Source organism: Rugamonas brunnea (genome assembly GCF_014042345.1).
In the GTDB taxonomy this organism is placed as follows: domain Bacteria; phylum Pseudomonadota; class Gammaproteobacteria; order Burkholderiales; family Burkholderiaceae_D; genus Rugamonas; species Rugamonas brunnea.
In genome coordinates, this window is sequence record NZ_JACEZT010000010.1 from 115344 (window position 1) to 229059 (window position 113716).

Sequence of the window (113716 nt, forward strand, 5' to 3'; positions counted from 1 at the left end):
CAGCATCACGTTGTCGGTGACGGGCAGCCGGGTGTAGGCGAAGGCGATGCACAGCGAGCCCAGTGCGAACAGGATGAAGTTCTTTTTGCGGCCCAGCAGGTCGGTGAGGAAGGCGCTGACGATGTAGCCCACGTAGGAGCCGACAATCACCATCGCCAGGTAGCCGCCCGTGCCCAGCACGGTGAGGTGGCGCTCCGTTTTCAGGAAGGTGGGCAGCCAGGTCGTGATGGCGTAGTAGCCGCCCTGGGCGCCGGTGGTCAGCAGCACGGCGCGCAGGGTGATGCTCAACATCTTGGGCGAGAAGATCTCGGCGAACGAGGCGCGCTGGGCGCTGCGTTCCTGCTGCTTTTGCTGGGCCACGAACAGTTCCGGCTCATCGACGAAGCGGCGGATGAAGATCACGAACATGGCCGGCAATATTCCCAGCAGGAACAGCGAGCGCCACGCCCATTCCGGCGGCAGCAGCGAGAACATCAGCGCGTACAGCAGCGCCGATACGCCCCAGCCGATGGCCCACCCGGCCTGCACCATGCCGACCGCCTTGCCACGGTCCTTGGCGCGGATCACCTCCCCGATCAGGATGGCGCCAGCCGTCCATTCGCCGCCCATGCCAAAGCCCATCAGGCCGCGCGCCAGCAGCAGCTGGTTGAAGTTCTGCGCCAGGCCGCACAGCACGGTGAAGAAGGCGAACCACAGGATGGTCAGTTGCAGCGTCTTGACGCGGCCAATGCGGTCCGACAGGATGCCGGCCAGCCAGCCGCCCATGGCCGAGGTGAGCAAGGTGACGGTGCCGATCAGGCCCGCGTCGCCCTTGGACAGGCCCCAGCTGGTGATCAGCGTGGGAATTACGAAACTGAGGAACTGGGTGTCCATCGCGTCGAGCGCGTAGCCGATCTTGCAGCTCCAGAAGGTGCGGCGCTCCTTGCCCGTGAGCGCGTGGAACCACGCGAAATAACCTTCCTGTTCGATGCTGGGTATGACTCTGGTGTTCATGCTATGTCTCCGTCGTTGTTTTAACTGCTGTTGCTATGAATTCAGAACGCGGCCAGGCTGGCGTTGGGAATATCCGTCACCAGCATGTAGCCCGGCTGGTGGGTGATGACGAGTGGCAGGCGCGCCTCGCGTATGGCTTCCTGCGGCGTGACGCCGCAGGCCCAGAACACGGGCAGCTCGTCGGCGGCGATGGCCACCGCGTCGCCGTAATCGGGCCGGCCGATGTCGGCGATGCCGATCAGGGCCGGGTCGCCCAGGTGCACCGGCGCGCCGTGGATGGCCGGATAGCGGCTGGTGATCTGGATCGCGCGGATCGCGTCGCGCGCCTTCATCGGCCGCATCGACACCACCAGCTTGCCGCCGAACGGCCCCGCCTTCTGGTTGTCGATGTTGGTGCGGTACATCGCCACGTTCCTGCCCTGCTCCACGTGGCGCAGCGGGATGCCGGCGTCCATCAGCATCTGCTCGAACGAGAACGAGCAGCCGATGGCGAAGGCCACCAGGTCGTCGCGCCACACGTCATGCAGGGTGTGGGGCTGCGACGCGAGCTGGCCGTCGCGGTAGATGTTGTAGCCGGGGACGTCGGCGCGCAGATCCATGTCGGCGCCCAGCGCGGCCACGTTCCACTCGCCCGGCGCGCCCACGGCCAGCAAGGGGCAGGCCTTGGGATTGCGCTGGCAGAACAGCAGGAACGCGTCGGCCTGGGCCTGCGGCAGGATCACCAGGTTGGCCTGGGCGTAGGCGCCGCACTGGCCCGCCGTGGGAAGGCGGAATTGGCCGTTGCGTACCGCGTGTCGGAATTCGAGTGGTGTCATGTTCAGTCTCGCTGCTGGTCGTGATGATGAAAATTGATGAAGTAAGAATAAGCTTGAACCTTGCGATGAGCTATCTAGTAATTTTTGCTGTTGTTGTATAGTTTTTCTTACCGCCTGACGCTATGCGCGCGACTATGGTTAAGGTATTCTTGTCCCAACCCTCCCCGCTGGCCATGAACACACGCTTCCTCGAAACCTTCGTCACGCTCGCCCAGTTGCGCAGCTTCCGCGCCACCGCGCACGCGCTGCACGCCACGCCGGCCGCCATTTCGCTGCGCATCAAGGCGCTGGAGGAGGAATTACAGACGGAACTGGTGGACCGCGACGCCAAGGATTTCCGACTCACGGCGCAGGCCGAATACCTGCTGAGCCACGCCAAGGCCGTGGTGGACGCGACCCGCCGCCTGCAAGCGGCCGCCCGCAAGGACAGCGCCGTGCGGGGCCGGCTCAGGCTGGGGGTGATCGAATCGGTGGTGCACAGCTGGCTGGCGCAATACATCCGCGAGTTGAACGCCAACTATCCGGAACTGGAGATCGACCTGGCGGTCGATATCAGCAATGTGCTGGAGCGGCGCCTGCGGGCGCGCGAGCTGGATCTGGTGGTGCAGGTGGAGGGGGTGGACAGCAGCGATATCGTGTCCGAAGCGCTGGCCGTCTATCCGGTGCACTGGATCGCCCGCAAGGGGCTGGTCGATGGGCGCAAGGAAGGTTTGCATCAGCGCCTGCTGGCACTGCCCATCCTCACTTTCGGACGGGGCACGGCGCCGCAGCGGGCGCTGGAGGAAATCGTCAGCAAGATGGCCAACCTGGCCGCCATCCCGCTGGAACAGGCGCGCATCACGTGCTCGCCGTCGGTGGCCGCCATCGTCCAGCTGGTCAAGGATGGGTATGGAGTGGCCGCCATCCCCAGCCTGTTCGTCAGCAGCTACCTGGAGAGCGGCGAATTCGTGCAACTGCCGGTGCAGCCGGAGCCGCCGTCCATCATCGTCTCCATGTGCCTGCACACCAACGCGGAAATGGGGGTGCACGCGGCGGCCAATGCGGCCCGCCTGGCCTGCGCCAGTTACTGCGCGCAGGTGGACAGCCGCTACATCAAATCGCTGGGCTGAAGCGGACGGCGCTCAGAGCAAGTTCAGGCTAAATGGAGGCCGCACTCAGGCCGCAATGCGCCGCACGCCGGCGTTGGCGGCATTGCCTGCACTGGTGCCACGATGGGCGCCAAGCTTGAACTGCGTGACGGCGGCCGTCAGCTGGCCGGCCTGCTCGCGCAAGGCGCCAGCCGCGGCGGCGGCCTGCTCCACCAGCGCCGCGTTCTGCTGGGTCACGCCATCCATTTCCACCATGGCGCTGCTGACCTGCTCCAGCCCCTGCGACTGCTCGCGGCTGGCCGCGCTGATCTCGGCCATGATGCCCGTCACCTGGCCGATGCTGTCCACCAGGTCACGCATGGTGGCCCCGGCATGGTCGGCCAGCTCGGTGCCCGCGCGCACCTGGCGTACCGAATTGTCGATCAGGTCCTTGATCTCGTGGGCGGCCGCCGCCGAACGCTGCGCCAGGTTGCGCACTTCGGTCGCCACCACGGCGAAGCCGCGTCCCGTCTCGCCCGCGCGCGCCGCTTCCACGGCCGCGTTCAACGCAAGGATGTTGGTCTGGAACGCGATGCCATCGATCACGCTGGTGATCTCGGCGATGCCGCGCGCCGCCTGGTCGATCGCGCCCATGGTGGTCACCACCTGGGCCACGGCGTCGCCGCCGCGCGCGGCCACGTCCGAGGCGGCCAGCGCCAGCTGGTTGGCGCGCAGCGCGTGGTCGGCCGTCTGGCGCACGGTGCCCGTCAACTGCACCATCGAAGCCGCCGTCTGCTGCAAGGCGCTCGCTTGCGACTCGGTGCGCGCCGACAGATCGCGGTTGCCCTGGGCGATCTCGCCGGCGGCCAGCTCGATGCCGACGCTGCCGGCCCGCACCTGCGCCACCACGCGGGCCAGGCTGCCGTTCATGGTCTGCAGCGCCAGCATCAGCTGCGCCGATTCGTCGGCGCCGGCGGCCGCGATCTGGCTGGTCAGGTCGCCGTTGGCCACCGTTTCGGCCACGCCGATGGCGCGCTGCAGCGGCAGCACGATGCCACGCACCAGCCACGCCGTCATGACCGTGCCCACCACGATCGCCAGCGCCACCATGGCCAGCAACTCCCGGCTGCCGGTCGCGTCGCGCGCCGCGAACTCGGCGCGGGCGGCCGCCATCGAGCCGTGCGCCTGCTCCATCACATAGGTGACGATCTGATCGATCTGCTGATTGACGGGCCGGTCCATGCCCTTGACCAGGCCATCGACCACGTGGGCGCTCTCCGGCTGCGCCCCGTTGTATTGCTTGAGCGCCTGCTGGTACTGCGCGAACAGGGTCTGGTGCGCTTGCATGGCCTGGTCAGCGCGCTGCGTCTCCAGTCCCAGCAGGCCCAGTTCCGTTTTCAGCGTGGCCAGCCGGGCCTGGGTCAGCGCGTGCTGCTGGACGAAGGCCTTGCTGTACTTGTCGAACGCGGCCGGATCCGCGCCGCGCAGCAAGGTGTCCTTCCATTCCTGCACCTGCTTCTTGAATTCGACCTGCGCGCCGCGCGCCGCGTCCACCGCCATCACCAACCGCTCTTCGCGCTCCACTTCCTGCGCGCCGCGCGCGCCCATGGCGCTGAAGGTCTGCCAGCCAGCCGCGCCCACGGCAAGCATGGCCACGATCAGGAATACGGCCAGCATGCCGAGGCGGTGGCCGATCTTTAAATTGTCTAGTTTCATAGTCTGAATCCGGCTGAAAAAACAAAGAGCAAGCCGTAGCTTGCTCCGCAGGTACGCACCGCGCGGCTGACACCATGTGCGCGACGGGCCGCATTATACTTTTCATAAACACAAGTTGCCAAGCGGATAAATGTGCCGCCAGGTCAATATTGCAGCAAAATACAACACTTGCTGGTAGCCACAGAAATGTTAAGATGAAAGATTAACAATTTATTATTAACCCCCTTCGTCTCTCATGAACTTCCGCCCTACCCCAGTCTCCCTGCCCCTCACCGCCATAGCCGCCAGCATCCTGCTCGCCGCTTGTGGCGGTGGCGGCGGTGGCAATACCGGCGCCACCGCGCCGCTATTGCCAACGGTCCAGCCGCCCTACACCATCAACCCGGGCACGCTGACCGCGAAATATGTCGCCGGCTATCCGGCCACGATCAATGCCACGGCCTCGCAGACGACCACCTTCGTCGGCGTCGTCTATGTCAAGCCGCAGGCCGACAGCGACATCATCACCTCCGCCCAGGTCACCCCGAACAGCGACGGCAGCATTGCCCTCGCCGTCGCGACGTCGGCCTCGGCCGCGCCTGGCCATTACGCGGGCAATATCACGGTCAATGTGTGCAAGGATACGAATTGCGCCGCCCAGCTCGAAGGCGCGCCCTTCAAAGTGCCCTATGCGATCGATGTGGTGTCGCCCAATGGCGGCGTGACGACGTCCAACCTGGCGCCGCTGGCCACGCTAGGCGGCGCCGGCGACTGGAGCGGATACCAGGCCAACGCAGCCCATACGGGCATGGTGCCGGTGACGCTGAACCCGTCGGCATTCTCGCTGCGCTGGAAGTATGAAGCGCCGGCCGTCAGCGGGCGGCAAATGGTGATTTCCGATATCGCCAGTGGCAACGGCCACCTGTATTTCTCCACCGGCTCCTACTACGACGCGAGCGCGCAGGGCCACCTGCTGTTCGTGCTCAACGAGCGCGATGGTTCGCAGGCCTGGACCCATGATTTCGGCGACCTCAAATACGCGACCACCAACCCGCCCGCCTACGCCAACGGCAAGGTGTACCTGTCGGCCGGTTCGCAGGAGTCGACGACGATGTTCGCGTTCGACGCCAACAGCGGCGCGCCGGTATTCAGCACGCCCATCAACTCGCAATGGTCGCACTACCGGGCGCCGGTCGCGTTCGGCGACAGCATCTACATGGGCGGCGGTTACTATGGCGGCATGTACGCGTTCGACGCGGCCAGCGGCGCACAGCAATGGTTTGTGGACGCCGACATCATCTTCGACTGGGCTCCCGCCGTCGACGCCGGCCACGCCTACCTGTACGTGGGCGGCCGGCCGCGCATCTTCGACCGGCTGTCCGGCGCCCTGACCAACCCGAGTTCGGCCCCGGACGTCGGTGGCCTGGCGTCGTCCACGCCGCTGCTGGGCGCGCCAAACAACCTCATCGTCAGCCGCACCAGTGGCCTGACCGACTACGACACGGCCGCACTGGCCGTGCGCTGGACCGTGGCCGCCAACTTCCATGACGGCGCCGCCTACGACCGGGGCGTGATCTATGCGCTGCGCCTCAACCCGGTCATACTTGAGGCCCGCAATGAAGGGGACGGCAGCCTGGCCTGGAGCTGGACGGCGCCGGCTGCCGCGCAGGACCCCGGCAGCAACGTGGTGTTGACGAATAACCTGGTGTTTGTCAGCGCCAACGGCGCCACCTATGCGGTCGACCGCAGCACGCATGCGGCGGTATGGACGTATCCGTTCAGCGGCCAGCTGTCGCTGTCGTCGAACGGCATCCTGTACATCAACGGCGGCACCAGCATCGCGGCGATCAACCTGCATTAAGCTGCGACTTCGGCTGCGGCTGCGGGCCGCGCGGACACAGCCGCGCGCCGCAGCCTGCCGCCCCTCAGGCTGCCCGGCGCGCGCCGGCGCGGCGCCGCACAGCGGCCAGCAGCCCCAGGCCGCCAATCAGCGACAGATAGGTCGCCGGTTCCGGCACGGCCGAAACGCTCCAGCTGCCCGGACGGTCGAACACGCTCGCCCACGGGCCGGAAATGACGTTCACGCCAGCCAGGTCCGCCGGCTGCCCGTACAGCGACGAGATGGACAGGAAGCCGCTCATGTGCGACGCGTCCGCCGCGCTAAACTGCCAGTCAACAATGTTCTTGTTGCTGTCGAAGTTGAAGTGGAAATATTGCAGGAACATGGGCATCGCATCGCTGAATTGCAGGCCGGCGGCCTCCACATCCCAGTGCTTGATGGCGTAGCTATGGCCAGCCCCTTGTACCGCATGGTCGAAATCGAACACGAAGTGGGCCACCAGACGCGATGGCGTGCTGGTGATGTCGTTCTGCTCGAACAGATTGCCCGTGTAGGTGTAGGTCGTGTCGGCGGCCGAACAGATGCCAGCGATACCCAGCAGTGCCCCACAGGCGATGGCGCGGATGGTCATAGTTTCCCTTAATAAAAGTTAAAGTTTTATTATGAATTAACATAGGGAAATATGCAATTTCCTGACGCTGCCCCGACAAGAAAAAACCCCGGACAGTTGTCGCCAACTGTCCGGGGTTCTGCTCAGCTTACCGCGCTGGCGTTACGTTCGCTCAGGCACCGACTTCGACTTTGTCGGCCACCGAACGGAACTCTTCGATCTGGTCGAAGTTCATGTAGCGGTAGATCTGGTCGGCGCTCTTGTCGAGCACGCCGATCTGCGACATGTACTCTTCCTTGGTCGGGATGCGGCCCAGCGCCGAGCACACGGCTGCCAGTTCGGCCGAACCCAGGTACACATTGGTGTCCAGGCCCAGACGGTTCGGGAAGTTACGGGTCGAGGTCGACATCACGGTGGCGCCCTTGCGGATCTGCGCCTGGTTACCCATGCACAGCGAGCAGCCCGGCATTTCCATACGGGCGCCGGTGCGGCCCAGCGTGCCGTAGTGGCCTTCGGCCGTCAGCACTTGCGCGTCCATCTTGGTCGGCGGAGCGATCCACAGGCGGACCGGGATGTCCGACTTGCCTTCCAGAACCTTCGAAGCGGCGCGGAAGTGGCCGATGTTGGTCATGCAGGAACCCACGAACACGTCGTCGATCTTGGCGCCGGCCACGTCCGACAGGGTCTTCACGTCGTCCGGGTCGTTCGGGCAAGCAACGATAGGCTCGTGGATGTCGGCCAGGTCGATCTCGATCACGGCAGCGTATTCGGCGTCCGCGTCCGGGGCCAGCAGCTCAGGCTTGGCCAGCCAGGCTTCCATGGCCTTGATGCGGCGTTCCAGCGTGCGCTTGTCCTGGTAGCCGGTGGCGATCATCCACTTCATCAGCGTGATGTTCGAGTTCATGTACTCGATGATCGGTGCCTTGTCCAGGTGCACGGTGCAACCGGCGGCCGAGCGCTCAGCCGAGGCGTCGGACAGTTCGAATGCCTGTTCCACCTTCAGGTCAGGCAGGCCTTCGATTTCCAGGATGCGGCCCGAGAAGATGTTCTTCTTGCCCTTCTTGTCCACGGTCAGCAGACCCTGGCGGATGGCGTACAGCGGAATCGCGTTGACCAGGTCACGCAGGGTCACGCCAGGCTGCATCTTGCCCTTGAAGCGCACCAGCACGGATTCTGGCATGTCCAGCGGCATCACGCCGGTGGCGGCGGCGAAGGCCACCAGGCCCGAACCGGCCGGGAACGAGATACCGATAGGGAAACGGGTGTGCGAGTCGCCGCCGGTGCCGACGGTGTCAGGCAGCAGCAGACGGTTCAGCCACGAGTGGATCACGCCGTCGCCCGGACGCAGGGCCACGCCGCCACGGTTCTCGATGAACGCTGGCAGTTCTTTGTGGGTCTTGACGTCGACGATCTTCGGATAGGCTGCGGTGTGGCAGAACGACTGCATCACCATGTCGGCCGAGAAGCCCAGGCAAGCCAGGTCTTTCAGCTCGTCGCGGGTCATCGGGCCGGTGGTGTCTTGCGAGCCCACAGTGGTCATCTTCGGTTCGCAGTAGGTGCCTGGGCGGATGCCGTGGCCTTCTGGCATGCCGCAAGCGCGGCCGACCATCTTCTGGGCCAGCGAGTAGCCACGGCCGGTGTCGGCAGGGTTCTGCGGCAGGCGGAACAGGGTCGATGGGGCCAGGCCCAGCGCTTCACGCGCCTTGGCGGTCAGGCCGCGGCCGATGATCAGCGGAATACGGCCGCCGGCGCGCACTTCGTCGAACAGCACGTCGGACTTGACTTTGAACTCGGCGATCACGGCGCCGTTCTTCAGGGCCTTGCCTTCGTATGGACGCAGCTCGACCACGTCGCCCATTTCCATCTGCGACACGTCCAGCTCGATCGGCAGCGCGCCGGCGTCTTCCATGGTGTTGTAGAAGATCGGGGCGATCTTGGCGCCCAGGCACACGCCGCCGAAACGCTTGTTGGGGATGAATGGAATGTCTTCGCCGGTGAACCACAGCACCGAGTTGGTGGCCGATTTACGCGACGAGCCGGTGCCCACCACGTCGCCCACGTAGGCGACCAGGTTGCCCTTGGCTTTCAGCGCTTCCAGTTGCTTGATCGGACCGACCGAGCCGGGCACGTCCGGGTTGATGCCGGGACGTGGGTTCTTCAGCATGGCCAGCGCGTGCAGCGGGATGTCGGGACGGGTGGTGGCGTCCGGTGCCGGCGACAGGTCGTCGGTGTTGGTTTCGCCGGAGACCTTGAACACGGTCAGGGTCAGGCTTTGCGGCACTTCAGGACGCGAGGTGAACCACTCGGCATCGGCCCACGATTGCAGCACTTCCTTGGCGCGGGCGCTGCCCTTGTCGGCCAGGTCCTTGACGTCGTGGAAGTAGTCGAACATCAGCAGGGTCTTTTTCAGACCTTCGGCGGCCACGGGGCCGACCACGGCGTCGTCCAGCACGTCGATCATAGGCTTGATGTTGAAGCCGCCCAGCATGGTGCCCAGCAGGCGGGTTGCCAGTTCGCGCGAGATCAGCGGCGAGCTTTCCGTGCCCTTGGACACGGCGGCCAGGAAGGCGCACTTGACCTTGGCGGCGTCGTCCACGCCGGCCGGCACGCGATTGGTGATCAGCTCGACCAGGAATTGTTCTTCACCTGCTGGCGGATTCTTCAGGAGTTCGACCAGGTCCGTGGTCTGGGCCGCGGTCAGCGGCAGCGGTGGGATGCCAAGGGATGCGCGCTCGGCGACTTGGTTGCGGTAGGCAGCTAGCATGAAAATCTCTCAGTCAGGATAGATTGCAGGAAAAGCGGACAAGTGACCGCCAGTACTGAGCGCTATTGTACCTCAGGAAGTCTTATATAAGACATATAACACGAGACACACCGATCTTTTTTGCCACAATTTAAGCATGCAGGGCCACGCCCACAGCGAAAACACGGCGAAACCGGGGCCGGACGGCCGCCGAACCTTGCCAGTTTTACATGAGACGAGCCGATCCGCCGGCCTTGCGGACGGGGCCGCCGTGGCCCGCCGCCCCAGGATTTCCGCTTCGTATCGTGAGCGCGCCGGCGCGGGGGCGCTGCTACGATGGGCCGTCAACTCCTGACAATCATGCAAGGACAGCAATGGACGAGTTCGACTATCCACGGCCGCAACTGGTACGCGAACAGTGGCAATCGCTGAACGGCGAATGGGAATTCGAGTTCGACGACGGGCGCGCCTACGCCCTGCCGTCCGATCCCATCCCCTGGTCGCGGCGCATCGTGGTGCCGTTCGCGCCCGAATCGGCCGCCAGCGGCATCGGCGACACCGGCTTTCATCCCGCCTGCTGGTACCGCTGCCGCTTCCACCCGGGGCCGCGCGGCGCGCGCACGCTGCTGCATTTTGGCGCCGTCGACTACCAGGCGCGGGTATGGATCAACAACCACATGGTGGCCGAGCACGAAGGCGGCCACACGGCGTTCACGGCCGACATCACCAACGAACTGGTGGACGGCGAACAGACGTTGGTGGTGCTGGTGGAGGACGACCCGGCCGACCTCGGCAAGCCGCGCGGCAAGCAGGACTGGCAACCCGATCCCCATGCGATCTGGTATCCGCGCACCACCGGGATCTGGCAGACCGTCTGGCTCGAAGCCGTGGGCCGCACGTATATCCGCCGGCTGCGCTGGACCCCGGTGTTCGATGGCTATGAACTGGGCTGCGAAGTGCTGGCCGGCGGCGACGCCTGCCCGGGCCTGACGGTCGAAGTGCGGATCTGGCACGGCGACCGGCTGCTGGCGGCCGACAGCTACCTGCTGGTGGGCCAGGAGGCGAACCGCAAGATCGCCCTGTCCGATCCCGGCATCGACGATTCGCGCAACGAACTGCTGTGGAGCCCGGAGCGCCCGACCCTGCTGCGCGCCGAGCTCACGCTGCACAGCGACGGCCAGGTGCTCGACTTCGTGCGCTCGTACACGGCGATGCGCTCGGTGTCGATCAACCGCGACCGCTTCATGCTCAATGGCCGCCCCTATCCGCTGCGGCTGGTGCTCGACCAGGGCTATTGGGAACAAAGCCTGATGACGGCGCCATCCGACGCGGCCCTGCGGCGCGACGTCGAACTGGCCAAGGAGATGGGCTTCAACGGCGTGCGCAAGCACCAGAAGATCGAAGACCCGCGCTACCTGTACTGGGCCGACCGGCTCGGCCTGCTGGTGTGGGAGGAAATGCCGTCCGCCTACGCGTTCACGGCGCGCGCCATGACGCGGCTGGTGCGCGAGTGGACCGAAGCGATCGAGCGCGACTACAGCCACCCCAGCCTGATCGTCTGGGTGCCGTTCAATGAATCGTGGGGCGTGCCCAACCTGACGGCCGTGCAGGCCCACCGCAACGCCGTCGAGGCGCTGTACCACCTGACGCGCATGCTCGACCCGACCCGCCCCGTGATCGGCAACGATGGCTGGGAAGCGTCGGCCACCGACATCCTCGGCATCCACGACTACGATCCCGACCCGGAACGGCTGCGCCAGCGCTACGAGGTGGCCGATCCGGTGCGCACCCTGTTCGACCAGCGCCGTCCCGGCGGCCGCATCCTCACGCTGGACGGCTTCCCCCACCGTGGCCAGCCCATCGTGCTGACCGAGTTCGGCGGCATCGCCTTCGATCCGACGGCGCCGCCCCACCCCACCTGGGGCTATGCGCGCCAGAACACGGCCGAAAGCTTCCTCGAGCACTACCGGGCCCTGCTCAAGGTGGTCAACGAGACGCCGATGTTCAGCGGCTTTTGCTACACCCAGTTCGCCGACACCTTCCAGGAGGCCAACGGCTTGCTCAAGGCCGACCGCACGCCCAAGATCCCGCTGAAGCAGATCAGCGCCGCCACCCGCAACGTACAGTAGGTGCGCCGTGCCGCTGCCACCATACCATCCGTTCGCGACCTTCTGGCAAGCCGGCTACGAGGGCGCCGACCACGTCAACCATGCCGGCCAGCCGCTGGACATGAACCTGACCACCGGCCACCTGGCGCGCGCGCAGGAGGACTACGCGCTGCTGGCCCCGTTCCGCATCGGCACGGTGCGCGAATCGATAGGTTGGCGGCTGACCGAGCATGACGGCCGCTTCGATTTCTCGCCCCTGCTGCCGCGCCTGGAGGCGGCGCGCGCGCTGGGCGTGCAAAGCGGCTGGACCTTCTGCCACTACGGCTGGCCCGACGACGTCGACCTGTTCAGCGACGATTTCGTGCCGCGCTTCGTGCGCTTTTGCCGCGCGGCGGCGCGCTTCCTGGCCCCGTGGCTGGGCGAGCAGCCGCTCTACTCGCCCGTCAACGAACTGTCGTTCATGGCCTGGGGCCTGTCCGTGCACATGTTCAAATGCCGCAATATGGACCACCCGCAAGCCGGGGAACTGGGCAAGCGGCAGCTGGTGCACGCCTCCATCGCCGCCATCGACGCCATCCGCGAGATCAGCCCCGGCGCCCGCTTCCTCCAGTGCGATCCGCTGATCCACGTGATCGCCCCGCGCGACCGGCCGGACTGGGCGGCGCAGGCGGCCGGCTGGAGCGCGTCGCAGTTCGAGGCGCTGGACATGCTGTGCGGCCGGGTCGCGCCGGAACTGGGCGGGGATCCGCGCTACCTGGACCTGATCGGCGCCAACTACTACCACAGCAACCAATGGGAAAGCGGCACCAACCTGCGCCTGTGGTGGCACCTGGACGACCCGCGCCGGCGGCCGTTGTGGGAGCTGCTGCTGGACCTGCACCGGCGCTACGGCAAGCCGGTGGTGCTGGCCGAAACCAGCCATGTGGGCAGCGGGCGCGGCACCTGGATACGGGAAATGGCTGAGCAAGTGCTGATGGCGCGCGAACGCGGCGCCGACGTGCGCGGCCTGTGCCTGTATCCGGCCATCGACCGTCCCGACTGGGACGACGCCGCGCACTGGCACCGCAGCGGCTTGTGGGAGCCCGACCACGGCGGCGCCGATCCGCTGGCCCGCGTGCTGGTGCCGCCCTACGCCACCGCCTTGCAGCAAGCGATCGGGCTGACCGACAGCCTGTGCCACACCGAGGAGAACACCATGCGAACGTTGATCGTCTTTTGCCACCTGCGCTGGGATTTCGTGTACCAGCGTCCGCAACAACTGCTCACCCGGCTGGCCCGGCATTACAAGATCGTGTTCGTGGAGGAGCCCGTGTACGAGGAAGGCGAGGCGCACATGGTCAGCTCCCGCCCGGCGCCCAACCTGACCGTGTGCCAACCGCACACGCCCGTGCGCGCCATTGGTTTCCACGACCAGCAGATCCCCGTGCTGCAACCGCTGGTGGCGGCGCTGGCGCCACCCGGCGAGCCGGTGCTGGCCTGGTTCTACACGCCGATGGCGCTGCCGCTGCTGCAAGGCTTGCAGACATCGCTGGTGGTGTACGACTGCATGGACGAACTGAGCGCGTTCAGCAACGCGCCCCGGCAATTGCTGCAACGCGAGACGGCGCTGCTCAGCATGGCCGATCTGGTCTTCACGGGCGGCCCCAGCCTGTATGAAGCCAAGCGCACGCGCCATGCCAACGCCCACTGCTTCCCCAGCAGCGTGGATGCCGTGCATTTCGAACAGGCGCGCGACCGCGGCAACCACCATCCGCTGCACGACGACATCCCGCGGCCCCGGCTCGGCTTTTTCGGCGTCATCGACGAGCGCTTCGACGCCGCCCTGATCGCCGCCATCGCCGACGCCCATCCCGAGTGGCAACTGGTGCTGGTGGGCCCCGTGCTCAAGATTGACCCGGCCACCCTGCCCCAGCGCCAGAATGTCCACTACCTGGGCCAGCAATCGTACAAGGCCCTGCCCCAGTTGCTGGCCGGCTGGGACGTGTGCCTGCTGCCGTTCGCGCTGAACGAGGCTACGCGCTTCATCAGCCCGACCAAGGTGCTCGAATACATGGCGGCCGAGCTGCCCGTGGTCAGCACCGCCATCCGCGACGTCGAGCAACCGTATGGCCACCTGGTCGCCATCGGCCATGACCATGGCGAATTCATCGCCCATTGCGAAGCGGCGCTGGCGCGCACGACCGCCGAGGCCGAGGCGTCGGCGGCGGCCATGCGGGCCGTGGTCGCCAGCACCTCATGGGATGCGACGGCCGAAAGCATGGCCGCCTTGATGGCGCAAACGCCACCGGGCGGCAAGGCGGCCCGGCTGGATGGTGCGGACGGCCCCGCCGCCGACGGCAACGCGGCCGATGGCCCCGGCCCGGCAACGCTCAACCCCACGCGCGCCAGCCGCCGCGCCTACGACAGCATCGTGATCGGCGGTGGGCCAACGGGCCTGTCGGCGGCCTACCATGCGGGACCCGGCAACCTGCTGCTGGAACGCAACGCGAGCGTGGGCGGCTGCTGCCGTTCGCTGCACGACGGCGGCTTCACGTTCGACCATGCCGGCCACATCATGTTCTCCAACGATCCCTACGTGCAGGCGCTGTACGACAAGCTGCTGGGCGACAACCAGCACTGGCAGATGCGCGAAGCGTGGATCTACAGCAAGGGCGTGCACACGCGTTATCCGTTCCAGGGTGCGCTGCACGGCTTGCCGCCGGACGTGATCAAGGAATGCATCCTGGGTGCGATCGAGGCCCGCTACGGCGGCCCGCAGGCGCCGGCCTGCGCCAGCGGCGCCGTCGACGATTGCTGCGCCGACGGCAGCGCGGGCGTGGCCAGCGCCGGCCCACAGGCGCGGGCGCGCGCCACGGACAGCTTCGAACAGTTCATTTACCAGGTCTGGGGCGCCGGCATTGCCCGCCACTTCGCGATTCCGTACAACCGCAAGCTGTGGACGGTGCCGCTGGACCAGATGGAAACATCATGGCTGGGCGGGCGGGTGCCGTTGCCGGACCTGGCCGAGATCATCGAAGGCGCGCTGCGGCCCGTGCCACGGCCGATGGGTCCCAACGCGCGCTTTGGCTACCCGCGCCAGGGCGGCTTCCAGGCGCTGATGAACGGCTTCCTGCCGCTGATCCGGGGCAATATCGAATTGAACGCGGATGTGGCGCAGGTGCTGCCGGAAAAACACCTGGTGACGCTGGCCGATGGCCGCCGCTACCGCTACGGCCACCTGGTGAGCACCATGCCGCTGCCGGAACTGGTCAAGTTATTGGGACGGACGGCCACGCCCGAGGTCCGGGCCGCCGCGCGCGGCCTGCGCCACGTGTCCATCCGCTGCGTCAACATCGGCATCGCCCGCGCCGCCGTGACAGACAAGCACTGGATCTACTACCCCGAGGACAGCATCTTCCACCGCATCTTCGTGCAGGGCAACGCCAGCCCGGCCTGCAATCCGCCCGGCGGGTTCGGCTTCACCTGCGAGATTTCCTACTCGCCCTGGAAGCCTTTGCCGCTGGACGGCCCGGCCCTCGTCCAGCGCTGCATAGCCGACGCCATCAAGGTCGGCTTCATGCGCAGCGATGACCGGGTGCTGGTGGCCAATCAGGTCGACATTCCCGTCGCCTACGTGGTGTACGACCACCAGCGCGCGCACAACGTGAACGTCGTGCGCGACTGGCTGGCGCGCCACGACATCCTGCTGGCCGGACGCTACAGCGAATGGGAGTATTACAACTCCGACCATGCTTTCCTGGCCGGCAAGCGCGCAGCCGAACAGATCGACCAGTTGCGCAGCCAGCGCGCACCGCGCGCATCATGAGTCCACGTCATGCGTACGCATCATGCGCACACGCTGTGCACGCCGGGCGCATGACGGTCGCGTAACGAGCACAACATGATCACACCATGAGCAAGTCCGTGAAATGGCGCAAGCGGCCGCGCAACAAGGATTACCCGGCCGCCGAGGCTTACCTGGCCCTCATCGTGGGTCCGGCGCGGGCGCGCGCCCTGGGGCGGCGGCTGCGTGCGGCAAAACTGCGTCAGTTGCCGGCCCGCGACATCCTGCGCGCTTCGCGCACGCCGATGTCGGAAGTGCGCGCCTTCGATTGGGTACGGCAGAACAAGGACATCAGGAAAGGACGGCGATTCGCGCCCTTGCTGCTGGTGTGCGACAGCCAGAGCGGGAAACTGATCGTGGCCGACGGCTTTCACCGCCTGTGCGCCGCCTTCGCACAGGACCAGAACGCGACAGTGCCGTTCAAGCTCGCCTGAACCGCCGCTGACCAAACCGGTATGCCATCAGACGCTAGTCGGATCGCCCATCTAACGCGTGGCCCGTTGGCCATCTGCCACGCGCTGGGGGTTGGCCATCACACGCGCGGCGGATCAGTCTCGCGCTGATAGGCGCGATGGCCGGCCAAGGCGACCAGGAAGGCGTTCAACGTGGCGTCATCATTGGCATGCGCGGCGACCAGCAAGGCAGGGTCGGAACGTGCGCTGCCAGAGTCCACGGGCAGGCTGGCCGCCGCCAGCAACGCTGCCCCGCCACCCCACGCGTACATCGGCTTGCAATGGCGAAACTGCTGGCGCAGGAATTCCAACGCCTGTCCCGCGCCAGCCAAGGTGCCACGCTGGGCGCCATCGGGCACGATCACGGCGTCAAACAGCACCGACGGCGCCGATTCAAGCGTGAGGTCGGGCTCGATGCTGTCGGCGCCGGCCACGGCGCAGGGCCCCAGCCGGGCAGCCACCAGCAGCGGCACCGCCCGCGCTCGCAACAAGGCCGCACAGACGGCGCGCACCCCGGCACCATCGACGCCCTCGCCCACCAGGATCGCCACGCGCCGCGTGGCGGCCCCGGTCGTGCCGGGCCGCGCCAGCAGCGACAGCGCCGGTGACGGCGCGTAGGGCGGCGGCGGCGCAAGATCGCCCAGTGGCGCGGCGGCCGGCACTTCCATGCCCAGCCCTTCGGCCACCGTGGCGGCCAGGTCGGGCGCCACACGTACGAGGTGGGCGACCACGCGCGCGCGCACGGCCAGCGTTTTCACCTTGCTCAACTCAAAGCGGAACGCCTGCGCGATGTGCGCCTGCTCGGGCGGCGTCTGGCTCTCATAGAACAGCCGCGCCTGGGCATAGTGTTCGGCGAAGCTGGCCGGCTTGCCGCGCACCTTGTCCTCGTTGACATGCTCGGGGTAAGACTGGAAACCACGCGCCCCGGCCTGGAACGGACAGCCGCCGCCCAGCGAATTAGGCTCGTAGCTGACGCGGCCGCGATCGACGGCCTGCCGGTGCATGCCGTCGCGCTGGTTGTTGTGCACCGGGCTCTGCGGCGCGTTGATGGGCAGTTCGTGGAAATTGGGGCCGCCCAGGCGCGACAGCTGCGTGTCGAGGTAGGAATGGACACGCCCTTGCAGCAGCGGATCGTTGCTGAAATCAATGCCCGGCACCACATTGGCGGGACAGAATGCCACCTGCTCGGTCTCGGCAAAGAAATTGTCGGGATTGCGGTTCAGGGTCATGCGGCCCACGACGCGCACCGGCAACCACTCCTCCGGTATCAGCTTGGTGGGATCGAGCACGTCGAATGGAAACTGGCTGGCCTGTTCTTCGGTGAACACTTGCACGCCCAGTTCCCACTGCGGGTAGGCGCCGGCCTCGATCGCTTCCCACAGGTCGCGCCGGTGAAAATCGGGGTCGGCGCTCATGAGTTTGGACGCCTCGTCCCACACCAGTGCGTGGGTGCCGGCCAGCGGGTTCCAGTGGAACTTGCAAAACACCGACGCGCCCGCCGCATTCACCAGCCGGAATGTATGCACGCCGAAGCCTTGCATCATGCGGTAGCTGCGCGGGATGGCGCGGTCCGACATCTGCCACAGCAGCATATGGGTCGATTCCGGCGTCAGCGAGACGAAATCCCAGAAGGTGTCGTGTGCGCTGGACGCCTGCGGCATCGCGTGATGCGGTTCCGGCTTGACGGCATGCACGAGGTCCGGGAATTTCATCGCATCCTGGATGAAGAACACGGGCATGTTATTGCCCACCAAATCCCAGTTGCCCTCGTCCGTATAGAACTTGACGGCGAAGCCGCGCACGTCGCGCGCCGTGTCGGCCGAGCCGCGCTCGCCGGCCACGTTGGAAAACCGCGCGAACACGGGCGTGACTTTGCCGGCGCCCTGGAACGGCGCGGCGCGGGTCAGGTCGGCCAGATCGGCGTAGCACTCAAACCAGCCATGGGCGCCCGCACCGCGCGCGTGGACCACCCGTTCCGGTATGCGCTCATGGTCGAAATGAGTGATCTTCTCGCGCAGGATGAAGTCTTCCAGCACGGTCGGACCGCGCAGGCCGATCTTCAGCGAGTTCTGGTTATCGGCGAGCGGCACGCCCTGGTTGGTCGTCAATGGCTGATCCGTACTATCGACGGCGCCTTTCCTGCTCTGGTCGCTCATCGTGCCCTCCGGCGTCAGTGTTTGCGCTTCTGCTTGGCGCCCCCGCCACGCTTGCCACCACCCTTGCCTTGGCTGGCGGCCTCCTTGCCCGATTTTGTCTGAGCGGGCTGGGCCGACTGCGTTGAGCGATCGCCGCCGGCTTCCTGTTTGTTACCACTGTCTGTCTTTTGCTTGGCCATGATGTTCTCCTCGCCAGCGCAGGAAACGCGGCACGCACCAGTGGCACACGCCGCGTTCCCCGCGTCCGTCATTTCGAGCGCGAACCGGACTGCGAGCCGCCCTGGGTGCCGCCGTGACCGCCCTGGCTGCCATGGCCGCCCTGACTGCCCTGACTGCCGCTCTTGCTGCGCGAACTGCTGTCCTCGTCCTCGCTCTGGCGATTCGGGTCGTTTTTATGGCTCATGGAGCCTGCTTCCCGCGCCTCTTCCGAGGTGAATTCGTGCGCGTGGCCCGAGGCGTGGGCGGCGCGGCCGCCTTCGGCCGCAATCTCACGCTGCCGGTCGGGGTCCATCGAGGCAAAGCCACGGCCACCGCCGCTACCTTGCGTGTTCTCGTCGCGTCCCGACTGCTTGTTATCGCTGCTGCTGTGCGACTGGCGGCTGCCGGAACCGCCGTGGCCGCCCTGGGTATCGCGGCTGCTGCCGCTCTGTTGCGAGCCGCCCGACTGTGATTTGCTGCGCTCGTTATCCTGGTTCCCGCCTTGGTTCGATGAAGCCATCTCGTTCTCCTTGATGATATAAAAAGCACGTCGCCGTCTGCGGTTGCAGCGCGATGACGAGCATTCATCTTAGGTTTGGCGGGATTGTTCCGTCATGAGCGACCTTCTGACGGCGACGTAGGATTTTGGCCAGTCTGTTTGCAACTTCACGTTGCCGCAGACTGGCCCATCGCGTCCGGCGCTACCGGTCAGGCGACCGCGACGCAGCGCTCCCTGACCACGCCGCGGTACACGAGGAAGGTGGCGGCCAGGCTGATCGCGCCGGCGCCGGCCAGCCAGTAGCCGGGGGCCGCCTTGTCGCCACTGACTTCGATCAGCCAGGTCGACAGCAGCGGCGTCAGGCCGCCGAACAGCGCCGTCGCCAGGCTGTAGGCCAGCGAGAAGCCAGCCGTGCGCACCTGCTGGGGAATGATCTCGGTCAGCGCGACGATGGTGGCGCCGTTGTAGCTGCCATACAGGAACGACAGCCACAGTTCCACCAGAACCATATGGCCAAAGCTGGGGTGCGCGATCAGCCACGACAGGGCCGGATAGGCGGTCAGCGCCGTCAGCGCCGCGCAGGTCGCCATCACGGGCCAGCGCCCGATGCGGTCCGACAGCGCGCCCATGACGGGCAGCCAGATGAAATTCGAGATCCCGACGCACAAGGTCACCAGCAGACTCTCCTCGGTGCTCAGCTTGAGCACGCTCTTGCCGAACGTGGGCGTGTACACAGTGATCATGTAGAACGCGACCGTGGTCAGCACGATCAGCATGGCGCCGGCCGTGACCAGCTGCCAGTTGACGCCGATGGTGCGCAGCATCTGGCGGAACGTGGGGTGCGTCTTGCGCGTCAGGTAAGCCTCGGTCTCCTGCAGCGAGCGCCGGATGTAGAACACGACCGGAATGATGGAGCAGCCGATGAAGAACGGGATGCGCCAGCCCCAGTCGGCGATCAATTCCTTGGGCATGGCGTGGTTGAGCCCGTAACCGAGCGCGGCGGAGAAGATCACGGCCACCTGCTGGCTGGCCGACTGCCAGCTGACGTAATAGCCCTTGTTGCCCGGGGTAGCCATCTCGGACAGGTAGACCGACACCCCACCCAGTTCCACGCCGGCCGAGAAGCCCTGCAGCAGGCGGCCGATCAGCACCAGCAGCGGCGCCATCAGACCGATGCTGGCGTAGCCGGGCACGAAGGCGATCAGCGCCGTGCCGGACGCCATGATGCCCAGCGTCAGCACCAGCCCCTTGCGCCGGCCGATGCGGTCGATGTAGCTGCCCAGCACGATGGCGCCCAGCGGACGCATGAAGAAGCCGGCGCCGAACGTGGCGAACGTCATCATCAGCGCCGCGTATTCGCTCGACGCCGGAAAGAACGCGTTGGCGATCTGCTGCGCGTAAAAGCCGAACAGGAAGAAATCATACATTTCGATGAAGTTTCCGCTCGTAACGCGGATGACGGCGCCCAGCTTGGACGGGGCGCGTGCGGGGGCGGCGGCGGCCGGGGCCGGAGCCGGGGCTGCGATGGACGCCGTGGCGGTGGAGGTAGAGGTCATGATGCGCTTTCGGAAAAATCCGCCGGCGCGGTGCACCGGCGTGGGGAGGTGGTTCAGTGCCGGGCGGCGGCTGGTTCCAGCCCGGTCTGCTCGATCGCGCTGGCGTTGGCGGGCGCGGCCAGGAAGTCCAGCAACTGGCGCGCCGCCTGCGGCTGGCTCGAGCCGCGCACCACGGCGCCGGAGAACTGGGTCTGGAGCTGCACTTCCTGCGGCAACACACCGACGATGTCGATGCCCGCCACCGGCTTCAGTTCACTGCGCTGCTGGCAACCGAAATCGGCCTGGCCATGGGCGATGATCTCCCCCACCGGCGTGGCGGGAATCTGGGCCGCCCTGCCCTCCATCTGCTGGCGGATGCCCAGCTTGTCGAGCAATTCGCGCTTGATGTACTCGCCGCTGGCGCTATCGGAATACGCCACGTGCGAGGCATGCAGGAAGGCTTGCCGCAGGCCGTCCACGGTGCTGATGTCCGGCTGCGGCGCGCCGTGCCGCACGGCGCAGGCGATCGGCGAATCGGCCAGCACGACCTTGCTGCCCGGTTCCAGCTTCCCTTCGGCCATCAGCTTGTCGAGCGCATCGCCCACCATGATGACGACGTCGATGGGCTCACCGCGCGCCAGGCGGGCCGGGATCGCATTCTTCGTCGCCCCCATCGACGGCCCCCATTCCGACAACAAATGGTGGCCGCTGCTGCGTTCATAGGCGGGCGACAAGTCCTTGTACGCTTGCGCGAAACCGCCCGAACTGACGACGCGCAGATCGGCCGCATGGGCTGCGGCGGCCATCGCGAGCGCGGCGCACGCGGCCAGGGCCTTGGCAGGCAGGTGAGGTGATCGCATGGTGTTCTCCTTGTGTGTGGGCGGTTAGAATTTATGCATCAGGCCGAGCGTCAAGCCGGCCCCGTGGCGGTCGTTGGGCACCGACTTGGTCAGCCCGGCGGCATCGCCGCGCCAGACGGTGTAATCGGCTTCGGCATAGGCCGTGGTGCGCGGTGACAGGGTCTGCTCGACGAACAAGAAGCCCCGGTCGAAACCATCATCGGCAAAGCCGGACGCTTCGCGCCGCACGCTGTACCAGGCCGTGGTGATCAGCAGCGACTGTCCCACCGGACGGCTCACGCCCGCCGAACGCACGCGCTGGCGCACGCGCTGGCCCGCGCCCGTGTCCGCCTCATTGCGGGCCAGGTTGGCCTTGAACTGCCAGGCGTCCAGGTGGAACGCCGTGCCCACGGTCCACGCGTCGAGCGGCAAGCCTTCGCGGCTGCGGAATTGCGTGGTCGCGCCCGACACCGCCCAGTCCGTGCGCTGGTAGGCCAGCGCCACGCCATGGCTGGACGACGCGGACGCGTCGCCCGCCACTTCGCCGGCCGACCAGGCGGCGCGCGCCTGCCAGGGGCCCTCGGTGACGCTGTATTTGACGGTGTTGTCGAGCCGGTAAGCATTGTCCGCGTAGCCGCTGGGACCGTACTGGCGACCGAGCGCATGCGTACCGAACGCGGTGTTGCTCAGGCCGGCGATGTTGATGTTGGGATTGAACGACGCGTCGCGCTTGCCCAGCGGATCGACCGATATCAGCGCATCGGCCAGCAAATTGGTCTGGCGCCCGAGCGCCACGGTGCCATACGGCGTGGCCAGGCCGACCCAGGCCAGGCGGTCGAACAGGCGGTCGCTCTTGGCGGAGGCGCCGGTGTCGGCATTGATGCCGCCTTCCAGGCGCAGCAGCGCCGCCCACTGGCCACCCAGCGATTCGCGCCCCTTGATGCCCCAGCGGCTGGTCTCGTCGACACCGCTGCTGACGGCACGGGTATCGCCGGACGGGGTCGGTGCATTGTTGGCGCCCAGGCCGCTGGTGGTGCGCAGGCCGACATCGACGATGCCGTACAGGTCGATGGCGGACTGCGCCAGGCAGGTGCTGCTGGTCACCAGCAAAACGGTAAAGGCGCAGGAATGGCGCATGGGATCTCCTCGTTCCAGGTTCGCCTTCTTGTTGAGGCTTATTGTTCAGTGCACGAATGATCCGCCAAATGGCATAATTTGATAATTGCATTTTTTACGATCATTAATGCACCATGCGCATCAATTACGACCTGCACGATTTACAAGCCTTCGTCGCCGTTGCGGAACACGGCAGTTTCCGGCAGGCTGCCACCGCCCTGTTCCTGTCGCAGCCGGCGCTCAGCCGCCGCATCGAAAAACTGGAGGAAGGACTAGGCGTCAAACTGTTCGAGCGCACCACGCGCCGGGTGCAACTGACCAATGTGGGGCAAGCCTTCCTGGTCAACGTGCGCACCGCGCTCGACGGCCTGGAGGATGCCGTGCTGGGCGTGGCCGACCTGGCCGCGCACCGCACCGGCACGGTGACGCTGGCCTGCGTTCCGTCCGCCGTGCGGCACTTCTTGCCGGCCGTGCTGCGGCAGTTCAGCGAACGCTTCCCGCGCATCCGCGTGCGCGTGCATGACGAGAGTGCGCAGGACGTGCTGAATCTGGTGCGCGACGGCCAGGCCGACTTCGGCATCAATTTCACGGGCGCGGAAGACCCGGAAATCGAATTTGAACCGATCTACGTGGAAACCTACGTGCTGGCGATGCGGCGCGACCACCGGTTTGCGCGCCGCAAATCACTGAGCTGGAAGGAGACGGTGGATGAGCGCTACATCTCGGTGGCCAAGTCGAGCGGCAACCGCAGCGTGATCGATGCCGCCCTGTCCGGAGTCGAGAAACATCCGCTGATCTTTTACGAGGTCAACCACGTGTCCGGCGTACTCGCGCTCGTGGAAGCGGGCATGGGCGTGGCCGCCGTACCCGGCCTGTCCGTTCCACCCGGCGGCAAGGACGCCGTCATCGGCGTGCCGCTCATCAACCCCGAGATCCACCGGACGCTGGGGCTGATCAGCAAGCGCAACCACTACATGGCGCCGGCCGCCCGCATGTTGTTCGAGATGCTCACCGAGTCGCTGCGAAAAGATGGCGACGGCGCCGCTTAAGGCGCAACGCACGCTCCGGCGGGATGGCGCATATAATCGCGCCTCCACCATCGATCTCCCATGACCATGCCAGCCATTACCGAATTCCGCCACCAGTCGCCCACACCTGAATACGACTATCCACACGAAGACCGCAGGCTGGAGGGCAAGCCGAAGCGCACCACCTGGAACCACTTTACCAACGCCAGCGGCGAAGTCAGCGCCGGCATCTGGGCGTGCGAGCGTGGCAGCTGGCGCATCGCCTTCGCGCCCAACAAGGATGAGTATTTCTACGTGCTGGAGGGCCGCTGCCGCGTGATCGATGAACAAGGCCACGCGGCCGAAGCCGGCCCCGGCGACGCGCTGGTGATCCCGGCCGGCTTCAAAGGCGTGTTCGAGGTGGTGGAACCGGTCAAAAAGCACTATGTGATCGTCGAGCGCGCCGACTGACGACAAGGTCGCACCCGACTGCATATAATGGCGCCATGCCAGACATTCAATTACTGTGGGACCGCCCGCATCCCTTCATCCTGCCGGTTTCTCCGCAAGCAGCCGACATCGACGGCCTGGATCACACCAACAACGCGGTCTATGTTCGCTGGTGCGAAGCAGCCGGCTGGGCCCATTCCAACGCGCTCGGCCTGACCCTGGCCGATTACAAGCGGCTGGATCGTGGCATGGCCATCCGACGCAGCGAATTCGATTACATCTTCGCGACCAACGCCGGCGAGCAGCTGTTGCTGGGCACCTGGTTGCTGGCGGGCGAAAATCCGCTGTCGATGAAGCGCTGCTTCCAGTTGATCCGCCAGAGCGACGGCAACACCGTGTTACGGGCCAGCTGGCACCTGGTCTGCATCGAGCTGTCGAGCGGCCGACCCAAACGGGTGCCGCCGGAATTCAGCGCCGTGTACGGCCCCGCCTTCAGCGAGTGAGTACGCGACAGCGTCCTTCAACGCGCTGCCGCCTCCAGCGCATCGTCAAATGTGCAGCGCATGCCCCAGGGCGCGCAGCGCGGCCTCCTGGATCGCCTCGCCCAAGGTAGGATGGGCGTGGATCGTACCTGCCACGTCTTCCAGTGTCGCCCCCATCTCGATCGATTGGCCAAATGCGGCCGACAGCTCCGACACGGCCTTGCCGACGGCCTGCCAGCCGAGGATCAGATGATTGTCGCTGCGCGCCACCACCCGCACGAAGCCGTCCTTCGACTCGAGCGACATGGCGCGCCCGTTGGCGGCGAACGGGAACACGGCGTCGACGCACGCCACACCCTGCGCGCGCGCCTGCTGGGGCGTGAGGCCGACCACCACCACTTCGGGATCGGTAAAGCACACCGCCGCAATGGCCGCAGGCGTGAAATGGCGGCGCTTGCCGCTGATGATCTCGACCACCATCTCGCCTTGCGCCATGGCGCGGTGCGCCAGCATCGGCTCACCGGTCACGTCGCCGATGGCCCACACATCGCGCATCGAGGTGCGGCACTGGTCATCCACCTTGATGTAATGCCCATCCATGTCGATGCGCAGCTTCTCCAGGCCAAAGCCGCGCGTGTTCGGGCGTCGTCCGACGGCGACCAACACCTGGTCCGCCGCCAGTGCCGACTCCTCGCCAGCGGCGTTGCGGACCCGCACCGCTGCGCCCTGCCCGTCCAGCCCGAGCACCGAGCAACCGAGATGGGTCTCGATACCCAGCCCCTTGAGCGCGTTGGCCACCGGACGTGTCAGATCCGTGTCGTAGGCGGGCAGGATGCGCTCCTGCGCCTCCACCACGTGCACCTGCGCCCCCAGCTTGGCATAGGTGATGCCTAGTTCCAGGCCGATGTACCCGGCCCCCACCACCACCAGCTGGCCGGGGATGGTCCTGGGCGACAGCGCTTCCGTCGCATTGATCACCGGCCCGCCGAAGGGCATGAAGGGCAGTTCGGTCGCATGTGAGCCGGTGGCCAGCAACAGGTGTTCGCAGCCGATGCGCTGCGGGCTTTCGCCGTCGCGCACGACTTCGACAGTCTTGCCATCGACAATATTGGCCCACCCTTTGACGACGCGCACCCCGCTTTTCTTCAGCAGGGCCGCCACGCCGCTCGTCAGGCGGCCGACGATGCCGTCCTTCCACAGCACGGTCTGGCCGATGTCGATGCGCGGCGCCTGCACGGAAATGCCCAGCGCCGAACCGCTCGCGTAATGACTGGCCTTTTCAAATTCATCGGCCGCATGGATCAGCGCCTTGGATGGGATGCAGCCGACGTTGAGGCAGGTGCCGCCCAGTTCACCGGCTTCGACCAGCGTGGTGGGGATACCCAGCTGGCCGGCGCGGATGGCCGCGATATAGCCGCCAGGCCCGCCGCCGATCACCAGCAGCGTAGTGGTATGTTGGTTCATCAATTACTCCACAAAGAGCATGGCTGGGCATTCCAGCAAGGCGCGGATGGCTTGTACGAACTGCGCCGCGTGCATGCCGTCGATCACGCGGTGGTCGAACGAGGACGACAGGTTCATCATCTTGCGGATCACCAGTCCACCGTTGCGCACCATGGGCCGCTCCACGATCTTGTTGACGCCGATGATGGCCACCTCGGGATGGTTGATCACCGGCGTGGTGACGATGCCGCCCAGCGCACCCAGGCTGGTGATGGTGATCGTCGATCCGGACAATTCCTCGCGCGTGGCCTTGCCGGTGCGCGCGGCATCGGCAAGGCGCCCGATCTCGGCGGCGCATGACCACAGGTCGCGTGCCTCGGCATGACGCATCACCGACACCATCAGGCCGCTATCGGTCTGGGTGGCGACACCGAGATGGACGGCGCCGTATTGCGTGACGAATCCGGCATCGTCATCGAAGCGCGCGTTCATCTGCGGGAACTGGCGCAGTGCCACAACCAGGGCGCGCGCCAGCAAGGGCAACACGGTCAACTTGCCGCGCTCCTTGCCCCACTGCTCGTTCATGCGCGCGCGCAGGCTTTCCAGTTCCGTGACGTCGATCTCCTCGACGTAGGAGAAATGCGGGATGCGGCGCTTGGCCTCCTGCATCTTCTGCGCGATCTTGCGGCGCAGGCCGATCAACGGAATGGTCTGTTCCGTGTGGATCTCGCGGTAGCCGCCAGCGACGGCGCCAGTGGCGCCTTGGGCGCCGCGCGCCACGTAGGCGTCAAGGTCCGCGTCCAGGATGCGGCCGGCCGGACCACTACCGTGCACGAACTGCAGTTCCACCCCCATGTCCCATGCGCGCTTGCGCACGGCCGGAGACGCGAGCGGACGTTCGCCAGCCTCGCGCGCCACGCGAGCGGGCGCGGACGTGTGCGCTGCGGACGATCCCCCGGCAGGCGCCGCTGCGGGCCGGGCGACGGCGGCCGCCGGTGCAGGAGACGCCGGCAAAGCCAGCGAGGGCGGCGCCGACGAATCCGGCGCGGCAGCGGAGGCGCGAGCCGAAGCCGAAGCCGAACCCGGAGCCTGAGCCGCTGCGGCACCGTGTCCCGGCGCCGCAGCCGCAGCAGATTGCGGTTTCAGATTTCCCGCGCCCTCCACTTCGATGTGGATCAGGTCCGCACCCACGGCCATCACCTGCCCCGCCGTGCCACCGAGCATGGCCACAGTGCCATGCACCGGCGACGGGATTTCAATCGTGGCCTTGTCGGTCATAACATCGGCCAGCACCATGTCCTCGGTGACGGCGTCGCCCACCTTCACATGCCACATGACCAGTTCAACTTCCGCGATGCCCTCGCCGATGTCCGGCATCTTGATGACGTGAATACCCATCTTTTATGCCTCCACCGCACGTTTGAACGCCGCGCCCACGCGCGCCGGCCCCGGGAAATACGCCCACTCCTGCGCATGCGGGTAAGGTGTGTCCCACCCCGTCACACGTTCGATCGGCGCTTCCAGATGGTAGAAGCAATGCTCCTGCACCAGCGACACCAGCTCGGCGCCGAAACCGCAGGTGCGGGTAGCCTCATGCACCACCACGCAGCGGCCAGTCTTCTTGACCGATGCGACGATGGTCTCCAGATCCAGCGGCCACAGGCTGCGCAAGTCGATGATCTCGACATCGATGCCGGTCTCCCGCGCCGCCGCCTCGCAGACCCATACCATGGTGCCGTAGGCGAGCACGGTGAGCTGCTTGCCGGGCCGGAAAATGGCCGCCTTATCGAGTGGCACCGTGTAATACCCCTCTGGCACCTCGCCCAGCGGATTCTGCGACCAGGGCACGACGGGCTTGTCGTGGTGGCCATCGAACGGGCCGTTGTACAGGCGCTTCGGTTCCAGGAAGATCACCGGATCGTCGTTCTCGATCGAGGAAATCAGCAGGCCTTTGGCGTCGTAGGGGTTCGACGGCATCACCGTGCGCAAGCCGCAAACGTGGGCGAAGACCGCCTCCGGACTCTGGCTGTGGGTCTGGCCGCCGTAGATGCCGCCGCCGCATGGCGTGCGGATGGTGATGGGTGCAGTGAAGTCGCCCGCCGACCGGAAGCGCAGGCGCGCCGCTTCGGACACGATCTGGTCGTAGGCCGGGTAAATGTAGTCGGCGAACTGGATCTCGATGCACGGCCGCAGGCCATACGCGCCCATGCCGATGGCCACGCCGACGATGCCGCCCTCGGAGATCGGCGTATCGAACACGCGCGAGGTGCCGTATTTCTTTTGCAGGCCCTCGGTGCAGCGGAACACGCCGCCAAAGTAACCCACGTCCTGGCCGAAGACCACCACCTGTTCGTCCTTCTCCAGCATCACGTCCATCGCGGAGCGCAGCGCCTGGATCATGGTCATGGGAGTTTTGATTATGTTTTCCGCCATCTCAGATCCCCAGTTGCTGACGTTGCACGCGCAGGTGTTCGGGCAATTCCTTGTAGATGCCATCGAACATTTCGGCGGGGCTGAAGGTGTGGCCGCTGGCCATGGTGCCGTACTGTTCGGCCTCCTTCTGGGCGGTCAACACTTCGGCCTCCAGCCGCTTCTGCGTTTCCTCGTGCTCCTGTTCCGACCAGGCGCCAGCCTTGATCAGATACTGCTTCAGGCGCGCGATCGGGTCCCCCAGCGGGAAATGCGACCAGTCGTCGGCGGGACGGTATTTCGAGGGATCGTCGGAAGTCGAATGCGGGCCGGCGCGGTACGTCACCCACTCGATCAGGCAAGGACCGAGGTTGCGGCGGGCACGCTCGGCGGCCCAGCAGGAGGCCGCGTAGACGGCCAGGAAGTCGTTGCCATCGACGCGCAGCGAGGCGATGCCGCAGCCGACGCCACGAGCGGCGAACGTCGTATCCTCGCCGCCGGCGATGGCCTGGAAGGTCGAGATGGCCCACTGGTTGTTGACCACGTTCAGGATCACCGGCGCGCGGTACACGTGGGCGAACGTCAGCGCGGTGTCGAAGTCCGCTTCGGCCGTGGCGCCGTCGCCTATCCATGCCGAGGCGATCTTAGTATCGCCCTTGATGGCCGACGCCATGCCCCAGCCCACGGCCTGGATGTATTGCGTGGCCAGGTTGCCGGAGATGGAGAAGAAACCGGCCTTCTTCACCGAATACATGACCGGCAACTGGCGACCCTTGAGCGGATCGCGCTCATTCGACATCAGCTGGCAGATCATGTCGACCAGCGGATAGTCGCGCACGATGAGGATGCTTTGCTGGCGATAGGTGGGGAAGCACATGTCGTCCACATTGAGCGCCAGCGCCTGCGCGGTGCCGATGGCCTCCTCGCCCAGGCTCTGCATGTAGAACGACATCTTCTTCTGGCGTTGCGCCATCAGCATGCGGCTGTCGAAGATGCGGGTCTTCATCATGGCGCGCAAACCCTTGCGCACGAGTTCGATGTCGATCTGCGGCGCCCAGGGCCCCACCGCATTGCCGTCGGCGTCGAGTACGCTGATCAGGGAGTAGGCCAGATCGCGCGTCTCCATCGGGGTCACGTCGACCTCGGGACGCCGCACGGCGCCGGCCGGCGACAGGCGCAGATAGGAAAAATCGGTGTTGCAACCTGGCCGTCCCGTCGGTTCGGGCACGTGCAGGCGTAGGGGTTCGCCCTTGCTCATTCTCATTCCTTCATGTGCGATGGTGTCGCACTTATGGTGATCAATCCTGGCTGGCCTGAGGCGGGTAGCGGCGGCCGGCCGGGACTGTGGAATCGCCCGCTGCGGCTGGCACGGCGGGCACGAAAATATTTTCTGGAAAGCAAGCGGAGAGTAACATGCTTTCCGCTCCGCAAAAAGGGGCGCGCGTTTCCGTTGTGCACGCCCGCAGCTTATTTCGGAAGCATGTCTGATATCATGACCAAGTGTGCATAAATTAAATGCACGCCACAAGCGCGCATGTCACACGTCAGAAAGCCCCATGCCTGAGATTACCGAACCAGTTTCCCCACCGTCTTTCATCAGCCAGATCGGCAAACCGTTTCTTCGCGACCGCATGATGCACGCGCTGCTGCTCATCGCGATCGCCCTGTCCCTCCTGTCGCCGCATCCCGTTTCGGAATATCCCGCCTGGGTCGAGTGGCGCACCATCGCCACGCTCGCCGGGATGTTATTGCTGACCACGGGCATCGAGGCCAGCGGCTACCTGGAACACCTGGGGCGGGTCATCATCAACAGACTGCAGCAGGAACGTGCGCTGGCGCTGTTTCTGGTCTGCGCTTCGACCGTATTGTCCACCGTGCTCACCAACGACATCGCACTGTTCGTCGTCGTTCCGCTGACCGTCGGCCTCACCGGCATCAGCAATCTGCCGATCGGCCGCCTGGTCATCTTTGAAGCACTGGCCGTCAATGCCGGCTCATTGCTCACCCCGATCGGCAATCCACAAAACATCCTGTTATGGCAGCGCTCCCACCTGTCCTTTGCCGACTTCACGTGGCAAATGGCGCCGCTGGCACTGGCGATCTTCGCGCTCTTGCTGCTGGCGACCTGGGTGTGCTTCCCGAAACAAGTGATCCATGCGGAACTGAAGGACGACGCGGCGTCCTACAGCGCGGCGCTGCTCAGGACGTGCGCGCTGCTCTATGCCGCGTTCCTGATCACTGTGGAACTCGGCCATCCCGGATGGGGGCTGGTTGGCGTGGGGATGGCGGTGCTGCTGTTCTGCCGGGAGATCATTGCGAAAGTCGACTGGTCCCTGATCCTGGTGTTCATCCTGATGTTCGTCGACATCCACTTGCTTTCCCAACTGGCCTTGGTGCAGACGTGGGTTGAAGGCATTCCACAATTCACGCAACTGAAGTTGTACCTGGCCGCCCTGCTCGGCTCCCAGCTCATCAGCAATGTCCCGGCCACTATCCTGCTGGTGCAATATTCGACGGCTTACAAGGTGATTGCCTACGGCGTCAACGCGGGTGGGTTCGGACTGGCGATCGGTTCGCTGGCCAACATCATCGCGCTGCGCATGGCGCCAGAGCGCCATTTGTGGCTGCGCTTTCACCTCTATTCCTTCCCTTTCCTTGGCCTGTCGGCGCTGGTCGGCTGGTTGCTGCTGACTTCTCTCTAGCCGCCATCTCAAGCGAGAAACTGAAAAATACCCTGGCGCCATCCTCCCCCTGCGTGCCTATTTCACAGCCGATAATGCGGTTTTGATCTGGGCCAGCGAGCTGGGATCTTCGATGGTGGTCAGGTCGCCCGGGTCGCGCCCTTCGCACACCGCCTGTATCGAACGACGCAACAGCTTGCCGGAGCGGGTCTTGGGCAAGGCGTGGATGAACACCACGCGTGCCGGCCGGGCGACGGCGCCGAGCTGCTGGTCGACCACGCCCATGATTTCCTTTTCCAGCGCCGCGCTGGCATCGGCGCCCCCGGCCGCGTCGGGATGCTTGAGCACCACGAACGCCACCGCCACCTGGCCCTTGAGCTGATTTTCAACCCCGACCACCGCCACCTCGGACACGTTGGGGTGGGACGAGATGCTCTCTTCGATCTCCCGCGTACCGAGCCGGTGGCCGGCGACGTTGATCACGTCATCGGTACGGCCGAGAATGAAGTAGTAACCTTGCGCATCACGGATGCCCCAGTCAAACGTGGAGTAGACCTGCTTGCCGTCGATCTGGTTCCAGTAGGTGGACAGGAAACGCTGGTCGTCGCCGTACACGGTCTGCAGGCAGCCCGGCGGCAATGGTCCTTCGATGACGACCACGCCTTTCTCGTTGGCGCCGCAATCTTCGCCCGTGGCCTCGTTCTGGACCTTGACCTTGTAGCCGAACACGGGCAAGCCGGGACTGCCCAGTTTAGTCGGTTGCTCTTCTACGCCCTTGGCGATGGAAAGGATAGGCCAGCCCGTCTCGGTCTGCCAGTAATTGTCGATCACCGGCACGCCGAGCGCGCCCGCGATCCAGTTCGAGGTGGTCTCGTCGAGCGGCTCGCCGGCCAGGTATAAGGCCTTGAGCGAGGACAAATCGTATTTGCTCATCAATTCGGCGGGCTGCTTCTTCAGCACGCGCACCGCGGTGGGCGCCGAGAACATGCGGGTGACCTTGTATTTTTCGACGATGCTCCACCAGATGCCGCCGTCGGGCGAGGTCGGCAAACCCTCGTACATGATGGTGGCCATGCCCGCGATCAGGGGACCGTACACGATGTAGGAATGCCCGACCACCCAGCCGATGTCGGAAGTGGAAAAGAAGGCTTCGCCCGGCTTGGCGCAGAAAATATGCGTCATCGAGGCGGCCAAGGCGACCGCATAGCCACCCACGTCACGCTGCACCCCCTTCGGCTTGCCGGTCGTGCCGGAGGTGTACAGGATGTAGGACGGCTGATTCGATTCAAGCCAGGTGACAGGCACGTCGGCGTCCAGATGCTGGTCGCGCAGGCTGGCGTAGTCGACATCGCGTTCCGGCACCAGCGTCATCGGCACCAGGCCGCGGTCAACCAGCAGCACGTTGGACGGCTTGAAGCCGGCCTGCGCGATGGCCGCATCAAGCAGCGGCTTGTAGGGCACCGGCTTGCCGCCGCGCGAACCGGCGTCGGCGGAAATGACCAGCTTGGGTTGCGCATCGTCGATCCGCGTGGCCAGGCTATGGGAAGCGAAGCCGCCGAACACCACCGAATGGACCGCGCCAATGCGGGCGCAGGCCAGCATCGCGAACGCCGCCTCGGCGATCATCGGCATGTAGATCAGCACGCGGTCGCCCTGCCCCACGCCCAGGCGGGTGAGGATCGCCGCCATGCGGCATACCTCCGCGTGCAGCTGCTTGAAGCTGTACACCTGCTCCTGGTGCGTCTCGGTCGAGATAGCGATCAGCGCCGGCTGCTCGCCCTGCGTTGCCAGCCACCGATCGACGGCGTTGTAGCACAGATTGGTACGGCCATCCACAAACCAGCGCGCGAACGGTGCCTTGCTGTAGTCGAGCACCTGGCTGTAGGGCGTTTGCCAGTGAATGGCTTGGGCTTGCCTGCCCCAGAAGTTAGCCGGTTCATCAATGGATTCTTGATAGAAGTCTGCGTAGGTCATGTCGTCTCCAGATTTGTTCATTGCCGTTTCATTCAGCTCGCTGCACCGTACTGTCATGGTCGCTAGTGCAATTGCCGTGCCAAACGATGAGTCCAACATCGCGTACCGGAAGACCGTCGATATACCCCTTTTCAATCAATGATTTATGAAAAAATTTGACGTAGATCATTGCCGTTCAGGCATCAGAAACACCCGGCTCTTGACGGTGTATTTGTTTCATTTCTTGTTGCGCGCAATTCTTTCCTCGCAATTCTGAAACACGATGAAACACGAAATGAAACAAATTGGCCCTGCGACCAACAGTGGTAAGGCTTCGCGCAGCATCTGGCCGCCTTACAATGACATCATCGCGCTGCGTATGACGGCAGGGCGCCGTTCATGGCTGCGCTTCCACCTCTATTCCTTCCCTTTCCCTGGCCTGTCGGCGCTGATCGGCTGGTTGCTGCTGGCCGCGCGCTGATTGCCGGTGCCGGTGCTGGTGCTGGCGCCATCGGCGGCGCCAGCCGGTCAGGCGCACGCGCCCCGGCATGGTCGCCGCCGAGCCGGAACACATCGACCGTCTGCGCCAGGCGGTCGGCCTGCGACTGCAGCGTCTCGGCAGCGGCGGCTGCCTCCTCCACCAACGCGGCATTTTGCTGCGTCACGCTTTCCAGTTCGGTGATCGCCACGCAAATGTGTTCGATGCCACGCTCCTGCTCGTCGCCGGCCGTGGTGATCGCCACCATGATGTCGGCCACGCGCTGCACGCTGTCGACAATATTGCCCATCGTGGTGCCGGCCTGCTTGACGAGCCGGCTGCCGCTCTCCACCTTGTCCACGGAATCGCCGATCAGCGCCTTGATCTCCTTGGCCGCGGCGGCCGAACGATGGGCCAGGTTACGTACCTCGGCTGCGACCACGGCGAAGCCACGGCCCTGATCACCCGCGCGGGCCGCCTCCACGGCCGCGTTCAGCGCGAGGATATTGGTCTGGAAAGCGATGCCGTCGATGACGGAGGTGATGTCGGTGATTTTGATGGCCGAGGCGTGGATCGCATTCATCGTGTCGATCACGTCGGCCACCACGGCGCCGCCCTCCTCCGCCACGGCCGAGGCGTTGATCGCCATCTGATTGGCTTGCCGGGCATGCTCGCCGTTACGCTTGACGGTGGCAGTCAGTTCCTCCATCGAGGCGGCCGTCTCCTCCAGCGAGCTGGCCTGGCGTTCGGTGCGGTTCGACAAGTCCTGGTTGCCGGCCGCGTTTTCGATCGAGGCGGCCGCGATCAGGTCGGTACTGCTGCGCACCTGTTCGACGATCTGCACCAGGCTTGCACGCATGTGCTGCATGCCATGCATCAGGCTGGCCGTGTCGCCGTGCTGCAAAGCGATCTCGCCACCGAGGTCGCCAGCCGCGATGCGCCGGGTGACGGCGCGGGCGTAATCGGGTTCGCCGCCCAGCTGGCGCAGCAACACACGCGTCAGCAACAGGGCCGCAGCGATGCCGCAGATCACGGCAGCTGCACTGAGCAGCAACAACAGCGTGCGGCCGTTGCGGTAAGTCGCGTCGATGTCGGCGCCGGTGGCATCGATGGCCGTGCGCTGCAGCGCCAGCAACTGACCCATTTGCAGCAGGTATTTCCTGGCGCTGGGCAGATAGTTGTTCTCGAACACCGTGCGGGCCTGGAACAAGCGGCCGTCAGTGCGCAACTGCAACACCTCCTTGCCGGACGCCTGATAGACGGCGCCGCTGGCGACCAGTTCGGCAAACAAGGCCTTCTCCTCGCGCGAGACCAGCAGGCTGGCCAGCTTCTGCTGCAACGCGGCGGAGCGGGCGGCGGCCTCGTTGGTCGCGGTGTCGAAATAGGCAATCAGGCTGGGGTCGTTGCTCTTGGCGGCCGCCGTGGTGCGCGCGACAGCCGCGTTGGTTACGGCATCCCAATCACTGATCAGGCGCTCCTTGGCCAGGGAAGTCTGGATCATGGCGCGCGTCGCTTCCGCCACCGCTTGCAGGCGCCAGATGCCTATGCCTGCCACCATCAACATCAGCATCAAAACGGCGCCGAAACCAGTGGCCAACCGGGTGCGAGTCTTTATATTTTTCATTATTCCGCCTGCGAGTCATTCAGGATGATCAGCACCGAGCGCGCCACAGGGCGCAGCGGTGTGGGCAGCACTATCGGCCACCCCGCCGCTCTTCCTCAGTCTGGGCATCGTAGCGAGTGTTGACGTGCGGAACTAATGAATAATTTTGGTTTGCCGATATCCGGACAGATATCGCAGCCATCGCTCCATGGGGCAGTTGGCAGGTTTAGCCCCGGCGGTCCGGATCGGCAATGTGCAGGAATTTCGTCAACAGATCACGCGGCGGCGCGATCGATACATTTTTCAGTATTTGTCCCACATTGCCACGGTGGTAGCCGCCATGGGTAATCACGTGCATCAGCATCTCTTCCCGCGACATGGTCCCCGCATCACCATCCGTGAACTTGAATCGCAACCGCTCCGCCAGCGCTCCGTCGTCCAGCGACGCAATATATTCCTGAAACCACGCATCCGTTGCCGTCACCGCGCGCCGCAACTCGGACAAGGTGGGCGTCGCCGTGGTATTGGTGCCTTGATAGTCATGTGGCTGGCCAAGCAGATGGGCCTGGAAGATCCTGTCCACCACGTAAATGTGGTTCATGGTGCGGATTGCCGTGTGCTGATCGGGGCCAGCGGGCAGCGTTTCGAGCACGTCGAACAATTCGGCATTGGCCCATGCCTTGTGGCCAAACAAGGATTTCATCATGGCGCACGTCATCGTCACTCCTTTCGTTAAGTTGGAACCCATGGCTTCAGACTTGGGCGGCGCCGCTTGTGTGGCGAGCCGGCGCTCATTGCATTGCCCAGTCGAGCCGATGACGAGGACCATATCACACGTCCGCCGGGCTTCGCTCAAGGGCATGCACTCAACCGGCGGCATCTGGTCGCCTTCGCCGCACTTGCGCAGTGACCAATGTATGATATAGTCATTAGACACCACCATACACGAGCGACCAATCATGTCCATGCAACCCACACGCGCCCTTCTCCTGCCCGCCATCGCCGCCCTGGTCACCGGATGCGCAGTCGGGCCAGATTACGTCCAGCCCGGCAACACGCTGCCGAAGCACTACCTTGGCCAAACCGCGATTGAGCAACGGCAAGCCAGCGCCAGCGCCGACTTCGCGGTGTGGTGGGAAGGCTTTGGCGATCCGCTGCTGAGCCGCTTCGTCACCCAGGCGCTGCAGCAGAATCTGGATCTCGCGCAGGCGTCCGCGCGCGTCGCCCAGGCGCGCGCGGGACTCGGCGCGGCCAATGCCGCGCTTCTTCCATCAGGCAATATCAGCGCCCAGGGTGCGCGCGCCTACCAGTCGCTGGAAACGCCGCTGGGCCAGATCATGAATACGAAACCCGGCTTCGACCGCCATGGCAACAGCTATGAAGCCAACCTCGCGGCCGGCTGGGAACTGGACCTGTTCGGCAGCCTGCGGCGCGGACGTGAAGCGGCATTGGCCGACTACCAAGCGTCCGAGGCGGGCCTGGCGGCGACGCGGCTGGCGGTGGCGGCGCAAACGGCCGACGTCTATATCACGATCCGCGGCCTGCAAACCCGCCTGCGCGTGGCCCACGACCAGGTGCAGACGCAACAGAAACTGCTGTCGACGATCAATCTCCTGTATGCCCAAGGGCTGGCGGCAGAATTGCAGGTACGCCAGGCTGAGGGCGCGCTGGCCCAGGTGCAGGCATCGATCCCGGTGCTCGACACCGGACTGGACGCGGCCATGAATGCGCTCGACGTCATGCTCGGCACGGCGCCCGGCGCCCATCGGGACGCACTGGCGGCGCCGGGCGAGATTCCGGCCGCGCCGCGCATCGCGGCGGCCGGCACGCCGGGCAACCTGCTCCGGCGCCGGCCCGATCTGATCGTCGCCGAACGCCGGCTGGCGGCGGCCAATGCCCGCATCGGCATGGCGGTGGCCGAGTATTACCCCAAGTTCTCCTTGAGCGGCATGATCGGCAGCGCGACCACGGTTTCGGCCGGCAACCTGTTCAGCGGCGGCGCCAACCAGGCGGCCGGCGTGCTGGGCCTGCGCTGGCGTCTGTTCGACTTTGGCCGCATCAACGCGCAAATCGACGCGGCCAAAGGGCAGGAAGCGGAAGCGCTGGCGGCCTACCGCCTGGCAGCGCTGCGCGCCACCGAAGACGTGGAAAACGCGTTCTCCGCCCTGGTCAAACGAGAACAGCAGGCCGGCATCCTGACCCAGGGCGTGGACGCGCTCGGCCGCGCGCGCGGGGCTTCGTTTGCAGCCTACGAAAAAGGCGTGGTCAGCCTGATCGAAGTCTTGCAGGCCGATGACAACCTGCTGCGCGCCAGCGATATGCGGGCGCAGGCGCAAGCCGAATCGGCGCGCGCGGCCGTGGCCGCCTTCAGGGCGCTGGGCGGCGGCTGGCAGCCCGCCAACGCCGTCGCCATTGCCGCCGCCAATTAACCACCATGGCGATAGCTTCCCGCGCAGCCGGCACGGCCGATCCGTCCGCGTGCATGCCGGCGCAAGATGACCATATTACGAATGGGTCACTTATTGTGCATTGATGCGCCAGGCGGTAAGCTATCAGCCATGAACAAACCCAACCTCCCTCTCGCCCCTGCGCGCGGTCCCGCCGAGCACGAGGTACGCGCTCAAATTGTCGCCGAAGCCACCAAGCACTTCGGCCTGTATGGTTACCAGAAGACCACCGTTTCCGACCTTGCCAAGGCGATCGGCTTTTCCAAGGCCTATATCTACAAATTCTTCGAATCCAAGCAAGCGATCGGCGAAGTGATTTGCGGCAATTGCATCAGCCAGCTCGAAGCGGAGATGAAAGCCGCCATCGCCAGCACCGACCGGCCGCCGGAACAGTTGCGGCGCATGTTCAAGGCCGCCGTGGAAGCCGGCCTGCGCCTGCTGTTCGAAGACCGCAAGTTATATGACATCGCGGCATCGGCCGCGACCGAGCGCTGGCAGGTGGTGCTTGACTACGAGGCGCACCTCGGCGCCATGTTGCGGGACATCCTGCGCCAGGGGCGCGAAAGCGGGGAATTCGAGCGCAAGACGCCGCTCGACGAAACCGCCAGCGCAATCTTCCTGGTCATGCGCCCCTACCTCAATCCCCTGCTCTTGCAGTACAACCTGGACTGCACGGACGACGCCCCGGCCCTCTTGTCCAGCCTGGTGCTGCGCAGCCTGTCCCCCTAAAAATACGCGCAGGCGACGGTGTGTGACCGTTGACAAAATTAGTCACTAGTCCCAAAATGAAACCCTGTCTGGTTTTCTTAGGGGATTCCCATGTGCCGCCGCCTCGCCCTTCCTGCTGTCATGGCAGCCTTGCCGTTCGCACTGGTCGCCTGCGGCGACCATGCGCAATCCGATCCGCGCACCGCCATGCCGCTGGTGCGCGCCGCCACTGTCCAAAACGCCACCACCGGGTCGCGCGCCTTCACCGGCATCGTCGCCGCCCGGGTCCAGAGCGACCTCGGTTTCCGGGTGCCCGGCAAAGTGCTGGAACGCCTGGTCGATGCCGGACAAACCGTCCGGCGCGGCCAGGTCCTGATGCGGATCGATCCCGCCGACCTGAAGCTGGCAGCCCATGCCCAGCAGGAGGCCGTCGCCGCCGCCCGCGCCCGGGCCAAACAGACTGCCGAAGACGAAGCCCGCTACCAGAGCCTGCGCGGCACCGGCGCCATCTCCGCTTCGGCCTATGACCAGGCCAAGGCGGCGGCCGATGCCGCCCGCGCGCAGCTCAGTGCGGCCGAAGCCCAGGCCGAAGTGGCGCACAACGCCAACCGTTACGCGGAACTGGTGGCCGACGCCGATGGCGTGGTCATGGACACGCTGGCCGAACCCGGCCAGGTGGTCGGCGCGGGCCAGACTGTGGTGCGCGTGGCGCACGCGGGCCGCCGGGATGCCATCATCCAGTTGCCGGAAACCCTGCGCCCGGCGCTTGGCGCCAGCGCGACGGCCACGCTGTTCGGCCGCGAAGATCACGCCGTTTCGGCCAAACTGCGGCAATTGTCGGACACCGCCGACCGCCTGACCCGTACCTTCGAGGCGCGCTATGTGCTCGACGGGGAGCTGTCGAACGCGCCGCTGGGCGCCACGGTCACCATCCGTATCGCGGACACGCCGGCGGCGCCGCCAGTGACGGCGCAAGCGGCAGCCCAGGCGACGCCGGCCGGTCTGTCGGTGCCGCTCGCCGCCCTGTACGACGCCGGCAAAGGGCCTGGGGTCTGGGTCATCCAGGGCGCGCCGGCCAAGGTGTCGTGGCGGCCGGTGACGGTCCAGCGGCTGGGTGACGACGAAGCGCGCGTCACGGGCCAGCTCAGGCAAGGCGAGCGGATCGTTGCGCTCGGCGCCCACCTGCTGCGTGAAGGCGAGCAAGTGCGCCTGGCCGACGCCGGCGCCGCCGTGGGAGCACGGCCATGAGCGAGCGCCGTTTCAACCTGTCCGCGCTCGCCGTGCGCGAGCGCGCCGTCACCCTGTTCCTGATCTGCCTGATCAGCCTGGCCGGACTGGTCGCCTTCTTCAAACTGGGACGGGCGGAAGATCCCGCCTTCACGGTCAAGGTGATGACGGTCGTCACCGCCTGGCCCGGCGCCAGCGCGCAGGAGATGCAGGACCAGGTGGCCGAAAAGCTGGAAAAGCGGCTGCAGGAATTGCGCTGGTACGACCGCAGCGAAACCTACACCCGGCCCGGCCTGGCGTTCACGACCCTGACCTTGCTCGACACCACCCCGCCGTCCGAAGTGCCGGAGCAGTTCTACCAGGCGCGCAAGAAAGTCGCGGATGAAGCCGCCAACCTGCCCGCCGGCGTGATCGGCCCCATGGTCAACGACGAATACTCGGACGTCACCTTCGCCCTGTATGCGCTCAAGGCCAAGGGCGAGCAGCAGCGCGTGCTGGTGCGCGACGCGGAGACGCTGCGCCAGCGCCTGCTGCACGTGCCGGGCGTCAAGAAGGTCAACATCGTCGGCGAACAGGCCGAGCGCATTTACGTCGAGTTCTCACATGAGCGCCTGGCCACGCTGGGCATCAGCCCGCAAGAAGTGTTCGCCGCCCTGAACAGCCAGAACGCCCTGACCCCGGCCGGTTCCGTGGAAACCCGGGGGCCGCAAGTGTTCATCCGCCTCGACGGCGCCTTCGACCAGTTGCAGAAGATCCGCGACACGCCCATCGTGGCGCAGGGCCGCACCCTGAAGCTGTCCGACATCGCCACCGTCCAGCGCGGCTATGAGGACCCGGCCACGTTCATGATCCGCAACGGCGGCGAGCCGGCGCTGCTGCTTGGCGTCGTCATGCGCGACGGCTGGAACGGGCTGGACCTGGGCAAGGCGCTCGATCAGGAAGTCCATGCGATCAACGCCGACCTGCCGCTGGGCCTGGGCTTGAGCAAGGTCACCGACCAGGCCGTCAACATCAGTGCGGCGGTCGATGAATTCATGGTCAAATTCTTCGTGGCGCTGCTGGTGGTGATGGTGGTGTGCTTCATTAGCATGGGCTGGCGCGTGGGGATCGTGGTCGCCGCCGCCGTGCCGCTGACGCTGGCCACGGTGTTCGTCGTAATGGCCGCGACCGGCAAGAACTTCGACCGCATCACGCTGGGCTCGCTGATCCTGGGGCTGGGCTTGCTGGTGGACGACGCCATCATCGCCATCGAAATGATGGTGGTCAAGATGGAAGAAGGCTACAGCCGCGTCGCCGCCTCCGCCTATGCCTGGAGCCATACGGCCGCGCCCATGCTGGCGGGCACGCTGGTCACGGCGGTCGGCTTCATGCCCAACGGTTTCGCCCGCTCCAGCGCCGGCGAGTACACCAGCAACATGTTCTGGATCGTCGGCATTTCCTTGATCGCCTCATGGGTGGTGGCGGTGGTGTTCACCCCCTACCTGGGCGTCAAGCTGCTGCCCGAGCTGAAGCAGGTCGCCGGCGGCCATGATGCGCTGTACGACACGCCGCGCTACCACCGCTTCCGCCAGGTGCTCGCGCGCGTGATCGCCCGCAAGTGGCTGGCGGCCGGCACGGTGGTCGGCCTGTTCGTTCTGGCCATCGCCGGCATGGCCATCGTCAAGAAACAATTCTTCCCGATCTCGGACCGGCCGGAAGTGCTGGTGGAAGTGCAAATGCCGTATGGCACGGCGATCAGCCAGACCAGCGGCGCCGCCGGCAAGATCGAGGCATGGCTCGCCAAGCAGCCAGAGGCGAAGATCGTCACGGCCTACGTGGGCCAGGGCGCGCCGCGCTTCTTCATGGCGATGGGACCGGAACTGCCCGATCCCTCTTTCGCCAAGATCGTGATCCGCACCGAAAACCCGGACCAGCGCGAGGCGTTGAAGATGCGCTTGCGCGCGGCGGTCGCCGACGGCCTGGCCGCCGAAGCGCGCGTGCGCGTCACCCAGCTGGTGTTCGGCCCGTATTCGCCATTCCCTGTCGCCTACCGCGTGGCCGGCCCCGACCCGGACAAGCTGCGCAGCATCGCCGCCGAGGTGGAAAGCCTGATGGCCGCCAGTCCGATGATGCGCACGGTCAATAACGACTGGGGCACCCGTACGCCGACGTTACATTTCAGCCTGCAGCAAGACCGCTTGCAAGCCGTGGGACTAACATCCAGCGCCGCCGCGCAGCAATTGCAGTTCCTGCTCAGCGGCGTGCCGCTCACCGCCGTGCGCGAAGACATCCGCACCGTGCAGATCGTGGCCCGCTCGGCCCGTCCAGGCAGCGACGCCCGGATCGATCTCGCCAAACTGAACGACTTCACCCTGACCGGCGCCAACGGCCAACGCATCCCCTTGTCGCAGGTGGGCAACGTCGAGGTGCGCGCGGAAGAGCCGGTGATCCGCCGGCGCGACCGCATGCCGACCATCACCATGCGCGGCGATATCGCCGAAGGCTTGCAACCGCCGGACGTGTCGAACGCCATCACCAAACAATTGCAGCCCATCGTGGAGCGGCTGCCGGCCGGGTACTCCATCGAAGAAGCCGGTTCCATCGAGGAATCGGGCAAGGCGACCAAGGCCATGTTGCCGCTGTTCCCCATCATGCTGGCGGCCACCCTGCTGATCATCATCTTCCAGGTGCGCTCGATCTCCGCGATGATCATGGTCTTCCTGACCAGTCCGCTTGGGCTGATCGGCGTCGTGCCCACGCTGATCCTGTTCCGGCAACCGTTCGGCATCAACGCGCTGGTGGGATTGATCGCGCTGTCGGGCATCCTGATGCGCAACACGCTGATCCTAATCGGCCAAATCCAGCACAACAAGGATGCCGGACTGAGCCCCTTCCATGCGGTGGTCGAGGCGACCGTGCAGCGCTCGCGTCCGGTGATCCTGACGGCGCTGGCGGCCATCCTGGCCTTCATCCCGCTGACCCACTCGGTGTTCTGGGGCACCCTGGCCTACACGCTGATCGGCGGCACCTTCGCCGGCACCATCCTGACCCTGGTGTTCCTGCCGGCCATGTATGCCATCTGGTTCAGGATCAAGCCGGACCAGGCCAGCGAGCAACCGGCTGCCATGCCGCACCACGGCAACGTGGCCTCCATCGCCAAGACCGGCACCGGCGCAGGCTGAGCACCGGGCAGCCTTTTTCGCCGCGTTACGCATTCCCCTATTCACCCATATCGAAGGAACTCATTATGTCGAATCCAACAATTGTCGTGATCACCGGCGTCTCGTCGGGCATTGGACGTGTCACCGCAGAAAAATTTGCCAAACGCGGCTGCAAGGTCTTCGGCACCGTGCGCAACACGGCAACGGCCCAGCCTATCCCGGGCGTGCAACTGATCGAGATGGACGTGCGCGACGATGCATCCGTTCAACGCGGAATCGCCGCCGTCATCGCCCAAGCCGGACGCGTCGATGTGCTGGTCAACAACGCGGGCGGCACGCTGCTCGGCGCGGTGGAGGAAACCTCGATCGCCGAGGCGCAGTCGCTGTTCGACACCAACGTGTTCGGCGCCCTGCGCACCATCCAGGCGGTGCTGCCGCACATGCGCGCGCAGCGCGCGGGACGCATCGTCAACATCAGCTCCGTGCTCGGCTTCCTGCCAGCGCCGTACATGGGCCTGTATTCGGCATCCAAGCACGCCGTCGAAGGCATGTCCGAGTCGCTGGACCATGAAGTGCGCAATTTGGGCATCCGCGTGGTGCTGGTCGAACCGTCGTATACCAAGACCAGCCTCGATGCCAACGCGCCGGAAGCCGCCGCCAGCATCGGCGCCTATGATGCGCAGCGCGCCACCGTGGTACGCGCCATCGCCAACAGCGTCAACAACGCGCCGACGCCCGATGGCGTGGCCGCCGCGGTGCTCGATGCGGCATTGGGCGCATGGAAGATGCGGCGCACGCCAAAAGGTGAAGCTTCACTGTTGAGCAAGCTGCGCCGCTTCATGCCCGCCGGCCCGGTCGATGCCAGCCTGCGAAAAACATTCGGGCTGGCCTGATACGCCGGCCCAACGATTGCCTCGGCCGCCTGATCACTTCACGCCCGCCAACATCCTGCTGCGTGAATTACCATCAGTTGCCATTGACAACCAAATGGGCAACCCCATAAAATTAGTTGTCAAACACAACCATACCGTCATGACCAGCAAGGAAACCACAGCACAACTGTTGCGTGAAGTTGTACGCTTGTTCATACGCGACCAGCGCGAGAGTGCAGCGTGCATGGATGGCGGGCAGACTGTGCGCTGCCACATCCTGAACGAATTGCTGCGCAACGGCCCCCTGCCCCAACAAGCCCTTGTCGAAAGGCTCGGGCTGGACAAGGGCTGGATCAGCCGCGCGGTCGACGCACTGAGCACGGAAGGAAGTTTGACCAGGCAAGTCAACGAACTGGACAAACGAAGTGTGATGCTAACCCTCACCGCACATGGCAAAGCGCGCGCCACGTCACTGGATGCGCAATTAAACGGGCACGCGGAGACATTGCTGGCCTGTGTATCGCCCGACCAGCAAGCAGCCTTCCACAGCGCACTGCAATCCTTGAAGTGCGCCCTGCACAACCCTGATGAAAAATCGAGGACCACATGCCAGAAATAACGCTACGCGCCATGCAGCCTGAGGATTGGGCGGACGTCCGCCGCATCTATCTTGAAGGCATCGCCAGCGGCAACTCCACGTTCCAGACCGAAGCGCCAACCTGGGAGCAATGGGACGCGAACCACCTGCAAGCCTGCCGCCTGGTTGCCATTCAAGACAATGGCATTGTCGGCTGGGCCGTCCTGGCCGCAATTTCGGCGCGGCCCGTTTACCGTGGAGTCGCGGAGGTGAGTGTCTATGTGGCCCCGTCCGTGCATGGCCAGGGCGTCGGCAGTACCCTGATGCATGAACTGGTGGCAGCATCGGAGCAACTCGGTTTCTGGACTTTACAGGCGGGCATATTTCCGGAAAACGTCGCGAGCCTGGCTTTGCATGCCCGCGTCGGATTCCGCCAGGTCGGCCGACGGGAAAAGATGGGGCAGTTACACGGCGCCTGGCGTGACGTCGTCCTCGTGGAGCGTCGCGTCGGCAGCGAAATGGCCGCCTAGCGTTGGCAAGGCAAGGCTTCAAGGCGCCATCCACCTGCCTTACAATGACAGAGCTGGCGGTGCCTGTTCATATCCGCCGTCACCCTACAAAGAACCCTTCCCATTCGCGGCCCGCGCCATCCTGTCCAGAAAGGCAAACGCACCATGAGTTTTCCTGATTTTTTCGACCAGGTCCCCACCATCACCGTGCATGACGGCCTGGCAGAAATGCTGGGTGCATGCACCGACGGCATGATCACCTACCGCTATATCGACGCCGTCCGGCTGGCCGGACACTCGTGCCCGACGGTCGCCGGCGCCTACCTCATGACGCGGCGCGCCCTGAACGCCTTGTACCCCGACGGTACCCCGGAGCGCGGCGCGTTGCGGGTACGGTTTGCTGCGGCGCAGGACGAAGGCGTAAGTGGCGTCATCGGCAGCGTCATCGGCCTGATCACGGGCGCGGCAGGCATCGGCGGCTTCAAAGGCATAGGCGGCAACTTCCAGCGCCAGCATCTGCTGCAATATGGCGTCGGCGGCGACGGCGAAGTGGTGTTCGAACGCGGCGACAACGGTGCGGCTGTCCGGCTCAGCATGCACATGCAGCGGGTGCCAGCCGACCCGGGCATGAGTGTCCTGTTGAGAAAAATTCTCGACGGCGTCGCCACGCCGGACGACAAGCGCGGCTTCGCCACCTTGTGGCAGGGACGCGTCCAACGCATCCTGATCGATCATGTGGACGACCCCGAGCTCTTCACCGTTACCGCCTTGGCGCCGCCTGCGGCGCAGTGACAGCATGAGCGGCTCGCCCAGACCGTCAGCAGCACCCGCATACACCGGGTTGGACCAGCTATTGACGGCCGCGCGTCAATGCCGCGCCTGCGAAGCCCACCTTCCGCTCGGCCCCCGGCCAGTGTTGCAGGCAGGCGCTACGGCGCGCATCCTCATCGTCGGACAGGCGCCCGGCGCGCGCGTGCATGCCTCGGGCATACCTTGGGATGACGCTAGCGGAGAGCGCCTGCGCCGGTGGCTGGGTCTGGATGCGCCCCGCTTTTATGACGCGTCGACCATCGCGATCATCCCCATGGGATATTGTTATCCAGGCCGGGGAAACAGCGGCGACCTGCCGCCGCGCCGGGAATGCGCCACGCTGTGGCTCGATCAACTGTTGGCGGCGCTGCCCGACATTGAACTGACGCTACTGATCGGCCTGCACGCGCAGCGGCACTTTCTGGCCAATCGCCGCAAGTCGTCATTGACGGAAACGGTGCGGGCATGGCGTGAATTCGGCCCGCGCTATCTGCCGTTGCCGCATCCCTCGCCGCGCAACACGCCCTGGTTCCAGCGTCATCCCTGGTTCGAGGACGAGCTATTACCCACGCTGCGCGAACGGATCGCATCGCTGACCGCGAAGTGACCACGGCCAAGCAAGCAATGCGCACAGCCGCATCGCGCCAAGGAAGCCGGTAATCCACTGCGCACGGACTCGCATGGAACAGGCTTCAGCCTTGCTGCAGCCGCAATAACGCGTCGCGCAGCACCACTGCCTGATTGTGTTCCGTGTCCTTCGCGCCATACACCAGCGTCATCGGCTGGCCAGCGGCGTCGGCCAGCAGGCTGCGCATGCGCGCCAATTGTTCATCGGTATGCAGTTCGGCCAGATAGCGTTGCCGGAACTCGTCCCAGCGCTGCGGATCGTGGCCGAACCATTTGCGCAAGGCGTCGCTCGGCGCGATCGCCTGCATCCACTGGGCCAATTTGAGTGTTTCCCTGCTGCGTCCACGGGGCCAGACACGGTCAACCAGCACCCGGTAGCCGTCGTCCGGGCTCGCGTCGTCGTACGCTCGCTTGATCAAGATTGTCGAAGCCTTACGCTTGGCATGCGCCATACCGTGCTCCTTAGCAAAATCAGCCCTGCCACGCAGACCAGGAAACTCACCACCATGGTAGCGGAAAATGGTCTCCACCAGCCACCACGCCAATCGTCAATCGCTCGCCGGCATCGCCGTGTCCCGGCTGTGCCCTGTCTATTTGCTCTCCATCAAGAATGGCGTTCCCAGCCTGCCTAGAATTGCAATTTGGCAGCGCGCAATCGCGCTGGCGCATTTTCTGACCGGGAGAACATGGGGATGCCCACGATGGCTGCAATCCAATCAGGCAGAGGTCTCCCTGTCGCCAGGCGAGGCACCGCTGCGCCGTCGGTGCCGCGGCGATATGCCTGGAAGCGGAATCGTTCCTGCCAGCGCGGAGCGATCGCCATCATGTTCGCGCTCCTGACGATCGTGCTCATCGGATTCTTTGGCCTGGCATTGGACCTGGGACAAGTCTACAACCGGAGAATTGAATTAAGAAATATCGCGGCCGGCGCGGCACTGGCGGCGGCCAAGGAATTGAACGGCACCGCAGCTGGCGTCACGAAAGCGCTCACCAAGGCCGCAAGCATCACCAGCAAACTGAGCTATCAGTACAACCAGCAATCGCTCAGCTGGAACGATGCCGCCATCGCTTTCAGCAGCACTGCCGACGGCCCATGGCTGGATGCCGGCGCCGCACAAGGCGCGCCTGACGGCCTGCTCTTCGCGAAAGTCGACACCAGCGGCTTTGACGTGAGTGTCGGCACAGTCAACCTGTTGTTCATGAAGGTACTTTCCAGTGCCTTTGCAAGCACCACGACCGTCAACCAGACGATCGCAGGCCGTTCATCCATCCTGATCACGCCGCTGGCCATCTGCGCCTTGTCAACGACCCCAGCGGCTTCGCGATCCAACCCAGGTCCCCCCGCCAATACTGAACTGGTGGAATTCGGCTTCCGGCGTGGCGTCAGCTACGACCTGATGAATCTCAATCCGAACGGGACCACGGCGGAAAATTTCGTCATCGATCCATTGGACCCGCCCGGCGTGCTTGGTGCTGCGTCCAACACATGGCCCGCAACCGTGGGTCCCTTCGTCTGTACCGGCGCCCTCGCGATACCCCGGGTAATGGGTGGAACGATCACGGTCGGCCGTCCGTTTCCACTTGCCTCGCTGGTCAACCAGCTCAATGCGCGTTTCGATCAATACGTCGGCAACCAGTGCAGCCCCAACGGCGCGCCGCCCGATTCGAACGTCAAGTCCTATCCTTATACGGCGATACCCTGGATGACAACGATTCCCGGCCAACAAGGGGCACTCTCGACGACCAGCGGAAGTAAACTGTGGACCATCGCCGATCCCGCACCCGCGCCGGGAACCAACATTGCCCCCAACTATGGCCCATTGTGGGCCTATGCGCGCGCAGTCCCTTACTCCTCCTATACGACACAGGGTTCACCAGAGCCGGCAAGCGGGTACACGCCTTTCAGCACCAGCGCCTGGGCTGTCCTCTATAAGCCGGGGCAGCCCACGGCCAACGGCAACTATCCCGGCGGTGTGACCACGCCTTACAAAACCAGCAGCAGCGCCAATTTCCTGGCGCCATCCACGCAAAATGGGCCCGGCGTGGCGAACCGGCGCGTATTGAATGTTGCGCTACTCTCATGCCCGGTTGGCGGAGGCGCCACCACCACGGCAAATGTCATAGGGATAGGGAAGTTTTTCATGCTGGTGCCGGCTACCGCAACCAGCATCAACGCGGAATTTGCTGGTGCGGTTCCGGAACAATATCTGGGTGGCCAAGTGGAGTTAGTCCCATGAATCACAGAACAAATGCCAAACCGCATATCGAACGCGGTGTCGCAGCAGTGGAGTTTGCCATTATTCTGCCCATCTTTCTGCTCATGCTGGCGCTCCCGCTCTATTTCGGCAGGATATTGTGGCATTACACGGCTGCGCAAAAAGCTGCGTATGATGCGGCCCGCTATATCGCGTCCGTACCAAGGTCCGAGATGAAGGACCCGAACAAGATCGGCAAAGTCGTCGCATTGGCGAAAACCATCGTGGCGACGGAAACCGCAGAACTCAACTCTGGCTCAGTTCCTGTGGGGATTTCTGTTATTTGCGATGGCCTTGAATGCTTGGGCCTCAATGTGCCAACAACCGTCACGGTAGGTGTTCAGGTGACCGTTGACGATATCTTCTTTCCAGCCATCACATCAGGCATGGCTGGTCTCAACAGCAGTAACTTACTCAATGCAAACATATCCTATGCGTACGTCGGCATTTAGCGGGCATTGACATGGGCATGCAACGCCACAAGGGCGCTTACATTGTCGAGCTCGCGCTCGTCATCCCGCTGTTCTTGCTGCTTGTATTCGGCGTCCTTGAAATCTCGCGCGCAATGTACCTTTTCAACACGCTGGAAGACGTCACGCGGCGCGTGGCCGACCTGGCCGCCAATACCAACTTCACAGACGAGAGCGCCAAGGACACGATACGTCAGATCGGCATCTATCGCACGACGCCGGGCAATTTAATGCTCGGCTCGCCGATCACCGATGCCCATATCCGCATCGACTACCTCGCCGCGGTGCGGGACAGCGACAACAACATCACGCTGACGGAGATCCCCACCGGCTCCCTGCCGGCTTGCCCGGTCAAGAATCGGATCATCTGCATGAACGATCCACATGATCCAGGCTGCATACGGTTCGTCCGCGTCCGCATGTGCGATCCGAACAATACCGGTGCTTGCACCCCCATTACCTACCAGACCATCGTGCCCTTGGTCGATCTGGCACTGACGATCCCCACAATGATGACCATCACCCCGGCCGAGACACTGGGATTTACACCGGGCATGGCAACCTGTCCATAGAAATCTGCCCGGCGCCAGGAAGCCGGGCCCGGCGTGGATAGTGCTCCTCCGCCGGGCCTGCCGTCACATCCCCTGCTCGACGAATTGTGCCGGTCTCCATTTCAGCAGCTTGTCCTCCAGCGCCGTCAGCAGGTACTCCGCACCCAGCGCCACCACGGCCAACACGATCATCGCCGAGAACACACCCGCCGCGTTGAAGGTGCCTTGCGCAGTCGAAATCAGCAAACCGATGCCATGGCGCGCACCGAGGAATTCCCCCACCACCGCGCCGACCAGCGCAAAGCCGAAACTGACGTGCAGGCTGGCCAGAATCCAGCTCAAGGCCGATGGAAACACCACAGACATGGTCACCTGGCGCTTGCTCGCGCCCAGGATGTAGGCGTTGGCGATCATGTTGCGGTCCGCCTCGCGCACGCCCTGGAAGGCGTTGCCGAACACGACAAAAAATACCATCACCACCGCCAGCGCCACCTTCGACCCCATGCCCAAGCCAAACATGATGATGAAGATCGACCCCAGCACCACGCGCGGGATGGCGTTGGCCACCTTGATGTAGATGCTGAATACATCAGCCGCCAGTTTGTTGCGGCCCAGGACAACGCCACACAGCACACCGAGCAGGCTGCCGATCAGGAAGCCGAGCACGGTCTCCTCCATCGTCACGGCCAGCTCACTCCACAAGGGCCCTTGCGCGGTCCCTTCCGTCAGCCACACCACCAGTTGCGCGTAGATTGCGCTGGGTTGCGAGAAGAAGAATGGATCGAGCCAGCCCCACCGCACCGCGCCTTCCCAGGCCGCCAATCCCGCCACGGCCAGCGCCACCCGCAGGAAAATCACCGCGCGGCGATAGTTCGCTGCGCGCTTCAGCGCCATGCGCTCCTCGGCAGTGACCGGAACTTCCGGTGCACCGTTAGTTTGTGTACTCATCGCTGCCCCCTGCATCATATTTGCACCTCGTCCTTCAAATCCGTCCATATCTTCTTCGACAAGTGGACAAATTCGTCCGAGTAGCGCGCTTCCGACACATGGCGCGGCCGTGCCAGCGGAATCTCATGGCTGCTCTTGACCGAGCCCGGCCCCTTGGACAGCACGATGACGCGGTCGGCCAGTGCAATCGCCTCGTCGATGTCGTGCGTGACGAAGACCACCGAAGCCTTCTTTTCCGACCACAGCCCCAGTAGTTCTTCCTGCATCAGGGCACGCGTCTGCACGTCCAGCGCGGAGAAAGGTTCATCCATCAACAGGATTTTCGGCTCGTTGATGAAGGTCTGCGCCAGGGCGACGCGCTTGCGCATGCCGCCCGACAACTGGTGCGGATAGTGGTGTTCGAAGCCCGCCAGGCCAACCCGGCGCACCCATTCAGCCGCCATCTCCCTCGCGAGCTTGAGGTCCTTGCCACGGAACACAGGGCCCATCGCCACATTATCGAGCACGCTTTTCCAGGGAAAGACGGCATCGGCCTGGAACACGAAGCCGATGTTGGGATCGATCCCGGTGACCGGTTTGCCGAACACCTTGACGCTGCCCGAGGACGGCGGATTCAGGCCGGTGATCATGCCCAGCGTGGTCGACTTGCCGCAGCCAGTCGGGCCAACGATGGCGCAGAAATCGCCTTCATTGACCGTGAGACTGAAATCGCGCAAGGCCAGCGTCACCTTGCCCTGCGGGCTGACGAACTTTCGGCTGACATTATTCAGTTCGATCGCGGCATTCTTCATTATTTTGCGGCTTTCACGAACTCGGTGGTGTAGGTGCTGGCCAGGTTGATCGTCTTGCCCTGCACGGCCTTGTCGAACCCGTTCAATACCTGCAGCACGGTGGCAGGACCATGCTCGGGCATCACGCCATCGGCGGTGAACATCTGCTTGCCCGCCTCCAGCGCGTCGATGTACATCTGCTTGTTGGCGGCGTAGTAGTCAGGCGGCAGCTTCTCGGTGATTTCCTTGGCGCTGTGGGTGTTGATGTATTTGAGCGTCTTGACGAACGCATTGACGATCTTTTGGACTTGCGGCTTGTGCGAATTGACCCAGGCCGTGGACATGTACAGGCAGGCTGCCGGGTACGGGCCGCCCAGCGCGGCCTCGGTGCTTTTGGACGTGCGCAGGTCGACCAGCACGGTGGCGGCGCCGGTCGACGTCAGGCGCGAGATGGTCGGCTCGGTGGTCATGCCGGCGTCGATCTTGCCCTGGCCCATGGCCGCGATAAAGCTGGAGCCCGCCCCCACCGGCAAGGTGGTGAATTCGCTGTTCTTGACGTTGGCCTTGGCGGCCAGGAACTGGGTCAGGAAATTGGTGGAGGAACCAAGGCCGGTCACACCGAGCGTCTTGCCCTTGAAATCGGCCGGCGACTTGATCCGCGCACCCGCCGCTTTCGACACCAGGATCACTTCGCCCGGCGCCTGGCTGAATTGCACCACGGACTGCACCAGCTTGCCGCGCGCCTGCAAGTCCAGCGTATGATCGTAGAAGCCGACCACGCCCTGCGCCGCGCCCGACAGCATCTCGGTCTCGGCATTGACCCCGGCCGGTTCGCTCAGCAATTCAATATCCAGCCCGGTTTCCTTCAAATAACCCAACTGCTCGGCCAGTTTGGCCGGAAGGTAGATCTGCTTTTCCATCCCACCGACCATGATGGTGATCTTGTCGGCGGCGTAGCTGTTCAGGCCAAGCATCATCAGTGCGGCGGCCAGGGTTTTGTGGGTGCGCTTCATACTGTCTCCATTGTTGTCGTTATCATCAGGCGCCGCTCTTGCCGGCGGCTGCCTGTCTTGTGCATTTATACCCGATCAGAACTTGAAGCGCATCCCCACGGCAGCCTCATTCTGCGAGTTGAAGCCGTTGGCCTGCGAGGCCTTGTAGGTGCCGTCGGTGCTCAAGTGGTCCAGCGCCAGGTACAGTTCGGTGCGCTTGTCGAAGTGGTAGAACACCGAGCCATACCAGGTCTTGCGCTTGCCGGTGCCGGTGGCGACCACGTCGGCGGTGCTGGAGAACGCGTTCATCACGTAGCCTTTCCCGTTGAGGCCGGCGTTGTCGGCGTTCATGGTCTGCCAGCCCAGCTGGTAATCGAACTTGCCGCCCGGGGTGAACTTGGCCGAGACGGTATAGGCCTTGTCGCTGCGGTTGCCGATCGTAACCGGCTGGTCGGCCTTGTAGTTGAAATAGCCCGCGTTCAGGCGCACCAGTTTGCTGAGCTGGTAGTTGCCACCGAACGAATACGAGGTGTGGGTATAACCGTCGACGCTGGCCGTGTTGTAGTAGGCCGAAGCATTGAAGTTGCCGCCGTTGTAGGCCACGCCCGCTGCCTTGGTGCTGCCGTCGTTGGTGTCGCCCGGGGTGCCGCCGACCTGGTAGGCCAGGCCGACGACCCACTTGCCCATTTCCTTTTTCCAGACGATGCCCTTGTCGTAACGGGTGCCGGTGGCGCTGCCCGAGTAGAAGATCAGCTGCTTGAAGTTGTTGTTGTTGGTGTAGCCGCCCTCGCTCAAGGTCATGCGCGCGCTACCGTAAGCGTCGCCATAAATCTTGGAGAATTCGCGCGGCAGCGTGTTCTGGCGGCCGAAGGTCAGCTTGCCGAGGGACGCGCTTTCCACCCCCAGCCAGGCGTCGCGGTTGAACAGCACACCCGGCGTATCCATGTTCCCAGTGGGGAGTTCGTACTCGCTTTCCAGCTTGAAGATAGCCTTCAGGCCGTCCGTATCGTTCAGCGCATGCTCACCTTCCAGGCCCCACCGGTTGCCGCTGAAATAGGCCACCGACATGTCGTTCTGGGTATCGCCGGCCTTATCGGCGTTGTTCTTGCGGCTCATGCTGAGGTCGATGAGGCCATACAGGCGGATCATGTCGCCGCCGCTCTTGTACACCAACCCGCCGCCGGTGGATTTCTCGGCATTGAAACTGTGGTCCGACTGGGCACCCTTGGCAACTTGTGCCGATTCAGCGGCGGATCGCTCGGCTTGCTTAGCCTCGGCGGTTGCCTGCTGGATTTGCATCAGTGCATCCTGAGCCTGCTGCGCGGCCTTCTGCGCGTCCGCTGCCGCTTTCTGGGCCTGCGCCAGTGCCTGCTGCAATTCCTGCACGGACTGCGTCTGGGCCCCGGCCTGCGTCCATACCGCCATCGTGCCCAGAATCGCCACTGCCATCAGCTTCTTCTTCATTTCTTGTCTCCTCGTTATTGGATGGTTGTACCAAGGTACGAGGCCACTGTAGGGGGCCAAAGCCTACTAAATGCCTACAGTCATTTTTTGCTGTGGTGAAAATATAACGAGGCCTTGCTGTCCGAGACGAGAGCAACGATGATGTGGAAATGAAATTACTATTAGTCGAAGACAATCGGGAACTCTCGTCCTGGCTGACGCGCCTGCTGGACCAGTCCGGCTACGCGGTGGAGCAAGCCTTTACCGGCGATCAGGCCGACACCTTGCTGCGCACCCAGTCCTATGACGCCGTCCTGCTGGACCTGACCCTGCCCGGACTGAACGGGCAGACGCTGCTGCGCCGCTTGCGCGCCAAGGACAATGGCGTGCCGGTCCTCATCATCAGTGCCCAAGACAGCCTGCAGGACATCGTTGAACACCTGAACCTGGGCGCCGACGACTACCTGGCTAAGCCTTTCGATATCGAGGAACTGGAAGCGCGCCTGCGCAGTCTGCTGCGGCGCGCCAGCGGCAAGGCCAATCCCGTCTTCACCTGCTGCGAACTGAGCTTCGACAGCAATTCCAAGATCTTCCGCAGCCATGGCCGCGAGCTCAACCTGACCCCACGCGAACACGCGGTGCTGGAAGCGCTGATCCGCCGTACCGGCAAAACCGTCTCCAAGAAAGACCTGGCCGACAACCTGGTCACGCTGAACGACATGGTGTCTCCCAAGGCGCTCGAAGTGTATATTGTGCGGCTGCGCAAGAAGCTGGAGGACAGCGGCGCCCAGATCATTACCTTGCGCGGCCTGGGCTATATGCTGAGCCATGTCCCGGAACAGGCCTGATCCATGCGCAGCCTGAAAGCGCGGCTGGCGTTATGGGTGTTCCTGCCCACGGCCCTGATTTCGGCCGTCGACCTGGCCGTCACCTACCGCAACACGGAACGCGTGGCGACCCGGGTGCAACAGCAGTTGCTGAAAGGCTCAGCCAGGATCATCTCCGAGCAATTGAGCGCGGCCGACGGCGCCTACGAGATCAACATCCCGCCCGCGGCCTTTGAGCTGTTTGCCGATGAACATGAGGATCTGGTCTACTATGCAGTCCGCACCCGCAATGGAAAACTAATCGCTGGCAATGATGATTTGCCGGCGCCGCCGCGCGCGTTGCAGGCGGAGCAGGAACGGTACTTCCTCGCCACCATGCGCGGCGAGGCCGTGCGCGTGATCGCCTATGCCCACGCGCTCCCCAGCCCGGGCAATGACGACTACATCGTCACGGAAGTCGCGCAGACCCTGCGTGGCCACCAGGCCTTCACACGGGACCTCTTCTGGCTGACCATGCGCGAACATCTGCTATTGCTCGCACTGGTACTGATCGCGCTCGTGATCGCCTTGCGCTGGACACTGCAGCCACTGGACAGCCTGGGCCGGGCGCTCGCGCGGCGCCAGCCCGGCGCCCTGGTCAAGCTCGACATCGACACTATGCCCCAGGAGCTGGCACCGCTGGTCGGCGCGATGAACGACTATGTCACACGCCTGGACCGCACGCTGACCTCGTATGAACACTTCATCGCCAACACGGCCCATCATTTGCGCACCTCCTTCGCCATTCTGATCTCGCAGCTGAACTTCGGCATGCGCAGCGCCGCTGTCGATCCGGAACAGAAGAAATTGCTGACCGCCATCCTCAAGACCACGCAACAGGGGAGCAAGGTGATCAATCAACTGTTAATGCTGGCGACGGTGGAACAGGTGCGCCAGCACGTGCAGCAACGTCCGGTCGCGTCCGTCGTCGTGCTGGACGAACTGGCGACTTCCATGATCGAGGAACTCGCGCCACTGGCCCAGAAGAAAAACGTGGAGCTGGGCCTGGAACGGGAGGACGAACCGCTGTCGGTCTATGCGCCGCCGAGCATGCTGCGCGAACTGTTGTTCAACCTGGTCGACAATGCCATCAAACACATGGCAGCGCCTGGCGCGGTCAGCATTGCCTTGTCGCGGCAGCCGCCGCACGCCGTCATCCTGATCACCGACAACGGCCCCGGCATCGCTCCCGAGGTTCGGGAAAAGGTGTTCGAACGCTTCTTCCGCCTGAACGAGGCCACGCCGGACAGCTCCGGCCTTGGCCTGGCCATCGTGAAGGAAATCTGCGAATTGCTCAATGGAAGCGTATGCTTGCGCACACCGCCAGACGGGGCAGGCCTGCAGGTCGAGGTACGCTTGCCACTGCACGCCTGAGGAACCATCGCACATTCAGTCCCAACAACACTTGCCGGTCAGGACAGCGACACGGAAGCTCAGGTTGCCGTATGCCCCGCGGTGCGCCGATACGCGCCCGGCGGGCTGCCCGTCCAGCCCTTGAACGCACGCTGGAAGGCAGCGCTGTCGGTGAAGCCCAGTTCCTGCGCCAGCGCCGCCAACGCCACCGTGCTGGTGTGCAGGCGCTCAATCGCGAGGTCGCGGCGCAGCTCGTCCTTCAAGGCCTGGAACGAGGTGCCCTCCCCCGCCAGGCGGCGTTGCAGCGTCGACGGCGCCATGTGCAGCGCGGCGGCCGTGGCGGCCAGGTCGGACCATGCCGGTTGCGTCGCTTGCAGATGCGCGCGCACCCGCGCGCTGGCCGATTCCTCGCCGCGCCGGGGCAGAATGATGTGTGCCTGCGCGTCGGCCAGGAACACACGCAACGCGGCCTCGTCACGCCGCACCGGGCTTTGCAGGCGCGCGGCGTCGAACCAGCAGGCCGATTGCGGCAGGCCAAAGCGCACCGGCGCAGGGAACACTTTGTCGTAGCTCTCGATGTGGGGCGGGCACGCGAACGCGAAGTCGAAGCGCGCCGCCGGCAACTGCCCGCCCGCCAACCAGGCGAACAACCGCCAGAACACGCGCAACAACATCTCGTCCAGAAACGCCGGTCGCGCCGTCGCAGGGCTAAGGAAACGCAGGGCCAATCCGGCCAGCCCGCCATCGCGCACGGGCTCCACCAGCACGTCATCCTGCACCAGCCGGAAGGTGCGGGCGACGCGGCGCATGGCCGTCTCCAGGTCGGCCGCGCCCAGGGCCGATCGCGCCATCAAGGCGAAGCTACCGCGCTTGAGGGGGCGGGAAAGAAAACCCAGGCTTTCGTCGTCGAGCCGTTCGATCAGCGCGCGATACAGGGCGATGTACTGGGTCGCCGTCACGCGGGCACCCGCTTCCGCCAGCAGCGCGGGAGGGATGCCGGCATCGGCCAGGCAGGCATCGCAAGGCTTGCCGCGTGCACGCACGCCGGCCAGCATGCCATGCACCAGGGCGATCGGGACGGTGGCGGGAAGCGGCGGCATCAGAGCGAATCAGGGGCGTGGGTAGAGGTCTTTTGCCATCACATCGGCGCAAGCTGCAATTGTTCGTGCGGCCGCCCGATTCTACTATGCGACACACAAACAGACGAAACCCGCCCAGACGTGCGCGAGCCGATGGGGGAAAATTTACGGTGCGCTCACATGGACTTGATGAATTTAAAACGAAGAGAATTTTTGATCGCGGCGGGCGCGTCGCTGGGTGCGACGCTGCTGTCGGCCTGCGGCGAAGACGCCAACGCGGGCGACACGGCCGGCAATGGCGGCGCCGGGCCGGCCCCGTCCGGCGCCGTCATCGTGATCGGCGCGGGCATGGCCGGCCTGGCGGCGGCGCGCAAGCTGCGCGACGCGGGCAAGGATGTGATCGTGCTGGAAGCGCGCGAGCGCGTGGGTGGCCGCATCCTCACCTCCCAGAAATGGAGCGACGCCAAGGTGGACCTGGGCGCGACCTGGATCCACGGCGCCGGTCCGGACAACCCCATCGCCGCGCTGGCCAGCAAGACCGGCGCGCGCCTCGCTGCCACCAGCCTCGATAACGATCAATTGTTCGACACCGACGGCACCCGCCTGGACAGCACGGCAAGGGCGCCCATCGACGCGCTGCAAACGTCGATCACGGCGGTGCTGGCAGCAGCGCAAAAGGCCGACACCGACATGTCGGTGCAGGACGCGGTACGCAATGGCCTGGGCTACGCCAACCGCCCCGCCGCCGAGCGCAACCGCATCGACTTCCTGGTCAACACCACCATCGAGCATGAATACGGCGGCGCGGCGGACCGTCTGTCCAGCTATTGGTACGACAGCGGCGCGGCCTATAGCGGCGGCGACGCGCTGTTCCTGGACGGCTACCACGTGCTGATCGACTATCTGGCACAAGGGCTGGACGTGCGCCTGGGCCAGGTGGTCAGGCAGATCGCCTGGTCGGCCAATGGCGAGGCCACCGTGACGACCAACCTCGGCGCGTTCACCGCCCAGCGGGTGATCGTGACGCTGCCGTTGGGCGTGCTGCAATCGGGCGCCGTGACATTCTCCCCCGCCCTGCCCGTCGCAAAACGGGCCGCCATCGCCCAGTTGGGCATGGGCCTGCTCAACAAATGCTGTCTGCGCTTCCCGACCGCGTTCTGGGACACGGAGACGGACTGGCTCAACTATGTGCCCGACGGTAGCCACTACGGCCAATGGGCGGAGTGGGTCAGCCTCGCGCGCCCCACCGGACTACCGATACTGCTCGGGTTCAACGCCGCCGCATTCGGCCGCGAGATCGAGTCCTGGAGCGACAACGAGATCATCGCCAGCGCCATGGCCACGCTGCGCACCATGTACGGCCAGGCCATCCCCGAGCCGGTCGATGCGCTCATCACCCGCTGGGGCGCCGATCCCTACGCGCGCGGGGCCTACTCGTGCAACGTGCTGGGCTCGACGCCGGGCATGCGCGCCGACCTGGCCAGCAACGTCAACGGCCGCCTGTTCTTCGCCGGCGAGGCGACCGAGAGCCAGTATTACCAGACCGTGCACGGCGCCTACCGGTCCGGCCTGCGTGCGGCGGACGAGATCCTCGCGCTGTAAACACCCCCGCCACAAACAAAAAGGTCATTGATGATCGACACCGCATCATCAACGACCTCTGATTTTCCGCTTTAAATCAAAGACTTAAAGCGAGCTCGTCACTCCCACTCGATGGTGGCAGGTGGTTTGCCCGAAATATCGTAGACCACGCGGTTAATGCCGCGCACTTCATTAATGATACGGTTGGACACCTTGCCCAGCAGCGCGTGCGGCAGGTGCGCCCAGTGCGCGGTCATGAAGTCCTGGGTCTGCACGGCGCGCAGCGCCACCACGTATTCGTAGGTGCGGCCATCGCCCATCACGCCCACCGACTTCACCGGCAGGAACACGGCAAACGCTTGCGACGTCGCTTCGTACCAGTTCTTCGGCAGCTGCTCCTCGTCCACGGCCTGGCCGGCGACATACTCGTACGGCGTGTTGCGCAGTTCTTCGATGAAGATGGCGTCGGCGCGGCGCAGCAGGTCGGCGTATTCCTTCTTCACTTCGCCGAGGATACGCACGCCCAGGCCCGGGCCGGGGAATGGATGGCGGTACACCATGTCATGCGGCAGGCCCAGCGCCACGCCCAGCTTGCGCACTTCGTCCTTGAACAGTTCGCGCAGCGGTTCCAGCAGCTTCAGTTTCATGTGCTCCGGCAGGCCGCCCACGTTGTGGTGGCTCTTGATGGTCTGGCCCTTCTTGCCCTTGCCGGCCGACTCGATCACGTCCGGATAGATGGTGCCCTGCGCCAGCCACTTGGCGCTGGTCAGCTTGCCCGACTCCTGGTCGAACACTTCCACGAACTCGCCGCCGATGATCTTGCGCTTCTGCTCGGGATCGGTCACGCCGGCCAGCTTGCCCATGAACTGGGCTTCCGCGTCGACGCGGATCACTTTCACGCCCAGGTTCTTGGCGAACATGTCCATCACCATCTTGCCCTCGTCCAGACGAAGCAGGCCGTGGTCGACGAAAACGCAGGTCAGCTGGTCGCCGATGGCGCGGTGGATCAGCGCGGCGGCCACGGACGAATCGACACCGCCCGACAGGCCCAAAATCACTTCATCCGTGCCGACCTGGGCGCGGATCTTCTCCACGGCTTCGCTGATGTAGTCGGGCATGTTCCAGTCCGACTTGCAGCCGCAGATCTCGTGCACGAAGCGGCCCAGCATGGCCTTGCCCTGCACCGTGTGGGTCACTTCCGGGTGCCACTGCACGCCGTAGAAACGCTTTTCCTCGTTGGCCATGGCGGCGATTGGGCAGCTCGGCGTGTTGCCCATCAGGACGAAACCGGGCGGCATCTCCAGCACCTTGTCGCCGTGGCTCATCCACACCTTCAGCATGCCGTGACCTTCGTCCGTGACGAAGTCGTTGATGCCGTCGAGCAGCTTGGTGTGGCTGCGGGCGCGCACTTCGGCGTAACCGAATTCACGCACCAGGCCGTTCTCGACCTTGCCGCCCAGCTGGGCCGCCATGGTCTGCATGCCGTAGCAGATGCCCAGCACCGGCACGCCCAGTTCGAACACGGCTTGCGGCGCGCGCGGCGCGTCGCCTTCCAGCGTGGAGCTGTGGCTGCCCGACAGGATCACGCCGGCGGCGCCGTAGTTGCGCACGAATTCGTCGCTGACGTCATACGGATACACTTCCGAGAACACGCCGGAATCGCGCACGCGGCGCGCGATCAGCTGGGTAACCTGGGAGCCGAAATCGAGGATGAGGATTTTTGAATGCATGGAAGATAGGGGCTTCTAAATGATGAAATCGGTGCAGCTGGGCGGCCTCCGCGCGGGCGGGCCGTGAAAGGAAAACGCCGGCGGCAAGCAGCCGCCGGCGTCGCAAGGCTTAGTCGCCGGAACGGTAGTTCGGCGCTTCCTTGGTGATTTGCACGTCGTGCACGTGCGATTCGCGCATGCCGGCCGAGGTGATCTCGACGAATTCGGCCTTGTTGCGCAGTTCTTCGATGGTGGCGCAACCGCAGTAGCCCATCGACTGGCGCACGCCGCCCACCAGCTGGAAGATGATGGCCAGCACGGAGCCTTTGTAGGCCACGCGGCCTTCAATGCCTTCGGGCACGAACTTGTCCTGCTTCATGGCCGCGTCCTGGAAGTAGCGGTCGGCCGAGCCGTCCGACATAGCACCCAGCGAGCCCATGCCACGGTAGGACTTGTAGCTGCGGCCCTGGTACAGGATCACTTCGCCCGGCGCTTCTTCCGTGCCGGCGAACATGGAGCCCATCATCACGGTCGACGCGCCGGCCGCCAGGGCCTTGGAGATGTCGCCCGAGAAGCGGATGCCACCGTCGGCGATGCAGGGTACGCCCGTGCCTTCCAGCGCTTCGGCCACGTTCGAAATAGCGGTGATTTGCGGCACGCCCACGCCAGCCACGATACGGGTGGTGCAGATCGAACCAGGGCCGATGCCGACCTTGACGGCGTCCGCGCCGTATTCGACCAGCGCCTTGGCGGCGGCGGCGGTGGCGATGTTACCGCCGATCACGTCCACGTGCGGGAAGCGGGTCTTGATCCATTTCACGCGGTCCAGGATGCCTTGCGAGTGGCCGTGGGCGGTGTCGACCACCAGCACGTCCACGCCGGCGGCGACCAGCAGCTCGATGCGCTCTTCATCCTTGGCGCCCACGCCGACGGCAGCGCCGACCAGCAGTTTGCCCTGCGAATCCTTGGACGCCAGCGGGTGCTCGGTCGACTTCTGGATGTCCTTGACGGTGATCAGGCCCTTCAGTTCGAAAGCATCGTTCACCACCAGCACGCGCTCCAGGCGGTGCTTGTTCATCAGGCGCTTGGCTTCGGCCGTGTCGGCGCCTTCCTTGACGTACACCAGCTTTTCGCGCGGCGTCATCTTGGCGCGCACTTCGGCGTCCAGTTCCTGTTCAAAGCGCAGGTCGCGGTTGGTGATGATGCCCACCACTTCCTTGCCGGACACGACAGGGAAGCCGGAAATGCCATACTGCTCGGTCAGCTTGATGACTTCGCGGATCTTCATCTCAGGCGGGATGGTGATCGGGTCGCGCAGCACGCCAGCTTCGAAACGCTTGACGCGCGCCACTTCGCGGGCCTGGTCCTTGGGCTTCAGGTTCTTGTGGATGATACCGATGCCGCCCTCTTGCGCCATGGCGATGGCCAGGCGGGCTTCCGTCACTGTATCCATCGCGGCCGACAGCAGCGGGATGTTCAGGCTGATATTGCGGGTCAGGCGGGTTTTGAGGGACGTATCGGCAGGCAGGACGTTCGAGTACGCTGGGACGAGCAGCACGTCATCGAATGTGAGTGCTTTTTGGAGTAGACGCATAGCATTTCCTATTGGCGCAAAAGCAGATTATACAGAATTCTGAGCGCGCCGTCCTTGCGGCGCGGAAAAAAATCTGTCACGCCCTTTGCCGTTCGATTGACAGTTGCCGTAAATCATGGCGAAATCTGGCCAGCGGCGCCTTTGCCGTGCTCCCGAAAGCCGCACCATGAAACACACCCCGTCGATGCTGCGCGTGGCCCTGGCCGGCGCGCTGCTGGCCCTGTCCACCCAGGCGCTGGCGCAATACCTGTGGATAGACGAAAAAGGCATCAAGCAGTTGTCCGACCGCCCGCCGCCGCCCAACATCCCGGAGAAGAACATCCTGAAGGCGCCCGGCAAGCCACTGTTCAACCCGAACGCGCCCGCGCCGGACGAGCAGGCGCCCGACGCCGCCGAACCCAAGACCAAGGCCCCGCCCACGCTGGGCGAGCGCAACGCCGACTTCAACAAGCGCAGGGCGGAGGCGGCCCAGGCGGCGCAAAAGAGCGCCGAAGAAGCCAAGCGCAAGGCGGCCGAGCAATCGGCCTGCGAGGCGGCCCGCAACAACCAGCGCGCGCTCGACGACGGCATCCGCATCACGACCTACGACAAGGATGGCCAGCGCACGGTGATGGGCGACGCGGAACGGGCCGAACTGGCGAAAAAGACCCAGCAGGCGCTGGCCAACTGTCACTGAACGCGGCGGGTTGCCGGCGAAACTTCCCCGCCCTCGCCCCGCCTGCCGTAAGATAGCGCGATCAATGTTGATCGATAGGCAGGGATGAGCAAGACAGCACCGAACAGGAGCCGCGCCAGCGGCCGCGTCACGCTGGCGGCGGTGGCGGAACGGGCCGGCGTGGCCGCCATGACAGCCTCGCGCGCCATCAGCCAGCCGGACATGGTGTCGCCGGCGCTGCGCGAGCGCGTGCAGCAAGCCGTGGAGGAACTGGGCTACGTCCCCAACCGGGCGGCGCGCGCGCTGGCCTCGGCCCAGTCGAAGGTGATCGTGGTGCTGGTGCCGTCGCTGTCGAACGCCGTGTTCACGGCCGTGCTGGCCGGCATCCAGGATGCGCTGGATGCGGACGACTATCAGATCCTGATCGGTAACACGCGCTACTCCGACGCCGAGGAGGAAAAGCTGCTCGGCATCTACCTGCAATCGAACCCGGACGGCATCCTGCTGTCCGGCCTCACCCACAGTCCGCGCGTGGAGCGCATGCTGGCCGCTTCGCGCGTGCCCATCGTCTCGATGATGGATCTGTCGGACGACCCGGCCCAGCTGACGGTGGGCTTCTCGCAGTTCCAGGCCGGCCAGGCGATGACGCGCTACCTGATCGACAAAGGCCACAAGCGCATCGGCTTCATCGGCGCCCAGCTCGACGAGCGCACGCTGAAACGGGCCGACGGCTACCGCCACGCCATGCGCGACGCGGGCCTGGCCGATCCGAAGCTGGAACTGATGGTGCCCGATCCATCCACCATCGCGCTCGGCGCCGAGCTGCTGGGCCGCATGCTGGCACAGGCGCCCGACTGCGACGCCATCTTCTGCTGCAACGACGACCTGGCGCACGGCGCCATCTACCAATGCCAGCGGCGCGGCATCGCCGTGCCCCGGCAGCTGGCCATTTGCGGCTTCAACGACCTGCCCGCGTCGGCCTGGATGAATCCCTCCGTGACCACGGTCGGCACGCCGCGCTACCGCATCGGCCACGAAGCGGCCACCCTGCTGCGCAGCGTCATCCGCGGCGAAACGCCGGCCACGCCCCACCTCGACCTCGGCTTCACGCTGATGGCGCGCGAAAGCGCCTGAAAACCGGGGTCAGGTCATGCCCTCATGCAAGAAGCCCGCATCTTGCATGAGGGCATGACCTGACCCCGGTTTTTTGCTAGCGCCGTTGTCTGCGCACCACAGACAGCCGCATTCTCCTTCCGTCATTAATTTCCCGCGCCCACTCTGGGCGAGGCATTTCACGCAGTCCGTCTGCTGCAACGCAACATCGATTCCGCTTTACAAATCAGCGCGATGGTCTAGACTTCGATTCCAATGTTAGCGCTAACATTCTAATGAAACAAAACCCCGAGACCATGCAAGCACATCACCCTATGAGCCAAACCAACCAACCCGCATGCTGGATCGTCATGGGCGTCAGCGGTTGCGGCAAGAGCGAGATCGGGCAACGGCTGGCGACGGCGCTGGACCTGCCCTTCCTCGAAGGCGACAGCTTCCACTCCGCCGCCAACGTCGCCAAGATGGCCGCCGGCATTCCGCTGACGGACGACGACCGCGCCGGCTGGCTGCACACGCTGCAGGAGCAGATCCGCCAGGCGACGCAACAAGGCCACGGCCTGGTGCTGTCGTGCTCCGCGCTCAAGCGGCGCTACCGCGACCTGCTCCGCGCCGGCAATCCCGCGCTGCGCTTCGCCCATCTGTCCGGGCCGCGCAGCGTGATCGCTGAACGCATGGCGGCGCGCGTGAACCACTACATGCCGCCATCGCTGCTCGACAGCCAGCTGCGCGACCTGGAACCGCTGCAAGCGGACGAAGCGGGCGTGCTGCTGGACTTGAACCTGCCGCCGCAACAACTGGTCGACGCCATCCTCGACAACCAGGGCGCACACGCATAACGCGCCCACCAACATCACCACCGGAGACAACATGAACGCCACCCACCACCACCAGAAAATCCCCAAGCGCCGCTGGGGCATAGGCGCCCTGCTCGGCATGGGCGTCCTGATCAACTACATCGACCGCATCGGCCTGTCCGTGGCCGCGCCGCAGATCAAGGATATGTTCAACCTGTCGGCCGTGGAACTGGGCCTGCTGTTCAGCGCCTTCGCCTGGTCGTACTCGCTGCTGCAGATCCCGGTCGGCATGGTGCTGGACCGCTTCGGCCCCACCCGCGTGGGCCGCTGGGGCGCCTTCCTGTGGGGTGTGGCCTCCACCATCACCGCGTTCTCCAGCGGTTTCGCCGGCATCTTCGCGGCCCGCATCCTGCTCGGCATCGCCGAAGCGCCGGCCTTCCCGGTCAGCTCCAAGGCCACCGGCTACTGGTTCCCCCGCAATGAGCGCGGCATGGCCACCGCCATCTTCGACGCGGCCGCCAAGTTCTCCAACGTGATCGGCGTGCCGCTGATCGCCGTCACCATCGTCACCTTCGGCTGGCGCTGGGGCTTCGGCTTGACCGCGCTGCTCAGCTTCAGCTACTTCTTCGCCTTCCTGCTGGTGTACCGCGACCCGAGCGCCGATGCCAAGCTGTCGAAGCAGGAACTGCAGTACATCCAGAACGGCGGCGCCGCGCCGGAAGGCCCGTCCAACGCCGGTGCACTCAACATGCTGGGCTACCTGCTGGGCAAATCGAAAGTCTGGGGCCTGACCATCGGCTTCGCCGCCTACGGCTACTCGTTCTACCTGTTCCTCACCTGGCTGCCCGGCTACCTGGTGCAGACCATGCACATGAGCATACTGAAATCGGCCGGCTTCGCCGCCATCCCCTGGGCCGTGGCCACCATCACCGATCTGTTCGTGGGCGGCTGGCTGATCGACCACCTGATCTCGCGCGGCAAGGATGAATCGCTGGTGCGCAAGGGCGTGCTGATCGTCGGCATGCTGCTGGGCCTGGCCGTGTTCGGCGCCACCCAGACTACCGATCCCGTGTGGGCCATCGTGTGGATCTCGATCGCGCTGGGCGGCCTGGCTTCGGCCGCGCCGGTGGGCTGGTCGCTGCCATCGCTGATCGCGCCCAAGGGCGGCGCCGGCACCATCGGCGGCATCATGAACTTCGCCAACAACCTGATGGGCGCGGCCGCCCCCATCGTCACCGGCGTGATCGTCGGCGCCACCAACTCGTTCGCCAACGCCTTCATGGTGGCCGGCGTGATCCTGCTGGTGGGGATCGTGTCCTTCGTGTTCGTGCTCGGGAAGATCGAGCCGATTCCCGATCCGGAACCGGCTACACCAGCGCCCCTGCCGGTCCACTGACCGGGCCACTGACCGGGCCACTCAGCGGCCCACCGACACCGGCGCGGCAAGCCGCTTGCCCGCCATGTAGACGCCGTCCCCGCAACGGGACGGCAAGCACCCGCCCGCGCGCATCCGTAGCGCACGCGGCATCGATAACAACTCTGGAGATACTTGATGAACATTCGCATTCCCGCGCTGACCGCGCTCGCCCTCACCCTGTCCGGCACCGCGCTGGCCGACAGCAACGTCACCTTCTACGGCGTGATGGACCTGGGCGTATCGCAGGACCGGGGCGGCATCGCCGGCACCGCGACGCGCGTCACCAGCGGCATGGCCACCCAAAGCCGCTGGGGCTTCCGCGGCAATGAAGACCTGGGCGGCGGCCTGTCCGCCTTCTTCGTGATCGAAGGCGGCATCCACGCCGACACGGGCGGCTCGACCCAGAACAACACCCTGTTCGGCCGCAACACGGCGGTCGGCTTGCGCGGCAATCTCGGCGCCATCTCGGCCGGCCTGCAGGACACGCCACTGTTCACCACCCTCAATACCATCGTCGACCCGCTGCGCAACGGCATCGCGCGCTCCAACAACCTGATGGCGTCGACCGGCTTCCGCGCCAATAACTCGGTGCTGTACCGCAGTCCCGAGGTGAACGGCTTCAGTGGCGACGCCATGGTTGCGGCCGGCGAAGTGGCGGGCGACAACGCAGCCGGACGCGCGCTGGGCGGCTCCTTCGGCTACAGCAACGGCCCGCTCAACGTGCGCCTGGCCTACCACCACCGCAACAACGACACGGCGCTGCTGAAGAACCAGGACGCGGCGCGCAACACGCTGCTGGGCGCCAATTACGATTTTGGCCCGGCCAAGGTCTATTTCGGCTACGGCGTGGACAAGGGCTTGAACAGCGCCTCGCTCAACAACACGGCCGCCAGCTTCGGCGGCGCGGCGCCCACCGCGTCCACCGACAGCCGCGATTTGCTGCTGGGCGTGTCGGCGCCATTCGGCGTGAGCACCGTGGTGGCGACCTACATCCGCAAGGATGACCGCAGCGCGTTCAACCAGGACGCGCAGCAATACGCGCTGGCCTACATGTATGCGCTGTCCAAGCGCACCGACCTGTACACCTCGTACGCGCTGATCCGCAACCACAACGGCGCGGCCTACACCGAGGGCAACAGCGAGGAACCGGGGACGGGCAACAAGCAGTTCACGGTCGGGCTGCGCCACCGCTTCTGAATTTTTTCTTAATGTGGTAGCGCTATCAAAAGCAACGCCAGGGTCAGGCCCAAGGGGCGGACCCTTTTGAGGCGAAAACTCAGGTTTGGGGTTTGGCCTTGCGGCGGCGGCGCGCGTTCTTGGGATCGGCAATCAGGGGGCGATACAGTTCCACCCGGTCGTGCTCGCGCAGCACCGTGTCCAGCGTCTTTTTCTTGCTGTAGATGCCCACTTGGAGCGCGGCCAGATCGATGCCGGGCATGGCTTGCTGCACGCCGCTGAGCGCGATCGCCTGCTCCACCGTGGTGCCGGCGTCCACCGTCAGGTCGCGCAGGAACTGCTGTTCCGGCAGCGCGTAACAGACCTGGATGTGAATTTGTTCAGCCATACACCGTCTCCGCCCGTTTGCAGAAGCAATCGACCATGCTGTTGGCGATCATGCCAAACACAGGGCCGATCAGCTGTTCCAGGATGGCGCTGGAAAATTCGTAATGCAGGTCCAGCTCCACCTTGCACGCGTCCTCGCGCAGCGGTTTAATGTTCCACACGCCATCGAGGGCCTTGAAAGGTCCGTCCACCAGCCGCATCTGTATGGTGCTGTGCGGCGTGTTGACGTTCGACGTCGTGAAGCTCTGGCGCACGCCGCGATAATGGATGGCCAGGCTGGCCACCACCGTTTCCTCGCTGCGCTCCTTCACTTCAACACCCCCGCACCATGGCAGAAACTTGGGATAATCCTCGATCGCCGCCACCAGGTCGAACATCTGTTGGGCGCTGTAGCCGAGGAAAACTGTTTTGTGAACTACTGCCATTACGTAACCGTTTGCTATGATGTTGAATTATTCGCGTTTTTGGCGCGTCCCCGTAGTTTAACCGACCCGCGCCCGATTTTAGTAATTACCCTGCCATGACCATTGCCGATAATAGAAAAGCCTTTCACGACTACTTCATCGAGGACCGCTACGAAGCGGGCATCGTGCTGGAAGGCTGGGAAGTGAAAGCGATCCGCGATGCGCGGGTGCAGATCAAGGAAGCCTACGTCACCATCAAGGGCGACGAGTTGTTCCTGTTCGGCGCCCACATCAGCGCCCTGCCCACCGCTTCCACCCACATCCACCCGGAAGCCGTGCGCACCCGCAAGCTGCTGCTGCACCGCCAGGAGATGGATAAGCTGATCGGCAAGGTGGAACGGGCCGGCTACACGCTGGTGCCGCTCAACCTGCACTACAAGGGCGGCCGCGTGAAATGCGAGATCGGCCTGGCCAAGGGTAAGAAGATGCACGACAAGCGCGCCGCCGAGAAGGACCGCGACGGCAAGCGCGAAGTGGCGTCGGCCATGAAGCAACACCGGCGCTGATCCTCCCGCCCTGCCCGCCCAGGCGCCCGGTGCATGCCGCCGGGCAGCATGATGCACATCATTCCATAAAGAAATTTTATTGCCGGCCGCCATTATTTAGCCAGGGCATGCTGGTACAATCGCTGGCAGTGGCCGGTTTCATGACCGGCATCATCCAAATTTCGCCGAAGGCAAACCCTCCGAAAGGTGGGGACGCAAAACCACCGGCCTACAGCGCGCAAGCGCCACGGTAGCGGGGTCGCCAACGTCGGGCTGCCCATGCCGTGCATGGCTGTCAACGTTGCCGCAGCGTGGCCTTCGATTTCGGGAAGCGCCACGCCATGCAGACTCGCCAGCCATCTTCATCCCACGCCATCCGCCCTGCCCTGCTGCTGCCGGCCGCCATCGCCGCCCTGCTGAGCGCCTGCGGCGGCACGCCCGGCCAGGACAATGCAGCAGCCGGCACGCAGGTGGCGGCCATGGTGGCAACGTCCACCACCACGCTGGAACTGGACAATCCCACGCTGCCGGCCGCGGCGGCCAACCTGATCGTGCAGCCGGCCTACCACATCGCCCCGGTGCTGCTCGACGCGCCCGACGACACCGACGCCGACGGCTACGCCGCCTCCGCCCGCCGTGGCCCGCGCACCATGCTGCTGCCGCCGTCCGCGCGCCGGCTGTCGACCCGCCGCCTGTCGCTGGACAAACTCGAATACGCACCGCCCCAGTCGCCCGACAGCACGCTCGCTCCCATGGCCACCAGCGGCACCGTGACCACCTACACGCCGGCCCAGATCCGGGCCGCCTACGGCCTGCCGGCGCTGCCACCGTCAGGCACCACGCTGACGGCGGCGCTGGCCGCCCAACTGGGCGCGGGCCAGACCATCTACATCGTGGATGCCATGCACAACCCGAACGTGGCCGCCGAACTGGCCGCGTTCAACGCCAAATTCGGCCTGCCGGCCTGCACCCAGAAGAGCATCGCGCCCAGCGCCGTGCTGCCGCTGGCGGCGCCTTCGGCCACCGGCTGCGACCTGTCGGTCGTCTTCAACACCAGCGCCGGCGCGATGACCGCCACCCAGCCGGCCTACGATTCGGGCTGGGCCACGGAGATCTCGCTCGACGTGCAATGGGCGCACGCCACGGCGCCGCTGGCGCGCATCGTCCTGATCGAAGCGGCCAGCGCGTCGGTCGACAATCTGCAAGGCGCCGTCAAACTGGCCAACGCGATGGGCCCGGGCGTGGTGTCGATGAGCTTCGGCACGCCGGAAGGCAGCTGGACCAGTTCCGCCAACGCCGCGTTCACGGCGTCCAACATGACCTACCTGGCCGCCACCGGCGACTCGGGCGCCAGCGTGCAATGGCCGGCCGTCTCGCCGAACGTGGTGGCCGTGGGCGGCACCTCGCTGACCTACACGGGCAGCGGCAGCCGCAGCGAAGTGGGCTGGACCCAGACCGGCGGCGGCATCAGCGCCTACACCGCCACGCCCACCTACCAGACCAGCAGCGTGCCCGGCCTGGGCACGCTGGCCCACCGCGGCGTGGCCGACGTGTCGTTCAATGCCGATCCGAAGACGGGCCAGTACGTGGCCATCATCGCATCCGGCGCCACCACCCCAAGCTGGATCAGCGCCGGCGGCACCAGCCTGTCCACCCCGCAGTGGGCCGGCCTGATCGCCGTGGCCAACGCCACCCGCGCGCTGAACGCCAAGCCGGCGCTGGGCGCGCCGCACGCCGTCCTGTATGGCCAGATCGCCAGCGTGCCAGGCACCTATGCCAGCGCGTTCGGTGATGTGATCTCCGGCAGCGACGGCACATGCACCACCTGCAGCGCCAAGAGCGGTTACGACCAGTTGAGCGGCCTGGGCACGCCCAACGCCGGCAGCCTGTTGAGCGCCCTGTCCGGCGCCACCGCCGTGGCCAGCGCGCCCACCGTCGTCCCGGCCGCCATCAGCGGCAAGGTCGGCACGGCGCTGTCGTTCACCGTCTCGGCCTCCGGCGCCAATCCGCTCAGCTACACCCTGAGCGGCGCGCCATCCGGCATGAGCATCGGCAGCACCGGCGTCGTCAGCTGGGCCACGCCGGTTGCCGGCACGTACGCCGTCGTCGTCACGGCCACGGACACCAAGACTGGCCTCAAGGGCCAAGGCACCTACACCGTCACCATCGCCGCCGCCAGCGCGCCGGTGGTCACGGGCGCCAGCATCACGGGCAAGGTGGGCACGGCGCTGTGGTTCGCGGTGGCCGTCAGCAGCCCCAATCCCGTCACCTATGCGCTGAGCGGCGCGCCGGCCGGCATGGCCATCAGCAGCAGCGGCGTGGTGAGCTGGGCCGCCCCCGTGGCCGGCAGCTACAGCGTGACCGTGACGGCCAAGGACAGCAAGACCGGCCTGACCGGCCAAGCTGTGTTCAAGATCAGCATCGGCACCAGCACCACCGTCAGTTCCAGCCTGACCGTCAACGCGCCGGCCCTGGCTGGCGTGGCCGGCAAGCCGCTGGCGGGCACCATCGGCATCAGCGCGCCGGGCAGCAGCTACGTGTCGATCTCGATTTCCGGGGTGCCGCTGGGCGTGACCTTCGTACCGAACGGCCTCAATATCGGCGTCAACTGGGCCAGCCCGGTGACCGGCAGCTACACCATGAAGATCGTGGTCAGCGATTCCGCCGGCCATAGCGTGCAGACCAACATGGCCATCACGATCAAGGCCAGCTAAACCAACGCGGCGCCGATGCAGCGCGCGCGCCGCGCTGCAGCGCTCGTATCAGGTCAGGCCGCCCGCTGCTGGCCCGGACTTCCCTGCCCCGTCGCAGCGGCGCCGGATTCGGCAGGGAACCAGCGGGCGCGCGCCCGCATGAATGGCGTTTCCACCAAACGGTACAACAACCAGCCACCGAGCAAGGCGGCCGCCAGCACCAGCGCGATGCCGGCCGGCGCATCGGTATCGACCTGCCAGCGGCCCAGCGGTTCCAGCACCAGCTTGTAGATCGGCTTATGCGCCAGGTAGAGCGCGTACGACCACAAGGCCAGTTGTTCGGCGCCGGGGACGCGCACGCGATGCAGCAGGCTGTTGGGGCTCAGCGCTGCCAGCGTGAGCACGGCGAAGCTGGCAGCCAGCAGCGGATAGCCAAACGTCATCATGGGGAACGTGAAACCATAGTCGTCGACCTGGTAGTGGTGCAGGAACAGGTAGACCATGGTGGACAGCGCCGCCAGGCCGGCCACCAACAACGCGTTACCGCGCCGCAGGATGGCCTGATATAGCCCGCCATGGAAATTCTTGAGCAAGGCGATAGCCACGCCGGGCAGCAGTTCATCGAAGCGCGCGAAGCTCGAATAGTAGACATGGACGGCGAAATCGACATCGCTGATGGTATTGCGACCATGCGCCATCCACGCCCAGCCCCGCACCACCATGCCTGCCACAATGGCGCCGACTAGCACCAGCCAGCCCCACTGCAACGCATGGCGGCGGGCCGCGATCAACAGCGCCGCCAGCGGCAGGATCATGTAGAACTGCTCTTCCACGCACAGCGACCACGAATGGGAAAACGTTTCGCCAAAATGCAGGCCGATATTCTGGGTAAAGGTCAGGAAGCGCCACAGTGGCGCCGTATGCGATCCGCCCAACTGGGCCGGGAGCGACAGGTACAGCGCCAGCACGACGAGGTAGTTGGGCACCGTGCGTAGCAGGCGGCGCGCGAAGAAGGTCGGGAGCGAGAACGATGCGCCGCGCGCCAGCGGCGACAGGATCTGGTTGCCGATCAAATAGCCGCTCAGCACAAAGAACAGGTCGACGCCCATCCAGCCCATGTTGGTGAGGAAACCAAACGTGGCCTTGTGGCTGACCACCACCGAATAATGTGACATCAGGACCAGCACGATGGCGCAGGCGCGCAGCGTGTCCAGTCCATCGATACGGCGTGGCGCCAGGGGTGTGCTCATCGCGGGGATTCCATGGTTTGGGGAGCCGGCATGCTGTCACAATCTTGCCAAATTCTCAAGGTATTTTTGCAGCGGCGCCACGGTCAACACAAAGGCGGCAAACCCGCGTATTCTAGCGCTTGCCGGCTGATGCGCCCGGCGTTGTACGCGAGCGAAAACCGGTGCGTTTTGTCGTGCGACGAATTTCCAATCAGCAACATCCATGCTACACTGCGGCAGGATAGTTCCATGCGGCCCATGCGGCGCCGGAACGCAATAATGACGATGCAACCCAGACGATGACGAGGCCAACATGGTGCTGAAAACCGCAGCGGCGATAGGAGCGGGCCTGGTGGTGGCCGCAAGCGTGGCCGGGTGTGCGGCGCGCTACACCCCCACGCCGCTGGCCACCAATTTTCCCGTATCGAAGCAGCCCAAGCTGCAGGCGGCCGAGCACTGGGCCGTGATCGCCGGCCATCTCGAAAAACAGTTGAAGGAGGCGCTGGCCAAGCAGCCGCCTCGCCCGCTCTACATCGCCGATGCTGCGCCGGCGACGCCGTTCCAGCGCGCCCTGACGGCGCAGTTGATCACGGCGCTGGTCAACGACGGCTATACCGTATCGCGCACGGCGCCCGGTTCGCTCAAGGTGGAACTGGACATGCAGGCCGTGACCTTCAGCGCCAACCGGCCCCAATACCGCTACCACGGCGAACATGCGGCGCTGGCGTCGGGCGTGTGGGTGCTCAGCGAGATCGACTTGCCGCCGCTGGCCGTGGTGGCCGCCGGCGTGGGCGCCTACGATTCCTACAACTGGTTCAACGACCAGTTCGCGCCGGGCGCCACGCCGCGCACGGAGATCATCCTCACCATCTCGGTCACCGACCAATACCGCTACCTGGCCCGCAACAGCTCGGCCTATTACGTGGCCGACAGCGACCGTCCGCTGTACGGCATCGTCGACGTGGAGCCGGAAGCGCCCAAACTGACCCGCATGTTCAAGGTGCGGGGGGACATGTAAATGCCTAAACTGCTGAACCGCCTCGCCACCACTTCCCTGCTCGCCCTGCCCTTGCTACTGGCTGGCTGCTCGTCCGCGCCGCCCAAGGATGAGGCGAACTACGCCACCATCTCGTCCAACCAGTTCATCGAATCGAACTACAAGGCGGCCGACGCGCTGATGCATCAGCTGAGCGGCAAGCTGGCCACCGACAAGCCGCTGATCATGGCCACCGTCGTCAACATTGACGCGCTGGAGCAGACCACCACGCTGGGCCGGCTCGTGTCGGAACAGATATCGACCCGGCTGGCCCAGGGCGGCCTGTCCATGCTGGAGATGAAGCTGCGCAATTCCGTCTACCTCAAGCGCAACCAGGGTGAATTGATGCTCACGCGCGAGATCGGCGAAGTGGCGCAAAGCCACAATGCGCAAGCCATCGTGGTCGGTTCCTACGCCGAGACCAGCGACATGGTGTTCATCAACCTCAAGGTGATCCAGCCCAACACCAACTACGTGCTGGCCGGCCAGGACTATGTGCTGGCCAAGGAAGGCATCGTGCGCTCCATGCTGCTGCGGAACTGATCAGGTCAGCAATTGCGCGAGGCGCGGCAGCATGTGCTGTGCGCCCGCTTCCACCTTGAAATCGAGCAGATCGTCGGCCCGCGTCTTGCCGATGTTGAGCGCCACCACCGGCTTGCCCGCCTCCGCCGCCAGCCGGCAGAAGCGGTAGCCGGAAAACACCATCAGCGACGACCCCACCACCAGCAAGGCATCCGCCTCGTGCATCAGCTGCAGCGCGTCGGCGCTGCGCTGGGGCGGGATGTTATCGCCAAAGAAGACCACGTCCGGCTGCAGCACGCCGCCACACTGGACGCAATCGGGCACCCGGAAGTGTTCCAGCGCCGCCGGCTCCAGTTCCGCGTCGCCGTCGGGCAGTGGCCGGGCGCTGGCGCCAGCCAGCCCGGGGTTGTCGCGCACCAGCCGGTGCTGGATAGCCGCCCGCGCATGGCGCGCGCCGCAATCGAGACAGATGACGTCGTGGATATTCCCGTGCAGTTCGATCAGCCGGCGACTACCTGCCCGCTGGTGCAAGCCATCCACGTTCTGCGTGACCAGCGCGCCCAGGTAGCCGCCCTGCTCCAGCTGCGCCAGCGCCACGTGGCCGGCGTTCGGTTCGGCCTGCGCCAGCGTGGGCCAACCCACCAGGCTGCGCGCCCAGTAGCGGCGGCGCACCGCGTCGGAGCGCCGGAATTCCGGTCCCTGCACGGGCTGGCGCCCGCGCCGCACGCCCTCCTCGTCGCGGTAGCCGGGGATGCCGGAGGCCGTGCTCATGCCCGCGCCCGTCAACGCCAGCACGCTGGCGTGCGCGCGCAGGAAGGCCGCCAGCCGTTCCAGCTGCTCCTGCTCATCGGTCATTGCGCGCACGCCGTTCATGTCGCGTCCCTGGACGGCCAGCGTCAGGCGGCCTTGCCGCAGCCGGCCGGCTTGACCACGCGCTCGGTGGACGGCGGGTTGTTGGCCAGCCTGGCGGCCGGTCGCCGTGGACGGCGTACGAATTCGCCGCCGCAGTTCGGGCACACGCCACCGAGCACGCCGTCGGCGCAATCGGCGCAGAACGTGCATTCGAATGAACAGATGCGCGCCTCGGTGGAATCGGGCGGCAAATCCTTGTCGCAGCATTCGCAGCCAGGTCGCAATTGCAGCATCGGCAGCTCCTCTCATGGTGATGATCAGAGCTTATTGTAATTATCTTTGCGGCGGCGCGCCTGTCCGTTTTTTCAGGATGACGAGGGCGATGCCGCCCAGGATGGCGGCCGAGGCCAGCACCAGCCGCAGCGTGAGCGCCTCGCCCAACAGCGCCACGCCGCCCAGCGCCGCGATCACGGGCACGCTCAGTTGCACCGTGGCCGCGCTGGTGGCCCGCAGCGATGGCAGGACCGCGTACCAGAGCGCGTAGCCCATGCCCGAGGTGATCGCGCCGGACGCCACGGCGTACAGCAGGCCCGCGCCATCCAACCGCACGCCATCCGTGCCGGCCAGCGCGATGGCGGCGCTCATGGCCACCGCGATCGGCGCGGCGCGCATGAAATTGCCCGCCGTGACAGCCGTGGCGTCGCGCGCCCCTTTGCCGCGCAAGGAATAGACGCCCCAGGCGACGCCGGCGCCCATCATCAGCAGCGCGCCACCGAGCGGTGGCGCCGTCAGGCCCGGCAGCAGCATGCCCACCAGCCCGGCCAGCGCCAGCAGCAGCCCGGCCAGCTGGCGCGGCGCCAGGCGTTCGCCGGCAGCGATGCCACGTCCTATCATGGTGGCCTGCACGGCGCCGAACAGCAGCAGCGCGCCGCTGGCGGCGGCCAGGTTCACGTAGGCGAAGGAAAACCCGGCCGCGTACGCATACAGGGCCAGCGCGGACAGCCAGTTGCCGCGCCCGGCCGGCGACGCCTGGGCGCCCGATGCGCCCGATGTGCGCAAGCGCACGATCAGCCACAGCGCGAGCGCGCCGGACACCAGGCGCACGGTGGTGAAACTGGCAGGATCGATGGCCGTGTGTTTGAGCGCCACCCGGCACAGCAAAGAATTGCTGGCGAAGGCGATCATGGCGATGATGGTCAGCAGGACGATGCGGGCAGCGGGCATGGACTCTCTCGTGAAGTTGGATGGACAGTGCCCGCGCAGACTGTCACAGCGAGCTTGCTACAGGCTGACACGCCCCCTGAGTTCTTCCACGGCAGCGCGCCAGTCATCGTAATGCGCAGTCTCGGCCCATAGCTGGCGCAGCTCCGATTGCTCCGACAGGATGCGGTCGATCACGCGGTGCGCCTTCTCGGCCAGGTCCTTGCGCGCCCGCTGCGGGTGCTCGGCGATCCACAGGTCGAGGATTTCGGTATCGTCGTCGCGCAGTCCCCAATGGCCCTGCAGGCGCGCGATGACTTCGATCGCCACCAGCGCCTCGGCCGCATACGGCGCCTCCAGCACGTCGCCTTCATGGCCGAGCGCCGTATCGAGCGTGTTCTCGACCGCTTCCATGTTGCGCGTCTCCTGCAAGTCCTCGGCCCAATCCTGCGCGTAGTCGTTGCCGAAGGCGTGCGTTGCCCATGTTCCCATCGTGTTCTCCTGACCAGGGGTCGCCCTGGCTTAAAGGGTCTGCCCCTCGGGTCTGCCCCTGGTTTTCATGTCCGTACCGATGCCATGTTCGGCATTGCGCTGCGTAAAACCGGGGTCAGACCGCAAGGGTCAGACCCCAAGCCCCCAGACCGCGCTACTTCTGCGACTTCACCACCTGCATGGCAGTGGCGATCAGGCCGCTCATGTCGCCCAGGTTGGCCGGGATGATGACGGAATTGTTGGTCTTGGCCAGTTGCGCGAAGGCGCCCACGTACTGCTCGGCCACCTTGAGGTTGACGGCGTCCGCGCCGCCCGGTTCCTGGATCGCCGCGCCCACTTCGCGCAGCGCGCTGGCGGTGGCGTCGGCCAGCGCCACGATGGCGGCCGCCTGGCCTTGGGCGCGGTTGATGGCGGCCTGCTTCTCACCTTCCGAGCGGGCGATGGCCGCTTCCCGTTCACCGCTGGCGATGTTGATCTGCTCCTGCTTGCGGCCTTCCGAGGCGGCGATCAGCGCGCGCTTTTCCCGTTCGGCCGTGATCTGCGCCTGCATGGCGTGCAGGATTTCCTTGGGCGGCGTGAGGTCCTTGATCTCGTAGCGCAGCACCTTGACGCCCCAGTTGGCGGCCGATTCATCGATCGCGTTGACGATGGCGGTGTTGATGTGGTCGCGCTCCTCGAAGGTCTTGTCCAGCTCCATGCGGCCGATCACGGAACGCAGCGTGGTCTGCGCCAGCTGGGTGATGGCGGCGATGTAGTTCGACGAGCCGTAGGAAGCGCGCATCGCGTCCGTGATCTGGAAGTACAGGATGCCGTCCACCTGCAGCTGGGTGTTGTCCTTGGTGATGCAAACCTGCGGCGGCACGTCGAGCGGGATCTCCTTGAGCGAGTGCTTGTAGGCGATGCGGTCGACAAACGGGATCACGATGTTCAGACCCGGCCCCAGCGTGGCGTGGAATTTGCCAAGCCGCTCGACCACCCACGCGTGCTGCTGGGGGACGACATTGATGGTCTTGAACACGAAGACCAGCGCCAGGATGAACAGGATGAGGCTCACATTGCCGATGCCGAATTCCATACAATTTCTCCGCTTGTTATTGGTAGGTTGTTCTTGCTCAGGGTGCGACGATGAGGCGGCTGCCCCGCACTTCGCGTATCGTGTACTGCCCGGGCGTGGCCGGCGCGTGCGCGCCCGGCGCCAGCTCCACGTCCCACTGCGCGCCGCGGTACATTACGCGCGCCGTGCCGTCCTGCCACTGGGGCACGTTGACGGTCTGGCCGATGTCGAGGTTGACGTTAGGATCGCGCGCCGGGTCGCCGCGCGTGGGGCGACCGAACTTGCTGCGCCGGAGCACGGCCGTGGCCACCAGGCCCACCAGCGCCGCCACCATGGTCTGCGCTGGCGTGCCGGCGCCCGCCAGCGCGGCCAGCGCGCCCGTGGCCAGGCCGATGGCGATCATCAGCAGGTAGAAGGTGCCGGTAAACAGTTCCAATATCGCCGTGGCGCCGGCCGCCACCAGCCAGAAGGTCCAGTCAGCCATGATGTGTTCTCCGTTCAAAAATGCAAAAACCCCCGCCGCCCGGCTGGGCCACGAGGGTTCTTGCTGCGATGTGGTCGGTATTAATGGTGGTTGGTCTTGCGTTTCAATACCTTCAGTCTAACGCAATTCATGCAGGCGTCAACATCTTTGTTAATTCGACAAAACCAGAACCAGGGTCAGACCCCGGAAGGTCAGACCCTATACCTGGACAGCGCTTACAGGCGGGTGGCCAGTTGCTGCCACGTTTCGACCACCGAGTCCGGATTGAGCGACATCGACTCGATGCCTTCGCTCATCAGCCACATGGCGAAGTCCGGATGGTCGGAAGGACCCTGGCCGCAGATGCCGATGTACTTGCCTTGTGCACGGCAAGCCTTGATCGCCATCGACAGCAGCGCCTTGACGGCCGGGTCGCGTTCGTCGAAGTCGGCTGCCAGCAGGGCCATGCCGGAATCGCGGTCCAGGCCCAGCGAGAGCTGGGTCAGGTCGTTGGAACCGATCGAGAAGCCGTCGAAGTACTGCAGGAACTGGTCGGCCAGGATGGCGTTCGATGGCACTTCGCACATCATGATCAGGCGCAGGCCGTTTTCGCCGCGCTTGAGGCCATTCTTGCCCAGCAGGTCCACCACTTTCTCAGCCTGGCCCAGGGTACGCACGAACGGCACCATGATCTCGACGTTGGTCAGACCCATGTCGTTGCGCACGCGCTTCATGGCCGCGCATTCCATCTCGAACGACTCGGCGAAGTCCGGCGACAGGTAGCGCGCAGCGCCGCGGAAGCCCAGCATCGGGTTTTCCTCGTCCGGCTCGTAGCGCGAACCGCCGATCAGCTTCTTGTACTCGTTGGACTTGAAGTCCGACAGACGCACGATGACCGGTTTCGGCCAGAACGCGGCGGCGATGGTGGCGATGCCCTCGGCCAGCTTGTCGATGTAGAAGGCTTTCGGCGAAGCGTGGCCACGGGCCACCGATTCCACGGCTTTCTTCAGGTCGGCGTCGATGTTCGGGTATTCCAGGATCGCCTTCGGGTGCACGCCGATGTTGTTGTTGATGATGAACTCCAGACGGGCCAGGCCCACACCGGCGTTCGGCACCGACTGGAAGTCGAAGGCCAGTTGCGGATTACCCACGTTCATCATGATCTTGGTCGGCAGCTTGGGCAGTTCGCCGCGCTGCACTTCCGTCACTTCCGTTTCCAGCAGGCCATCGTAGATCTTGCCCTCGTCGCCTTCGGCGCAGGACACGGTGACGAACGTGCCGTCCTTCAGCACTTCGGTCGCGTCGGCGCAACCGACCACCGCAGGCACGCCCAGTTCACGGGCGATGATGGCCGCGTGGCAGGTACGGCCGCCGCGGTTGGTGACGATGGCCGAAGCACGCTTCATCACCGGCTCCCAATTCGGGTCGGTCATGTCGGCCACCAGCACGTCGCCCGGCTGCACGCGTTCCATTTCCGAAGGATCGGTGATCACGCGCACAGGACCGGCGCCGATCTTCTGGCCGATGGCACGGCCCGAGGTCAGCACGGTGCCGCTCGACTTCAGCTTGAAGCGCTGCTGCGCATCGGTCGCCTTGTGCTGCGATTTGACCGTTTCAGGACGGGCCTGCAGGATGTACAGCTTGCCGTCGCGGCCGTCCTTGCCCCACTCGATGTCCATTGGGCGGCCGTAGTGGTTTTCGATAATGACGGCGTATTTGGCCAGTTCCACCACTTCGGTGTCGTTCAGCGAGTAGCGGTTGCGCTGCTCGACCGGCACGTCCACGGTGCGCACGGAGCGGCCAGCCTTGGCTTCTTCCGTGAATTCCATCTTGATCAGCTTGGAGCCGATGTTGCGGCGGATGACGGGCGACTTGCCCTTTTCCAGCATCGGCTTGTGGACGTAGAACTCGTCCGGGTTCACGGCGCCCTGCACCACGGTCTCGCCGAGGCCATAGCTGGAGGTGACGAACACCACGTCCTTGAAGCCCGATTCGGTGTCGATGGTGAACATCACACCGGCGGCGCCCAGGTCGGAACGCACCATGCGCTGCACACCGGCCGACAGGGCCACTTCAGCGTGGGTGAAGCCCTTGTGCACGCGGTACGAGATGGCGCGGTCGTTGTACAGCGACGCGAACACGTGTTTCATCGCGTCCAGCACGTTTTCGATGCCGACCACGTTCAGGAAGGTCTCCTGCTGGCCAGCGAACGAGGCGTCCGGCAAATCTTCGGCGGTGGCCGAGGAACGCACGGCGAACGACACTTCGGTCGACGAATCGGCCACCAGGCGGTGGTAGAACTCTTCGATTTCCTTGGCCAGGCGTGGCTGGAACGGCGTGTCGATGATCCATTGACGGATCTCGGCGCCGGCCGCGGCCAGCGCGCGCACGTCATCGATGTTCAGATGTTCGAGGCGATCGGCGATACGGTCGGCCAGCGACTGGCCACCGTCCACGCTGTACGACAGGAAGTCGCGGAATGCCTGGGCCGTGGTGGCAAAGCCGCCCGGCACACGCACGCCGGCACCTGCCAGCTGGCTGATCATCTCGCCCAGGGAGGCGTTCTTGCCGCCGACGGATTCCACATCCGTCATGCGCAGGTGCTCGAACGAGGCGACGTACACCGCCTCGCCGGGATTCCCCTGTTGTTGCTCCTTCAATGCTGCGTTGGACATACTGGTCATAATGACACCCTTACTTGAGATAGAAATCTTCACGCGAGGCGCCGACATTCAATCTTGTTATTCTTAGCGTCGTGCAGCACAATCTTACCGTTGGCAGACATTTTACAGCCTGCGGCGCAAATTGACGATTCACATTCCCCTAAAGCTCACTCCCAATGACTCAAGAACAACGCCAACCCCTGCCAAATGCGGCCCGTACCGTATTTTTTGTATCGGATGGCACCGGCATCACGGCCGAAACGTTCGGCCATTCCGTCCTCACCCAGTTCGATCTGCGCTTCCGCCAGGTGCGTCTGCCCTTCATCGACACGGTGGACAAGGCCCACGACGCGGCGCGCAAGATCAATGAAGCCTTCGCGACGGACGGCCAGCGCCCGATTATCTTTTCGACATTGGTGAAAGCCGACCTGTCGAAGGTGATCCGCCAATGCAAAGGCCTGCACATGGACCTGATCCAAACCTTCGTGGCGCCGCTGGAGCAGGAACTGGGCGTGAAATCGACCCACACCATTGGTCGTTCGCACAACATTGTCGATTCGGAGGAATACAAGAACCGCATCGAGGCCATCAACTTCTCGCTGGCGCACGACGATGGCCAGTCGCACAAGAACCTGGCCTCGGCCGATGTGATCCTGGTCGGCGTGTCGCGCTCGGGCAAGACCCCCACCAGCTTGTACCTGGCCATGCAGTATGGGATCAAGGCGGCCAACTACCCGCTGATTCCGGACGATTTCGAGCGCGGCAAGCTGCCTACGTCGCTTTACGCTTACAAGAACAAGATCTTTGGCCTCAGCATCACGCCGGAACGGCTGGCCGAGATCCGCAACGAGCGCCGCGCCGGCAGCAAGTACGCGTCCATCGAGAACTGCCGCTATGAAGTGAACGAGGCGGAGAACATGATGAAGCGCGAGAACATCCGCTGGCTGTCATCGACCACCAAGTCGATCGAGGAGATCTCCACCACCATCCTGCAGGAGATCAAGCCCAATCACCGCGGGCAGTACTGATCTGGCTGAGAAGGCGCCTACTTGATCAGAAGAAGTGGCGCCAGTCGTCCAGCCACGCCGGGAAGTCCTCCACCGGCATCGGCTTGGCGATGTAGAAGCCCTGGGCGTAGGTGCAGCCCAGTCCTTGCAGGAAGTCCCAGTCCTGCTTGGTCTCCACGCCCACGGCCACCGAGCGGCGGTCCAGGTTGCGCGCCAGTCCCAGGCAGGAACGCAGCACCACGCCGATGGCGGGCCGCCGGGAGGCGCCATCCACGAAGCTGCGGTCGATCTTCAGTTCCGAGAACGGGATGCGGGCCAGCAGTTGCAGATTGGAGCGCCCGGTGCCGTAATCGTCGATGGCCAGCCCGAAGCCCAGCATGCGCAGGCGCAGCAATCGCTCCAGGAAGTGCGGCTCCGTGGTCAGCACGGCCGATTCCGTCATTTCGAACGTGATGTAGTCGGGCAGGATGCGGTGCCGCTCCAGGCAGGCCGAGATCTGCGCCATGAACTGGGGATGGGCCAGCGTGCTCTGGTCCACGTTGATGGAAAACGAGATCGGGATACCCTGGTCGTGCAGCGTGCGGCAGGCCGCCACCGATTTCTCGATCATGCTCCAGTCGAGGAAATCGACGCGGTGGTTATCTTCCAGCGCCTGGATGAAGGCCTCCGGCCCCAGCACGCCGTATTCGGGATGGCGCCAGCGAGCGAACATCTCCAGTCCCTTCACCTGCCCCGTCTCCAGCTCGATCTTGGGCTGGAAATACGGATCGAACTGGCGCGCCTGCAAGCCGCGCCCCACTTCCGCGAACGTGAAGGTGCGCCCCGCCACGCCTTCGGGCGGCGCCAGCGGCACGGCAGTATAGCCTTCGATCAGTTCCGTCAGTCGCGTGGGCGGCACGGGCTTGGCGATGGTGCCCAGCAGGTTGATGCCATAGGCCAGCGCCATGGTCTCCACCGAGAACAGCACGGCATTGCTTTGCGCGCCGATGATGATGATGCCGGCGCGGCAGCGCGCCTCGGACAGGCGCCGGATCAGTTCCAGCCCGTCCATGCCGGGCAGCGCCAGGTCGATGATGCCGACGTCGACGGGCGGGTTGATGCCATCGTCGAAGTGGCGCAGCGCCGTGTGGCCATCCGGCACCTGGGTGATACGGCCCGCGCCCAGGTGGACCAGCACATCGGCCAGCGCCTGGCGTTGCGCCATCTCGCCTTCGGCCACCAGGAAATGCAACTGCCGGTTTTCCATGCCCACTCCGTTCAATTCAGATTAAGAAGTCATTTCAAAAAGCCCATGGCGTCGTTGTGGCGCCTCGCCGTGCATGCGCACTGTCTTCGTTGCCACGCCTAGCCATGGTCATTTTGAAACGACTTCTAGGCTTGATTCTGCCTGACCTGCTCAAAAAAGCAAACCGCCGCGCACGCGGCCACGTTGAGCGACTCCACCTGCCCCAGGTGCGGGATTACCACCTGGTGGCTGGCCAGCGACAGCAGATCGTCCGCCACGCCCTGCCCTTCATGGCCGAACAGCCAGGCCACAGGCTGGCGCAAGTCCACGTCATACAGGCGCTGGGTGGCGTAGCCGCTGGTGGCCAGCGTGGCGATGGTGGAACCGGACACCAGCGGCGCCAGGTCCACGTTCTCGTAGATGTCGAGCACGAAGTGGGCGCCCATGGCCGCGCGCAGCACCTTGGGCGACCAGCAGAACGCCGTGCCGCCGCTGCAATAGACCTGCTGGATGCCGGCCGCCGCCGCGCTGCGCAGGATGGAGCCGACGTTGCCGGGGTCCTGCACGTTATCGAGCAGCACGGCCGACACGGACAGCGGCGCCGTCACCACGCGCTCCGGCGTATCGATCAGGAACATCACGCCCACGCCATGTTCCACCTGGCTGACGGCGTTGTACAGCGCATCGGGCAGGCCCGTCACGTGCGCGTGCTGCGCTTCCAGCTGGCCCACGATGTCGGCCACTTCCGGGTTGTGCAGGGCCGATTCGCTGACGATGCACTGCACCGGCATGCCGCGCAGTTGCAGATAGGTCTGGCACAGGTGCACGCCGTCGAGCAGCGTGCGGCCGGCCTTGCGGCGCGCCTGCGAACTGCCGGCCAGGTGCTTGAGTTCCTTGTATTGCGCGTTGTCGCGCGAGGTGATGGTTTTCATGTTGTTATTCTTCGGTGAGGGATTGCGGGCCGGCCACCAGCACCGCGCGCACGGGCGCGAACGAGCGCCGGTGCACGGGCGAGGCGCCGAACTGGCGCAGCCGCTCCAGGTGCAGCGCCGTGCCGTAGCCCTTGTGCTGGTCGAAGCAGTACTGGGGATAGGCCGCGTGCAGCGTCACCAGCGCCGCGTCGCGCGCCGTCTTGGCCAGGATGGAGGCGGCCGAGATGGCGTCCACCTTGTCGTCGCCGCCAACGACGGCGATGGACTGGATCTTCATCACGGGGCAGCGGTTGCCGTCGATCAGGGCCAGCGTGGGCTGCACCTTCAACGCTTCCACGGCGCGCCGCATGGCCAGCATGGACGCGTGCAGGATATTGAGCTTGTCGATCTCCGCTTCCGACGCTTCCGCGATGGCCCAGGCCAGCGCATGCGCCTTGATCAGCGGCGCCAACAGGTCGCGCTTGGCTTCCGTCAGCTTCTTCGAGTCGCGCAAGCCGTCGATGGGGCGCGACGGATCGAGGATCACGGCCGCCGCGAACACGGGGCCGGCCAGCGGGCCCCGCCCGGCTTCGTCCACGCCGCAAATGATTTCATCGGGCGACGTGGGCAAGTCGTCGAAAAGGCCGGGCTGGTTGGCATTCACGGTGGGGCTTTACTGGGCGTTGATGACTTTGAGCACGGCGGCCGCGCTCTCCTGCGCGCTGTTGCGCAGCAGGCTGTGGTGCATGTCGGTGAAACGCTGGGCCAGGCGCAGCCGGTGCGGCGCGTCGCTCAGTTGCTGCCACATGGCGTCGGCCAGCGCTTCGGGGCTGGCCGCGTTCTGCAGCAGCTCGGGCACCACGAACTCGCGCGCCAGGATATTGGGCAGGCCGATCCACGGCTGGTAGCCGAAGTGGCGCAGGATGTGCCATTCGGCCGCCATCATCTTGTAGGCGATCACCATCGGCTTCTTGAACAGCGCCACTTCCAGCGAGGCCGTGCCGGAGGCCACCAGCACCGCGTCGGCGGCGCAGATGGCGGTGTGCGACTGGCCGTCGAGCAGCTGGATCTCCACGTCCTGCAGGCCGGCCTGCGCCACCAGTTCCAGGAAATACTGGCGCTGGCGTTCGCCGGCCATCGGCGCCACGAAGCGCAGCGAGCGGTCGCGCTGGCGCAACAGGCGCGCCGCGCCCACGAAGGCGGCCGTGTTGTACTTGATCTCGGACATGCGGCTGCCCGGCATGATGGTGACCACGTTGGCGTCTTCCGGCAGGCCCAGCGCGCGGCGCGCAGCCGCTTCGTCCGGTTGCACGGGAATCAGCTCGGCCAGCGGGTGGCCCACGTAGGTCACCGGCACGCCGGCGTCGCGGTAAATCTGTTCTTCGAACGGGAAGATCACCAGCATGTGCGAGACCGCCTTGATGATCTTCTTGATCCGCCCGCCGCGCCAGGCCCAGATCTGCGGCCCGATGTAGTGCACGGTGGGGATGCCGGCCGCCTTGAGCTGCATTTCCAGCCCCAGGTTGAAGCCCGGATAATCGGCGCCGATGAAGGCGGCCGGCCGCTCGGCCAGCAGCTGGTCGCGCAGCGCGTTCTGGATGCCCTTGATCTCGCGGTAGCGCGGGATCACGGCCAGCAGGCCGCGCACGGTGAGCTTGTCCATCGGCCAGTGCGACTCGAAGCCCTGCGCCATCATCGCCTCGCCGCCGATGCCGTGGAAACGGGCGTGCGGCAGCTGCGGGCGCAGCCCGGACAGCAGGCGCGCGGCCAGCACGTCGCCGGACGGCTCGCCGGCGACCATGGCGATGTTCAGCTCAGCGGACGATGCCACGGGTCGCAGTGCCGAGGAATTCACGCATGGCGCGGATCTGGTCCGCCGCCGCCGGAGTGGCCTGCTCTTCGGCCGCCAGCGCCGCCTTGGCTTCCTCCAGCGTGAGGCCGGAGCGGTAGATCAGCTTGTAGGCCGTGCGGATGCCGTTGATCTGCTCGCGCGTGAAACCGCGCCGTTTCAGCCCCTCGATGTTGACGCCGTGGGCCTGGGCCGGGTTACCGTTCAACAGCACGAACGGCGGCACGTCCTGGGTCAGGCTGGTGCTCATGCCGACGAAGGCGTGGGCGCCGATCTTGCAGAACTGGTGCACGTTGGCGAAGCCGCTCATGATCACCCAGTCGCCGATCTCCACGTGGCCCGCGATCTGGGCGTTGTTGGAGAAGATGGTATTGCTGCCCACCTGGCAGTCGTGCGCCAGGTGCACATAGGCCGAGATCCAGTTGTCGTTGCCGAGGCTGGTCACGCCCTTATCCTGCACGGTGCCCGTGTTGAAGGTGCAGAATTCGCGGATCGTGTTGCGGTCACCGATGGTCAAGCGGGTCGGTTCGCCGTTCCACTTCTTGTCCTGCGGCGCGGCGCCGATCGACGAGAACTGGAAGAACTTGTTGTCGCTGCCGATGGTGGTGTGGCCTTCGATCACCACGTGCGGGCCGACCACGGTGCCGGCGCCAATGGAAACGTTGGGACCGATGATGGAATACGGCCCCACCTCCACCGAGCTGTCGAGCTGCGCGCGCGGATCGACGATGGCCGTCGCGTGTATCTTCGACATGGTTACTTCCCTGCCGGCTGGCTGGCGTCGGCCGCGCTGCGGATGGTGCACATCAGTTCAGCTTCCACGGCGGTCTGGCCGTCCACGCTGGCGACGGCCTTGTACTTCCAGATGCCGCGCGCCACGCGCAGGATTTCCACGTTCATCACCAGCTGGTCGCCCGGTTCCACGGGACGCTTGAAGCGCGCGTTGTCGATGCCCACGAAGTACACCACCGAGCTCTCGTCCGGCTTCACGTCCATGGTCAGGAACGACAGGATGGCGGCCGTCTGCGCCATCGCTTCGATCATCAGCACGCCGGGCATGACCGGCTTGTGCGGGAAGTGGCCGTTGAAGAATTCCTCGTTGGCCGTCACGTTCTTGATGGCGGTGATGGTCTTGCCAGCTTCCCAGTCCAGCACGCGGTCCACCAGCAGCATCGGATAGCGGTGCGGCAGGTATTGCTTGATGGTGTGGATGTCCAGGCACTTCTTGGTGCAGGTGGATTCGGAAGTTACGGTGTTGGTAGTGGTCATGATTCGTCTTGGTGGTTCGTCAGTGTTTTAATTGTTTTTTCCAGCGCGCGGATCTTGTCGCGCATGGTCGCCAGGTTGCGCACGATGGCGGCCGATTTTTCCCATTCGGCGTTCTTGGCCAGCGGGTAGAAGCCCGTGTACTGGCCCGGTTCGAGGATGGAGCGAGAGACCATGCTGCCCGAGGAAATGTGGACCCGGTCAGTGATGGTCAGGTGCCCCAGCACCATGGCCGCGCCGCCGAAGGTGCAGTACTTGCCGATGATGGCGCTGCCGGCCACGCCGACGCAGCCGGCCATGGCCGTGTGGGCGCCGATGCGGCAGTTGTGGCCGATCTGGATCTGGTTATCGAGCTTCACGCCGTCCTCGATCACGGTGTCGGCCAGCGCGCCGCGGTCGATGGTGGTGTTGGCGCCGATGTCGACGTCGTCGCCTATCATCACCCTGCCCGTCTGCGGGATCTTGATGTAGACCCCGCCCTCGTTGGCGAAGCCGAAACCGTCGGTGCCGATCACGGCGCCCGAGTGGATGATGCCGCGCGCGCCGATCTGGCAATAGGCGTGGAAGGTCACGTTGGCGAAGAAGTGGGTGCCGTCGCCGATCACCGCCTCGCGGCCGATGTAGCAGCCGGCGTCGATCACGGCGCCCTCGCCAATCACGGCGCCCGGCTCCACCGTCACGTGGGCGCCGATGTGGGCGCTGGCGGCCACCTGCGCGGTGGCGTCCACGCTGGCCGACGGGTGGATGCCGGCGGCCGGCACGATCTCGGTCAGCGACGCGAAATACTGGGCGGCGCGGGCGAAGTACACATAGGGGTTGCTGGTGACGATGCGCGCGCCCGTGTAGCTGGCGGCGATGAAGGCGTCGTCGGCGGCCGAGACGATCAGGGCCGCCGCCTGGCTTTGCGCGGCCTGGGCGCGCAGCTTGCTATTGCTCAGAAAGCTGATGTGCGAAACGCCGGCGTCCGTCAGTGGCGCGATCCCGGACACTTCCAGGTTGGGATCGCCCACCAGCTGGCCGCCCAGGCGTTCGACCAATGTTCCTAGTCGAGTGCCCATCGGGGGGATTCCTATCCTGGTTATGGTGCTGATGAATGCGGGGAGCGGCTGCCTGCCCGTCCCTTATTTGTCTTATTTGTCCTTATCCAGCGCGGCCAGCACCTTGTCGGTGATGTCGATGCGCGGGCTGGCCCACACGGCGTCCTGCAGCACGATGTCGAAGCCTTCCACCTGCGCCAGCTGCTTGATGATCCTGGTCGCCTTCTCCGAGATGGCGGCCCGCTCCTCGTTGGTGCGCTGGTTCAGGTCTTCGCGGAATTCGCGGTTGCGGCGCTGGTATTCCTTATCGAGCTCGAACACTTCGCGCTGGCGCTTGGAGCGCTCCGGTTCGGCCAGCGTGGGCAGATCCTTGTCCAGCTTCTCCGACGCCGCCTTGAGGCGCGTGGCCATGTCCTGCACGGCCTTGTCGCGGGTCTTGAATTCCTCGGCCAGCTTCTCGCCGGCCAGCTTGGCCAGCTTGGACTCGTTATAGATGCGTTCCGGGCTGAGCCAGGCGATGCGCGACATCTGGATCGCCGACGGCGCCTGCGCCTGCCCCTGGGCCTGGGCCCCGGCGACGGCGCACCAGCCCAGCGCCAGCGCGGCGCAATACTTGGTCAAGGTAGCGGATGCAGTCTTCAACTTAATTCTCCGTAGCAATAATAATTCCGGTACGGCGTCAGAAGCCGGTACCCATCTGGAACTGGAACCGTTCCAGGCGGTCGCCCGGCTTGGCGTTCAGGGGCTTAGCATAACTCAACTTGAGCGGACCGACCGGCGAAATCCAGCTGATCCCCAGACCGGTAGAATAGCGCAGTTCCGAAGCGCGCATCTTCTGGCCTTCCTGGTAGACCTGGCCCGTGTCGAGGAAGCCGAACCAGCGCAGGCTGCGGTCCGTGCCCGAGCCGGGGAACGGCATCTGCAATTCCGCATTGCCGATCAGGCGCTCGGCGCCACCGAGCGCGTCGAAGTTGACGGGATCGACCGCGCCCAGCGAGGAGCTCAGGTAGCCGCGCACGGAGCCGATGCCGCCCGCGTAGAAGGTCTTGAACACCGGGTAGGGATTGTGGCCGATGCCGTGGCCGAAGTCGATCTCACCCTTGAGCGCCAGCGTGACCTTCGGATGCAGCGGCTTGTACCACTGCTGCTCGTACACGGCGCGGTAGTATTTCTGCTGACCGGCGATATCCAGTTCCAGGTTGGCGCGCTGGAAGCGGCCGACGGTCGGGGTGATGGCGCTGTCGCGGCTGTCGCGCGCCCAGGCCGCCGTCAACGGCAAGGCGTTGGTGGTGGCGCTGCCCACGCCGTCGGCCGCGCCGGTCAGGCTGGTCACGTAATCCTTGAACCGTTTCGGGCTGGTGGAATCGGTGTCGATGCGCGAGCGCTCGGCGCCGATACCGAAGAACACCGTGTCCGTTTCCGAGAACGGCACACCGTAGTTGATGCTGCCGCCCTGCTGGCGGATGGTGTAGCTACCCACGTTCAGGGCCGGCGGCTGCTGCGTGCGCAGGTAAACCGAGAACGAGCGCGACACGCCATCGTCCGTGTAGTACGGGTCGGTCTGCGAGAACGACACGGTGCGGCTGTATTTGCTGGTGTTCAGTTCCAGGCCCACGGTGGTGCCGCTGCCGGCGAAGTTGGCCTGCTGGATCGCGGCCTGGAAGGTGAACTTCTCGGCCTGCGAGAACGCGCCACCGATCTGGAAGTTACCGGTCGGCTTCTCCGTCACCGTCAGGTTCACGTCCACCTGGTCGGAAGTGCCCTGCGCTTCCGGCGTGTCGATGGTGACGTCCTTGAAGTAACCGAGGCGGTCCACGCGGTCGCGCGACAGCTTGATCTTGTTGGCGTCGTACCAGGACGATTCGAACTGGCGGAATTCGCGGCGGATCACTTCGTCGCGGGTGGTGGTGTTGCCGGCGATGTTCATGTGGCGCACGTAGGCGCGCTTGCCCGGATCGACGAAGAAGGTGAACGCCACTTCGCGCTTGGCGCGGTCGATCTCAGGGTTGGCGTTGACGTTGGCGAAGGCATAGCCGAAGGTGCCCAGGCGGTCCGAGATCGCCTTGTTGGTGGCCGTCAGGCGCTCGCCGGAATAGGTCTCGCCCTTCTTCAGCAGCACCAGCGAGCGCAGTTCGGCTTCGCGGCCGAAGGTCTCGCCGTCGAACTTGATGTCCGACACCGTGTACTTTTCACCCTCGGTGATGTTGATGGTGATGTAGATGTCCTTCTTGTCCGGCGTGATCGACACCTGGGTCGATTCGACCTGCATCTCGATGTAGCCGCGGTTCAGGTAGAAGGACTTGAGCGATTCGATGTCGCCCGTCAGCTTGGTCTTGGAGTACTGGTTGGCCTTGGTGTACCAGCTGAACCAGCCGCCCGTGTTCAGGGCCAGGTTTTCCTTGATCTCGCTGTCGGAGAACACCTTGTTGCCGACGATGTTGATCTGCTTGATCTTGGCCACTTCGCCTTCATCGACGGCGAACGTGACGTTGACGCGGTTACGCTCGATCGGCGTGACGGTGGTGGTGATCTTGACGCCGTACATGCCGTGCGACAGGTACTGGCGCTTGAGCTCCTGTTCTGCGCGGTCGACCGAGGCCTTGTCGAAGATCTTCGCCTCGCCTACGCCGATGTCCTTCAGCGCCTTGACCAGCGTATCCTTCTCGAATTCCTTGGTGCCGGTGAATTCCACCTTGGCGATGGCGGGACGTTCCTCGACCAGCACCACCAGCACATTGCCGTCCGCTTCCAGCCGCACGTCCTTGAAGAAGCCCGTCGCATACAGCGCCTTGATGGCGGCCACGCTCTTCTCGTCGTTGAAGGTCTCGCCCACACGCACCGGCAGGTAGCTGAACACCGTACCGGCTTCCGTACGCTGAATGCCTTCGACGCGGATATCCTTGACGGTGAAGGGTTCGATGGCCAGCGCGCTGCCGGCACACAGGGCCAGGACGGCGGCGCCGATCAGACTGCGGCGAAAGGAAGACGAGGCGATACGGTCAGTTTGTAATTTCATTGGCTAAATCGATGGCTATTCATAGAACTACTCATTGGGCTGTCTTCTACAGCAGGCGCGCCACGTCGTTGAACACCGCGAGCATCATCAGGCCAACCAGCAGGCCGACGCCGAGGCGTTGCGCAATCTCGCCAAAACGCTCCGGCACGGGGCGCCCGGTCAAAACTTCCAGCGAATAATACAGCAAAAGCCCCCCATCTAAAACGGGTATGGGGAGCAAATTCATCACGCCCAGACTGATGCTGATGAAGGCGACAAAGCTCAGGTAGCTCGCCATGCCTATCCGCGCCGTCTGGCCCGCGTAATCGGCGATCGTGATCGGGCCCGTCACGTTCTTCCACGAGACCTCGCCGACGATCATCTTGCCGATCATCTTGAGCGTCATGGTGCTGGTGTCCCACACCTTGTCGAGCGCCTTGCCCAGCGCCGCCACGGGCCCGGCCCGCACGACGATCATATCCGGCATCTGCGCCACCATCGCGCCGATCTTACCGACTGTTACAGATCCTTTACCTTCCTTCTCGGCGGCCGGCGTGACGTCCAGTTCCAGCAACTGGCCGGCGCGGCGCAGGCCGATGCGCACGGTCTTGCCGGCGGCAGGACGGATATGGTCGATGAAGGCGGGACCGTCGGCCACGGCCACGCCGTCCACGCTCACGATCAGGTCACCGGCCTGCATGCCGGCGCGCGCCGCCGCGCCACCGGCGAGCACCTCGTCGATCACGGGCGCGGGTCGCGACAACGTCAGGCCCAGGTGGCCCAGCACGTCGCCTTCCAGGTCCAGCGTGGCCAGCGCCGACGCGGGCAGTTCCAGCGCATAGCGCCCCATGCCGGGACGCTCCACGTCCAGCCGCGCGCCCTGCTTGTCGATGGCGCTCTGGATCACCTGCCAGCGCAGCTCGGACCAGCCGGCCACCGCATGGCCGTTGATGGCCACCACCAGGTCGCCGCGGCGCAGGCCGGCCGTGTCGGCCGCGCTGCCCGCCACGGGCGCGCCCACCTTGCTCGATGGCTCGGCCACGCCGGCCATGTACAGGCCCGCGAACAGCACGATGGCGATCAGGAAGTTGGCCAGCGGCCCGGCGGCCACGATGGCGATGCGGCGCCACACGCTCTGGTGCGTGAATTCGCGGCGCAGCTCCTGCGGCGCCAGCGCGCCCAGGTCCTGCTCGCGCGCGTCGAGCATCTTGACGTAGCCGCCCAGCGGCAGCGCGGAGATGGCCCATTCGGTCTGGTCGGCGCCGAAGCGGCGCGACCATACCACCTTGCCCATGCCGATGGAGAAGCGCAGCACCTTGACCCCGCACCAGCGCGCCACCAGGTAATGGCCCAGCTCATGGAACAGGATCAGCGAACCCAGCGCGACGACGAATGCGAGCAGGGTCTGGAGCGCGCTCATTTTGCGTGGCCGGCGATGTAGGTCTGGGCCGCCACGCGGGCCGCCGCGTCCTGTGCCATGACGGCGGCGATGCTGCTGGCCGCACCGTGCGGCACGGCGTCCATCACGTGCGCGATCACGCGGTCGATCTGGCGGAAGCCGATGCGCTGGTCGAGGAAGGCTTGCACCGCCACCTCGTTGGCCGCGTTCAGCAGGGCCGGCGCCGTGCCGCCGGCGCGCAGCGCGTCAAAGGCCAGCGCCAGGCAGGGGAAGCGTTCGAAGTCGGGACGCTCGAATTGCAGCCCGCCCATGCGGGTCAGGTCCAGCTGCTCCACGCCGGAGGCGATGCGCTCGGGCCAGGCCAGCGCGTGCGCGATCGGGGTGCGCATGTCGGGGTTGCCCAACTGGGCCAGCACGGAGCCGTCCACGTAGGACACCATCGAGTGGATCACGCTTTGCGGGTGGATCACCACTTCGATCTGGTCGGCCGGCGCGCCGAACAGCCAGTGGGCCTCGATCACTTCCAGGCCCTTGTTCATCATGGTGGCCGAGTCGACGGAGATCTTGCGCCCCATGACCCAGTTGGGATGCTTGCAGGCCTGCTCGGGGGTGACGGCATCCAGCGTCTCCACGGCGCGCGTGAGGAAGGGGCCGCCCGAAGCGGTCAGCAGCACCTTGGCCACGCCGGCCGCTTCGGGCGCGCGGCCGTAACCGTGCGGCAGGCACTGGAAGATGGCGTTGTGTTCGCTGTCGATCGGCAGCAGCACGGCGCCACTGTCCTGCACCGCGTCCATGAACAGCTGGCCGGACATGACCAGCGCTTCCTTGTTCGCCAGCAGCACCTTCTTGCCGGCGCGGGCGGCGGCCAGCGTGGGCGCCAGGCCGGCCGCGCCGACGATGGCAGCCATCACGGCGTCCACTTCGGCCGCGCTGGCGATGGCGCACAGCGCCTGCTCGCCATATTCGACTTCCGTGCGCAAGCCCTTGGCGCGCAGCAGCGCGCCCAGTTGTTCGGCGGCGGCGGCGCTGCCGACCACGGCGCGCGCGGGGCGGAACCGTTCGCACTGTGCCGCCAGTTCCTCGACCCGGCTATGGGCCGACAGCGCGTACACGCTGTAGCGCTCGGGATGGCGCGCCAGCACGTCCAGGGTGGAGACGCCGATGGAGCCGGTGGCGCCGAGGATGGTAATGCGTTGCATAGCTACTTCCTTTACAGCCAGGACCCGATCAGCGCGGCCATCGGCAGCACCGGGATCAGGGCGTCAATACGGTCCAGCACCCCGCCGTGGCCGGGCAGCAGGTTGCTGCTGTCCTTCATGCCGGCGCGGCGCTTGAGCTGGGATTCGAACAGGTCGCCGGCGATGCTGGCCGCGACCATCAGCAGCAGGATGGCCAGCGTGGCCAGCCAGCCCATTGTAGCGTGCAGCCGCACGGCGAAGGTGTCCTGCAGCCAGGGCGCCGCCGGCGCGGCCACGATGGTGACGCTGGCGATCAGCAGCACGATGGCGGCGCCACCAATAGCGCCCTCCCACGACTTGCCGGGCGAAATGGTGGGCGCCAGCTTGCGCTTGCCGAAGGCCTTGCCGCAGAAGTAGGCGCCGATGTCGGCCACCCACACCAGCGCCATGGCCGACAGCAGGAAGGCCGGCGAATGCTGGAACAGCGCCACGATGGCGTAGAAGCAGCCGAACAGGGCGAACGCGAACGTCACACCGAGGGTCCAGTTGGCGGTGCCCTTCAGCGGCGGCAGGCCCATGCCCAGCGAGGGCGCGAAGCGGATCGCCCACAGCAGCGTGCACACGGCGAACAGCGAGCTGAAGGCGCCCGGCTTGGCGTGGTCCATGCCATACACGAAGGCGCCCGCGCACACGGCCGCGAACAGCGGCGCCAGCTTGAGGCCGAACAGGCGCGCGGCCTCCCACATGGCGGCGCCGAAGAACAGCGTGGCCACCACCACGAAGGCGGGGAAATACTGGAAGAACAGGACCGGCAGCAGTACCGCCAGCAGGACCAGAGCGGTCAGGATCCGGGTTTTGAGCATCAGCTTGTCTTTTCTGCCAGTTGCGCGCCGGTGCGGCCGAAGCGGCGCTCCCGGTGCTGGTAGGACGCGATGGCCGCGTCCAGGTGTTCGTTGGAAAAATCGGGCCAGTAGGCGTCCGTGAAGAACAGTTCCGTGTACGCCAGTTGCCACAGCAGGAAGTTGGAGATGCGCTGCTCGCCGCCGGTGCGGATGAACAGGTCCGGCTCGGGCGCGTAGGCCATGGCCAGGTGCGGCGCCAGCTGCTCCTCGGTGAAATCGGTAGCGCCGGGATGGGTGGCCACCATCTTGCCCACGGCCTGCATGATGTCCCAGCGGCCGCCATAGTTGGCGCACACGGTCAGCGTCATGCGGGTGTTGGCGGCCGTCTTGCGCTCGGCGCTGGCGATCATGCCCTGCAGCTTGGCGTCGAAGCGGCTCAGGTCACCGACCACCTTGAGGCGGATGTTATTGGCGTGCAGCTTCGATACTTCACGCTCCAGGGCCGTGACGAACAGGCGCATCAGCAGCGACACTTCCTCCTCGGGCCGGCGCCAGTTCTCGGAGCTGAAGGCGAACAGGGTCAGGTATTCCACGCCGCGGCGGGCGCAGGCTTCCACCGCGCTGCGCACGGCCTCCACGCCCTTGACGTGGCCGGCCACGCGCGGCAGGAAGCGCTTGGTGGCCCAGCGGCCATTGCCATCCATGATGATGGCGACATGGCGCGGCACGGCGGGCGCATCCGGTACAGCGGTGGTCGAGCTCGTATATTTCATGAAAACACAAATGCCAAAGTATAAAGTATTACAGCTGAACCACTAAAACACAACAGGGGCCAGACCCGCGCTGGCAGCGCCGGACGGGCCGGCAGCGCCAGGCGGGGTCTGACCCCGGCACGGAGGTCCGGCCGCTTACACCGTCAGCACTTCCTTTTCCTTCTCGGCCACCATCTTGTCGATGTCGGCGATGAACTTGTCGGTCAGCTTCTGCACTTCATCCGATGCGCGGCGCTCGTCGTCTTCCGAGCAAGCCTTGTCCTTGACCAGCTTTTTCAGCGATTCGTTGGCGTCGCGGCGGATGTTGCGCACGGCGATCTTGGCGTCCTCGCCCTCGCCCTTGCACAGCTTGACCATTTCCTTGCGGCGTTCTTCGGTCAGCGGCGGGGTCGGCACGCGGATCACATCGCCCTGGGCCGACGGGTTCAGACCCAGGTCGGCGTCACGGATGGCCTTCTCGATGGTCGAAGCCATCTTCTTTTCGTACGGCTGCACGCCGATGGTGCGCGCGTCCAGCAAGGTGACGTTGGCCACCTGGGCCAGGGCCGTGGGGCTGCCGTAGTACTCGACCATCACGTGGTCCAGGATGCCGGTGTGGGCGCGGCCCGTGCGCACCTTGGCCAGGTCCGCGCGCAGGGTTTCCAGGGACTTGACCATGCGTTCCTGGGCGTTCTTTTTTACGTCAGCTAAGGACATTGCTGCTCTCCTGTATCTTGGGTGGGACTATACGTCGATTTTTGTAGATGAAAATTTATACGTGCACCAGTGTACCTTCATCCTCGCCCATCACAACGCGCATCAGCGCGCCGGGCTTGGTGATGGAGAACACCTTGATCGGCAGTTTCTGGTCGCGGCACAGCGCGAAGGCGGTGGCGTCCATCACTTGCAGGTGCTTGGCGATGGCTTCATCGAAGGTGATCGAATGGAACAGGGTGGCGTGCGGATCCTTCTTCGGATCGGCCGTGTAGACGCCGTCGACCTTGGTGGCCTTGAGCACGATCTCGGCGCTCACTTCCGAGCCGCGCAGGGCGGCCGCGGTGTCGGTGGTGAAGAAGGGGTTGCCGGTGCCGGCCGCGAACACGACCACCTTGCCCTCTTCCAGGTACTGCAGCGCCTTGGGGCGCACATACGGCTCCACCACCTGCTCGATGCCGATGGCCGACATGACGCGCGCCGTGATGCCCACGTGGCGCATGGCGTCGGCCAGGGCCAGCGCGTTCATCACGGTGGCCAGCATGCCCATGTAGTCGGCCGTGGCGCGGTCCATGCCCTGGGCGCCGGGGGCGACGCCGCGGAAGATGTTGCCGCCGCCAATGACGATCGCCAGTTCCACGCCCATCTTCGCCACCTCGGCCACATCGGCCACCATCCGCTCGATCGTGCCGCGGTTGATGCCATACGGGTCATCACCCATCAGGGCCTCGCCGGACAATTTGAGGAGGACGCGCTTGTAGGCTGGTTTTGACATGAGCTGGGGCTCCTTAATAGTGTTTATTCGGGTGTGACTGCCGGCGCACGGACCACGCTCGCGATGATACCGCGACAGGGCGCGCCGGGTGTTGCAAAACCGGCCGCCCGGGATGGCCGGGACGGCGGGTTAAAAAAACGGGCCTCGCGGCCCGTTTTCACATTACGCTCCTTTGGAAGCGGCCATTTGCGCGGCCACTTCAGCAGCGAAGTCGTCTTGTTTCTTCTCGATCCCCTCGCCCACCACGTACATGGTGAAGGCTTTCACGGTGGTCGCTTTCTCTTTCAGCATCTGCTCGATCGACTGCTTGTCGTTCTTCACGAAGGCCTGGTTCAGCAGGGACACTTCCTTCAGGAACTTTTGCACGGAACCTTCCAGGCGCTTGGCCAGGATTTCCGGCGACTGCACTGGCTTGCCTTCGGCGGCGGCCTTGGCGGCGTCTTCTTCCGCTTTCAGCTGGGCCACCGAACGCTCTTTTTCGATCAGTTCAGCAGGCACCTGGTCAGCCGACAGCGACACCGGCTTCATGGCGGCGATGTGCATGGCCACGTCCTTGCCCACTTGCTCGTCGGCGCCGTCGAATTCCACCATCACGCCGATACGGGTACCGTGCAGGTAGGAAGCCAGCTTGGCCGAGGTTTCGAAACGCTGGAAGCGGCGGATCGACATGTTCTCGCCGATCTTGCCGATCAGGGCCGAGCGCACTTCGTCCAGGGTCTTGCCATCGGCTGCCGGCAGGGCCAGCAGGGCGGCCACGTCGGCCGGGTTCTTTTCAGCCACCAGTTTGGCGGCGGTGTTGGCCAGGTTCAGGAAGTCGTCGTTCTTGGCCACGAAGTCCGTTTCCGAGTTCACTTCCACCAGGGCGCCCACGCCGTTGGCGATGTAGGTCGCCACCACGCCTTCAGCCGTGATGCGGGCCGATGCTTTCGAGGCCTTGCCGCCCAGTTTGACGCGCAGGATCTCTTCCGCGCGGCCCATGTCGCCATCGGCCTCCGTCAGGGCCTTTTTGCATTCCATCATCGGTGCGTCGGTCTTGGCGCGCAGTTCGCCTACCATCGCTGCAGTAATCGCTGCCATGTGTTTCTCCTGTATTCTGTGGGGGGTGTGGTGTGGGGCGGCGCACGGTACGGCGCACAGCGCCCGGTCCACGACATTAAAAAAAAGGGGGAGCTGCTGCCACCCCTTTTTCCAAGCTACTGACGAACCAGCAATTAAGCCTGTTCGTTCACTTCGACGAACTCGTCGCCAGCAGCAGCCTTGATCATTTCAACGACTTCGTTACCAGCGGCAGCACGGCCTTCCAGGATGGCGTCAGCCACACCGCGGGCGTACAGCATGATGGCTTTCGAGGAGTCATCGTTACCTGGGATCACATAGCTCACGCCTTCTGGCGAGTGGTTGGTATCGACCACGCCGATGACAGGGATGCCCAGTTTTGCCGCTTCGGTGATCGCACCTTTGTGGTAGCCGACGTCAACGACGAAGATCGCGTCAGGAACGCCACCCATCTCTTTGATGCCGCCGATCGACTTCTGCAGCTTGACCATTTCGCGTTGGAACATCAGCGCTTCTTTTTTCGACAGCTTCTCGACGGAACCGTCTTCGATGGCCGCTTCCATGTCTTTCAGGCGCTTGATCGAAGTCTTGATGGTCTTGAAGTTGGTCAGCATGCCGCCCAGCCAGCGCTGGTCAACATAAGGAACGCCTGCGCGCTGAGCTTCAGCGGCGATGATGTCGCGGGCTTGACGCTTGGTGCCGACCATCAGGATGGTGCCACGGTTCGAAGCGACCTGTTTCACGTGCTTCATCGCTTCCTGATACATACCCATCGTCTTTTCCAAGTTGATGATATGGATCTTGTTGCGGTGACCGAAGATGAACGGTGCCATCTTTGGGTTCCAGAAACGGGTTTGGTGACCGAAGTGGACACCGGCTTCCAGCATTTCGCGCATAGTTACGGACATATTAAACTCCAGGGTTGGGTCTGGAATCCGATCAGTCACCTTGACGGCACCCTTGTCGACCGGATTCGCTTGTGTAATTAAAAAAAATCGAACTGTTTTACAACTATTTTTACAACATTGCTCAAAACCGAATTCAAGCAACCCGAGATTCTACCGCAACATGGGTCGCCGGATCAAGTCCGGCATGTCACCACCCCGCCCCGCATCAACTCCTCCGCATATATTTTCAACAACATTACCCGTGTCAAGAAAAATCAATGTCATTTTGATGAAATATTTGTAGCGTTTGTGGCTTAAATTACAGCAATTGATTGCCGAATCGTATTATCATTAGGAAAACTATAGTTCTGTAACGGCAATACCGAATTGCAGGACACTATAAACCAGCATAACAATGGGAAGAACAACATCATGTCCATCGCTCTCGCTGTAACGCTAGCCGCCCTGTCCACCGTGCAGCCCAGCTGCTCCTGGGACCGTCCCGGCGTGAATCCCTACACGGGCAATGCGAACGCCGCTATTGACCGCTATACCGATCTGCCACCGTCCGTGCGGGCGGAACTGAAAAAGCGCATCGCCAGCAAGCAGCCTGACGACATGGTCAGCATCACCCGCGACGCCATCACCAGCGACACCAACGGCGCCTACGATCCGGCCATCCGCGACATGCACTTTGGCGCCGCCTCCGTGTGCCACAGCGTGACCCGCAACAAGTGGGCCAAGTCGCGCGTCGAACCGGCGGCCGTCTACTGCGCGGACACCCATTGCATCCTGGTGCCCAAGATCTGCGGCAACATTAGCCGCATCACGCGTCCCGCTGCGCCCGTGGCCCACAACACTGAAGAAGGCGGCGGTGGCCGCGCGCCCATCCTGGTAGCGGCCGCCGCGCCGGTGGTGGTGGTGCCGGCCGAAGCACCACCCATGGTGCAATCGCCGCGCGAAGTGCAGTTCACGCCACCCGTGCCGATCGTGACGCCGCCGTCGTTCGTCAACTCGGCGCCACCATTCGAAGTGCAAGTGGGCCTGCCGCCGACGCCACCAACCCCGCCGGTGCCGCCACCAGTACCGGAACCGGACACCTGGGCCATGCTGCTGGCCGGTGTTGGCCTGCTGGGCTGGCTGGCCAAGCGCCGCGCCGCCTGATTCCGCCCTGCCCGCAAGCGCGCCGCCTGGCCGGCGCACTTGCGGCGCCCCGCCCCGTCAGTCAGCACGGTGCGTCCCGCCTCGATTATAATTTCAAGCTACTGCACGCCGCGAGCACGGACCTGAGGTTCGACCTGCTCGCTGCCTGCGTTTTTTCCGTTTACTTTGCAGATTGCGATCCACTATGTCGATTACCATCAACACCGCCGAAGACATCGCCGGCATGCGCGTCGCCGGCCGCCTGGGCTCCGAGGTGCTGGACTACATCACCCCCTTCATCAAACCCGGCGTCACCACCGGGGAGCTGGATCGCCTGTGCCACGAATACATGGTCAACGTGCAGGGCACCATCCCGGCGCCGCTCAACTACTGCCCGCCCGGCTACACGCCGTTCCCGAAAGCCATCTGCACCTCCGTCAACGACGTGATCTGCCACGGCATCCCCGGCGACAAGGTGCTCAAGAACGGCGACGTGGTCAACCTCGACATCACCGTCATCAAGGATGGCTACCACGGCGACAACAGCCGCATGTTCTTCATCGGCGAACCGTCCATCATGGCCAAGCGCCTGTCGGACATCACCTATGAGTGCATGTGGCTGGGCATCGCCCAGGTCAAGCCGGGCGCCCACCTGGGCGACATCGGCCACGCCATCCAGCAGCACGCGGAAAAAGCCGGCTACAGCGTGGTGCGCGAATTCTGCGGCCACGGCATCGGCAAGGTGTTCCACACCGAACCGCAAGTGCTGCATTACGGCCGCCCCGGCACGCTGGAGGAACTCAAGCCCGGCATGATCTTCACCATCGAGCCGATGATCAACGCCGGCAAGCGCGAGATCCGCGAAATGGGCGACGGCTGGACCATCAAGACCAAGGACCGCAGCCTGTCGGCCCAGTGGGAACACACCATCCTGGTCACCGACACCGGCTACGAGGTGCTGACCCTGTCGGCCGGCAGCCCGCCGCCACCGGCCTTCATCACCAACGCCACCGTGGCCGCGTAAGCACCATGCCGGCCGCCGCGATGAAGAAGGACCTCAGGGAGCAGCTCAAACGCCAGCTCAAGGCCGACCGCCAGCTCGTCATCGCGGGCTTCCAGGCCGACGGCATGCCGGAAAAACTGCTACGCAACCTGCGCCAGAGCGTGGACGCGGTGCTGACCGAGGCATGGCACGCGGCCGCGCTGCCGGACGACACGGCCCTGGTCGGCGTGGGCGGCTACGGCCGCGGCGAGCTGTTCCCGCACTCGGACGTGGACCTGCTGATCCTGCTGGCGCGCGCGCCCGACGAGTCCACCCGCGGCAAGCTGGAGGAGCTGGTGCAGCTGCTGTGGGACCTGGGGCTGGAGATCGGCCACAGCATCCGCACCGTGGACGAATGCATGACCGAGTCGCAGGCCGACATCACGGTGCAAACCAGCCTGCTCGAAGCGCGCCTGATCTGCGGCGACCAGCCGCTGTTCGAGGAGCTGCAGCGGCGCTACGACGCCGCCATGGACCCGCAGGCCTTCTTCCACGCGAAGATGCTGGAGATGCGCCAGCGCCACGCCAAGTACGAGGACACGGCCTTCAGCCTGGAGCCGAACTGCAAGGAAAGCCCGGGCGGCCTGCGCGACCTGCAGGTGATCCTGTGGATGGTCAAGGCGGCCGGCCTGGCCAACTCGTGGCGCACGCTGGCCACCTCCGGCCTGATCACCCAGACCGAGGCCAAGCAGCTGATGGAGAAGGAGCGCGCCTTCAAGGACATCCGCGTGCGCCTGCACCTGCACGCAGGCCGGCGCGAAGACCGACTGGTGTTCGACGTGCAGACGGCGATCGCCGAGACGCTGGGCTTCCAGGCCACCGGCAGCGGCGCCAACATGCGCCGTGCCAGCGAATACCTGATGCAGCGCTACTACTGGGCCGCCAAGACCGTCACCCAGCTCAACACCATCCTGCTGCAGAACATTGAGGAACGGCTGTTCCCGAAGTCGGGCGTGGCCGTGCCGATCAACGCGCGCTTCAATGAACTGAACGGCTTCATCGACATGAACGATGACGACACGTTCGAGCGCACCCCGTCGGCCATGCTGGAAATCTTCCTGCTCATGACGCAGAACCCGGCGCTCAAGGGCATGACCTCGCGCACCATGCGCGCGCTGTGGCACGAGCGCTTCAAGATCGACGCCGGCTTCCGCCAGGACCCCGTCAACCGCGCGCTGTTCCTGCGCATCCTGCAGGCGCCGGTGGGCATCATCCACACGCTGCGGCGCATGAACGATTTGTCCGTGTTGGGCCGCTACCTGCCCAACTTCCGCAAGATCGTGGGCCAGATGCAGCACGACCTGTTCCACGTCTACACGGTGGACCAGCACATCCTGATGGTGGTGCGCAACATGCGCCGCTTCACGATGACCGAGCACGCGCACGAATACCCGTTCTGCAGCCAGCTGATGGCCAACTTCGCGCAGCCGTGGGTGCTGTACGTGGGCGCCCTGTTCCACGACATCGCCAAGGGCCGCGGCGGCGACCATTCGAAACTGGGCACGGTGGACGCGGCCCAGTTCTGCCACGACCACGGCATGAGCGCCGAGGACACGGAATTGGTGGTGTTCCTGGTCGAGAACCACCTGACCATGTCGCAGGTGGCGCAGAAGCAGGACCTGTCGGACCCGGACGTGATCGCCGCCTTCGCCAAGGTGGTGGGCGACGAACGCCACCTGACGGCGCTGTATTTGCTGACGGTGGCCGACATCCGCGGCACCAGTCCCAAGGTGTGGAACGCGTGGAAGGGCAAGCTGCTCGAAGACCTGTACCGCATCACGCTGCGCGTGCTGGGCGGTGAGCACCATTCGGCCGACAGCGAACTGAAAAACCGCCAGCACGAGGCGCTGGCCACGCTGCGCCTGTACGGCCTGCCGCCGGACGCCCACGAGGCCCTGTGGAAGCAGCTCGACGTGGCCTACTTCCTGCGCCACGACGCCTCCGACATCGCGTGGGAGACGCGCGCGCTGTACAACCGCATGGACAGCGCCCAGCCGGTCGTCAAATGCCGGCTGGCGCCGATCGGCGAAGGCTTGCAGATCGCCGTCTACGTGCGCGACCAGGCCGACCTGTTCGCGCGCATCTGCAGCTACTTCGACCGCAAGAACTTCAGCATCCTGGACGCCAAGATCCACACCACCCACCACGGCTACGCGCTCGACACCTTCCTCGTCACGGAACAGAACTTCGCCAAGAGCTACCGCGACATCATCAGCCTGATCGAGCATGAACTGTGCGAGCTGCTGACCAGTCAGACGGCGCTGCCGGCGCCGGGCAAGGGCCGCTTGTCGCGCCTGTCGCGCAGCTTCCCGATCCAGCCCACGGTCGACCTGCGGCCCGACGAGCGCGGCCAGTATTACCTGCTGTCGGTGGCGGCCAACGACCGCACCGGCCTGCTCTATTCGATCGCCAACGTGCTCACCAAGTACAAGATCAACCTGCACACGGCCAAGGTGATGACGCTGGGCGAGCGGGTCGAGGACGTATTCCTGGTCGACGGCGCCGCCCTCAGCAACGCGCGCCTGCAACTGCAACTGGAAACCGATTTACTGGACGCGCTCAAGGTGTGAGCCGCGTCCCTCCCCCATTGAAGAAATAAAGCAACATGAGTGAAGAACTTTTACGCCTGTCCAAACGCATGTCCGAACTGGGCCTGTGCTCGCGCCGCGAGGCCGACGAATGGATCGCCCGCGGCTGGGTGCGGGTGGACGGCAAGGTGGTGTCCGAGCTGGGCAGCAAGGTCTATCCCAGCCAGCGCGTGACGGTGGAACGCCAGGCCGCGGCCGAGCAATCGAAACGTGTGACGGTGCTGATCAACAAGCCGATGGGCTATGTGAGCGGCCAAGCCGAGGATGGCTACCAGCCGGCCGTGGCGCTAATCAAACCCGAGAACCGCTGGGCCGACGACCCGGCCACGGAACAGTTCCATCCGACCCAGCTGCGCAGCCTGGTGCCGGCCGGCCGGCTCGACATCGATTCGGTCGGCCTGCTGGTGCTGACCCAGGACGGCCGCGTGGCCAAGCAACTGATCGGCCACGACACCGATATCGACAAGGAATACCTGGTGCGGGTGGAATACACGCGCCCCGGCAAGCTGCCCGAGTCGGACCTGAAAAAGCTCAATCATGGCTTGTGGATGGATGGCAAGCCATTGCTGCCGGCCAAGGTGCGCTGGCAGAACGAGGACCAGCTCAGTTTCACCCTGCGCGAAGGCAAGAAGCGCCAGATCCGCCGCATGTGCGAGATGGTGGGCCTGAAGGTGGTGGGCCTGAAGCGGGTGCGGATCGGCAAGGTCAAGCTCGGTGACTTGCCTGTCGGACAATGGCGCTACCTGCGGCCCGACGAGCGTTTTTAAGCCTGCGCACCCCACCTGCGACGGCGGGTGTGGCATCGGATAGCCATTAGATGAAAGATTCTTGCTATTCTGCAAGCCAATGCGGGCAATAGTGGGTAAACTACCCCTCGCAGACCATCTTTTTCCCCCGAAAATTGCAAAGAGATATGCCGTCGTGAACAATCCCCTCCCCACCCAATTCCGTCGTGGTCCGCCCAGCCTCAGCGATGCGCAGGAACCGATCGCGGCCGGCAGCAAGCCGCACGAGATGCATGACGAGCAGGACATCGGCGACGCGCTGGCCATGCTGGCCGAGACCGGCGATCCGGTGTCGATCTACCCCAACAGCAGCACCAGCGTGGTGATGGCGCGCATCCGCTCCGTCGATCCCGACCATCCCCATTTCGTGCTGGAACTGAACGAAGGCGAAACCCTGCCGCCCGGTGAAGCCGTGTTCGTGGCCTGGCTGCGCAGCGCCAAGATGCAATTCAAGCTCAGCTCGCCCGACTGGGCGCCGCTGGCCGGGCAGCCGACCCTGATCCCGGCCACCTTCCCCGAGAAGTGCCAGATCCTCAACCGGCGCGCCGCGCAGCGCCTGGAAACGCCGCTGGGCGTGTACTTCCTGGCCTCGTTCGTGCTCAACGGCAGGCCCTATGAGTTGCAGTTGTATGACTTTTCCGCTGGCGGCGTCGGCATGCGGGCCGCCCCGCGCGATGCCGTGGGCCTGCACGTGGGCCGCAAACTGCAGCGGGTGCGGCTGGAACTGGGCCCGGACGCCGTCATGATCGCCGACCTGGAGATCCGCTTGTCGCGCACCTTCCGTTCATTCTTGCTTGGCGAGCAAGTACAGATCGGCTGCCAGTTCATCAACCTGTCACCGATGATGCAGGAAGAGCTGGCCCGGCTGCTGCAAAAGCTGAGCGCGGAAAAGAACCGGAGCTAGCCGCCAATGCCGGCCCGCCAGGCCATGCAACATTTCTGGCGCTATAATTTTATTGCTCCCGAATCCACTAAATGAGCATACTTGCAACAAAAGAGGCAAATATTTTTGTTTTCAGTTAGCAAATTCCGTGAGTCTTATGATAACCTGTGTTCACTGCTTCAATTTCACACCGCTGGCAGTTGTGAAGCGCAGACAGAATAGCGAGCGATGCCAGTCATTTATCACTCTACAAACACGGGATATAACATGAACAACACGAAGATCAAAGCGCTGAAACTGTCGATCGCCGCCGCCGGCCTGGCGCTCGCCGCCTCCGCGAACGCCGCCTATGTGGACGTCACCAGCCTGGTGACCAGCAGTATCGTTAACAATATCGCCACCTTCACGCTGGAGGCTGGCCATACTGTCACCTTTACCGACTTCGCCTCGTCGCCAGTGCAAGTTGCGTTCTGGTCGAACGGCGGCCCAGCCAACCAAAACTCCAACACCGTACTGAATTCGATCAACTCCAGTGGCCTGACCGGCTGGGGCCTGCCCGCCACCCTGACCTACGTTGGCGGCGCCAATGCCTCGGCAATCCCCAACAGCACCCTGAAGACGCTGACGATCAACCAGCCACCTCAGTACAACTACCTGGCCCTGCACTTTGGCGACGGCGAAATGCTGTTCCACTGGACCCAGGCAGCCGCCAATCCGTTCGTCGTCACCAGCGACAAGCTGAGCAACTATCGCGCCTTCTCGTCGCCAGTACCTGAGCCAGAAACCTACGGCATGCTGCTGGCCGGCCTGGGCCTGGTGGGCTTCCTGGCCCGTCGCCGCAAAGCCTGATCGGCAAACGCCACATCCGCAGTACCAGACGCCCCGCCCGGGGCGTTTTTTTTGGCCATCCTCTTTGCCCGGCGCTGGCCACGCATTGCCGCTACAATGGCGCCATGACCTCCACCCTGCTCGCCTGGCTGCGCCACCTGAGCCGCGTTTGCGGTTTCGAGACGGCTGACGCCTTTCCACCCGGCCATCCCTATGCGCGCACGCGCTGGAATGGCGCGTATTTCGACATCGCTTCCGACGTCAAGCCAGAGCAGATCGAGAACCGCCTGTGCGAAGCGATCAGCAACACCCCGCTGGTATTCGCCTACATCACCAACCCTACGCCACGCATGCAGCGTGCGCTGCTGGCCGTGCTGGAGCAGCGCATGCGCAACAACCGCGGCCGCGCCACGGAGCTGGCGCTGCTGCTGATCGATGCTTACCGCAGCCCGCATGTGACGGAAGTCTTGCCGGGCCTGCGCGCGGCCATCGCCAGCACGGCGGGCCAGGATGAGGGCGACCGGGCCCGCGCCCTGATGGCTTACCTGTCCAGCATGCAGTCACCGTTCGACGTGATCGATGCGCGCCCCTGAGCGCGGGGCGCCAACGCGAGGGAGCAACGGATGAAACCGGCCAACGAGATCGCGTTCAAGTCAGTCGGATACCAGGGCCAGGGCGATGGCCCGCGCCTGATCGTGCTGGGCGCCGTCCACGGCAACGAGACCTGCGGCACGCGTGCCATCGAACGCCTGATGGTGGAACTGGACAGCGGCGCCCTGGCGCTCACGCACGGCTGCCTGACGCTGGTGCCGGTGGCCAATCCGCTGGCCTATGGCAAAGGCGAACGGAGCGGCGAGCGCAACCTGAACCGCAACCTGTTCCCCAATGCCGCGCCGCAGGATTTCGAGGACCGCGTGGCCAACTGGCTCTGCCCGCTCCTGGCCAGCCACGACGTGCTGCTGGACCTGCATTCCTTCAACGCCGACAGCGCACCGTTTGTGATGGTGGGACCGCCGGACAACGACGGGTCGCTGGAACCGTTCCATCAAGCGCGGCAGGAACGGGCGCTGGCGCGCCGGCTGGGCGTGCAGCGCTTCGTGGAAGGCTGGCTGCGCACCTATGGCCAGGGCGTGCGGCGGCGGCTGCGCGGCGACAGCCAGCTGGACCTGGTGCTGCGCTACGGCGTGGGCACCACCGAATACATGCGCAGCACGGGCGGCTATGCGCTGACGCTCGAATGCGGCCAGCATGCCGATCCGCGCGCGCCGGACGTGGCCTACCAGGCCATCGTAAATGCGCTGGCCTTCCTCGGCCTGACGGCCGCCACGCCCCCGGCGCCCGTGCCCGAGGCGCGCATGGAAGTGCTCAGCATGGTCGAAGTCCACGACAAACTGCACGCGGATGACCAGTTCAGCCGCGACTGGGCCAGCTTCGACCCGGTACGCCAGGGCGAGGAAATCGGCCGCCGCGCCGATGGCACGCCGGTCGTGGCCCCGTTCGACGGCGTGATGCTGTTTCCCGACAGTGCCGCCGCTGCCCACTGCGAATGGTATTACCTGGCCCGTAGCCGTCCCGGCCTGTGATGACGGGGCGTCGCTTTTCGCGCGGGCTTGCACCATGCAATGCTGGCGCACGCCCGGTGATGCGTCTAGAATCGTCGCAGGAGGCAACATGAATATCCCTGGGTTACTTTTGCTGACGGCCGCCGCGCTCACCGCGTGGCCCGCCTGCGCCCGGGACCAGGTGAGCAACCTGCCCGTGCTGGCCCAGGAAAGCCTGCCGCCCAAGTGGATCAACCGGGGCGACCACAGCGAGGGCGTGTGCCCCGACATCCTGCAAGCGATCGAGAAGGCGGAGCCGCGTTTGCACTTCACCGGCCAGCACGAATTCCGCTCCATCCCCGTCATCGAGCAAGGGCTGGAATCGGGCAACGTGGCGTGCGCCTGTGCGCTGCTCGATACCCAGCGCCGGCGCGACATCGCCACCATCGTCGGCAAGCCGCTGTACATGGTGCGGCACCGGGTGGCGGCGGCGGCCAACGACCGGGTCAAGGTCGACAGCCTGGAAGAGCTGGTGAAACTCAAGCCACTGGTCAACACCTCGCGCGGGGCCGGTTATTCGGACCAGCTGCGGGCCCTGGGCCTGAAGGTGGACGACAGCACCAGCGACAATGTGATCAACCTCAAGAAGATCATCGCCGGCCATGGGCGATTCTTCTACATGAACGAACTGTCGCTGAACTGGATCGTGCGCGAAAACGGCCTGGGCGACCAGGTGCGCCTGGTGCCAGGCGTGCTGAAGGAAGAACCGATCTATTTCTGGGTCAGCAAGAAAGTGCCGCCCGCGACCGTCCACTTGCTGGACCAGACGCTGTTGAAGCTGCGGGCGACCGGCGAACTGAACCGCATCTACGAGCGCTGGAGCAGCGGCCGCTGACGCTTCACGCCACTCAGGCCGCTCAGGCCGTGGCCAGTTTCAGGCCGAGGATGCCGGCCACGATCATGGCGATGCAGGCCAACCGCACCACGCTGGCCGGTTCGCCGAGCACGATGATGCCGAAGATCACCGTCCCCACCGTGCCGATGCCGGTCCAGATGGCATAGGCCGTCCCCAGGGGCAAGTGGCGCAACGCCAGGCCCAGCAAGCCCACGCTGCCGGCCATGGCCAGCAGCGTCAACACGGACGGCACGGGGCGGGTGAATCCCGCCGTGTATTTCAGCCCGACGGCCCACGCCACTTCCAGCAAGCCCGCCAGTATCAGTATCAACCAGGTCAACATCGTCTCCTTGAGAGGTCAGGCCGCAGTGTAGCACTGCCCTGCCGCGCTTGCCGGACACAGCCTTTTTTGGCGGCCGCCAGCACGATTTCAATTTATATCGTAAGATGGCGATATTGAAATCGGCAAAAACCGATACATATATCGTCCTGTGACGAAACACACGAAGTCAGTAACAAGCGAGTAATGATGGATATCGATGCAATTCACAAAGCGCTGGCCAACCCGGTGCGACGCCAGATCCTGGCGTGGCTGCGGGAGCCGGAAGTCTTCTTCGCCGACCAGCAACACCCGCTCAGCCTGGGGGTGTGCGCCGGCCTGATCGACCGCCGCTGCGGCCTGTCGCAATCGACCGTATCGGCCCACCTGGCCACGCTGCAAAAGGCCGGGCTGATCGTGTCGTATCGGGTCGGCCAGTGGAATTACTTCAAGCGCGACGAAGCGACCATCCAGGCATTTCTCGACCACATGAATACGGGCCTCTGAACGGGGCTCGCCTTTGCCGGCATGGCCCGGCACTTTTATGACAGGAACTCATCATGGCAAATCTGTTTGATCCCATCACCATCGGCAACCTGACCCTGAAAAACCGCATCATCATGGCCCCGCTCACCCGCGCCCGCGCCATTGGTGGCGGCCGCGTCCCCAACGCCCTGATGGCCAAGTACTACACGCAGCGCGCCAGCGCCGGCCTGATCCTGAGCGAGGCGACCGCCGTCACGCCGCAGGGCGTCGGTTACGCGGACACGCCCGGCCTGTGGTCGGATGAGCAGGTGGAAGGCTGGAAACTGGTGACGAACGCCGTGCACGCGGCCGGCGGGCGCATCTTCGCCCAGCTATGGCACGTGGGCCGCATTTCCGACCCCTCGTTCCTCGACGGCCAGCCGCCCGTGGCGCCCAGCGCCATCGCCGCCAAGGGCAATGTGAGCCTGCTGCGTCCGCAGCGCCCCTTCCCCGTGCCGCGCGCGCTGGAGACGGCCGAGCTGCCCGGCATCGTGGCCGCCTACCGCAAGGCGGCCGAAAACGCCAAGCTGGCCGGCTTCGACGGCGTGGAAGTGCACGGCGCCAATGGCTACCTGCTCGACCAGTTCCTGCAAGACAGCACCAACCACCGCACCGACAACTATGGCGGCTCGATCGAGAACCGCGCCCGCCTGCTGCTGGAAGTGACGGACGCCTGCATCGACGTCTGGGGGGCCGACCGCGTGGGCATGCACCTGGCGCCGCGCCGCGACACCCATGACATGGGCGATTCGGACCCGGCCGCCACCTTCGGCTACGTGGCGCGCGAGCTGGGCAAGCGCAAGATCGCCTTCATCTGCGCCCGCGAAGCGGTCGGCGACGACAGCCTGGCGCCGATGATCAAGCGTGAATTCGGCGGCGTGTTCATCGCCAACGAGAAGATGGACAAGGCGACGGCCCAGCGCGTGCTCGACGCCGGCACGGCTGACGCGATCGCATTCGGCAAGGCCTTCATCGCCAACCCCGACCTGCCGCGCCGTTTGCAACTGGACGCGCCGCTCAACGAGTGGAAGATGGAAACGTTCTACCATCCGACGGAAGAAGGCTATACCGACTATCCGGCGCTGGAAGTGGCGTAAGGAACCCATGCGGCGCTGCGGCGCCGCATGACACCGCAGACCGTGCCGCAGCCAGCGCACGGTCCGGCAAAAAAACAGGGCGCCGCGGCGCCCTGTTTCTCGCGTACAGGCGCAGGTGATCAGCGCGGGATCGCGTAGTTGACCGGCACGAACTGGTAGCCCTTGCCGCTGGCGCGCAGATGGCCCAGGGCCGGGAATTGCAGGTGGGATGCACCGATCAGGTAACCCTGCTTGGCCGCGTCGGCGAAGGCGGCCTTGCGCTGGGCGGCGGCGGCCTTGTTGTCCGTATCGAAAGCGATGGTCACGGCCGGATCGTCGAACTGGACGGCCGCCACGTGCATCAAGTCGCCCAGCAGCACCAGCTTCTGGCCCTTGCTTTCCACTACAAAGGTAGTGTGGCCCGGCGTGTGGCCGGCGCTCGCATACGATTTCACCCCCGGCACCAGTTCCGTATTACCCGTGATGGGCACGAACTTGTTGGCCTGAACGTAGGGCCCCAGCGCGCCCATGGCGCCCTGGAAGAAGCCCTTCTGTTCGGCCGGCGCATGGTCCAGGTTGGCCTGGCTGAGCCAGTAATCGGCATCGGCCTTGCCGGCGCGCACCACGGCATTGGGGAAGGCGCGCTGGCCATCGGCCGCCAGCCCGCCAACGTGGTCGGGGTGCATATGGGTGATGTAGATCTCGTCGACCTGCTCGGGCTGGTAGCCGGACGCCTTCAGGTTGGCCAGCAACTTACCCAGCGTAGGACCGAACAAGCCGGCCGCGCCCACGTCCACCAGCACCAGTTTCTCGCCCGTATTGATCAGGTAACCATTGACCGAGGTTTCCAGCGGGCTGTGCTCGAACGACTTGGCCAGCGCTTTGTTGGCTTTATCCTTCGGCATCTTAAGCAAGGTATCGACCGGCAACTCGACCGTACCGTCGCTGAGCACGGTCACCTCGAAATCGCCCAGCATGGTGCGGTAAAAGCCCGGCGCCTGGAATTTGGCCATGGGTGCGGCAGCCTGGGCCGGAGCGGCGCAGAAGGCGGCGGCGATGGCGGCACCAAGGGCGGCCTGCAACGGCCGGGAAAGCAGCGTCGAAATCATAGGATGTTCCTTCGGTATAAAAGTTGCCAGGAACATTAAGATACCTGATTTGCTACTTTGCTGCTGAGCTCGCTTTTTGTTGCCCTGTCTTCTTTAAGCTGTCCCCTCTTTACCCGCCCCTGCTTTGACCTGTCGCTTCTTTGCGCCCTTAGAACGTGACAGGCAGCCGCACCGACAATTGGACGTCCGGCGTGTCGCGGGTCAGGCCCGCGCCCACGGCGACGTTGATGGTGCGGCGGTCGCTGAGCCGGTATGACATGCCCAGCAGCAGCGTGCCAAGCTGGGTGCGCACGGAGCCGGGCACGGGTTGACCGTTCTGGCGCGTGCGCGCGATGGAGCTGTGGTCGTAACCGAGGCTCATGGCCAGCTTGTCGTTCAGCGCCAGTCCCAGACCGAAATTAAAGCCGATCACACCACCGGGCGCCACCGTGCCCAGCGGCTCCGACTGGCCGTTCAGCACCTGGCGCATCACGTTGCTGCGGCGGAAATTGTGCAGGTAGCTGACGCTGCCGAACAGGATGGCCGGATCGCTGGGATAAAGCCAGGTGAGGCTGGGTTGCAGCGCGTAAAAGCCAGAACCGGTGGGCAGCTGCAGCGGCAAACCGGTGCCGGTGGCGTCCGGCCCCACGCAGCGGGTCACGCAATCGGTGACGACATCGAACGGGTCCTTGCCGCTGCGCGTCTTCAGGCGCAGGCCGCCCACGTAGAAGGCCTGATCGGCCGCCTTGCGCCGGAACTGGTGGCGCACCGCCAGTTCGACATCGCCCAGCGCCTTGCCGCTCGTATCGAACGCCCGGTCCACGCCCGTGCCGGTGAGAATCTCGCGGCTGACCGTGCTGTCGGAACGGTACACATAAGGCACTTTGAGCTCGACTTCCGTGCGCGGCCCGATGCCGTAGCGCCCCGTCAGCGTGGCCGTTACCGTGTTGCGCTTGAGCTCGCGGATGTCGACCAGGCCGATCAGCAACGCCGGAATGATGGTGTAGCCCACCAGCGCCACGCGATTGCTGGACGAATAGCCGAACTGCAGCGACGGCTCCAGCACATAGTGTCCCTTGGCTGTCAACACACCGGGCTGCTCGAACAGCGGCGCGACCTCGGGCGGCCTGCCTTCCCCCGGCGGGGCCTCACCGACCGGCGTGCCGCCCGCTGGCGCACCGCCGGCCGCCGGTCCCGCCACGGGGCCAGCCGCCGAACCCGTCGTCGCGCCGCTCGCCGCCATACCCGTCCCGTTTCCTGTTCCACGCTGCGCGGCCAGTCGCGCTTCGGGCACCCCGGACTGCACGAACGTCGCACCGGCCTTGCCAGCGCCGGCATGACTAACGCCGGTATGACTAACGCCGGCCTGGCCAACGCCGATCGGGCCAACGCCTGCCTGGGTAATGCCGGACTGACCAACGCCGGACTGGCCAGTGCCAGATGGACCAACGCCGGCTTGGCCAGCAACGCCTGGGCCAGCCCGACCGTGCTCAACATCGTCCGGCGCGCGCCCTCGCTGCCCAAGCTGGCGCCGCAGCGCCTGCAATTGCGCCTTCTGCTCCGCCAACTGCTGCTGCATGTCCCACAAGCGCGCCTGCAACTCGGCCAACGAGACCGCAGCCGGCCGCTCGTCCTCCCCGGCCGTGCCACCCTGCTGCGCCAGCACGGGCGCACTGCACAGCACCACCGACAATCCAATCGAACTGATACGCAACGTCTCACGGTATGGCATCGTCTCTCCTCAAGCGCGGTTGGCCTGTCAGCCACGGCAGCGGCCGTGTCTTACTTCGGATGCACGGCATTGCTGAGCGCATCGCGCAGGCCACCTTCGAAATTCAGACTCTTGAGCAAGGACAGGCTGTTGACGACCGTGCTGATGGTCGTCTGGCTGCGGATCAACTGGTCGCTGGCGCTGTTCTGGATCACCAGTGCCCCAGCGGCCTGCCCGGCGAGCGCCGCATCGAACACGTTGCCGGCGCCGTTCTGCACCAGCGTCAGCGCCGCTACCGCATCGCCCGCCAGCGCCGCCTCACCGGCCGCCACCTTGCCAAGGTCGGAAATGACAAAGTTACTACTCGCCACGACGTTGCCATTGATCGAAACCAATCTTTCCACACCTAGCGACAAAGTCAGCCCGTTGCCGGCATCAAATCCGCCCCGTGCGGCGTCGAGCCGGCTGTCATCCACGGCCACCCAGTCGTCGGACGGATCGCGGGCCATGGCGGGCGCGCAGCACAGGCACAGCGCCAGCAACAGCGGCCGCACGTCGGCCCCGGACAGGAGCGTTGGCAGGGACGGCCGGGGCGACAGGTTCGGCAGGGTCGGCAAGGTCAGCATCATGGCGCCTGCGCTCCGGTCAGAAATTGCCGGGCCCGTTCTTGGGCAAAGTGACATCGGCCAGGCCACGGCTATCGAACGCGTCCGCCAGCGGCGCGCGCGGCGCGGCCCGCCAGTCGGCCACCGCATTGAAGCGCGCCGTGCCCCGCCAGCCGTGAATCACGAACAGCAGGCGGTTGCGCCAGATGGCGTCGAACGCGGCCTCGCTCATGGCACGGGTGCCGACGGCCGGATCGCCAAGCAACACCCGTCCATCGGCCACGCCCTTGACGACGACAAAATGCTGGTAGCCGTGGTCCGACACGAGCACGATGGCCGGATAGCGCGCCTGCACCAGCTTGGCCAGGGGCAGCTCATATCCGTCGGCCGTGAAGCCGTGCTGGGCCAGGTAGCGCTTCATGTCCAGCAGCGAAAAACCTTCGCGCCGTATCTTGGCCTGGTCGCCGTGGGCGTACATGTCCGCGAACACGTGCTGCTCGTCGGCGGGAAAGCCGTAGTGGTAGCTGAGCAAGGTGGCCACGGCCGCCGAACCGCAACTGAAGTCGTACTGCTGGC

At 65.0% G+C, this 113716-nt stretch carries 103 protein-coding genes and 1 riboswitch (2 of these 104 only partly in view); of the genes, 45 read left to right on the plus strand and 58 right to left on the minus strand.

The features are described 5' to 3' along the window. Both H3H37_RS16045 and H3H37_RS16050 read right to left on the minus strand, forming a co-directional pair. A protein-coding gene (locus H3H37_RS16045; protein ID WP_182164267.1) for an MFS transporter crosses the window boundary here: on the minus strand, positions 1-993 show its 5' portion. 282 nt of this gene lie to the left of the window's left edge; 993 of the gene's 1275 nt are visible here — the first part of the coding sequence; the start codon lies at positions 991-993; its stop codon lies off the left edge, out of view. 41 nt (positions 994-1034) lie between these two features. Continuing rightward, positions 1035-1808 carry a putative hydro-lyase gene (locus H3H37_RS16050; RefSeq protein ID WP_182164269.1) on the minus strand — a complete coding sequence of 258 codons (774 nt, stop codon included), beginning with the start codon at positions 1806-1808 and terminating at the stop codon, positions 1035-1037. A 173-nt stretch (positions 1809-1981) separates the two neighbouring features. On the opposite strand from H3H37_RS16050, the gene H3H37_RS16055 reads away from it, so the two are divergent. Next, a complete protein-coding gene (locus tag H3H37_RS16055; protein WP_182164455.1) occupies positions 1982-2917 on the plus strand; it encodes a LysR family transcriptional regulator in 936 nt (311 codons plus the stop codon). 45 nt (positions 2918-2962) lie between these two features. On the opposite strand, the gene H3H37_RS16060 is transcribed toward H3H37_RS16055, so the two are convergent. Further along, a complete protein-coding gene (locus H3H37_RS16060) occupies positions 2963-4591 on the minus strand; it encodes a methyl-accepting chemotaxis protein (protein WP_182164271.1) in 1629 nt (542 codons plus the stop codon). Positions 4592-4940: 349 nt separating this feature from the next. On the opposite strand from H3H37_RS16060, the gene H3H37_RS16065 reads away from it, so the two are divergent. After that, a complete protein-coding gene (locus tag H3H37_RS16065; protein WP_182164273.1) occupies positions 4941-6431 on the plus strand; it encodes an outer membrane protein assembly factor BamB family protein in 1491 nt (496 codons plus the stop codon). 64 nt (positions 6432-6495) lie between these two features. Here the strand turns inward: H3H37_RS16065 and H3H37_RS16070 are convergent, their stop codons facing one another. Both H3H37_RS16070 and acnB read right to left on the minus strand, forming a co-directional pair. Continuing rightward, entirely contained in the window at positions 6496-7041 is a 546-nt protein-coding gene (locus tag H3H37_RS16070; RefSeq protein ID WP_182164275.1) for a PEP-CTERM sorting domain-containing protein, read from the minus strand. Between the two features lie 151 nt (positions 7042-7192). Continuing rightward, entirely contained in the window at positions 7193-9784 is a 2592-nt protein-coding gene (acnB, locus tag H3H37_RS16075) for a bifunctional aconitate hydratase 2/2-methylisocitrate dehydratase (protein ID WP_182164277.1), read from the minus strand. A gap of 353 nt (positions 9785-10137) precedes the next feature. Between acnB and H3H37_RS16080 the strand changes: the two genes are divergently transcribed. From H3H37_RS16080 to H3H37_RS16090, 3 genes are all read left to right on the plus strand, one after another. Beyond that, the gene (locus tag H3H37_RS16080) at positions 10138-11892 is read left to right on the plus strand and encodes a glycoside hydrolase family 2 TIM barrel-domain containing protein (protein WP_182164279.1); all 1755 of its coding nucleotides are present in this window, start codon (positions 10138-10140) and stop codon (positions 11890-11892) included. A 7-nt stretch (positions 11893-11899) separates the two neighbouring features. Then, complete coding sequence (locus H3H37_RS16085) at positions 11900-15676, plus strand: NAD(P)-binding protein (RefSeq protein WP_311197521.1); 3777 nt, start codon at positions 11900-11902, stop codon at positions 15674-15676. Between the two features lie 86 nt (positions 15677-15762). Beyond that, a complete protein-coding gene (locus tag H3H37_RS16090; RefSeq protein ID WP_182164281.1) occupies positions 15763-16128 on the plus strand; it encodes a hypothetical protein in 366 nt (121 codons plus the stop codon). A 98-nt stretch (positions 16129-16226) separates the two neighbouring features. On the opposite strand, the gene H3H37_RS16095 is transcribed toward H3H37_RS16090, so the two are convergent. The 6 genes from H3H37_RS16095 to H3H37_RS16120 form a co-directional block, all read right to left on the minus strand. Next, on the minus strand, positions 16227-18302 hold the full coding sequence (locus H3H37_RS16095; RefSeq protein ID WP_182164283.1) for a catalase: 2076 nt from the start codon (positions 18300-18302) through the stop codon (positions 16227-16229). 14 nt (positions 18303-18316) lie between these two features. Further along, positions 18317-18481: a hypothetical protein gene (locus tag H3H37_RS16100; protein ID WP_182164285.1), complete on the minus strand. Its 165-nt coding sequence runs from the start codon at positions 18479-18481 to the stop codon at positions 18317-18319. 68 nt (positions 18482-18549) lie between these two features. After that, the gene (locus tag H3H37_RS16105; RefSeq protein WP_182164287.1) at positions 18550-19020 is read right to left on the minus strand and encodes a KGG domain-containing protein; all 471 of its coding nucleotides are present in this window, start codon (positions 19018-19020) and stop codon (positions 18550-18552) included. Positions 19021-19208: 188 nt separating this feature from the next. Beyond that, positions 19209-20555: an MFS transporter gene (locus H3H37_RS16110; RefSeq protein WP_182164289.1), complete on the minus strand. Its 1347-nt coding sequence runs from the start codon at positions 20553-20555 to the stop codon at positions 19209-19211. A 53-nt stretch (positions 20556-20608) separates the two neighbouring features. After that, complete coding sequence (locus H3H37_RS16115) at positions 20609-21394, minus strand: substrate-binding domain-containing protein (RefSeq protein WP_182164291.1); 786 nt, start codon at positions 21392-21394, stop codon at positions 20609-20611. Between the two features lie 24 nt (positions 21395-21418). Next, positions 21419-22510, minus strand: coding sequence for a porin (locus H3H37_RS16120; RefSeq protein ID WP_182164293.1), 1092 nt, complete (start codon positions 22508-22510; stop codon positions 21419-21421). A 113-nt stretch (positions 22511-22623) separates the two neighbouring features. Here H3H37_RS16120 and H3H37_RS16125 point away from each other — a divergent pair, with 113 nt between their 5' ends. From H3H37_RS16125 to H3H37_RS16135, 3 genes are all read left to right on the plus strand, one after another. Continuing rightward, positions 22624-23538, plus strand: a complete 915-nt coding sequence (locus H3H37_RS16125; RefSeq protein ID WP_182164295.1) for a LysR family transcriptional regulator — start codon at positions 22624-22626, stop codon at positions 23536-23538. A gap of 66 nt (positions 23539-23604) precedes the next feature. After that, positions 23605-23967 carry a cupin domain-containing protein gene (locus tag H3H37_RS16130; protein WP_182164459.1) on the plus strand — a complete coding sequence of 121 codons (363 nt, stop codon included), beginning with the start codon at positions 23605-23607 and terminating at the stop codon, positions 23965-23967. 35 nt (positions 23968-24002) lie between these two features. Further along, positions 24003-24449, plus strand: a complete 447-nt coding sequence (locus H3H37_RS16135) for an acyl-CoA thioesterase (RefSeq protein ID WP_182164297.1) — start codon at positions 24003-24005, stop codon at positions 24447-24449. Positions 24450-24494: 45 nt separating this feature from the next. On the opposite strand, the gene lpdA is transcribed toward H3H37_RS16135, so the two are convergent. From lpdA to H3H37_RS16155, 4 genes are read right to left on the minus strand one after another with little or no spacing between them, the layout of a single operon-like run. Beyond that, positions 24495-25892 (minus strand): dihydrolipoyl dehydrogenase, encoded by a 1398-nt coding sequence (gene lpdA / locus H3H37_RS16140; RefSeq protein ID WP_182164299.1) that lies wholly within the window; start codon positions 25890-25892, stop codon positions 24495-24497. A gap of 3 nt (positions 25893-25895) precedes the next feature. Beyond that, a complete protein-coding gene (locus H3H37_RS16145; RefSeq protein WP_182164301.1) occupies positions 25896-27269 on the minus strand; it encodes a dihydrolipoamide acetyltransferase family protein in 1374 nt (457 codons plus the stop codon). 3 nt (positions 27270-27272) lie between these two features. Next, entirely contained in the window at positions 27273-28277 is a 1005-nt protein-coding gene (locus tag H3H37_RS16150; protein WP_220456467.1) for an alpha-ketoacid dehydrogenase subunit beta, read from the minus strand. A gap of 28 nt (positions 28278-28305) precedes the next feature. Beyond that, positions 28306-29538, minus strand: coding sequence for a 3-methyl-2-oxobutanoate dehydrogenase (2-methylpropanoyl-transferring) subunit alpha (locus tag H3H37_RS16155; protein WP_182164305.1), 1233 nt, complete (start codon positions 29536-29538; stop codon positions 28306-28308). 298 nt (positions 29539-29836) lie between these two features. Between H3H37_RS16155 and H3H37_RS16160 the strand changes: the two genes are divergently transcribed. Continuing rightward, the gene (locus H3H37_RS16160) at positions 29837-30982 is read left to right on the plus strand and encodes an SLC13 family permease (protein WP_182164307.1); all 1146 of its coding nucleotides are present in this window, start codon (positions 29837-29839) and stop codon (positions 30980-30982) included. A gap of 57 nt (positions 30983-31039) precedes the next feature. Here the strand turns inward: H3H37_RS16160 and H3H37_RS16165 are convergent, their stop codons facing one another. The 3 genes from H3H37_RS16165 to H3H37_RS16175 all read right to left on the minus strand — a co-directional run bounded on the left by H3H37_RS16165 (position 31040) and on the right by H3H37_RS16175 (position 35824). Continuing rightward, positions 31040-32956 carry a propionate--CoA ligase gene (locus tag H3H37_RS16165; RefSeq protein ID WP_182164309.1) on the minus strand — a complete coding sequence of 639 codons (1917 nt, stop codon included), beginning with the start codon at positions 32954-32956 and terminating at the stop codon, positions 31040-31042. 323 nt (positions 32957-33279) lie between these two features. Next, positions 33280-35016 carry a methyl-accepting chemotaxis protein gene (locus H3H37_RS16170; protein WP_182164311.1) on the minus strand — a complete coding sequence of 579 codons (1737 nt, stop codon included), beginning with the start codon at positions 35014-35016 and terminating at the stop codon, positions 33280-33282. Positions 35017-35221: 205 nt separating this feature from the next. After that, the gene (locus H3H37_RS16175; protein WP_311197522.1) at positions 35222-35824 is read right to left on the minus strand and encodes a DinB family protein; all 603 of its coding nucleotides are present in this window, start codon (positions 35822-35824) and stop codon (positions 35222-35224) included. A gap of 136 nt (positions 35825-35960) precedes the next feature. On the opposite strand from H3H37_RS16175, the gene H3H37_RS16180 reads away from it, so the two are divergent. The 9 genes from H3H37_RS16180 to H3H37_RS16220 all read left to right on the plus strand — a co-directional run bounded on the left by H3H37_RS16180 (position 35961) and on the right by H3H37_RS16220 (position 45892). Further along, a complete protein-coding gene (locus H3H37_RS16180; RefSeq protein ID WP_182164463.1) occupies positions 35961-37424 on the plus strand; it encodes an efflux transporter outer membrane subunit in 1464 nt (487 codons plus the stop codon). 129 nt (positions 37425-37553) lie between these two features. Then, a complete protein-coding gene (locus H3H37_RS16185) occupies positions 37554-38171 on the plus strand; it encodes a TetR/AcrR family transcriptional regulator (RefSeq protein WP_182164313.1) in 618 nt (205 codons plus the stop codon). A 90-nt stretch (positions 38172-38261) separates the two neighbouring features. Continuing rightward, a complete protein-coding gene (locus tag H3H37_RS16190; RefSeq protein ID WP_182164315.1) occupies positions 38262-39398 on the plus strand; it encodes an efflux RND transporter periplasmic adaptor subunit in 1137 nt (378 codons plus the stop codon). Further along, on the plus strand, positions 39395-42538 hold the full coding sequence (locus H3H37_RS16195; RefSeq protein ID WP_182164317.1) for an efflux RND transporter permease subunit: 3144 nt from the start codon (positions 39395-39397) through the stop codon (positions 42536-42538). The genes H3H37_RS16190 and H3H37_RS16195 overlap by 4 nt, the downstream gene beginning before the upstream one ends. Before the next feature lie 65 nt (positions 42539-42603). Continuing rightward, on the plus strand, positions 42604-43410 hold the full coding sequence (locus H3H37_RS16200; RefSeq protein WP_182164319.1) for an oxidoreductase: 807 nt from the start codon (positions 42604-42606) through the stop codon (positions 43408-43410). Beyond that, entirely contained in the window at positions 43376-44008 is a 633-nt protein-coding gene (locus H3H37_RS16205) for a MarR family winged helix-turn-helix transcriptional regulator (RefSeq protein ID WP_182164321.1), read from the plus strand. Before H3H37_RS16200 ends, H3H37_RS16205 begins: the two co-directional genes overlap by 35 nt. Then, positions 43996-44496 carry a GNAT family N-acetyltransferase gene (locus H3H37_RS16210; protein WP_182164323.1) on the plus strand — a complete coding sequence of 167 codons (501 nt, stop codon included), beginning with the start codon at positions 43996-43998 and terminating at the stop codon, positions 44494-44496. Before H3H37_RS16205 ends, H3H37_RS16210 begins: the two co-directional genes overlap by 13 nt. 144 nt (positions 44497-44640) lie before the next feature. After that, positions 44641-45267, plus strand: coding sequence for an FmdE family protein (locus H3H37_RS16215; protein ID WP_182164325.1), 627 nt, complete (start codon positions 44641-44643; stop codon positions 45265-45267). 4 nt (positions 45268-45271) lie between these two features. Beyond that, positions 45272-45892: a uracil-DNA glycosylase family protein gene (locus H3H37_RS16220; RefSeq protein WP_182164327.1), complete on the plus strand. Its 621-nt coding sequence runs from the start codon at positions 45272-45274 to the stop codon at positions 45890-45892. 85 nt (positions 45893-45977) lie between these two features. Here the strand turns inward: H3H37_RS16220 and H3H37_RS16225 are convergent, their stop codons facing one another. Further along, entirely contained in the window at positions 45978-46364 is a 387-nt protein-coding gene (locus H3H37_RS16225; RefSeq protein WP_182164329.1) for a DUF488 domain-containing protein, read from the minus strand. A 249-nt stretch (positions 46365-46613) separates the two neighbouring features. Here H3H37_RS16225 and H3H37_RS16230 point away from each other — a divergent pair, with 249 nt between their 5' ends. Genes H3H37_RS16230 through H3H37_RS16240 form a run of 3 tightly spaced genes read left to right on the plus strand, consistent with a single transcriptional unit; the run spans position 46614 to position 49209 of the window. Beyond that, the gene (locus tag H3H37_RS16230) at positions 46614-48149 is read left to right on the plus strand and encodes a TadE/TadG family type IV pilus assembly protein (RefSeq protein WP_182164331.1); all 1536 of its coding nucleotides are present in this window, start codon (positions 46614-46616) and stop codon (positions 48147-48149) included. Next, positions 48146-48619: a TadE family protein gene (locus tag H3H37_RS16235; RefSeq protein ID WP_182164333.1), complete on the plus strand. Its 474-nt coding sequence runs from the start codon at positions 48146-48148 to the stop codon at positions 48617-48619. The genes H3H37_RS16230 and H3H37_RS16235 overlap by 4 nt, the downstream gene beginning before the upstream one ends. Positions 48620-48636: 17 nt before the next feature. Then, positions 48637-49209: a TadE/TadG family type IV pilus assembly protein gene (locus H3H37_RS16240; RefSeq protein ID WP_229218874.1), complete on the plus strand. Its 573-nt coding sequence runs from the start codon at positions 48637-48639 to the stop codon at positions 49207-49209. Positions 49210-49272: 63 nt separating this feature from the next. Here H3H37_RS16240 and H3H37_RS16245 read toward each other — a convergent pair whose 3' ends face one another. From H3H37_RS16245 to H3H37_RS16260, 4 genes are all read right to left on the minus strand, one after another. Then, positions 49273-50082 (minus strand): ABC transporter permease, encoded by an 810-nt coding sequence (locus tag H3H37_RS16245; RefSeq protein WP_229218887.1) that lies wholly within the window; start codon positions 50080-50082, stop codon positions 49273-49275. A 68-nt stretch (positions 50083-50150) separates the two neighbouring features. Then, on the minus strand, positions 50151-50927 hold the full coding sequence (locus tag H3H37_RS16250; RefSeq protein ID WP_182164339.1) for an ABC transporter ATP-binding protein: 777 nt from the start codon (positions 50925-50927) through the stop codon (positions 50151-50153). After that, positions 50927-51919 carry an ABC transporter substrate-binding protein gene (locus H3H37_RS16255; protein WP_182164341.1) on the minus strand — a complete coding sequence of 331 codons (993 nt, stop codon included), beginning with the start codon at positions 51917-51919 and terminating at the stop codon, positions 50927-50929. The genes H3H37_RS16250 and H3H37_RS16255 overlap by 1 nt, the downstream gene beginning before the upstream one ends. A gap of 75 nt (positions 51920-51994) precedes the next feature. Further along, on the minus strand, positions 51995-53362 hold the full coding sequence (locus H3H37_RS16260) for a porin (protein ID WP_182164343.1): 1368 nt from the start codon (positions 53360-53362) through the stop codon (positions 51995-51997). 149 nt (positions 53363-53511) lie between these two features. Between H3H37_RS16260 and H3H37_RS16265 the strand changes: the two genes are divergently transcribed. Together H3H37_RS16265 and H3H37_RS16270 are read left to right on the plus strand one after the other, a co-directional pair. Further along, positions 53512-54189, plus strand: a complete 678-nt coding sequence (locus tag H3H37_RS16265; protein ID WP_182164345.1) for a response regulator — start codon at positions 53512-53514, stop codon at positions 54187-54189. A gap of 3 nt (positions 54190-54192) precedes the next feature. Beyond that, on the plus strand, positions 54193-55581 hold the full coding sequence (locus tag H3H37_RS16270) for a sensor histidine kinase (RefSeq protein ID WP_182164347.1): 1389 nt from the start codon (positions 54193-54195) through the stop codon (positions 55579-55581). Positions 55582-55640: 59 nt separating this feature from the next. On the opposite strand, the gene H3H37_RS16275 is transcribed toward H3H37_RS16270, so the two are convergent. Then, positions 55641-56660 carry an AraC family transcriptional regulator gene (locus H3H37_RS16275; protein WP_182164349.1) on the minus strand — a complete coding sequence of 340 codons (1020 nt, stop codon included), beginning with the start codon at positions 56658-56660 and terminating at the stop codon, positions 55641-55643. 192 nt (positions 56661-56852) lie between these two features. Here H3H37_RS16275 and H3H37_RS16280 point away from each other — a divergent pair, with 192 nt between their 5' ends. After that, positions 56853-58241, plus strand: coding sequence for a flavin monoamine oxidase family protein (locus tag H3H37_RS16280; protein ID WP_229218875.1), 1389 nt, complete (start codon positions 56853-56855; stop codon positions 58239-58241). Positions 58242-58339: 98 nt separating this feature from the next. Here H3H37_RS16280 and guaA read toward each other — a convergent pair whose 3' ends face one another. Then, entirely contained in the window at positions 58340-59950 is a 1611-nt protein-coding gene (gene guaA / locus H3H37_RS16285) for a glutamine-hydrolyzing GMP synthase (RefSeq protein ID WP_182164351.1), read from the minus strand. 109 nt (positions 59951-60059) lie between these two features. Next, a complete protein-coding gene (gene guaB, locus H3H37_RS16290) occupies positions 60060-61523 on the minus strand; it encodes an IMP dehydrogenase (RefSeq protein WP_182164353.1) in 1464 nt (487 codons plus the stop codon). A gap of 166 nt (positions 61524-61689) precedes the next feature. On the opposite strand from guaB, the gene H3H37_RS16295 reads away from it, so the two are divergent. The 5 genes from H3H37_RS16295 to H3H37_RS16315 all read left to right on the plus strand — a co-directional run bounded on the left by H3H37_RS16295 (position 61690) and on the right by H3H37_RS16315 (position 66699). Further along, positions 61690-62199 (plus strand): DUF4124 domain-containing protein, encoded by a 510-nt coding sequence (locus H3H37_RS16295; RefSeq protein ID WP_229218876.1) that lies wholly within the window; start codon positions 61690-61692, stop codon positions 62197-62199. Between the two features lie 84 nt (positions 62200-62283). Then, on the plus strand, positions 62284-63312 hold the full coding sequence (gntR, locus tag H3H37_RS16300) for an HTH-type transcriptional regulator GntR (RefSeq protein WP_182164355.1): 1029 nt from the start codon (positions 62284-62286) through the stop codon (positions 63310-63312). A 293-nt stretch (positions 63313-63605) separates the two neighbouring features. After that, positions 63606-64127, plus strand: coding sequence for a gluconokinase (locus H3H37_RS16305; RefSeq protein ID WP_229218877.1), 522 nt, complete (start codon positions 63606-63608; stop codon positions 64125-64127). A gap of 31 nt (positions 64128-64158) precedes the next feature. Further along, entirely contained in the window at positions 64159-65481 is a 1323-nt protein-coding gene (locus tag H3H37_RS16310) for an MFS transporter (RefSeq protein ID WP_182164357.1), read from the plus strand. 156 nt (positions 65482-65637) lie between these two features. Beyond that, on the plus strand, positions 65638-66699 hold the full coding sequence (locus tag H3H37_RS16315) for a porin (RefSeq protein ID WP_182164359.1): 1062 nt from the start codon (positions 65638-65640) through the stop codon (positions 66697-66699). A 79-nt stretch (positions 66700-66778) separates the two neighbouring features. Here the strand turns inward: H3H37_RS16315 and H3H37_RS16320 are convergent, their stop codons facing one another. After that, positions 66779-67066 carry an RnfH family protein gene (locus H3H37_RS16320; protein WP_182164361.1) on the minus strand — a complete coding sequence of 96 codons (288 nt, stop codon included), beginning with the start codon at positions 67064-67066 and terminating at the stop codon, positions 66779-66781. Continuing rightward, on the minus strand, positions 67059-67490 hold the full coding sequence (locus H3H37_RS16325; RefSeq protein ID WP_182164363.1) for a type II toxin-antitoxin system RatA family toxin: 432 nt from the start codon (positions 67488-67490) through the stop codon (positions 67059-67061). The genes H3H37_RS16320 and H3H37_RS16325 overlap by 8 nt, the downstream gene beginning before the upstream one ends. A 95-nt stretch (positions 67491-67585) precedes the next feature. On the opposite strand from H3H37_RS16325, the gene smpB reads away from it, so the two are divergent. Together smpB and H3H37_RS16335 are read left to right on the plus strand one after the other, a co-directional pair. Beyond that, entirely contained in the window at positions 67586-68035 is a 450-nt protein-coding gene (gene smpB, locus H3H37_RS16330) for an SsrA-binding protein SmpB (protein WP_182154608.1), read from the plus strand. 159 nt (positions 68036-68194) lie between these two features. Next, a riboswitch (cyclic di-GMP riboswitch) is annotated at positions 68195-68281 on the plus strand. Between the two features lie 74 nt (positions 68282-68355). Beyond that, complete coding sequence (locus H3H37_RS16335) at positions 68356-70728, plus strand: S53 family peptidase (protein WP_182164365.1); 2373 nt, start codon at positions 68356-68358, stop codon at positions 70726-70728. A gap of 53 nt (positions 70729-70781) precedes the next feature. On the opposite strand, the gene H3H37_RS16340 is transcribed toward H3H37_RS16335, so the two are convergent. Beyond that, entirely contained in the window at positions 70782-71957 is a 1176-nt protein-coding gene (locus H3H37_RS16340) for an acyltransferase family protein (RefSeq protein ID WP_182164367.1), read from the minus strand. 292 nt (positions 71958-72249) lie between these two features. On the opposite strand from H3H37_RS16340, the gene H3H37_RS16345 reads away from it, so the two are divergent. Further along, positions 72250-72954: a hypothetical protein gene (locus tag H3H37_RS16345; RefSeq protein WP_182164369.1), complete on the plus strand. Its 705-nt coding sequence runs from the start codon at positions 72250-72252 to the stop codon at positions 72952-72954. Continuing rightward, on the plus strand, positions 72955-73515 hold the full coding sequence (locus H3H37_RS16350; RefSeq protein ID WP_182164371.1) for a FlgO family outer membrane protein: 561 nt from the start codon (positions 72955-72957) through the stop codon (positions 73513-73515). Here the strand turns inward: H3H37_RS16350 and H3H37_RS16355 are convergent, their stop codons facing one another. From H3H37_RS16355 to ppsA, 7 genes are all read right to left on the minus strand, one after another. Next, positions 73516-74367 (minus strand): NAD-dependent protein deacetylase, encoded by an 852-nt coding sequence (locus H3H37_RS16355; RefSeq protein WP_182164373.1) that lies wholly within the window; start codon positions 74365-74367, stop codon positions 73516-73518. It abuts the gene before it with no gap. A 23-nt stretch (positions 74368-74390) separates the two neighbouring features. Further along, positions 74391-74639, minus strand: coding sequence for a DUF1272 domain-containing protein (locus H3H37_RS16360; RefSeq protein ID WP_182164375.1), 249 nt, complete (start codon positions 74637-74639; stop codon positions 74391-74393). A 40-nt stretch (positions 74640-74679) separates the two neighbouring features. After that, on the minus strand, positions 74680-75570 hold the full coding sequence (locus H3H37_RS16365; protein WP_182164377.1) for a DMT family transporter: 891 nt from the start codon (positions 75568-75570) through the stop codon (positions 74680-74682). A 57-nt stretch (positions 75571-75627) separates the two neighbouring features. Beyond that, positions 75628-76038: a DUF4259 domain-containing protein gene (locus H3H37_RS16370; protein WP_182164379.1), complete on the minus strand. Its 411-nt coding sequence runs from the start codon at positions 76036-76038 to the stop codon at positions 75628-75630. 154 nt (positions 76039-76192) lie between these two features. After that, positions 76193-77113 (minus strand): SPFH domain-containing protein, encoded by a 921-nt coding sequence (locus H3H37_RS16375; RefSeq protein WP_182164381.1) that lies wholly within the window; start codon positions 77111-77113, stop codon positions 76193-76195. A 37-nt stretch (positions 77114-77150) separates the two neighbouring features. Further along, positions 77151-77576 (minus strand): NfeD family protein, encoded by a 426-nt coding sequence (locus H3H37_RS16380; RefSeq protein ID WP_182164383.1) that lies wholly within the window; start codon positions 77574-77576, stop codon positions 77151-77153. 215 nt (positions 77577-77791) lie between these two features. Further along, positions 77792-80230 (minus strand): phosphoenolpyruvate synthase, encoded by a 2439-nt coding sequence (gene ppsA / locus H3H37_RS16385; RefSeq protein ID WP_182164471.1) that lies wholly within the window; start codon positions 80228-80230, stop codon positions 77792-77794. A 164-nt stretch (positions 80231-80394) separates the two neighbouring features. On the opposite strand from ppsA, the gene ppsR reads away from it, so the two are divergent. Beyond that, complete coding sequence (gene ppsR / locus H3H37_RS16390) at positions 80395-81246, plus strand: posphoenolpyruvate synthetase regulatory kinase/phosphorylase PpsR (RefSeq protein ID WP_182164385.1); 852 nt, start codon at positions 80395-80397, stop codon at positions 81244-81246. Positions 81247-81271: 25 nt separating this feature from the next. Here ppsR and H3H37_RS16395 read toward each other — a convergent pair whose 3' ends face one another. From H3H37_RS16395 to rpsB, 17 genes are all read right to left on the minus strand, one after another. Next, a complete protein-coding gene (locus H3H37_RS16395; protein WP_182164387.1) occupies positions 81272-82471 on the minus strand; it encodes an EAL domain-containing response regulator in 1200 nt (399 codons plus the stop codon). A gap of 125 nt (positions 82472-82596) precedes the next feature. Beyond that, the gene (locus tag H3H37_RS16400; protein ID WP_182164389.1) at positions 82597-83382 is read right to left on the minus strand and encodes a TrmH family RNA methyltransferase; all 786 of its coding nucleotides are present in this window, start codon (positions 83380-83382) and stop codon (positions 82597-82599) included. Between the two features lie 4 nt (positions 83383-83386). Next, positions 83387-84025 (minus strand): ribonuclease HII, encoded by a 639-nt coding sequence (rnhB, locus tag H3H37_RS16405; protein ID WP_182164391.1) that lies wholly within the window; start codon positions 84023-84025, stop codon positions 83387-83389. A 9-nt stretch (positions 84026-84034) separates the two neighbouring features. Continuing rightward, positions 84035-85162 carry a lipid-A-disaccharide synthase gene (gene lpxB, locus H3H37_RS16410; RefSeq protein ID WP_182164473.1) on the minus strand — a complete coding sequence of 376 codons (1128 nt, stop codon included), beginning with the start codon at positions 85160-85162 and terminating at the stop codon, positions 84035-84037. A gap of 13 nt (positions 85163-85175) precedes the next feature. After that, positions 85176-85964, minus strand: coding sequence for an acyl-ACP--UDP-N-acetylglucosamine O-acyltransferase (gene lpxA / locus H3H37_RS16415; protein ID WP_182164393.1), 789 nt, complete (start codon positions 85962-85964; stop codon positions 85176-85178). Positions 85965-85966: 2 nt separating this feature from the next. Further along, on the minus strand, positions 85967-86479 hold the full coding sequence (fabZ, locus tag H3H37_RS16420; protein WP_182164395.1) for a 3-hydroxyacyl-ACP dehydratase FabZ: 513 nt from the start codon (positions 86477-86479) through the stop codon (positions 85967-85969). Beyond that, positions 86476-87534 (minus strand): UDP-3-O-(3-hydroxymyristoyl)glucosamine N-acyltransferase, encoded by a 1059-nt coding sequence (gene lpxD, locus H3H37_RS16425; RefSeq protein WP_182164397.1) that lies wholly within the window; start codon positions 87532-87534, stop codon positions 86476-86478. The genes fabZ and lpxD overlap by 4 nt, the downstream gene beginning before the upstream one ends. Positions 87535-87606: 72 nt before the next feature. Next, positions 87607-88155, minus strand: coding sequence for an OmpH/Skp family outer membrane protein (locus tag H3H37_RS16430; RefSeq protein ID WP_182164399.1), 549 nt, complete (start codon positions 88153-88155; stop codon positions 87607-87609). A 37-nt stretch (positions 88156-88192) separates the two neighbouring features. Then, positions 88193-90529, minus strand: a complete 2337-nt coding sequence (gene bamA, locus H3H37_RS16435) for an outer membrane protein assembly factor BamA (protein ID WP_182164401.1) — start codon at positions 90527-90529, stop codon at positions 88193-88195. 46 nt (positions 90530-90575) lie between these two features. Beyond that, positions 90576-91928 (minus strand): RIP metalloprotease RseP, encoded by a 1353-nt coding sequence (gene rseP, locus H3H37_RS16440; protein WP_182164403.1) that lies wholly within the window; start codon positions 91926-91928, stop codon positions 90576-90578. Further along, complete coding sequence (ispC, locus tag H3H37_RS16445; RefSeq protein WP_182164405.1) at positions 91925-93106, minus strand: 1-deoxy-D-xylulose-5-phosphate reductoisomerase; 1182 nt, start codon at positions 93104-93106, stop codon at positions 91925-91927. The genes rseP and ispC overlap by 4 nt, the downstream gene beginning before the upstream one ends. An 11-nt stretch (positions 93107-93117) precedes the next feature. Next, positions 93118-93948, minus strand: a complete 831-nt coding sequence (locus H3H37_RS16450) for a phosphatidate cytidylyltransferase (RefSeq protein WP_182164407.1) — start codon at positions 93946-93948, stop codon at positions 93118-93120. Beyond that, positions 93948-94700, minus strand: a complete 753-nt coding sequence (gene uppS, locus H3H37_RS16455; RefSeq protein ID WP_182164409.1) for a polyprenyl diphosphate synthase — start codon at positions 94698-94700, stop codon at positions 93948-93950. The genes H3H37_RS16450 and uppS overlap by 1 nt, the downstream gene beginning before the upstream one ends. Positions 94701-94835: 135 nt before the next feature. Beyond that, the gene (frr, locus tag H3H37_RS16460) at positions 94836-95396 is read right to left on the minus strand and encodes a ribosome recycling factor (protein WP_182164411.1); all 561 of its coding nucleotides are present in this window, start codon (positions 95394-95396) and stop codon (positions 94836-94838) included. 55 nt (positions 95397-95451) lie between these two features. After that, positions 95452-96168, minus strand: a complete 717-nt coding sequence (pyrH, locus tag H3H37_RS16465) for a UMP kinase (protein WP_182164413.1) — start codon at positions 96166-96168, stop codon at positions 95452-95454. A 162-nt stretch (positions 96169-96330) separates the two neighbouring features. Then, positions 96331-97245 (minus strand): translation elongation factor Ts, encoded by a 915-nt coding sequence (tsf, locus tag H3H37_RS16470; RefSeq protein ID WP_182164415.1) that lies wholly within the window; start codon positions 97243-97245, stop codon positions 96331-96333. Positions 97246-97379: 134 nt separating this feature from the next. Further along, the gene (rpsB, locus tag H3H37_RS16475; RefSeq protein WP_182164417.1) at positions 97380-98132 is read right to left on the minus strand and encodes a 30S ribosomal protein S2; all 753 of its coding nucleotides are present in this window, start codon (positions 98130-98132) and stop codon (positions 97380-97382) included. Between the two features lie 411 nt (positions 98133-98543). Between rpsB and H3H37_RS16480 the strand changes: the two genes are divergently transcribed. From H3H37_RS16480 to H3H37_RS16520, 9 genes are all read left to right on the plus strand, one after another. Next, a complete protein-coding gene (locus H3H37_RS16480; protein WP_182164419.1) occupies positions 98544-99275 on the plus strand; it encodes an MHFG family PEP-CTERM protein in 732 nt (243 codons plus the stop codon). 184 nt (positions 99276-99459) lie between these two features. Further along, complete coding sequence (map, locus tag H3H37_RS16485) at positions 99460-100278, plus strand: type I methionyl aminopeptidase (protein ID WP_182164421.1); 819 nt, start codon at positions 99460-99462, stop codon at positions 100276-100278. 5 nt (positions 100279-100283) lie between these two features. Beyond that, positions 100284-102866 carry a [protein-PII] uridylyltransferase gene (locus H3H37_RS16490; protein WP_229218878.1) on the plus strand — a complete coding sequence of 861 codons (2583 nt, stop codon included), beginning with the start codon at positions 100284-100286 and terminating at the stop codon, positions 102864-102866. A gap of 35 nt (positions 102867-102901) precedes the next feature. Continuing rightward, on the plus strand, positions 102902-103651 hold the full coding sequence (locus H3H37_RS16495; RefSeq protein ID WP_182164423.1) for a pseudouridine synthase: 750 nt from the start codon (positions 102902-102904) through the stop codon (positions 103649-103651). 247 nt (positions 103652-103898) lie between these two features. Further along, complete coding sequence (locus H3H37_RS16500) at positions 103899-104573, plus strand: flagellar brake protein (RefSeq protein WP_182164477.1); 675 nt, start codon at positions 103899-103901, stop codon at positions 104571-104573. A 246-nt stretch (positions 104574-104819) separates the two neighbouring features. Then, the gene (locus tag H3H37_RS25890; RefSeq protein ID WP_229218879.1) at positions 104820-105401 is read left to right on the plus strand and encodes a PEP-CTERM sorting domain-containing protein; all 582 of its coding nucleotides are present in this window, start codon (positions 104820-104822) and stop codon (positions 105399-105401) included. A gap of 104 nt (positions 105402-105505) precedes the next feature. Next, on the plus strand, positions 105506-105973 hold the full coding sequence (locus H3H37_RS16510) for a hypothetical protein (protein WP_182164425.1): 468 nt from the start codon (positions 105506-105508) through the stop codon (positions 105971-105973). 30 nt (positions 105974-106003) lie between these two features. Beyond that, positions 106004-106963 (plus strand): M14 family metallopeptidase, encoded by a 960-nt coding sequence (locus tag H3H37_RS16515; RefSeq protein WP_182164427.1) that lies wholly within the window; start codon positions 106004-106006, stop codon positions 106961-106963. 88 nt (positions 106964-107051) lie between these two features. Then, entirely contained in the window at positions 107052-107816 is a 765-nt protein-coding gene (locus H3H37_RS16520; protein WP_182164429.1) for a substrate-binding periplasmic protein, read from the plus strand. Positions 107817-107838: 22 nt separating this feature from the next. On the opposite strand, the gene sugE is transcribed toward H3H37_RS16520, so the two are convergent. Next, the gene (gene sugE, locus H3H37_RS16525) at positions 107839-108159 is read right to left on the minus strand and encodes a quaternary ammonium compound efflux SMR transporter SugE (RefSeq protein ID WP_375540008.1); all 321 of its coding nucleotides are present in this window, start codon (positions 108157-108159) and stop codon (positions 107839-107841) included. Positions 108160-108345: 186 nt separating this feature from the next. Here sugE and H3H37_RS16530 point away from each other — a divergent pair, with 186 nt between their 5' ends. Together H3H37_RS16530 and H3H37_RS16535 are read left to right on the plus strand one after the other, a co-directional pair. Beyond that, a complete protein-coding gene (locus H3H37_RS16530; protein WP_182164481.1) occupies positions 108346-108642 on the plus strand; it encodes an ArsR/SmtB family transcription factor in 297 nt (98 codons plus the stop codon). A 53-nt stretch (positions 108643-108695) separates the two neighbouring features. Beyond that, on the plus strand, positions 108696-109757 hold the full coding sequence (locus tag H3H37_RS16535) for an alkene reductase (protein ID WP_182164431.1): 1062 nt from the start codon (positions 108696-108698) through the stop codon (positions 109755-109757). Positions 109758-109876: 119 nt separating this feature from the next. On the opposite strand, the gene H3H37_RS16540 is transcribed toward H3H37_RS16535, so the two are convergent. From H3H37_RS16540 to H3H37_RS16555, 4 genes are all read right to left on the minus strand, one after another. After that, positions 109877-110845 (minus strand): MBL fold metallo-hydrolase, encoded by a 969-nt coding sequence (locus H3H37_RS16540; protein ID WP_182164433.1) that lies wholly within the window; start codon positions 110843-110845, stop codon positions 109877-109879. Positions 110846-110993: 148 nt separating this feature from the next. Then, positions 110994-112556 (minus strand): coiled-coil domain-containing protein, encoded by a 1563-nt coding sequence (locus H3H37_RS16545; RefSeq protein ID WP_182164435.1) that lies wholly within the window; start codon positions 112554-112556, stop codon positions 110994-110996. Between the two features lie 50 nt (positions 112557-112606). Then, on the minus strand, positions 112607-113164 hold the full coding sequence (locus tag H3H37_RS16550) for a hypothetical protein (protein WP_229218880.1): 558 nt from the start codon (positions 113162-113164) through the stop codon (positions 112607-112609). A 16-nt stretch (positions 113165-113180) separates the two neighbouring features. After that, a protein-coding gene (locus H3H37_RS16555; RefSeq protein ID WP_182164437.1) for a C39 family peptidase crosses the window boundary here: on the minus strand, positions 113181-113716 show its 3' portion. The gene runs 148 nt beyond the window's last position; 536 of the gene's 684 nt are visible here — the last part of the coding sequence; its start codon lies beyond the right edge, outside the window; the stop codon is at positions 113181-113183.

What these genes read in the sequence shown, in the direction of transcription:
- H3H37_RS16050 (WP_182164269.1), bottom strand. Translation starts at nt 1,808, where the DNA reads ATGACACCACTCGAATTCCGACACGCGGTACGCAACGGCCAATTCCGC.
- H3H37_RS16055 (WP_182164455.1), top strand. Translation starts at nt 1,982, where the DNA reads ATGAACACACGCTTCCTCGAAACCTTCGTCACGCTCGCCCAGTTGCGC.
- H3H37_RS16060 (WP_182164271.1), bottom strand. Translation starts at nt 4,591, where the DNA reads ATGAAACTAGACAATTTAAAGATCGGCCACCGCCTCGGCATGCTGGCC.
- H3H37_RS16070 (WP_182164275.1), bottom strand. Translation starts at nt 7,041, where the DNA reads ATGACCATCCGCGCCATCGCCTGTGGGGCACTGCTGGGTATCGCTGGC.
- acnB (WP_182164277.1), bottom strand. Translation starts at nt 9,784, where the DNA reads ATGCTAGCTGCCTACCGCAACCAAGTCGCCGAGCGCGCATCCCTTGGC.
- H3H37_RS16080 (WP_182164279.1), top strand. Translation starts at nt 10,138, where the DNA reads ATGGACGAGTTCGACTATCCACGGCCGCAACTGGTACGCGAACAGTGG.
- H3H37_RS16090 (WP_182164281.1), top strand. Translation starts at nt 15,763, where the DNA reads ATGAGCAAGTCCGTGAAATGGCGCAAGCGGCCGCGCAACAAGGATTAC.
- H3H37_RS16095 (WP_182164283.1), bottom strand. Translation starts at nt 18,302, where the DNA reads ATGAGCGACCAGAGCAGGAAAGGCGCCGTCGATAGTACGGATCAGCCA.
- H3H37_RS16100 (WP_182164285.1), bottom strand. Translation starts at nt 18,481, where the DNA reads ATGGCCAAGCAAAAGACAGACAGTGGTAACAAACAGGAAGCCGGCGGC.
- H3H37_RS16105 (WP_182164287.1), bottom strand. Translation starts at nt 19,020, where the DNA reads ATGGCTTCATCGAACCAAGGCGGGAACCAGGATAACGAGCGCAGCAAA.
- H3H37_RS16110 (WP_182164289.1), bottom strand. Translation starts at nt 20,555, where the DNA reads ATGACCTCTACCTCCACCGCCACGGCGTCCATCGCAGCCCCGGCTCCG.
- H3H37_RS16115 (WP_182164291.1), bottom strand. Translation starts at nt 21,394, where the DNA reads ATGCGATCACCTCACCTGCCTGCCAAGGCCCTGGCCGCGTGCGCCGCG.
- H3H37_RS16120 (WP_182164293.1), bottom strand. Translation starts at nt 22,510, where the DNA reads ATGCGCCATTCCTGCGCCTTTACCGTTTTGCTGGTGACCAGCAGCACC.
- H3H37_RS16125 (WP_182164295.1), top strand. Translation starts at nt 22,624, where the DNA reads ATGCGCATCAATTACGACCTGCACGATTTACAAGCCTTCGTCGCCGTT.
- H3H37_RS16130 (WP_182164459.1), top strand. Translation starts at nt 23,605, where the DNA reads ATGCCAGCCATTACCGAATTCCGCCACCAGTCGCCCACACCTGAATAC.
- H3H37_RS16135 (WP_182164297.1), top strand. Translation starts at nt 24,003, where the DNA reads ATGCCAGACATTCAATTACTGTGGGACCGCCCGCATCCCTTCATCCTG.
- lpdA (WP_182164299.1), bottom strand. Translation starts at nt 25,892, where the DNA reads ATGAACCAACATACCACTACGCTGCTGGTGATCGGCGGCGGGCCTGGC.
- H3H37_RS16145 (WP_182164301.1), bottom strand. Translation starts at nt 27,269, where the DNA reads ATGGGTATTCACGTCATCAAGATGCCGGACATCGGCGAGGGCATCGCG.
- H3H37_RS16150 (WP_220456467.1), bottom strand. Translation starts at nt 28,277, where the DNA reads ATGACCATGATCCAGGCGCTGCGCTCCGCGATGGACGTGATGCTGGAG.
- H3H37_RS16155 (WP_182164305.1), bottom strand. Translation starts at nt 29,538, where the DNA reads ATGAGCAAGGGCGAACCCCTACGCCTGCACGTGCCCGAACCGACGGGA.
- H3H37_RS16160 (WP_182164307.1), top strand. Translation starts at nt 29,837, where the DNA reads ATGCCTGAGATTACCGAACCAGTTTCCCCACCGTCTTTCATCAGCCAG.
- H3H37_RS16165 (WP_182164309.1), bottom strand. Translation starts at nt 32,956, where the DNA reads ATGAACAAATCTGGAGACGACATGACCTACGCAGACTTCTATCAAGAA.
- H3H37_RS16170 (WP_182164311.1), bottom strand. Translation starts at nt 35,016, where the DNA reads ATGAAAAATATAAAGACTCGCACCCGGTTGGCCACTGGTTTCGGCGCC.
- H3H37_RS16175 (WP_311197522.1), bottom strand. Translation starts at nt 35,824, where the DNA reads ATGGTCCTCGTCATCGGCTCGACTGGGCAATGCAATGAGCGCCGGCTC.
- H3H37_RS16180 (WP_182164463.1), top strand. Translation starts at nt 35,961, where the DNA reads ATGCAACCCACACGCGCCCTTCTCCTGCCCGCCATCGCCGCCCTGGTC.
- H3H37_RS16185 (WP_182164313.1), top strand. Translation starts at nt 37,554, where the DNA reads ATGAACAAACCCAACCTCCCTCTCGCCCCTGCGCGCGGTCCCGCCGAG.
- H3H37_RS16190 (WP_182164315.1), top strand. Translation starts at nt 38,262, where the DNA reads ATGTGCCGCCGCCTCGCCCTTCCTGCTGTCATGGCAGCCTTGCCGTTC.
- H3H37_RS16195 (WP_182164317.1), top strand. Translation starts at nt 39,395, where the DNA reads ATGAGCGAGCGCCGTTTCAACCTGTCCGCGCTCGCCGTGCGCGAGCGC.
- H3H37_RS16200 (WP_182164319.1), top strand. Translation starts at nt 42,604, where the DNA reads ATGTCGAATCCAACAATTGTCGTGATCACCGGCGTCTCGTCGGGCATT.
- H3H37_RS16205 (WP_182164321.1), top strand. Translation starts at nt 43,376, where the DNA reads ATGCCAGCCTGCGAAAAACATTCGGGCTGGCCTGATACGCCGGCCCAA.
- H3H37_RS16210 (WP_182164323.1), top strand. Translation starts at nt 43,996, where the DNA reads ATGCCAGAAATAACGCTACGCGCCATGCAGCCTGAGGATTGGGCGGAC.
- H3H37_RS16215 (WP_182164325.1), top strand. Translation starts at nt 44,641, where the DNA reads ATGAGTTTTCCTGATTTTTTCGACCAGGTCCCCACCATCACCGTGCAT.
- H3H37_RS16220 (WP_182164327.1), top strand. Translation starts at nt 45,272, where the DNA reads ATGAGCGGCTCGCCCAGACCGTCAGCAGCACCCGCATACACCGGGTTG.
- H3H37_RS16225 (WP_182164329.1), bottom strand. Translation starts at nt 46,364, where the DNA reads ATGGCGCATGCCAAGCGTAAGGCTTCGACAATCTTGATCAAGCGAGCG.
- H3H37_RS16230 (WP_182164331.1), top strand. Translation starts at nt 46,614, where the DNA reads ATGGCTGCAATCCAATCAGGCAGAGGTCTCCCTGTCGCCAGGCGAGGC.
- H3H37_RS16235 (WP_182164333.1), top strand. Translation starts at nt 48,146, where the DNA reads ATGAATCACAGAACAAATGCCAAACCGCATATCGAACGCGGTGTCGCA.
- H3H37_RS16240 (WP_229218874.1), top strand. Translation starts at nt 48,637, where the DNA reads ATGCAACGCCACAAGGGCGCTTACATTGTCGAGCTCGCGCTCGTCATC.
- H3H37_RS16245 (WP_229218887.1), bottom strand. Translation starts at nt 50,082, where the DNA reads ATGGCGCTGAAGCGCGCAGCGAACTATCGCCGCGCGGTGATTTTCCTG.
- H3H37_RS16250 (WP_182164339.1), bottom strand. Translation starts at nt 50,927, where the DNA reads ATGAAGAATGCCGCGATCGAACTGAATAATGTCAGCCGAAAGTTCGTC.
- H3H37_RS16255 (WP_182164341.1), bottom strand. Translation starts at nt 51,919, where the DNA reads ATGAAGCGCACCCACAAAACCCTGGCCGCCGCACTGATGATGCTTGGC.
- H3H37_RS16260 (WP_182164343.1), bottom strand. Translation starts at nt 53,362, where the DNA reads ATGAAGAAGAAGCTGATGGCAGTGGCGATTCTGGGCACGATGGCGGTA.
- H3H37_RS16265 (WP_182164345.1), top strand. Translation starts at nt 53,512, where the DNA reads ATGAAATTACTATTAGTCGAAGACAATCGGGAACTCTCGTCCTGGCTG.
- H3H37_RS16270 (WP_182164347.1), top strand. Translation starts at nt 54,193, where the DNA reads ATGCGCAGCCTGAAAGCGCGGCTGGCGTTATGGGTGTTCCTGCCCACG.
- H3H37_RS16275 (WP_182164349.1), bottom strand. Translation starts at nt 56,660, where the DNA reads ATGCCGCCGCTTCCCGCCACCGTCCCGATCGCCCTGGTGCATGGCATG.
- guaA (WP_182164351.1), bottom strand. Translation starts at nt 59,950, where the DNA reads ATGCATTCAAAAATCCTCATCCTCGATTTCGGCTCCCAGGTTACCCAG.
- guaB (WP_182164353.1), bottom strand. Translation starts at nt 61,523, where the DNA reads ATGCGTCTACTCCAAAAAGCACTCACATTCGATGACGTGCTGCTCGTC.
- H3H37_RS16295 (WP_229218876.1), top strand. Translation starts at nt 61,690, where the DNA reads ATGAAACACACCCCGTCGATGCTGCGCGTGGCCCTGGCCGGCGCGCTG.
- gntR (WP_182164355.1), top strand. Translation starts at nt 62,284, where the DNA reads ATGAGCAAGACAGCACCGAACAGGAGCCGCGCCAGCGGCCGCGTCACG.
- H3H37_RS16305 (WP_229218877.1), top strand. Translation starts at nt 63,606, where the DNA reads ATGAGCCAAACCAACCAACCCGCATGCTGGATCGTCATGGGCGTCAGC.
- H3H37_RS16310 (WP_182164357.1), top strand. Translation starts at nt 64,159, where the DNA reads ATGAACGCCACCCACCACCACCAGAAAATCCCCAAGCGCCGCTGGGGC.
- H3H37_RS16315 (WP_182164359.1), top strand. Translation starts at nt 65,638, where the DNA reads ATGAACATTCGCATTCCCGCGCTGACCGCGCTCGCCCTCACCCTGTCC.
- H3H37_RS16320 (WP_182164361.1), bottom strand. Translation starts at nt 67,066, where the DNA reads ATGGCTGAACAAATTCACATCCAGGTCTGTTACGCGCTGCCGGAACAG.
- H3H37_RS16325 (WP_182164363.1), bottom strand. Translation starts at nt 67,490, where the DNA reads ATGGCAGTAGTTCACAAAACAGTTTTCCTCGGCTACAGCGCCCAACAG.
- smpB (WP_182154608.1), top strand. Translation starts at nt 67,586, where the DNA reads ATGACCATTGCCGATAATAGAAAAGCCTTTCACGACTACTTCATCGAG.
- H3H37_RS16335 (WP_182164365.1), top strand. Translation starts at nt 68,356, where the DNA reads ATGCAGACTCGCCAGCCATCTTCATCCCACGCCATCCGCCCTGCCCTG.
- H3H37_RS16340 (WP_182164367.1), bottom strand. Translation starts at nt 71,957, where the DNA reads ATGAGCACACCCCTGGCGCCACGCCGTATCGATGGACTGGACACGCTG.
- H3H37_RS16345 (WP_182164369.1), top strand. Translation starts at nt 72,250, where the DNA reads ATGGTGCTGAAAACCGCAGCGGCGATAGGAGCGGGCCTGGTGGTGGCC.
- H3H37_RS16350 (WP_182164371.1), top strand. Translation starts at nt 72,955, where the DNA reads ATGCCTAAACTGCTGAACCGCCTCGCCACCACTTCCCTGCTCGCCCTG.
- H3H37_RS16355 (WP_182164373.1), bottom strand. Translation starts at nt 74,367, where the DNA reads ATGAACGGCGTGCGCGCAATGACCGATGAGCAGGAGCAGCTGGAACGG.
- H3H37_RS16360 (WP_182164375.1), bottom strand. Translation starts at nt 74,639, where the DNA reads ATGCTGCAATTGCGACCTGGCTGCGAATGCTGCGACAAGGATTTGCCG.
- H3H37_RS16365 (WP_182164377.1), bottom strand. Translation starts at nt 75,570, where the DNA reads ATGCCCGCTGCCCGCATCGTCCTGCTGACCATCATCGCCATGATCGCC.
- H3H37_RS16370 (WP_182164379.1), bottom strand. Translation starts at nt 76,038, where the DNA reads ATGGGAACATGGGCAACGCACGCCTTCGGCAACGACTACGCGCAGGAT.
- H3H37_RS16375 (WP_182164381.1), bottom strand. Translation starts at nt 77,113, where the DNA reads ATGGAATTCGGCATCGGCAATGTGAGCCTCATCCTGTTCATCCTGGCG.
- H3H37_RS16380 (WP_182164383.1), bottom strand. Translation starts at nt 77,576, where the DNA reads ATGGCTGACTGGACCTTCTGGCTGGTGGCGGCCGGCGCCACGGCGATA.
- ppsA (WP_182164471.1), bottom strand. Translation starts at nt 80,230, where the DNA reads ATGTCCAACGCAGCATTGAAGGAGCAACAACAGGGGAATCCCGGCGAG.
- ppsR (WP_182164385.1), top strand. Translation starts at nt 80,395, where the DNA reads ATGACTCAAGAACAACGCCAACCCCTGCCAAATGCGGCCCGTACCGTA.
- H3H37_RS16395 (WP_182164387.1), bottom strand. Translation starts at nt 82,471, where the DNA reads ATGGAAAACCGGCAGTTGCATTTCCTGGTGGCCGAAGGCGAGATGGCG.
- H3H37_RS16400 (WP_182164389.1), bottom strand. Translation starts at nt 83,382, where the DNA reads ATGAAAACCATCACCTCGCGCGACAACGCGCAATACAAGGAACTCAAG.
- lpxB (WP_182164473.1), bottom strand. Translation starts at nt 85,162, where the DNA reads ATGGTCGCCGGCGAGCCGTCCGGCGACGTGCTGGCCGCGCGCCTGCTG.
- lpxA (WP_182164393.1), bottom strand. Translation starts at nt 85,964, where the DNA reads ATGTCGAAGATACACGCGACGGCCATCGTCGATCCGCGCGCGCAGCTC.
- fabZ (WP_182164395.1), bottom strand. Translation starts at nt 86,479, where the DNA reads ATGACCACTACCAACACCGTAACTTCCGAATCCACCTGCACCAAGAAG.
- lpxD (WP_182164397.1), bottom strand. Translation starts at nt 87,534, where the DNA reads ATGGGCACTCGACTAGGAACATTGGTCGAACGCCTGGGCGGCCAGCTG.
- bamA (WP_182164401.1), bottom strand. Translation starts at nt 90,529, where the DNA reads ATGAAATTACAAACTGACCGTATCGCCTCGTCTTCCTTTCGCCGCAGT.
- rseP (WP_182164403.1), bottom strand. Translation starts at nt 91,928, where the DNA reads ATGAGCGCGCTCCAGACCCTGCTCGCATTCGTCGTCGCGCTGGGTTCG.
- ispC (WP_182164405.1), bottom strand. Translation starts at nt 93,106, where the DNA reads ATGCAACGCATTACCATCCTCGGCGCCACCGGCTCCATCGGCGTCTCC.
- H3H37_RS16450 (WP_182164407.1), bottom strand. Translation starts at nt 93,948, where the DNA reads ATGCTCAAAACCCGGATCCTGACCGCTCTGGTCCTGCTGGCGGTACTG.
- uppS (WP_182164409.1), bottom strand. Translation starts at nt 94,700, where the DNA reads ATGAAATATACGAGCTCGACCACCGCTGTACCGGATGCGCCCGCCGTG.
- frr (WP_182164411.1), bottom strand. Translation starts at nt 95,396, where the DNA reads ATGTCCTTAGCTGACGTAAAAAAGAACGCCCAGGAACGCATGGTCAAG.
- pyrH (WP_182164413.1), bottom strand. Translation starts at nt 96,168, where the DNA reads ATGTCAAAACCAGCCTACAAGCGCGTCCTCCTCAAATTGTCCGGCGAG.
- tsf (WP_182164415.1), bottom strand. Translation starts at nt 97,245, where the DNA reads ATGGCAGCGATTACTGCAGCGATGGTAGGCGAACTGCGCGCCAAGACC.
- rpsB (WP_182164417.1), bottom strand. Translation starts at nt 98,132, where the DNA reads ATGTCCGTAACTATGCGCGAAATGCTGGAAGCCGGTGTCCACTTCGGT.
- H3H37_RS16480 (WP_182164419.1), top strand. Translation starts at nt 98,544, where the DNA reads ATGTCCATCGCTCTCGCTGTAACGCTAGCCGCCCTGTCCACCGTGCAG.
- map (WP_182164421.1), top strand. Translation starts at nt 99,460, where the DNA reads ATGTCGATTACCATCAACACCGCCGAAGACATCGCCGGCATGCGCGTC.
- H3H37_RS16490 (WP_229218878.1), top strand. Translation starts at nt 100,284, where the DNA reads ATGCCGGCCGCCGCGATGAAGAAGGACCTCAGGGAGCAGCTCAAACGC.
- H3H37_RS16495 (WP_182164423.1), top strand. Translation starts at nt 102,902, where the DNA reads ATGAGTGAAGAACTTTTACGCCTGTCCAAACGCATGTCCGAACTGGGC.
- H3H37_RS16500 (WP_182164477.1), top strand. Translation starts at nt 103,899, where the DNA reads ATGCATGACGAGCAGGACATCGGCGACGCGCTGGCCATGCTGGCCGAG.
- H3H37_RS25890 (WP_229218879.1), top strand. Translation starts at nt 104,820, where the DNA reads ATGAACAACACGAAGATCAAAGCGCTGAAACTGTCGATCGCCGCCGCC.
- H3H37_RS16510 (WP_182164425.1), top strand. Translation starts at nt 105,506, where the DNA reads ATGACCTCCACCCTGCTCGCCTGGCTGCGCCACCTGAGCCGCGTTTGC.
- H3H37_RS16515 (WP_182164427.1), top strand. Translation starts at nt 106,004, where the DNA reads ATGAAACCGGCCAACGAGATCGCGTTCAAGTCAGTCGGATACCAGGGC.
- H3H37_RS16520 (WP_182164429.1), top strand. Translation starts at nt 107,052, where the DNA reads ATGAATATCCCTGGGTTACTTTTGCTGACGGCCGCCGCGCTCACCGCG.
- sugE (WP_375540008.1), bottom strand. Translation starts at nt 108,159, where the DNA reads ATGTTGACCTGGTTGATACTGATACTGGCGGGCTTGCTGGAAGTGGCG.
- H3H37_RS16530 (WP_182164481.1), top strand. Translation starts at nt 108,346, where the DNA reads ATGGATATCGATGCAATTCACAAAGCGCTGGCCAACCCGGTGCGACGC.
- H3H37_RS16535 (WP_182164431.1), top strand. Translation starts at nt 108,696, where the DNA reads ATGGCAAATCTGTTTGATCCCATCACCATCGGCAACCTGACCCTGAAA.
- H3H37_RS16540 (WP_182164433.1), bottom strand. Translation starts at nt 110,845, where the DNA reads ATGATTTCGACGCTGCTTTCCCGGCCGTTGCAGGCCGCCCTTGGTGCC.
- H3H37_RS16545 (WP_182164435.1), bottom strand. Translation starts at nt 112,556, where the DNA reads ATGCCATACCGTGAGACGTTGCGTATCAGTTCGATTGGATTGTCGGTG.
- H3H37_RS16550 (WP_229218880.1), bottom strand. Translation starts at nt 113,164, where the DNA reads ATGATGCTGACCTTGCCGACCCTGCCGAACCTGTCGCCCCGGCCGTCC.